The 113,004-nt window shown below is 70.8% G+C and carries 102 protein-coding genes and 4 pseudogenes (1 of these 106 only partly in view); 59 read left to right on the top strand and 47 right to left on the bottom strand.

Features of this window, described 5'->3' with window-relative positions:
* The 4 genes from IEY79_RS29685 to IEY79_RS29670 form a co-directional block, all read right to left on the bottom strand.
* Positions 1–279 carry the 5' end (the start) of a histidine phosphatase family protein gene (locus tag IEY79_RS29685; protein ID WP_189110741.1) on the bottom strand. The gene continues 351 nt to the left of window position 1, outside the view, so only the first 279 of its 630 coding nucleotides appear in the window; the start codon lies at positions 277–279; its stop codon lies off the left edge, out of view.
* An 87-nt stretch (positions 280–366) separates the two neighbouring features.
* On the bottom strand, positions 367–1,206 hold the full coding sequence (locus IEY79_RS29680) for an alpha/beta fold hydrolase (protein ID WP_189110712.1): 840 nt from the start codon (positions 1,204–1,206) through the stop codon (positions 367–369).
* Between the two features lie 68 nt (positions 1,207–1,274).
* The gene (gene manD / locus IEY79_RS29675) at positions 1,275–2,513 is read right to left on the bottom strand and encodes a D-mannonate dehydratase ManD (RefSeq protein WP_189110711.1); all 1,239 of its coding nucleotides are present in this window, start codon (positions 2,511–2,513) and stop codon (positions 1,275–1,277) included.
* A gap of 203 nt (positions 2,514–2,716) precedes the next feature.
* Positions 2,717–3,745, bottom strand: a complete 1,029-nt coding sequence (locus tag IEY79_RS29670; RefSeq protein ID WP_189110710.1) for a LacI family DNA-binding transcriptional regulator — start codon at positions 3,743–3,745, stop codon at positions 2,717–2,719.
* A 273-nt stretch (positions 3,746–4,018) separates the two neighbouring features.
* On the opposite strand from IEY79_RS29670, the gene IEY79_RS29665 reads away from it, so the two are divergent.
* From IEY79_RS29665 to tpg, 6 genes are all read left to right on the top strand, one after another.
* Positions 4,019–5,383: an extracellular solute-binding protein gene (locus IEY79_RS29665; protein WP_189110709.1), complete on the top strand. Its 1,365-nt coding sequence runs from the start codon at positions 4,019–4,021 to the stop codon at positions 5,381–5,383.
* 120 nt (positions 5,384–5,503) lie between these two features.
* Complete coding sequence (locus IEY79_RS29660; RefSeq protein ID WP_189110708.1) at positions 5,504–6,577, top strand: carbohydrate ABC transporter permease; 1,074 nt, start codon at positions 5,504–5,506, stop codon at positions 6,575–6,577.
* Positions 6,578–6,596: 19 nt separating this feature from the next.
* Complete coding sequence (locus IEY79_RS29655; protein ID WP_189110707.1) at positions 6,597–7,526, top strand: carbohydrate ABC transporter permease; 930 nt, start codon at positions 6,597–6,599, stop codon at positions 7,524–7,526.
* Positions 7,527–7,701: 175 nt separating this feature from the next.
* Positions 7,702–9,147 carry a GH1 family beta-glucosidase gene (locus IEY79_RS29650; protein WP_229701227.1) on the top strand — a complete coding sequence of 482 codons (1,446 nt, stop codon included), beginning with the start codon at positions 7,702–7,704 and terminating at the stop codon, positions 9,145–9,147.
* Between the two features lie 109 nt (positions 9,148–9,256).
* A complete protein-coding gene (gene tap, locus IEY79_RS29645) occupies positions 9,257–11,404 on the top strand; it encodes a telomere-associated protein Tap (protein WP_189110706.1) in 2,148 nt (715 codons plus the stop codon).
* Positions 11,405–11,407: 3 nt separating this feature from the next.
* Positions 11,408–11,965, top strand: coding sequence for a telomere-protecting terminal protein Tpg (gene tpg / locus IEY79_RS29640; protein ID WP_189110705.1), 558 nt, complete (start codon positions 11,408–11,410; stop codon positions 11,963–11,965).
* 28 nt (positions 11,966–11,993) lie between these two features.
* On the opposite strand, the gene IEY79_RS29635 is transcribed toward tpg, so the two are convergent.
* Entirely contained in the window at positions 11,994–13,322 is a 1,329-nt protein-coding gene (locus IEY79_RS29635) for an MFS transporter (RefSeq protein ID WP_189110704.1), read from the bottom strand.
* Positions 13,319–13,807, bottom strand: coding sequence for a MarR family winged helix-turn-helix transcriptional regulator (locus IEY79_RS29630; RefSeq protein ID WP_229701226.1), 489 nt, complete (start codon positions 13,805–13,807; stop codon positions 13,319–13,321). Before IEY79_RS29630 ends, IEY79_RS29635 begins: the two co-directional genes overlap by 4 nt.
* A 188-nt stretch (positions 13,808–13,995) precedes the next feature.
* Here IEY79_RS29630 and IEY79_RS29625 point away from each other — a divergent pair, with 188 nt between their 5' ends.
* The gene (locus tag IEY79_RS29625; RefSeq protein WP_189110703.1) at positions 13,996–14,667 is read left to right on the top strand and encodes an HAD-IA family hydrolase; all 672 of its coding nucleotides are present in this window, start codon (positions 13,996–13,998) and stop codon (positions 14,665–14,667) included.
* Between the two features lie 37 nt (positions 14,668–14,704).
* Here IEY79_RS29625 and IEY79_RS29620 read toward each other — a convergent pair whose 3' ends face one another.
* Entirely contained in the window at positions 14,705–16,375 is a 1,671-nt protein-coding gene (locus tag IEY79_RS29620; protein WP_189110702.1) for a bifunctional NAD(P)/FAD-dependent oxidoreductase/class I SAM-dependent methyltransferase, read from the bottom strand.
* An 83-nt stretch (positions 16,376–16,458) separates the two neighbouring features.
* On the opposite strand from IEY79_RS29620, the gene IEY79_RS29615 reads away from it, so the two are divergent.
* Positions 16,459–17,049 carry a helix-turn-helix domain-containing protein gene (locus tag IEY79_RS29615; RefSeq protein WP_189110701.1) on the top strand — a complete coding sequence of 197 codons (591 nt, stop codon included), beginning with the start codon at positions 16,459–16,461 and terminating at the stop codon, positions 17,047–17,049.
* Here IEY79_RS29615 and IEY79_RS29610 read toward each other — a convergent pair.
* Complete coding sequence (locus IEY79_RS29610; RefSeq protein WP_189110700.1) at positions 16,988–17,806, bottom strand: SGNH/GDSL hydrolase family protein; 819 nt, start codon at positions 17,804–17,806, stop codon at positions 16,988–16,990. The two genes, IEY79_RS29615 and IEY79_RS29610, sit on opposite strands and share 62 nt — an antisense overlap.
* Positions 17,807–17,874: 68 nt before the next feature.
* On the opposite strand from IEY79_RS29610, the gene IEY79_RS29605 reads away from it, so the two are divergent.
* On the top strand, positions 17,875–18,444 hold the full coding sequence (locus tag IEY79_RS29605; RefSeq protein ID WP_189110699.1) for a PadR family transcriptional regulator: 570 nt from the start codon (positions 17,875–17,877) through the stop codon (positions 18,442–18,444).
* Positions 18,445–18,475: 31 nt separating this feature from the next.
* Here the strand turns inward: IEY79_RS29605 and IEY79_RS29600 are convergent, their stop codons facing one another.
* The gene (locus tag IEY79_RS29600) at positions 18,476–19,132 is read right to left on the bottom strand and encodes a TetR family transcriptional regulator C-terminal domain-containing protein (protein WP_373292646.1); all 657 of its coding nucleotides are present in this window, start codon (positions 19,130–19,132) and stop codon (positions 18,476–18,478) included.
* Positions 19,133–19,325: 193 nt separating this feature from the next.
* Here IEY79_RS29600 and IEY79_RS29595 point away from each other — a divergent pair, with 193 nt between their 5' ends.
* A complete protein-coding gene (locus tag IEY79_RS29595; protein WP_189110698.1) occupies positions 19,326–21,227 on the top strand; it encodes an RICIN domain-containing protein in 1,902 nt (633 codons plus the stop codon).
* 63 nt (positions 21,228–21,290) lie between these two features.
* Here IEY79_RS29595 and IEY79_RS29590 read toward each other — a convergent pair whose 3' ends face one another.
* The 3 genes and pseudogenes from IEY79_RS29590 to pdxR form a co-directional block, all read right to left on the bottom strand.
* On the bottom strand, positions 21,291–21,587 hold the full coding sequence (locus IEY79_RS29590) for a hypothetical protein (protein WP_189110697.1): 297 nt from the start codon (positions 21,585–21,587) through the stop codon (positions 21,291–21,293).
* Positions 21,584–21,775 (bottom strand): toxin-antitoxin system HicB family antitoxin, encoded by a 192-nt coding sequence (locus tag IEY79_RS29585; RefSeq protein ID WP_229701224.1) that lies wholly within the window; start codon positions 21,773–21,775, stop codon positions 21,584–21,586. Before IEY79_RS29585 ends, IEY79_RS29590 begins: the two co-directional genes overlap by 4 nt.
* Positions 21,776–21,865: 90 nt before the next feature.
* Positions 21,866–23,198: pseudogene (gene pdxR / locus IEY79_RS29580) on the bottom strand (MocR-like pyridoxine biosynthesis transcription factor PdxR).
* A gap of 444 nt (positions 23,199–23,642) precedes the next feature.
* Here pdxR and IEY79_RS29575 point away from each other — a divergent pair.
* Both IEY79_RS29575 and IEY79_RS29570 read left to right on the top strand, forming a co-directional pair.
* Positions 23,643–24,659 carry an alpha/beta fold hydrolase gene (locus tag IEY79_RS29575; RefSeq protein WP_189110696.1) on the top strand — a complete coding sequence of 339 codons (1,017 nt, stop codon included), beginning with the start codon at positions 23,643–23,645 and terminating at the stop codon, positions 24,657–24,659.
* 284 nt (positions 24,660–24,943) lie between these two features.
* Complete coding sequence (locus tag IEY79_RS29570; RefSeq protein ID WP_373292645.1) at positions 24,944–25,954, top strand: iron-containing redox enzyme family protein; 1,011 nt, start codon at positions 24,944–24,946, stop codon at positions 25,952–25,954.
* Between the two features lie 68 nt (positions 25,955–26,022).
* Here the strand turns inward: IEY79_RS29570 and IEY79_RS29565 are convergent, their stop codons facing one another.
* The 8 genes from IEY79_RS29565 to IEY79_RS29530 all read right to left on the bottom strand — a co-directional run bounded on the left by IEY79_RS29565 (position 26,023) and on the right by IEY79_RS29530 (position 35,643).
* The gene (locus tag IEY79_RS29565; protein WP_189110695.1) at positions 26,023–26,295 is read right to left on the bottom strand and encodes a DUF6296 family protein; all 273 of its coding nucleotides are present in this window, start codon (positions 26,293–26,295) and stop codon (positions 26,023–26,025) included.
* Between the two features lie 121 nt (positions 26,296–26,416).
* Positions 26,417–27,202 carry an SAM-dependent methyltransferase gene (locus IEY79_RS29560; protein ID WP_189110694.1) on the bottom strand — a complete coding sequence of 262 codons (786 nt, stop codon included), beginning with the start codon at positions 27,200–27,202 and terminating at the stop codon, positions 26,417–26,419.
* A 28-nt stretch (positions 27,203–27,230) separates the two neighbouring features.
* Complete coding sequence (locus IEY79_RS29555) at positions 27,231–28,097, bottom strand: Sco1979 family transcriptional regulator (protein WP_189110693.1); 867 nt, start codon at positions 28,095–28,097, stop codon at positions 27,231–27,233.
* 366 nt (positions 28,098–28,463) lie between these two features.
* Positions 28,464–30,086, bottom strand: a complete 1,623-nt coding sequence (locus tag IEY79_RS29550) for an alkaline phosphatase D family protein (protein ID WP_189110692.1) — start codon at positions 30,084–30,086, stop codon at positions 28,464–28,466.
* A gap of 55 nt (positions 30,087–30,141) precedes the next feature.
* A complete protein-coding gene (locus tag IEY79_RS29545; RefSeq protein WP_189110736.1) occupies positions 30,142–32,418 on the bottom strand; it encodes a beta-xylosidase/alpha-l-arabinosidase in 2,277 nt (758 codons plus the stop codon).
* 137 nt (positions 32,419–32,555) lie between these two features.
* Positions 32,556–33,374, bottom strand: a complete 819-nt coding sequence (locus IEY79_RS29540; protein WP_189110691.1) for a carbohydrate ABC transporter permease — start codon at positions 33,372–33,374, stop codon at positions 32,556–32,558.
* Complete coding sequence (locus tag IEY79_RS29535) at positions 33,374–34,327, bottom strand: carbohydrate ABC transporter permease (protein WP_189110690.1); 954 nt, start codon at positions 34,325–34,327, stop codon at positions 33,374–33,376. Before IEY79_RS29535 ends, IEY79_RS29540 begins: the two co-directional genes overlap by 1 nt.
* Positions 34,328–34,341: 14 nt before the next feature.
* Complete coding sequence (locus tag IEY79_RS29530) at positions 34,342–35,643, bottom strand: ABC transporter substrate-binding protein (protein WP_189110689.1); 1,302 nt, start codon at positions 35,641–35,643, stop codon at positions 34,342–34,344.
* Between the two features lie 142 nt (positions 35,644–35,785).
* On the opposite strand from IEY79_RS29530, the gene IEY79_RS29525 reads away from it, so the two are divergent.
* Together IEY79_RS29525 and IEY79_RS29520 are read left to right on the top strand one after the other, a co-directional pair.
* Entirely contained in the window at positions 35,786–36,859 is a 1,074-nt protein-coding gene (locus IEY79_RS29525; RefSeq protein WP_189110688.1) for a LacI family DNA-binding transcriptional regulator, read from the top strand.
* A 72-nt stretch (positions 36,860–36,931) separates the two neighbouring features.
* A complete protein-coding gene (locus IEY79_RS29520; protein ID WP_189110687.1) occupies positions 36,932–38,293 on the top strand; it encodes an NAD(P)/FAD-dependent oxidoreductase in 1,362 nt (453 codons plus the stop codon).
* Between the two features lie 73 nt (positions 38,294–38,366).
* Here the strand turns inward: IEY79_RS29520 and IEY79_RS29515 are convergent, their stop codons facing one another.
* Together IEY79_RS29515 and IEY79_RS29510 are read right to left on the bottom strand one after the other, a co-directional pair.
* On the bottom strand, positions 38,367–41,597 hold the full coding sequence (locus IEY79_RS29515; protein ID WP_189110686.1) for an alpha-L-rhamnosidase: 3,231 nt from the start codon (positions 41,595–41,597) through the stop codon (positions 38,367–38,369).
* A 198-nt stretch (positions 41,598–41,795) separates the two neighbouring features.
* A complete protein-coding gene (locus tag IEY79_RS29510; RefSeq protein WP_189110685.1) occupies positions 41,796–42,755 on the bottom strand; it encodes a TIGR03557 family F420-dependent LLM class oxidoreductase in 960 nt (319 codons plus the stop codon).
* 267 nt (positions 42,756–43,022) lie between these two features.
* On the opposite strand from IEY79_RS29510, the gene IEY79_RS29505 reads away from it, so the two are divergent.
* From IEY79_RS29505 to IEY79_RS29495, 3 genes are read left to right on the top strand one after another with little or no spacing between them, the layout of a single operon-like run.
* A complete protein-coding gene (locus IEY79_RS29505) occupies positions 43,023–44,324 on the top strand; it encodes a PP2C family protein-serine/threonine phosphatase (RefSeq protein ID WP_189110684.1) in 1,302 nt (433 codons plus the stop codon).
* Entirely contained in the window at positions 44,324–46,093 is a 1,770-nt protein-coding gene (locus tag IEY79_RS29500) for a sensor histidine kinase (protein WP_229701223.1), read from the top strand. The genes IEY79_RS29505 and IEY79_RS29500 overlap by 1 nt, the downstream gene beginning before the upstream one ends.
* A complete protein-coding gene (locus IEY79_RS29495) occupies positions 46,090–46,539 on the top strand; it encodes a response regulator (protein ID WP_189110683.1) in 450 nt (149 codons plus the stop codon). Before IEY79_RS29500 ends, IEY79_RS29495 begins: the two co-directional genes overlap by 4 nt.
* A gap of 126 nt (positions 46,540–46,665) precedes the next feature.
* On the opposite strand, the gene IEY79_RS29490 is transcribed toward IEY79_RS29495, so the two are convergent.
* Positions 46,666–47,184, bottom strand: coding sequence for a MarR family winged helix-turn-helix transcriptional regulator (locus tag IEY79_RS29490; protein ID WP_373292644.1), 519 nt, complete (start codon positions 47,182–47,184; stop codon positions 46,666–46,668).
* Between the two features lie 116 nt (positions 47,185–47,300).
* Here IEY79_RS29490 and IEY79_RS29485 point away from each other — a divergent pair, with 116 nt between their 5' ends.
* On the top strand, positions 47,301–48,536 hold the full coding sequence (locus tag IEY79_RS29485) for a PP2C family protein-serine/threonine phosphatase (protein ID WP_229701222.1): 1,236 nt from the start codon (positions 47,301–47,303) through the stop codon (positions 48,534–48,536).
* A 65-nt stretch (positions 48,537–48,601) separates the two neighbouring features.
* Here the strand turns inward: IEY79_RS29485 and IEY79_RS29480 are convergent, their stop codons facing one another.
* The gene (locus tag IEY79_RS29480) at positions 48,602–49,495 is read right to left on the bottom strand and encodes a SigB/SigF/SigG family RNA polymerase sigma factor (RefSeq protein ID WP_189110682.1); all 894 of its coding nucleotides are present in this window, start codon (positions 49,493–49,495) and stop codon (positions 48,602–48,604) included.
* 180 nt (positions 49,496–49,675) lie between these two features.
* On the opposite strand from IEY79_RS29480, the gene IEY79_RS29475 reads away from it, so the two are divergent.
* From IEY79_RS29475 to IEY79_RS29425, 11 genes are all read left to right on the top strand, one after another.
* Positions 49,676–50,830, top strand: a complete 1,155-nt coding sequence (locus IEY79_RS29475; protein ID WP_189110681.1) for a DUF475 domain-containing protein — start codon at positions 49,676–49,678, stop codon at positions 50,828–50,830.
* 82 nt (positions 50,831–50,912) lie between these two features.
* On the top strand, positions 50,913–52,448 hold the full coding sequence (locus tag IEY79_RS29470) for an SDR family oxidoreductase (RefSeq protein WP_189110680.1): 1,536 nt from the start codon (positions 50,913–50,915) through the stop codon (positions 52,446–52,448).
* Positions 52,449–52,539: 91 nt separating this feature from the next.
* Positions 52,540–53,367: a nucleotidyltransferase domain-containing protein gene (locus tag IEY79_RS29465; protein ID WP_229701221.1), complete on the top strand. Its 828-nt coding sequence runs from the start codon at positions 52,540–52,542 to the stop codon at positions 53,365–53,367.
* A 216-nt stretch (positions 53,368–53,583) separates the two neighbouring features.
* A complete protein-coding gene (locus IEY79_RS29460; RefSeq protein ID WP_229701220.1) occupies positions 53,584–54,795 on the top strand; it encodes an ROK family transcriptional regulator in 1,212 nt (403 codons plus the stop codon).
* 319 nt (positions 54,796–55,114) lie between these two features.
* Positions 55,115–55,612 carry a flavin reductase family protein gene (locus tag IEY79_RS29455; protein ID WP_373292648.1) on the top strand — a complete coding sequence of 166 codons (498 nt, stop codon included), beginning with the start codon at positions 55,115–55,117 and terminating at the stop codon, positions 55,610–55,612.
* Between the two features lie 90 nt (positions 55,613–55,702).
* Positions 55,703–57,061, top strand: a complete 1,359-nt coding sequence (locus IEY79_RS29450; protein ID WP_189110678.1) for an LLM class flavin-dependent oxidoreductase — start codon at positions 55,703–55,705, stop codon at positions 57,059–57,061.
* A 76-nt stretch (positions 57,062–57,137) separates the two neighbouring features.
* A complete protein-coding gene (locus tag IEY79_RS29445) occupies positions 57,138–57,596 on the top strand; it encodes an RrF2 family transcriptional regulator (protein ID WP_189110677.1) in 459 nt (152 codons plus the stop codon).
* A 142-nt stretch (positions 57,597–57,738) separates the two neighbouring features.
* On the top strand, positions 57,739–59,067 hold the full coding sequence (locus IEY79_RS29440; protein ID WP_229701218.1) for an acyl-CoA dehydrogenase family protein: 1,329 nt from the start codon (positions 57,739–57,741) through the stop codon (positions 59,065–59,067).
* 223 nt (positions 59,068–59,290) lie between these two features.
* Positions 59,291–60,235 (top strand): esterase/lipase family protein, encoded by a 945-nt coding sequence (locus tag IEY79_RS29435; RefSeq protein ID WP_229701217.1) that lies wholly within the window; start codon positions 59,291–59,293, stop codon positions 60,233–60,235.
* A 103-nt stretch (positions 60,236–60,338) separates the two neighbouring features.
* Positions 60,339–60,980: an alpha-ketoglutarate-dependent dioxygenase AlkB gene (locus IEY79_RS29430; protein WP_189110674.1), complete on the top strand. Its 642-nt coding sequence runs from the start codon at positions 60,339–60,341 to the stop codon at positions 60,978–60,980.
* A 156-nt stretch (positions 60,981–61,136) separates the two neighbouring features.
* Positions 61,137–61,889, top strand: coding sequence for a carbonic anhydrase (locus IEY79_RS29425; RefSeq protein ID WP_189110673.1), 753 nt, complete (start codon positions 61,137–61,139; stop codon positions 61,887–61,889).
* Positions 61,890–62,016: 127 nt separating this feature from the next.
* Here the strand turns inward: IEY79_RS29425 and IEY79_RS29420 are convergent, their stop codons facing one another.
* Positions 62,017–62,781 (bottom strand): YqjF family protein, encoded by a 765-nt coding sequence (locus IEY79_RS29420; RefSeq protein ID WP_189110672.1) that lies wholly within the window; start codon positions 62,779–62,781, stop codon positions 62,017–62,019.
* A 59-nt stretch (positions 62,782–62,840) separates the two neighbouring features.
* A complete protein-coding gene (locus IEY79_RS29415) occupies positions 62,841–63,155 on the bottom strand; it encodes a YkvA family protein (RefSeq protein ID WP_189110671.1) in 315 nt (104 codons plus the stop codon).
* Between the two features lie 378 nt (positions 63,156–63,533).
* Here IEY79_RS29415 and IEY79_RS29410 point away from each other — a divergent pair, with 378 nt between their 5' ends.
* The 3 genes from IEY79_RS29410 to IEY79_RS29400 all read left to right on the top strand — a co-directional run bounded on the left by IEY79_RS29410 (position 63,534) and on the right by IEY79_RS29400 (position 65,964).
* Positions 63,534–64,322 (top strand): polysaccharide deacetylase family protein, encoded by a 789-nt coding sequence (locus IEY79_RS29410; RefSeq protein WP_229701216.1) that lies wholly within the window; start codon positions 63,534–63,536, stop codon positions 64,320–64,322.
* A gap of 73 nt (positions 64,323–64,395) precedes the next feature.
* Positions 64,396–64,863 (top strand): DNA-binding protein, encoded by a 468-nt coding sequence (locus IEY79_RS29405; protein ID WP_189110669.1) that lies wholly within the window; start codon positions 64,396–64,398, stop codon positions 64,861–64,863.
* A gap of 87 nt (positions 64,864–64,950) precedes the next feature.
* Positions 64,951–65,964: a D-cysteine desulfhydrase family protein gene (locus IEY79_RS29400; RefSeq protein WP_229701215.1), complete on the top strand. Its 1,014-nt coding sequence runs from the start codon at positions 64,951–64,953 to the stop codon at positions 65,962–65,964.
* Positions 65,965–65,992: 28 nt separating this feature from the next.
* Here the strand turns inward: IEY79_RS29400 and nhaA are convergent, their stop codons facing one another.
* Positions 65,993–67,888, bottom strand: a complete 1,896-nt coding sequence (gene nhaA, locus IEY79_RS29395) for a Na+/H+ antiporter NhaA (RefSeq protein ID WP_189110668.1) — start codon at positions 67,886–67,888, stop codon at positions 65,993–65,995.
* Positions 67,889–68,022: 134 nt separating this feature from the next.
* A complete protein-coding gene (locus IEY79_RS29390) occupies positions 68,023–68,754 on the bottom strand; it encodes a 2OG-Fe(II) oxygenase (RefSeq protein ID WP_189110667.1) in 732 nt (243 codons plus the stop codon).
* Positions 68,755–69,094: 340 nt separating this feature from the next.
* Here IEY79_RS29390 and IEY79_RS37580 point away from each other — a divergent pair.
* A pseudogene (locus IEY79_RS37580) lies at positions 69,095–69,397 on the top strand (NADPH-dependent FMN reductase); the annotation flags it as partial.
* 106 nt (positions 69,398–69,503) lie between these two features.
* The gene (locus tag IEY79_RS37575; protein ID WP_229701214.1) at positions 69,504–69,650 is read left to right on the top strand and encodes a hypothetical protein; all 147 of its coding nucleotides are present in this window, start codon (positions 69,504–69,506) and stop codon (positions 69,648–69,650) included.
* A gap of 113 nt (positions 69,651–69,763) precedes the next feature.
* On the opposite strand, the gene thrS is transcribed toward IEY79_RS37575, so the two are convergent.
* Positions 69,764–71,002, bottom strand: a complete 1,239-nt coding sequence (gene thrS, locus IEY79_RS29380; protein ID WP_189110666.1) for a threonine--tRNA ligase — start codon at positions 71,000–71,002, stop codon at positions 69,764–69,766.
* A gap of 344 nt (positions 71,003–71,346) precedes the next feature.
* On the opposite strand from thrS, the gene IEY79_RS29375 reads away from it, so the two are divergent.
* Complete coding sequence (locus IEY79_RS29375; RefSeq protein WP_189110665.1) at positions 71,347–74,646, top strand: LamG-like jellyroll fold domain-containing protein; 3,300 nt, start codon at positions 71,347–71,349, stop codon at positions 74,644–74,646.
* A gap of 93 nt (positions 74,647–74,739) precedes the next feature.
* On the opposite strand, the gene IEY79_RS29370 is transcribed toward IEY79_RS29375, so the two are convergent.
* Entirely contained in the window at positions 74,740–75,870 is a 1,131-nt protein-coding gene (locus IEY79_RS29370; protein ID WP_189110664.1) for a lectin, read from the bottom strand.
* Positions 75,871–76,026: 156 nt separating this feature from the next.
* Positions 76,027–77,169, bottom strand: a complete 1,143-nt coding sequence (locus IEY79_RS29365) for an MGDG synthase family glycosyltransferase (RefSeq protein WP_189110663.1) — start codon at positions 77,167–77,169, stop codon at positions 76,027–76,029.
* Between the two features lie 248 nt (positions 77,170–77,417).
* Here IEY79_RS29365 and IEY79_RS29360 point away from each other — a divergent pair, with 248 nt between their 5' ends.
* A complete protein-coding gene (locus IEY79_RS29360; RefSeq protein ID WP_189110662.1) occupies positions 77,418–78,233 on the top strand; it encodes an SDR family NAD(P)-dependent oxidoreductase in 816 nt (271 codons plus the stop codon).
* Between the two features lie 155 nt (positions 78,234–78,388).
* Positions 78,389–79,165, top strand: coding sequence for a polysaccharide deacetylase family protein (locus IEY79_RS29355; protein WP_189110661.1), 777 nt, complete (start codon positions 78,389–78,391; stop codon positions 79,163–79,165).
* A gap of 100 nt (positions 79,166–79,265) precedes the next feature.
* On the opposite strand, the gene IEY79_RS29350 is transcribed toward IEY79_RS29355, so the two are convergent.
* Complete coding sequence (locus tag IEY79_RS29350) at positions 79,266–79,859, bottom strand: GNAT family N-acetyltransferase (RefSeq protein ID WP_189110660.1); 594 nt, start codon at positions 79,857–79,859, stop codon at positions 79,266–79,268.
* 177 nt (positions 79,860–80,036) lie between these two features.
* On the opposite strand from IEY79_RS29350, the gene IEY79_RS29345 reads away from it, so the two are divergent.
* From IEY79_RS29345 to IEY79_RS29335, 3 genes and pseudogenes are all read left to right on the top strand, one after another.
* Positions 80,037–80,294 carry a type B 50S ribosomal protein L31 gene (locus IEY79_RS29345; protein ID WP_189110659.1) on the top strand — a complete coding sequence of 86 codons (258 nt, stop codon included), beginning with the start codon at positions 80,037–80,039 and terminating at the stop codon, positions 80,292–80,294.
* A 170-nt stretch (positions 80,295–80,464) separates the two neighbouring features.
* The gene (locus IEY79_RS29340) at positions 80,465–80,836 is read left to right on the top strand and encodes a VOC family protein (protein WP_189110658.1); all 372 of its coding nucleotides are present in this window, start codon (positions 80,465–80,467) and stop codon (positions 80,834–80,836) included.
* 83 nt (positions 80,837–80,919) lie between these two features.
* Positions 80,920–81,416 (top strand): annotated as a pseudogene (locus tag IEY79_RS29335) (P-loop nucleotide/nucleoside kinase family protein).
* Positions 81,417–81,435: 19 nt separating this feature from the next.
* Here the strand turns inward: IEY79_RS29335 and IEY79_RS29330 are convergent.
* The gene (locus IEY79_RS29330) at positions 81,436–82,158 is read right to left on the bottom strand and encodes an alpha/beta hydrolase (RefSeq protein WP_189110657.1); all 723 of its coding nucleotides are present in this window, start codon (positions 82,156–82,158) and stop codon (positions 81,436–81,438) included.
* 296 nt (positions 82,159–82,454) lie between these two features.
* On the opposite strand from IEY79_RS29330, the gene IEY79_RS29325 reads away from it, so the two are divergent.
* The gene (locus IEY79_RS29325; RefSeq protein ID WP_189110656.1) at positions 82,455–83,234 is read left to right on the top strand and encodes an SDR family NAD(P)-dependent oxidoreductase; all 780 of its coding nucleotides are present in this window, start codon (positions 82,455–82,457) and stop codon (positions 83,232–83,234) included.
* Positions 83,235–83,293: 59 nt separating this feature from the next.
* Here IEY79_RS29325 and IEY79_RS29320 read toward each other — a convergent pair whose 3' ends face one another.
* Positions 83,294–84,232 carry a DMT family transporter gene (locus tag IEY79_RS29320; RefSeq protein ID WP_189110655.1) on the bottom strand — a complete coding sequence of 313 codons (939 nt, stop codon included), beginning with the start codon at positions 84,230–84,232 and terminating at the stop codon, positions 83,294–83,296.
* A 40-nt stretch (positions 84,233–84,272) separates the two neighbouring features.
* On the opposite strand from IEY79_RS29320, the gene IEY79_RS29315 reads away from it, so the two are divergent.
* The 3 genes from IEY79_RS29315 (at position 84,273) to IEY79_RS29305 (ending at position 86,996) form a co-directional block, all read left to right on the top strand.
* Positions 84,273–84,806 carry a MarR family winged helix-turn-helix transcriptional regulator gene (locus tag IEY79_RS29315; RefSeq protein WP_189110654.1) on the top strand — a complete coding sequence of 178 codons (534 nt, stop codon included), beginning with the start codon at positions 84,273–84,275 and terminating at the stop codon, positions 84,804–84,806.
* A gap of 103 nt (positions 84,807–84,909) precedes the next feature.
* The gene (locus IEY79_RS29310; protein WP_189110653.1) at positions 84,910–85,590 is read left to right on the top strand and encodes a helix-turn-helix domain-containing protein; all 681 of its coding nucleotides are present in this window, start codon (positions 84,910–84,912) and stop codon (positions 85,588–85,590) included.
* Positions 85,591–85,685: 95 nt separating this feature from the next.
* On the top strand, positions 85,686–86,996 hold the full coding sequence (locus tag IEY79_RS29305) for an MFS transporter (RefSeq protein ID WP_189110729.1): 1,311 nt from the start codon (positions 85,686–85,688) through the stop codon (positions 86,994–86,996).
* A gap of 344 nt (positions 86,997–87,340) precedes the next feature.
* On the opposite strand, the gene IEY79_RS29300 is transcribed toward IEY79_RS29305, so the two are convergent.
* Positions 87,341–88,084: an SDR family oxidoreductase gene (locus tag IEY79_RS29300; RefSeq protein WP_189110652.1), complete on the bottom strand. Its 744-nt coding sequence runs from the start codon at positions 88,082–88,084 to the stop codon at positions 87,341–87,343.
* Between the two features lie 102 nt (positions 88,085–88,186).
* On the opposite strand from IEY79_RS29300, the gene IEY79_RS29295 reads away from it, so the two are divergent.
* Together IEY79_RS29295 and IEY79_RS29290 are read left to right on the top strand one after the other, a co-directional pair.
* Positions 88,187–88,660: an RrF2 family transcriptional regulator gene (locus IEY79_RS29295; RefSeq protein WP_189110651.1), complete on the top strand. Its 474-nt coding sequence runs from the start codon at positions 88,187–88,189 to the stop codon at positions 88,658–88,660.
* 87 nt (positions 88,661–88,747) lie between these two features.
* Positions 88,748–90,040: an FUSC family protein gene (locus IEY79_RS29290; RefSeq protein ID WP_189110650.1), complete on the top strand. Its 1,293-nt coding sequence runs from the start codon at positions 88,748–88,750 to the stop codon at positions 90,038–90,040.
* Between the two features lie 538 nt (positions 90,041–90,578).
* Here the strand turns inward: IEY79_RS29290 and IEY79_RS29285 are convergent.
* Positions 90,579–90,965, bottom strand: a complete 387-nt coding sequence (locus IEY79_RS29285) for a MerR family transcriptional regulator (protein ID WP_189110649.1) — start codon at positions 90,963–90,965, stop codon at positions 90,579–90,581.
* A gap of 81 nt (positions 90,966–91,046) precedes the next feature.
* Between IEY79_RS29285 and IEY79_RS29280 the strand changes: the two genes are divergently transcribed.
* The gene (locus tag IEY79_RS29280; protein WP_189110648.1) at positions 91,047–92,144 is read left to right on the top strand and encodes an alkene reductase; all 1,098 of its coding nucleotides are present in this window, start codon (positions 91,047–91,049) and stop codon (positions 92,142–92,144) included.
* 98 nt (positions 92,145–92,242) lie between these two features.
* Here IEY79_RS29280 and IEY79_RS29275 read toward each other — a convergent pair whose 3' ends face one another.
* Positions 92,243–93,502 (bottom strand): lactonase family protein, encoded by a 1,260-nt coding sequence (locus tag IEY79_RS29275; RefSeq protein ID WP_189110647.1) that lies wholly within the window; start codon positions 93,500–93,502, stop codon positions 92,243–92,245.
* Positions 93,503–93,603: 101 nt separating this feature from the next.
* Positions 93,604–94,467: a hypothetical protein gene (locus tag IEY79_RS29270; protein ID WP_189110728.1), complete on the bottom strand. Its 864-nt coding sequence runs from the start codon at positions 94,465–94,467 to the stop codon at positions 93,604–93,606.
* A 473-nt stretch (positions 94,468–94,940) separates the two neighbouring features.
* Here IEY79_RS29270 and IEY79_RS29265 point away from each other — a divergent pair, with 473 nt between their 5' ends.
* Both IEY79_RS29265 and IEY79_RS29260 read left to right on the top strand, forming a co-directional pair.
* Positions 94,941–96,038 (top strand): peptidoglycan recognition protein family protein, encoded by a 1,098-nt coding sequence (locus IEY79_RS29265; RefSeq protein WP_189110646.1) that lies wholly within the window; start codon positions 94,941–94,943, stop codon positions 96,036–96,038.
* A gap of 227 nt (positions 96,039–96,265) precedes the next feature.
* The gene (locus IEY79_RS29260; protein ID WP_189110645.1) at positions 96,266–97,318 is read left to right on the top strand and encodes an aldo/keto reductase; all 1,053 of its coding nucleotides are present in this window, start codon (positions 96,266–96,268) and stop codon (positions 97,316–97,318) included.
* Positions 97,319–97,376: 58 nt separating this feature from the next.
* Here the strand turns inward: IEY79_RS29260 and IEY79_RS29255 are convergent.
* Positions 97,377–97,746, bottom strand: a pseudogene (locus IEY79_RS29255) (GNAT family N-acetyltransferase).
* 127 nt (positions 97,747–97,873) lie between these two features.
* Between IEY79_RS29255 and IEY79_RS29250 the strand changes: the two are divergent.
* Positions 97,874–98,239 carry a nuclear transport factor 2 family protein gene (locus IEY79_RS29250; protein WP_189110644.1) on the top strand — a complete coding sequence of 122 codons (366 nt, stop codon included), beginning with the start codon at positions 97,874–97,876 and terminating at the stop codon, positions 98,237–98,239.
* Between the two features lie 86 nt (positions 98,240–98,325).
* On the opposite strand, the gene IEY79_RS29245 is transcribed toward IEY79_RS29250, so the two are convergent.
* On the bottom strand, positions 98,326–98,892 hold the full coding sequence (locus tag IEY79_RS29245) for an NADPH-dependent FMN reductase (RefSeq protein WP_189110643.1): 567 nt from the start codon (positions 98,890–98,892) through the stop codon (positions 98,326–98,328).
* Between the two features lie 85 nt (positions 98,893–98,977).
* Between IEY79_RS29245 and IEY79_RS29240 the strand changes: the two genes are divergently transcribed.
* Complete coding sequence (locus tag IEY79_RS29240) at positions 98,978–99,490, top strand: MarR family winged helix-turn-helix transcriptional regulator (RefSeq protein ID WP_189110642.1); 513 nt, start codon at positions 98,978–98,980, stop codon at positions 99,488–99,490.
* 40 nt (positions 99,491–99,530) lie between these two features.
* Here the strand turns inward: IEY79_RS29240 and IEY79_RS29235 are convergent, their stop codons facing one another.
* The 3 genes from IEY79_RS29235 to IEY79_RS29225 are packed head-to-tail and all read right to left on the bottom strand — an operon-like array spanning position 99,531 to position 102,177.
* On the bottom strand, positions 99,531–100,283 hold the full coding sequence (locus tag IEY79_RS29235) for a PIG-L deacetylase family protein (RefSeq protein WP_189110641.1): 753 nt from the start codon (positions 100,281–100,283) through the stop codon (positions 99,531–99,533).
* Positions 100,280–101,011, bottom strand: coding sequence for a DUF1796 family putative cysteine peptidase (locus tag IEY79_RS29230; RefSeq protein WP_189110640.1), 732 nt, complete (start codon positions 101,009–101,011; stop codon positions 100,280–100,282). The genes IEY79_RS29235 and IEY79_RS29230 overlap by 4 nt, the downstream gene beginning before the upstream one ends.
* 8 nt (positions 101,012–101,019) lie before the next feature.
* Positions 101,020–102,177, bottom strand: a complete 1,158-nt coding sequence (locus IEY79_RS29225) for a class I SAM-dependent methyltransferase (RefSeq protein ID WP_189110639.1) — start codon at positions 102,175–102,177, stop codon at positions 101,020–101,022.
* Between the two features lie 356 nt (positions 102,178–102,533).
* Here IEY79_RS29225 and IEY79_RS29220 point away from each other — a divergent pair, with 356 nt between their 5' ends.
* The 4 genes from IEY79_RS29220 (at position 102,534) to IEY79_RS29205 (ending at position 106,012) form a co-directional block, all read left to right on the top strand.
* A complete protein-coding gene (locus IEY79_RS29220; protein WP_189110638.1) occupies positions 102,534–103,388 on the top strand; it encodes an aldo/keto reductase in 855 nt (284 codons plus the stop codon).
* Positions 103,389–103,452: 64 nt separating this feature from the next.
* On the top strand, positions 103,453–103,692 hold the full coding sequence (locus tag IEY79_RS29215) for a DUF2630 family protein (protein ID WP_189110637.1): 240 nt from the start codon (positions 103,453–103,455) through the stop codon (positions 103,690–103,692).
* 110 nt (positions 103,693–103,802) lie between these two features.
* Positions 103,803–104,681: an amidohydrolase family protein gene (locus tag IEY79_RS29210; protein WP_189110636.1), complete on the top strand. Its 879-nt coding sequence runs from the start codon at positions 103,803–103,805 to the stop codon at positions 104,679–104,681.
* Positions 104,682–104,806: 125 nt separating this feature from the next.
* Positions 104,807–106,012, top strand: coding sequence for a cysteine desulfurase-like protein (locus IEY79_RS29205; protein ID WP_189110727.1), 1,206 nt, complete (start codon positions 104,807–104,809; stop codon positions 106,010–106,012).
* On the opposite strand, the gene IEY79_RS29200 is transcribed toward IEY79_RS29205, so the two are convergent.
* Positions 106,001–106,654 (bottom strand): CGNR zinc finger domain-containing protein, encoded by a 654-nt coding sequence (locus tag IEY79_RS29200; RefSeq protein WP_229701212.1) that lies wholly within the window; start codon positions 106,652–106,654, stop codon positions 106,001–106,003. The genes IEY79_RS29205 and IEY79_RS29200 overlap by 12 nt on opposite strands.
* On the opposite strand from IEY79_RS29200, the gene IEY79_RS29195 reads away from it, so the two are divergent.
* Positions 106,653–107,348 carry a haloacid dehalogenase type II gene (locus IEY79_RS29195; protein WP_189110635.1) on the top strand — a complete coding sequence of 232 codons (696 nt, stop codon included), beginning with the start codon at positions 106,653–106,655 and terminating at the stop codon, positions 107,346–107,348. The genes IEY79_RS29200 and IEY79_RS29195 overlap by 2 nt on opposite strands.
* A 5-nt stretch (positions 107,349–107,353) precedes the next feature.
* On the opposite strand, the gene IEY79_RS29190 is transcribed toward IEY79_RS29195, so the two are convergent.
* Positions 107,354–107,965, bottom strand: coding sequence for a hypothetical protein (locus IEY79_RS29190; RefSeq protein ID WP_189110634.1), 612 nt, complete (start codon positions 107,963–107,965; stop codon positions 107,354–107,356).
* Positions 107,966–108,156: 191 nt separating this feature from the next.
* Between IEY79_RS29190 and IEY79_RS29185 the strand changes: the two genes are divergently transcribed.
* Complete coding sequence (locus IEY79_RS29185; RefSeq protein ID WP_189110633.1) at positions 108,157–109,299, top strand: AI-2E family transporter; 1,143 nt, start codon at positions 108,157–108,159, stop codon at positions 109,297–109,299.
* 13 nt (positions 109,300–109,312) lie between these two features.
* Here the strand turns inward: IEY79_RS29185 and IEY79_RS29180 are convergent, their stop codons facing one another.
* Complete coding sequence (locus IEY79_RS29180; protein WP_189110632.1) at positions 109,313–110,089, bottom strand: MerR family transcriptional regulator; 777 nt, start codon at positions 110,087–110,089, stop codon at positions 109,313–109,315.
* A gap of 272 nt (positions 110,090–110,361) precedes the next feature.
* Here IEY79_RS29180 and IEY79_RS29175 point away from each other — a divergent pair, with 272 nt between their 5' ends.
* Positions 110,362–111,474, top strand: a complete 1,113-nt coding sequence (locus tag IEY79_RS29175) for a serine hydrolase domain-containing protein (protein ID WP_189110631.1) — start codon at positions 110,362–110,364, stop codon at positions 111,472–111,474.
* A 99-nt stretch (positions 111,475–111,573) separates the two neighbouring features.
* On the opposite strand, the gene IEY79_RS29170 is transcribed toward IEY79_RS29175, so the two are convergent.
* Positions 111,574–112,179 (bottom strand): DUF998 domain-containing protein, encoded by a 606-nt coding sequence (locus IEY79_RS29170; RefSeq protein WP_189110630.1) that lies wholly within the window; start codon positions 112,177–112,179, stop codon positions 111,574–111,576.
* 155 nt (positions 112,180–112,334) lie between these two features.
* Between IEY79_RS29170 and IEY79_RS29165 the strand changes: the two genes are divergently transcribed.
* Positions 112,335–112,895 carry a DinB family protein gene (locus IEY79_RS29165; protein WP_189110629.1) on the top strand — a complete coding sequence of 187 codons (561 nt, stop codon included), beginning with the start codon at positions 112,335–112,337 and terminating at the stop codon, positions 112,893–112,895.
* Positions 112,896–113,004 lie beyond the last annotated feature (109 nt).

Below are 113,004 nucleotides of genomic sequence, written 5' to 3'. Positions count from 1 at the left end.
CGGTAGCTCCCGCTCGTCGGGCACGTACGGGATGTAGTCGCCGGCCGCGTCCGAGGGCGACAACTCGCACTGCGGCTGGGCCAGTTGGTCGCGGACCAGCCGGGCCGTCCGTTCCGCCCGCGGCAGCGGACCGTGATGGATCGCCGAGAGCGGGCTGTCCCGCAGCCGCTCGCCGAGCAGGACGGCCTGGCGCCGCCCGTTCTCCGTCAGGTCGCTCTCGTCGGCCGATGCCTCACCGTGCCGTACCAGGTAGAGGTAGCGCGTGGCCCTGGCCGGCATGGGTGTGGGCGTGACTCCGGCGTCGTTCGTGATCTTGTGCATGCCCGGACGGACGCGCGGCCCTCCCCACCCGGTTCCGGTCCGCCCTCAGGCCAGGAACGCCGACGTCGCCGCCATGAACCGCCCGGGGTCGTCGCGCCACGGGAAGTGCCCCGCGCCCGGCTGGACGACGAGTTCGGCGTTCGGGAACAGCCCCGCGAACTCGGCCGCCACGACCGGCGGGGCTCCCGGATCGACCTCGCCCGCGAGCAGCAGCACCGGCCGCTCGAACCGGCCGAGCGCCTCGCGCGTGGACTCCGGGTCGAAAGCGCCCTCTCCGGCGAAGACACCCGCGGCCTCGTCGTTGCGCTGCGCCTTCCCGGCGCTCTCGTAGGTCTGGGCCTCTTCGTCCCAACGGCCGTACGAGAAAGGGGTGATGGCCTGCCAGGTGTCGGCGGTCGCACGGCCCTCGGTGATCGCCTCCAGCGCCGCGTACGCCTCGGGGAACCACGGCTCGTCGTGGCGGGGCCGTACCGTCTCGCGCCGCACTTCGCCCGGGATCGGGATACCGACCGCCCGGACACTCGGTGTGATGAGCGCGAGCCTGCCGACGCGTTCCGGGTGGCGGGCCACGTACAGCGCCGCCAGATTCACGCCACTGGAGTGACCCAGCAGGTCCATCCGGTCGAGGCCGAGATGCTCGCGCAGGGCCTCCACGTCGTCCACGAGCCGGTCGCACCGGTACGACGCGGAGTCCGCGGGAACGGCCGACCCGCCCGCGCCACGAGGATCCGGCATGATCAGCTGCCGGTGCGCCGAGAGCCCGCCCAGCTCACCGAGGTAGTCGGAGGACTGAATCGGCCCGCCGGGCAGGCAGACCAGGGGAGGGCCCTCGCCGAACACGTGGTAGGCGAGCTGTGTGGTGTCAGGTGCGGAGTAGGTAGGCATCGCGGAGACCCTGTCAGCGGCGCGGACCAGCGGCAACCGGGTTTCCGCGGCCGGTCAGCTCCGCGCGCTCACCAGTCGTGCACCGTGCCGTCGAGCAGCCGGTTCACCGGCAGATACGCGGGGGAGTACGGGAAGCGGGCGGCCGCCTCCAGATCCAGCTCGACGCCGAGACCCGGCGCCTCCGAAGGATTCAGCAGTCCGTCGTCGAAGATGTACGAGGGGCGGAAGACCTCCAGTGTGTCGGCCGAGTGCCGGGTGTACTCCTGGATACCGAAGTTGTGGATCGCCACGTCGAGATGGATCGCCGCCGCCATACCCACCGGCGAGATGTCGGCCGGACCGTGGATCCCGGACTTGGCACCGTGGACCGCCGCCAGATCGAGGAGTTTGCGCATCGCCGTGATGCCTCCGGCGTGGGTGACCGCCGAACGTACGTAATCGATCAGCCGTTCACCGAGCAGCGTCGTGTAGTCGTTGACGTGATTGAAGACCTCGCCGACGGCCAGCGGGGTCGTGGTGTGCTGCCGTACGAGCCGCAGCGCCGCCTGGTCCTCCGCCGGTGTGCAGTCCTCCAGCCAGAACAGGCCGTAGGGTTCGAGGGACTTGCCGAGCCGCGCGGCCTCGATCGGGGTCATGCGGTGGTGGCCGTCGTGGAGCAGGGGAAGCCCGGGGCCGAACTCGTGGCGCACGGCCTCGAAGACCGTCGGTATGTGCCGGAGATAGGCGGCCGTGTCCCACACCTCCTCGAACGGCAGCGGGTGGTCGCCCGCCGCCCCGTTCCCGCCGCCGCGGAGTCCGACGCCGGTCGCGGCGTCGCCGCCGTCCACCCCGTACACGGCGTCCAGGCCGGGCACGCCTGTCTGGATCCGGACCGCGCGGTAGCCCTCCGCCAGAACGGCGCGCACCGAGTCCAGCAGCTCGGGGACGTCGCGGCCCGCCGCGTGCCCGTAGGCCAGCGCCCCGCGCCGGCTGCGCCCGCCGAGCAGTTGGTAGAGCGGCATCCCCGCGGTCTTCGCCTTGATGTCCCACAGGGCCATGTCGACGGCGGCGACCGCGGCCATGGTGACGGGGCCGCGCCGCCAGTAGGCGCCCCGGTACAGGTACTGCCAGGTGTCCTCGATCGCGCCCGCGTCGCGGCCGAGCAGGAGAGGGGTGATGTGCTCACGCAGGTAGGCGTCGACGGCCAGCTCGCGGCCGTTGAGGGTGGCGTCGCCGAGCCCGACGACCCCCTCGGACGTGGTCACACGCAGGGTCACGAAGTTGCGGCCGGGGCTGGTGACGACGGTCTCCACGGACTGGATCTTCATGGGCGGAGCTCTCCTCGGACGACGGACGGGCGGCGGACACAGTAGGTTTCGGCTCGTGGAGGGTACGGAGGCCACGGAGGACACAGGGCGAGAACCTTCCATCTTTTACGGCTCCGAGTCCCGCCGGCCCCGGCCCACCGGGGCCCGGTCGTCGTGATCGCTCGGCCCCGGCGGCCGGCCACCGGGCTCGCCCCGCCGCCCCGTCACGCGGAGTCGCGCACGATCAGCGTCGTTGGCAGGACGAGCTGCTGGTGGGCCGTCGTGGGCTCCGCGATCTCCTCCAGGAGCAGCCTCGTCATCGAGCGGCCGATCGCCTCGATGGGCTGGCGCACGCTCGTCAGCGCCGGAGTCGTGTGCCGGGCGATGACCGAGTCGTCGAAACCGATCACCGCCACGTCGTCGGGCACCCGGCGTCCCCGCTCGCGCAGTTCGGTCAGCGCGCCCACGGCCATCACGTCCGACGCGGCGAAGACGGCGTCGATGCCGGGGACGCGGTCGAGCAGGTCGCGCATCGCCGTACGCCCGCCCTCCTCGGTGAAGTCCGAGACCGCGACCAGGCGTTCGTCCACGGGCATGCCCCGCTCCGCCAGGGCCTCGCGCCAGCCCCGGAGCCTGCTGTTGCCGACGTCCATGTCGAGCGGTCCGGTGATCGTCGCGATCGTGGCGCGCCCACCGTCGATCAGATGCCGTACGGCCGTCGCGGCGCCGCCGACGTTGTCGGAGTGGACATGGCTCAGGGACTCCTCGGGCGAGCGCCGGCCCGCGAGGACCGTCGGCATCCGCATCTCTTCGAGCAGGCCCGGCAGCGGGTCGTCGTCGTGGATCGACACCAGCAGGACGCCGTCCACCCGGCGGGCCGCCGCGAAGCGCGTCAGCCGGTCGAGTTCGCGCCGGTCGCGTACCAGGATGAGCAGCAACTGCATCTCGGTGTCGGCCAGTTCCGTACTCACGCCGCGGATCACGGCGGAGAAGTACGGCTCCGCGGCCAGCCGGCTCTCCGACTCGGGGATCACGAGCGCGACGCAGTCCGTCCGGCTGGTGACCAGGCTGCGCGCGGCCGGGTTGGGTATGTAGTTCAGCTGCGAGATGGCCGTCTCGACCGCGGCGCGGGCCTTCGCGCTGACGCCGGGCGAACCGTTGACGACGCGCGAAACGGTCCCGCGGCCCACCCCCGCCAGCTCGGCGACGGCTTCAAGAGTTGGCCGCTGACCTTGGTGTTTACGGCTGCTCATCGCTTCTCCTGACTTCTGCCCCCGAGGGCGGACCGGTTCCTGCCTGCCCAGGGCACTTGGCCCGTGACACACCGTTCCGCCCTGCTCGGTGCCGGACATCTCCGGGCAACGGAAATGTCTTCAACTCTTGACACGGTGCGACGTACTCCGCAGAGTCTTCCACAACCGACTGGGAGCGCTCCCACTCTGTCTTTCGCCGGACGACGGGCCCGCGTCCGGTGTGTTCACCGAGTCACTTTTCGGCGCGTCGAGCGCCCCGCAAGGAGGAAGCACATGGGCACCGCCCGTCATCGCTTCGGATCCGTTCTCTCCGCTCTCCCGACCCGTGTCCCGCCCCGTTCCCCGAACCGCTTCCCCTCGCTCGCCACCGTCGCGGCGGCCGGTCTCTCGCTCGTGCTCGTGGCCGGTTGCGGAGGCGGCGGCGACACGGGCGAGGCGAAGACGAAGGACGGCAAGACCGTCATCAGCGTGGGCCTCTTCGGTGTCATGGGGTTCAAGGAGGCCGGGCTCCTCGACCGGTACATGGAGGAGAATCCCGACATCCTCATCGAGGCCGACGTGGCCGGCGACGAGCAGACGTACTACACGGCGCTCCAGACGCACCTGGCCGCGGGCAGCGGCCTCAAGGACATCCAGGGCATAGAGATAGGCCGGGCCAAGGAACTGGTCGACACCCGGTCGGACAAGTTCGCCGACCTGTCGAAGACGCCCGGTCTCGACCACTACCTGCCGTGGAAGTCCAGCCAGGTCACCACCAAGGACGGCAAGCTGCTCGGACTCGGCACGGACATCGGTCCGATGGCGGTCTGCTACCGCAAGGACCTGTTCGAGCAGGCGGGCCTGCCGACCGAGCGCGCCGAGGTCGAGAAGCTGTGGGCGGGCGACTGGTCCAAGTACGTCGACGTCGGCAGGGACTTCAAGACGGGCACCAAGAACAAGAAGCTCGCCTTCATGGACAGTTCCAGCGGACTGTTCAACGCGATGATCTACGGCGACGAGCAGCAGTTCTACGACAAGAGCGGCAAGCTCATCTACAAGGACAACCCCGTGGTCAAGGACGCCTGGGCGCTGGCGGCGGACGCCGCCGAGTCCGGACTGACCGCCAAGCTCCGGCAGTTCCAGCCGGGCTGGGACCCGGGACTGGCCAACAGCACGTTCGCCACGACCGTCTGTCCCGCCTGGATGCTCGCCCACATCAGCGAGAAGGCGGGACCCGCGAACAAGGGCAAGTGGGACGTCGCCAAGGCGCCCAAGGGAGCCAACTGGGGCGGCGCGTTCCTCGGGGTGATGGAGAACAGCCCGGTGAAGAAGGAGGCCACCGACCTCATCGCCTGGCTGACCGCGCCTGAACAGCAGGCGTACATCTTCGAGAAGCTCGGCAACTTCCCCTCCTCGAAGACCGCGCTCGACATCCCGGCCGTGGCCAACGGCAAGTCCGAGTACTTCAGCGACGCGCCGATCGGCCAGATCTTCGGCGCAGCGGCGAAGGAGATCCCGGACGAGCAGGTCCTCGGACGCAAGGACGGCACGATCAAGGACGCGTTCTCGGCCGGCCTTCAGCTGATCGAGGCCCAGGGCAAGAGCCCCGACCAGGCGTGGAAGACGACCGACGAACGCATCGAGAAGGCCACCCGCTGACCGGCGGGGCAGTCCCGGCGGCCGGTGTCACCTGACCGGCCCGGCCGCCGGGACGCGCCCCCCTCGCGCATCCCCGCTCCACCGAACCGCCCCACACAGACATCGAGGAAGGACGCCCGCGTGGCCACCTCCACCCCGGCAGCCCGCACCGACGGGCAGCCGCCCCCGCCCCCGGACGGCTCCGCCGGGAAGGGCGGCGCCGGCCGCGACGGAGCCGCCGGCCAGTCGCGACGCAACATCCTGCACCGGCTGGACGTGCGCGCGGTGCCGTACGCCTTCATCGCCCCGTTCTTCCTGATCTTCGGGGCCTTCGGCCTCTACCCGCTGATCTACACCTTCTGGATCTCGCTGCACCGCGTCGAGCTGTCCACCATGGACATGATGGAGTGGCGAGGACTCGCCAACTTCACGGAGCTCATCGACGACGACCGGTTCTGGAACGCGCTGACCAACACCTTCACCATCGGCGTCATCTCCACCGTCCCGCAGCTCCTGATGGCGCTGGGTCTCGCGCATCTCCTCAACTACCGGCTCCGTGGCTCGACGTTCTTCCGGGTCGCGGTCCTCACCCCGTACGCCACCTCGATCGCCGCCGCCGCTCTCGTCTTCACCATGCTCTTCGAGCGCGACTTCGGCATGATCAACTGGGGTCTGAGCTTCTTCGGGATCGAGAACGTCGACTGGGAGAACCAGAAATGGCCCGCCCAGTTCGCCATCTCCGCCATCGTCATCTGGCGCTGGACCGGCTACAACGCGCTGCTCTATCTGGCCGCGATGCAGGCGATACCGAGGGATCTGTACGAGGCGGCGGCCATCGACGGCGCGTCCCGCTGGCAGCAGTTCCGCCAGGTCACCGTCCCCGGCATCAGCGCCACGATCGTCTTCACCATCGTGCTGTCCACGATCGGCGCGACCCAGCTCTTCGGCGAGCCGCTGATCTTCGGCCAGGGGCCGAACGGCATCAGCGGGGGAGCCGACAACCAGTACCAGACGCTCGGACTGCTCCTCTACGAAGAGGGCTGGAAGAACTACCAGATGGGCCGTGCCGCGACGATCGCCTGGGCGATGTTCCTGATCCTGGTCCTCGTCTTCGTCCTCCAGCGAGTCGTCACCGGATTCAAGGCGCGCCGACCGGCACGGGCTGCCGCGGCTCCGCAGAAGAAGGCCGAATCCACGCCGTCCGCCACGTCCTGACCAGGGAGCAGCAGCCGCAATGACCATCGACACCGCACCCGTCCTGGCGGACGCGCGCGAGCGGGCCCCGGAGTCCCCGCCGCCCTCCGGCCGCTTCCGGTTCCGCCGCGCGCTGCGCCCCGGCGCCGGCCGCACGCACCACGCCGGACCACTCGCCTACATCCTGCTCGGCATCGCCGCGCTCATCTCCCTCTTCCCGCTGTACTGGACGGTGGTCGCCGCATCCACCGACAACACCCGCGTCGCGCAGACCCCGCCTCCCTTCCTGCCGGGGCCGAACCTGCTCAAGAACCTCGGGATCGCCTGGCAGGACGCGGCGATGGGCAAGGCGATGCTGAACAGCCTGATCGTCGCGGGCGCCATCGCGCTGTCCACGGTCTTCTTCGCCACCCTGGCGGGCTTCGCCTTCGCCAAGCTGCGCTTCAGGGGGCGCAATCTCCTGCTGCTGCTGGTCATCGGGACCATGCTGGTGCCGCCGCAGCTCGGAGTCGTACCGCTGTTCATGATGATGGCCGAGCTGGGGTGGGGGCAGACGCTTCCGTCGGTCATCTTCCCGACGCTGGTCAGCGCGGTGGGGGTGTTCTTCATGCGGCAGTACCTCAAGGAGGCGCTGCCCGACGAACTCATCGAGGCGGGGCGCCTGGACGGCGCGCACTCGCTCCGTATCTTCTGGAGCATCGTGCTGCCGATCGCCCGGCCGCCCATGGCCGTCCTGTTCATGATCACGTTCGTGCACGCGTGGAACGACTTCTTCTGGCCGTTCATCGCACTCGACATGACCAACCCCACCGTTCCCGTCGCCCTCACCCAGCTCAGCGCGGGCTATGTGCGCGACCAGTCCGTGATCATGGCGGGGGCCCTGCTGGGCACCCTGCCGCTGCTGGCGATGTTCATCGTCTTCGGCCGCCAGATAGTCGGCGGGATCATGCAGGGAGCGGTCAAGGGCTGACCTCTGCCCGCCGCTTCCCGCGGTCCCGGCTCCCGGCTGTTCCCCCCCCCCAGGGCCCGAGCGCGCGTCTCGGGCCCCTGTCCCCTGCGCCCGCACACCTCCGCGCGACAACGCGCGGGCGCGAAGCCCAACTCCCTGCACACGGCACACAGTTCAACTCCTGAAAGGGACCCCCGTGGCCACATCCCCCTCCGTACGAGTCTTTCCGCCCGAGTTCCTCTGGGGCACCGCGACAGCCGCCTACCAGATCGAAGGCGCCGCACGGGAAGCCGGCCGCACCCCCTCCATCTGGGACGTCTACTCCCGTACCCCGGGCAAGGTCCGCAACGGCGACACCGGCGACATCGCCGCCGACCACTACAACCGCTGGCGCGAGGACACCGCCCTCATGGCCGACCTCGGCGTCGGCGCGTACCGCTTCTCCGTCTCCTGGCCGCGCGTACAGCCCACCGGCACCGGACCCGCGTCCCAAGAAGGGCTCGACTTCTACCGTCGTCTCACCGACGACCTGCTCGCCAAGGGCATCGAACCGGTCGTCACCCTCTACCACTGGGACCTTCCGCAGCATCTGGAGGACGCGGGCGGCTGGCCGGAGCGCCGTACGGCTGAGCTCTTCGCCGAGTACGCGGCCCTCGTCGCCGACGCGCTCGGCGACCGCGTCAAGACGTGGACCACGCTGAACGAGCCCTGGTGCAGCGCCTTCCTGGGTTACGGCTCCGGCGTCCACGCCCCCGGCCGCACGGACCCCGTCGACGCCCTGCGCGCCGCGCACCACCTCAACCTCGGCCACGGACTCGCGGTCCAGGTCCTGCGCGACCGGCTCCCGGAGGACGCCCGGCTCTCCGTGACGCTCAACCTCCACCATGTACGGCCCCTGACCGACAGCGCGGCCGACGTGGACGCGGCCCGCCGGATCGACGGACTCGCCAACCGCGTCTTCACCGGACCGATGCTCGACGGCGCGTACCCCGAGGACGTCCTGGCCGACACCGCGTCCCTCACCGACTGGTCCTTCGTCCAGGACGGCGACACCGCGCTCATCAACCGGCCGCTGGACTTCCTCGGCGTCAACTACTACTCGCCCACGCTCGTCTCCCACCACGAGGGACCGCCCGCCCACCGTTCGGACGGACACGGCGCGAGCGACCACAGCCCGTGGCCGGCCGCCGACAACGTCGCCTTCCACCAGACGCCCGGCCCCCGGACCGCCATGGGCTGGACGATCGACCCGGACGGCCTGTACGAACTGCTGATGCGGGTACGGCGGGACCACCCGGAACTGCCGGTGATGATCACCGAGAACGGCGCGGCGTTCGACGACTACGCCAACCCCGACGGCGAGGTCCACGACCCGGAGCGGATCGACTATCTGCGCGACCACCTCGCCGCGGTGCACAGCGCGATCGAGTCGGGAGCCGACGTCCGGGGCTACTTCCTGTGGTCGCTGCTCGACAACTACGAGTGGGGGTACGGCTACAGCAGGCGCTTCGGTACGGTGTACGTGGACTACGCGACCCAGCGGCGGATCCCCAAGACGAGCGCCCACTGGTACGCCAAACTCACCCGCAGCGGCAGTCTGTCCCCACTCACCCCGCCGGAGGCGATGAGCGACGGACGGTAGAACCTCCGTACGCGCGCTACGATCCGGTTCATGTACCGGATCGTCATCGCCCCACGGCACCGCACCACCTGCGTCGACCAGGGCTGACGCGCGAAGGAGCGAGTGCCGGATGCCCAGGAAGCCCGACCCCGTCGACGCCCTGCTCAAGGCGGGGCCGCGCCCTACACATCTGCCGGAACCGGCGGAACGGGCGAGGCTGCGCGGCGACTACGGCCTCACGCGGGCCGAGGTCGCCGCGGCCCTCGACGTGACCCGTACGACGGTAGCGGGGTGGGAGACGGGCCGCAGCGAACCGCAGGGCGCCACGCGCGCCGCGTACGCGAAGCTCCTGGAGGGCATCGCGGCGCAACTGGCGCCCGCGGAGCCGGCGAGGGGGACGGTCGAGGAGCCGGAGACGGAGCCGGCTGCCGCTTCGGCACCGGCTCCGGCGCCCGCCGAGCGGCGGTCGGGTCCCCCGAGGCCCGCACCGCGGAAGCGCGCGTCGCGCGAGGCCGCTGCCCCCGCCGCCCAACTCGACGCTCCCGACCCGCAGTTCGCCAACGGACCCCTCGCCGTGCTCGACGGCGACGGCAACGCCTACTGCGTCGGCGGCCTCGTCCTGGAATGCCCCGCCAAGGACATCCCCGCGCTCGTCGAATGGGCCCTCACCGACGCCCGGCTCGGCGCGCCCCGACTGCACCGCAACGGCAGGGACTCCGACCCGCTGATCGTTCTCACCGAGTCGGCCGCCCTGCGCCTCGGCCTGCCCTCCGTACTCGAAGACCGGCGCGGACTGCGGCTGCCCGACGACCACAAGGTCAACAAGCAGATCGCCAGAGCCAAGTGGACGCTGACGAAGCGGGGCTTCGGCCCGTGGGCCCGTGTCTACCGCCCGGCCCGCGAAGGACGCCGCCAGTGCGTGCAACTGGCCGTCCTCCCGTGGGACGCGCTCGACCCCCGCAGCTGGTCGGGCTCCGCGACCCTGCCGCCCGCCGAACTGGCCCACGTACTCGGCACGTACGCCGCGCGGGTCATCACCCCCTGCGGCTCCACCGCCGTCTCCGGACTTGAACTGATGACCGCCCTGCGCCCGCCCACCCGGCCGGTGAAGGACGCGGCGAGCGGCACCTGGGTGGCCGGCCCGGTGCCCGGCTCCCTCACCCGGGCCGTGGACCCCGCGCCGCCCGAGGCGCCGGACGAGCATCCCGTCGTCGCCGCGCTGTACGCGCGCGGCCACTCGCGCACTCCGGACGAGATCATCGAGGAGGAGGCCCACGACTGGATCCGCGATCCGCAGCTGCTCACCGACGCCGAGTGCGCCAGGAAGTACGCGGTCGGCATCGACGTGAACACCGCCTTCCTCGCCGCGGCGAACCGGCTGCCCGTCGGCCTCGGCGAGCCCGTCCACCTCGCCGCGCCCGACTTCGACAAGTCGCTGCCGGGCAGTTGGCTGATCGATCTGTCGGGCATCGAGATGGACCCCCGCCTGCCGTCACCGTTCACTCCGCGCGGCAGCCGCCCCACCGGACCGGCCTGGTACGCCACGCCGACGGTCGCGTACGCGCACGAACTGGTCACCACCTACGGCCTGCCCGTCACCCCGCGCCCCCTCGAAGCGTGGGTGCGCCCGGAGAACGGCCCGTATCTGGACCCCTGGTACAGGCGTCTCGCCGACGCCTACAAGACGACGATGGCCGAACTGGGCGTCACCGCCGACCTGGACGAGCACGCCTTCCTCGCCGCGATGGAGAACCACAAGGCGTCCGACCCCGCCCTGGCCGCAGTCCTCGCCGCGATCAAGTCGACGGTCAAGGGCGGTATCGGCAAACTCCGCGAGCGCCCGCAGGGCGCCGCGTACCGGCCCGGGGAGCGCTGGCCCGCTCTCGAACGGCCCACCTGGCGGCCCGACATCCGCGCCGCCGTCATCGCCGCCGCGCGCGTCAACACGCACCGCAAACTCCTCAGGACCGCTGTCGCCAGCCAGTCCGTACCGCTGCCCCCCGGCCGTCTGCACTTCGCCGACGACGCGCTCCTGCCGATCGCCCTGCTCTCGGACGGTGTCGTCTTCCTGTCCGACAGTCCCGGCCCGCTCGGCCTCCTGCCGCGCACCTCCGAAGGCCGGCCGGCTCCGGGCACGTTCCGGCTCGGCGTCAGCCCCGGCATGGTCAAGCACGAAGGCACCAAGCCGCTTCTCTGGGCGGCCCAGTTGCTGGACGAGGGCCTCAATCCGGCCCGGCACATCAAGGACGGCGTCGATGCCGTCGCCGAGGGGGAGTGAGCCGTGGGCATCGTCGGCGACAGCATCACCAAAGCCGCGGAGAACACCGCGACCCGCCCGATCCCGAAGTCCGCCGGCGCGCGGATGCGGTTCCTCTTGAAGAAGGAGAAGGGCTCGACCCGCGCGGTCGCACGCCGGCTCGGCTGCACCCAGCGCACGGTCGAGCGCTACGTCAGGGGAGACCTCAAGCGCCCACGGCCCGCGCTCGCCGCACGGCTGGCGGAAGAGGTACGGAAGGACTGGCAGCCCCGCGTCCGTAAGGAGGCGATGGCGAAAGCCGCCACACGCACGGGGATCGTCGTCGAGACCCGAGCCCGCTTCGGGTTCACGGCGGCGGCCGGATCCACCGACGACCCCCGGATGCGGCGCATCACCGAACTGCTGCCGCCCCAGGTCGCGGCCCGGCTCCTGGCCGCGCGGGAGACGGGGGCGAACGAGGGCGACCTGCGCGCCATCGTGGCCGAGGGGCTCCAGGAGCAGTACTTCAAGGACAACGGCCGCCGTGCGACCGGCCTCCAGGTCGAGTTCACGGACCTGGACTACATCGAGATGAGCCTCTGAGCCCTGGCCGGCGTTCACGTGTGATCCCTCAGGGCCGTCCTGACCCGGCCGCCTCAGGGCTTTCGGACGGTTCGGTGGCAGGTGTCGCCGATGCGGGAGGTGCTTCAAGTGGTTTCGGAGGCACGGGAGTTGGGGTGCGGTAGGCGCGCAGGGGCGCGTTGACCGCCGCCACGAAGGCGACCGCCGACGCGGCGGCCAGGCCCCCGGCCACCAGTGAGAAGGGGGCGGAGGTGGCCGACGCGACCAGACCGCCGCGGAAGTTGCCGAGTTCCGGACCCGCGACGCCGATGACGTGTTCCACGGAGGAGACCCGCCCCCGGTACGCGTCCGGCGTCTCCAACTGGACCAGGGTGCTGCGGGTGATCACCGACACGGTGTCGGCGGCCCCGGCCACGGCGAGGCAGGCGAGTGCCAGCCAGAGCGGCCCTGCGAGGCCGAACCCGGCCAGTGCCAGGCCCCAGACCCCGGCGGCGATCAGCTGGATCAGTCCGCCGCCGCGCCGCCGTGTCACTGTGCCGGAGAGCAGACCCGCCGTGATCCCGCCGACCGCGACGGCCGAGAGGAACAGGCCGAGTGTCCGCGGGTCGCCGTCGAAGCGGATCTCGTTGACCAGCGGGAAGAGCGAGACCGGCATGGCGAGCACGGTCGCGCACAGATCGGTGACCATCGACCCCCAGAGTGTCGGGCGGCGCAGCACGACGCGCCAGCCCCCACGTCGCGGCCGGCTCCTGCCACCCTTCGTACCGGCGCCCTCGGGGCGCATGGGTGGCAGCCGGATCACCGCCAGCGCCGAGATCGCGACGGCCACGGCCTGGGCGGCGTAGGCGGCGGGGAAGTCCCACCGGGCGATGATCAGCCCGGCCAGCGCGGGCCCCGCGAGCATCGCCGCCTGGAAGGAGATGTTGGTCAGCGCGAGCCCGGCCGCGACCTGGTCGGACGGCAGGAGCCGGACCGGGAGGGTACGGCGGGCGGGTGCCCCGAGCCCGGAACAGGCGGCTCCGACGGCGACCAGGGTGAGCAGGAGCAGGACGTTCCGGTTGTCCGTCAGCGCCTGTGCGCACAGCCCGCCCGCCGCCAGGAGTTGGCCTCCGGTGGTGGCCCGTACGACCGTACGGCGGTCCACGGCGTCGGCGAGCGTGCCGCCGAGCAGGCCGAACACCAGTGTCGCCAGACCGCTGACGAGCCCGATGGCGCCGGTGCCCACGGGGCTGCGGGTGAGGTCCCAGACCTGGGCCAGGACCGCCACCGTGGCTATCTGGCCGCCGAGTTGGGAGGCGGCGGTGCCGGTCCACAGATCCAGGAACGGCCCGCCGCCACGCAGGGGGCGGGTGTCGAGGAACTGGCCGCGCCCCTTCACCGCCGTGGCTCGACGAGGTGGTCGAGCACCCGCTGCCGCATGGACCGGCGCTCCAGCGCCCGCCGCAGCTCCTCCACGGCGTTGGTCAGCGCGTACGGGATCTCGGCGTCCAGCTCGGCGACCGTCGCATGGGTGGCCCGCCACTCGGCCTCCAGGAACGGTACGAGCGACCGGCCCCGTTCGGTCAGATCGATCCGCCGGGTACGGGCGTCGGGCCCCGGCTCGGAGGTCACCAGACCTTCCTTGCGCATGGCGGTGAGGGTCTGGCTGAGGGCGGAGTGCGAGCGGTCCAGGGATGCCGCGAGCTCGCGGATGGTGAGTGGCCCGGTGTGGGCGAGGCGGATGAGGGGATAGGCGAACCGGGGCCGTACGCCCTCGATGCCACGAGCGAGGTAGACCTGCTCGATCTCGGCGTCCATGGCGGCCAGCAGCTTGTGCAGCGGTTGCCAGGGATCGGGCACCGCGGTGGGGTCGGATGATGTCACAGCGCTAATATAACAGCACGGTGATAATTCGGCGGACCCGCCCGGTCGGGGGCCCGTCGTCCGCCCACCTCGCCCTGCTCCGGCGGGCGGACGACGACCTCCCCTCGTTCGCGCGCACGTGCGGGCGGTACGTTCGGCCAAGCGGGTCCTCATGGGCGAGGGGCCGAAGGGGAGGGTGGGGGCCGGGGATGGACGCGTATGAGTCCCGAGTGAACGGGCCGGGGGCCGGGGACCGGCCCCTCGACGCCGTGCTGTGCGACCTCGACGGTGTCATCCGCCATCACGACTTCTCCGAGGTGGCGCGTCTCGAACGGGCGGCTGGTGTGCCGGAGGGCACCACGGCGTCCGTCGGATTCGCCCCGGAGAACGATCTGCCGCTGCTGCTCGGGCGGATCACCCGAGAGGAGTGGGCCGGCTCGATCGTCCGTGGCCTCCTGCCGCGCGTGTCGCCGCCCGAGGCCGAGGCCCTGGCACTCGCGTTCACCGTGGCCGGCTATCGGACCGACGAGGAGGTCGTCGACCTGCTCAGGCGCGTTCGTGAGCAGTGCCCACTGGTGCTCGTGACGAACGCGACGTCCTGGCTGGACGAGGACCTGGCCCGCGTCGGGCTGACCGATCTCGCACACGCCGTGGTGAACAGCTCCCGCGTGGGCGTGGCCAAGCCGGACCGCCGTATCTACGAGATCGCCGTCGAGCGAGCCGGCGTGCCCCCGGACCGCTGCCTCTTCGTGGACGACAGGCAGGAGAACGTGGACGCCGCCGTCGCGTTCGGCATGACCGGGGTGCTCCACCGCACCGCCGCCGACCTGCGGAAGGCACTGGCCGGGCTGGACGGGCCGAACGGCCCGCCCCGATCCTGACCCCGCCGCCCCGGACCCTGACCCCGCCCGGCGCGTGTCACACCGCGCGGCGGCGGACCTTCAAGGCGTTGTCCGTACGCGTACCCGGCTGCCCGTCCGGACGGGTCTGGATCCGCTCGTGCTCCTCGCTGAGCAGCACCTCCCAGTCCTCGTCGGCGAGTTCGAGGGATGCGAGGACCTCGTCCGGCGTCGGGAGGTGTACGTCGATGTCCGGGTCGGGCTCCCAGGACGGCAGTCCGGCATGTCCGACGATCAGGAGGACCCCGCCCGGCGCGACGGCCGAAGCCGCGGCCCGCAGGATCTTCTCGCGCGGCATGTCGTCCGGTGAGTGCAGGAACTGCGCCGAGACCAGGTCGTACGTCCCGGTGGGGAAGGACGTCCCGAAGTCGTGCCGCTGCCAGTCGATGCGCCCGGCGACGCCCGCGTCCGCCGCCTCCGCGTGCCGCCGCGCCTTGGCGAGGGCGACCCCGGAGATGTCACAGGCGGTCACCCGCCACCCCCGGCCCGCCAGCCAGATCGCGTCGGCCCCCTCGCCGCAGCCCAGATCCAGGGCCCGGCCGGGCGTCAGATCGGCGGCCTCCCGGACCAGGACCGTGTTCGGGTTCCCGCTCCAGACGCGTGCGCTCTCTGCGTAGCGCGAGTCCCAGAACTCCTCACTCGTACCGCCGTCGGTGCCGTTGTCAGGGGAGGTCCGACCGTGGTCCATCGATGCGTCTCCTTCGCCCGCCCGCTCCCGCACGCCCTGTCTCGCCTCCACCGCGCGCCGCGTCTCCTCGGCGATCAGGTGCGCGTTGATCGCGGCCGCCGCGCGCACCCCCGCCGCCGCCGAGCCGATCACGTTCTCCGTCGGATCGGCGACATTGCCCGCCGCCCACACGCCGGGCACGGATGTCGCGCCCGCCGGGTCGGTGGGGACGGCGCTGCCGACCACCTGACCGGCCATCTCCCGGTCGACCGCCACGGCCCCCAGGTCCGCGAGGACGCCCCCGCGCGCGGTGAGCAGCGGCGGAACCACCACCGCGCGGACCGGAACCACCCGGCCATCGGCCAGCGTGACCCCGCTGAGCCGGTCGTCCGTCACCTCCAGGGCGGTGACCTCCCCGTCCACCACGGCGATCCCACGCGCGGCGAGCTGCTCGTACTGCTCGTCGTCGAACTCGGGCGCGGTGTGCCGGAACAGCGTCACGTCATCGCTCCACTGCCGCCACATCTGTGCCTGGTGCACCGAGAGCGGCCCGGTCGCCAGGATGCCGATGGGCGCGTCGCGTACCTCCCACCCGTGGCAGTAAGGGCAGTGCAGCACATCACGCCCCCAGCGCTCGGCGACACCCGGCACGGCGGGCAGTTCGTCGGCAAGGCCCGTCGTCACCAGCAGCCTGCTCGCCGTCACCTCGGCGACGGCCGCGCCCTCTTCGAGTACGAGACGGAACCCGTCCGCCACCGAGCCCTTGACCGCCGTCACCCGGCCGCGCATGAACTCGCCGCCGTAGCCCGCGACTTCCTCGCGCCCCACGGCCAACAGCTCGGCCGGTGCGATGCCTTCACGCCCCAGATAACCGTGGACATGGGACGCCGGGGCGTTGCGCGGCTCGCCGGAGTCGATCACCAGCACCGAGCGGCGCGCCCGTGCGAGGGTGAGCCCCGCGCTCAGCCCTGCCGCTCCGCCACCGATCACCACGACTTCGAAATCTACTTTTTGTACCTTCATGTGAAGCACCTCCATCTGCCGGAGATGGTCCGTCCATGCTTCACCGTTTGACAAACTTCCTTGCCGAGGTGGCAAATGGAGCCATGGCTGACGACGACCTCTCGACGGTTCTGAAGGGTGTGGGACCACGTCTTCGGGCCCTGCGCCGCGATCGCGGTACGACACTCACCTCGCTGAGCGAGTCGACCGGGATCTCGGTCAGCACGCTGTCCCGGCTGGAGTCCGGCGGCCGTAAACCGACCCTCGAACTGCTCCTGCCGCTCGCCAAGGCGTACGGCGTGCAACTCGACGAGCTGGTGGACGCGCCCCCGACCGGCGACCCCCGTGTCCATCTGCGGTCCTTCTCGCGCTACGGCATGACCTTCGTGCCGCTCACCCGCCATCTCGGCGGGCTCCAGGCGTACAAGCAGATCATCCCGGCCGGCCGGCCGCACACCGGCGAACTGGAGCAGCGGACGCACGAGGGCTACGAATGGCTCTACATCCTGGCCGGCCGGCTCCGGCTGCGTCTGGGCGAGCACGATCTGGTGCTGGGCGTCGGGGAGGCCGCCGAGTTCGACACCCGCACCCCGCACGGCTGGGCGAGCGCGAGTCCGGAAGGGGTCGAGTTCCTCACGATCTTCGGTCGGCAGGGGGAGAAGATGCACGTACGCGCCCGGCCCGCCGGGAAGTGAACACCGCCCCGGCCAGGGGCGGTACCAGATGCCTGCCGACCCACAGGGTGTGCCGCGCGCCGGACGCGATCCGCTCGCGCAGCGGATCGGCCTCCGGGATCGCCGCCGCCGGTCCCGGCACCGCGCCGCCACGGGTGCGCAGGGCTTCACCGGCGAGGGCGGCCAGATAGCGGTGGCCCCGGCGGTTCGGGTGCAGCCGGTCCACGCAGACCATCCCGGTCCTCTCCACGCGGACCGCCGTGCGCGCGTCGACCATCCACGCCCCGTGGCGCCGCGACACCCGCTCGATCACCTCGTTCGCCTCGGCGGTCCGCCGCCGCAACTCCGCCCGCCTCGACCGCGGAAGGGGCAGTGACGCCGCGACGTCGTGCAGCGTCATCGTCAGAACACCGGCGGTCGCCGAGGCGCTGAGCGCGTCGAGGACATGCGCGTAGTCCTCCGCGAAGCGCGCGGCCTCGAAGCGGCCGGCGATGACGTCGTTCACGCCGATCACGCACGTGATGTACGCGGGCGCCAGCGCGACGGCCGGCTCCAGCTGGTGCCGGCGCAGTGCCGCGACCGTCGCGCCGCTGCGTGCCAGATTCGCGGCGAGCTCCAGGCCGGGCCCCGGCGCCTCGTCGGCGGCGTGGTTCGCGGGTTCCGCCGTCAGATAGTGGATCCAGCCCCTCAGCGCCCCACCCCGGTACGGGTCGCCGACGCCCTCGCTGACGCTGTCGCCGACCGCGACCAGACTCCTCGCCTGAGTACTCATATTCATGACTAATAAGGTAGATGATTAATCATGCTCCGAACAGCCTTGCCGGGAAGCCTGGATAGGGTGATGTCATGTCTCTGCGGCACGCCGTCCTGGCAGCCCTGATCCAGGGCGAGGCCAGTGGCTACGAACTCACCAAGCGTTTCGATGTCGGGGTGGCCAACTTCTGGCACTCCCGGCCCCAGCAGCTCTACGCGGAGCTCACGCGGCTGCACGGGGAGGGTCTCGTACGGGCCACCGAAGTGGTTCAGGAGTCGCGGCCGACCAAGCGGCTCTACGCGCTGACCGACGCGGGCACCCAGGCGCTGGTCGACTTCGCCGCCGGGCCGCTGCGGCCGACGAATCCGCGGGACGAGCTGACCGTGGCGGTGCAGTGCGCCGACGTGGTCGAACCGGAGGCGCTGCTCGCGCATCTGGGACGCCGCGCGGAGGAGGCCCGGCGGAAACTGGACGCGCTCCGCCGGACGGAGACCTCGATCCTCTCCGGCCGTGACGAGGGCGAGTTCGTACGCACCACGAGCCATCTCGGGCCGTACCTCACCTGCCGGCGCGGCATCCGGTACGAGGCCGAGACGGAGCAGTGGTGCGTGTGGGCGGCCGGTCTGATCCGGGCCAAGCGGCGCGCCGCGCAAGCGAGTTGACGCCCCGGTTCACGCCCCGTCGGACCGGGCGTCAGCTCTTCGCGGGCGCGATGGACGCCAGCAGCGACGACACCACGCGCTCCGTCGAGGCGGCCATGTCCACCGACTCCGGCGACAGCAGCCACTGCACCTGGAGTCCGTCCATCACCGCGATGATCGCGTTCGCCACGTTCTCGACGTCCAGGTCCTCGCGGGCCTCGCCCAGTTCGGCCGCCTCGCGCAGCGCGTCCACCACGAAGGCCCGCAGTCCGGTGTACCGGTCGCGGAAGTACTCCTGCGCGGGGTGGTTCTCGGTGACACTCTCCGCCGAGAGCACCGTGTAGAGCCGTACGATGCCCTCCCGCTCGGCGTTGCGGCGCGAGGTGTCGATCAGATGGCGCAGGAAGGCGAGACCGCGGGGGCGGTCGGGGCCGAGCTGCTCTATGTCGGTCTGGTCCCGCAGTTCGAGGACGCTCGTGAGCAGCAGCTCCTTGGACCGGAAGTAGTGCAGTACCCCCGCTTGCGTGAGGCCCGCGCGATCCGCGATCTCCGCCAGTGACGCGTTGTTGTAGCCGCGCGCGGCGAACGTCTCCATGGCGATACGCAGGATCTCCTCGCGCCGCTGCCGGGCCCCCGGGCTTCGGGGTGTCCGCGGCTGGGCAGGCCCGGCCGCCGCGCTGCCCCGTTCCCCCGCTCGTCTGTTGCTCACCGGGCGCAGTCTACGGCTCTCCGGATCACGCTCACGGCCGTGGCCGCCCGCGGGAAACAAGTTCGGCCCGACGACTTACTAAGTACTTAGTAAGCATGCTTTCATGTCGCCGATGCGCCACCCGGCCACGGCACGGGACGCCCCGGGCCGCAGGCGATTCGTTCGACACACGAACCGGCAGGAGCCCCCACGTATGCGAAGAACCCTGCACAGAAACGTCGTTCGCAGAGCCGTCGTCGCCCTCAGCGTGCTCACGCTGGGCGGAAGCCTCGGACTGACCGCGTCCGGTACGGCGCAGGCCGCCGACCCCACCGCCCAGGTGTGGATCACGACCGCCGACGGAAGCCGCAAGCTGGCCTCGGACGGCCAGGTCACCTTCAACTCCACGCCGCAGGCCATCGACATCAACGTCAATCAGGGCCAGCGCGAACAGCAGTTCACCGGTGCCGGCGCCTCCGTCACCGGTGCGGCCGGACATCTGATCAACCAGCTTCCGGCGACGCAGAAGAACGCCCTGATGAACTCGCTCTTCTCCGCCCAGGGCGACGGTATCGGCATCAACTATCTGCGCCAGCCGCTGGGTGCCACCGACTTCAACCAGGGCGCGGCCTACACCTACGAGGACAACCAGGGGGACTTCAACCTCGGCCGTGACCACGAGGCGATCATCCCCGTCCTCAAGCAGGCCGTCTCGATCAATCCCGGCATCCGCTTCATGGGCAGCCCCTGGTCACCGCCCGCCTGGATGAAGACCAACAACAGCCTCAACGGCGGCAGTCTGCGTACGGACCGCTATCAGAACTACGCCGACTACCTGGTCAAGGCGATCCAGGGATACCAGCAGCAGGGCCTGAAGCTCACCGACCTCACGGTCCAGAACGAGCCCGAGTTCGCGACGAGTTACCCCTCGATGAGCATGACCGCCTCCGAACAGGCGGCGTTCTTCAAGGTGCTCGACCGCACGCTCACGGCGGCGAACCTGCCGACCAACCTCCTGGCGTACGACCACAACTGGGACCACCCGAACTACCCGCTCCAGGTCTTCTCCGAGACCCCGGGCATGAACCGTGTGATCGGCGCGGCGTTCCACTGCTACGGCGGCCAGCCCACCAGCCAGTCGCAGATCAGGCAGGCCGGCAAGCGGGTCTTCTTTACCGAGTGCTCGGGGACCGACAGCGCCAACCCGGCCACCACCTTCGCCGACACACTGAAGTGGCACGCGGAGAATCTCGTCGTGGCCAACATGCGCAACGGCGGTGAGACCACGATCATGTGGAACCTCGCCCTCAACCAGAACGGCGGCCCCCACCAGGGCCACTGCACCACCCGCTGCAACGGCGTGGTCGAGATCAACGGCAACACGGTCACGCGCAACGCCGAGTACTACGTCCTCGGTCATCTGACCAAGTTCGTCAGGCCCGGCGCCACCCGCATCGGCTCCACCAGCCAGGGCGCGGGCGGCGTACAGAACGTCGTCTGGCAGAACCCGGACGGCGGCAAGGCGGCGTACGTCGTCAACGGCGCGGGCGCTGCCCGGACGTTCTCCATCACGGACGCGGGACGCTCGGCCACGTACACGCTGCCGGCGGGCGCCGTCGCCACCCTCGTGTGGACCGGCGCCGACACCGGCAACCCGGGTGACGGCTCCATCGACCCGGCGAAGTGGTACCAGTTGGTCAACACCGGCAGCAACGCCTGCCTCGACGCGACCGGTTGGGGCACGGCGGACGGTACCGGCCTCCAGCAGTGGTCGTGCTCGGCGCCGGCCGCGAACAACCAGACCTGGCAGTTCCGGCCCACCAGCAACGGCTATCACCAGGTGGTCAACCGGCACGCGGGCAAGGTGTGGGACATCGACGGGGGCGTGGGCGCCACCGCGGACGGGGCCCGCGCGCATCTGTGGAGCTACACCGGCGGCACCAACCAGCAGTGGCAGCCGCAGCGGATCGGGACCACCGACCGCTACCGGTTCGCCGCGAGACACAGCAACAAGTGCCTGACCGTCAGCGGCGGAACGGCGAACGGGGCCACGCTCACGCAGCAGCCCTGCACGGAGGCGGCGAACCAGACCTTCCGGCTGGCGCCGCAGGCATAACACGCGAACGACCTGAGCCGGTGAGCCCTGGTGGGGGCTCACCGGCTCTCGGCCTGTGCGGTCTCAGAGGTCGAGCACCGCGCGCAGAGCCTGGCTGATGCGCTCCATCACCGCCGTGTCGACCGGACCGAGCAGCTTCGCGCCGTCGAAGCGCGTGACCCGCAACTGCTGGAGGTTGACCGCCACGGCGGTGGACGGCAGCGGGTCGTCGATCACCACGGACATCGCGGTGTCGGGGTAGCGCCCGGCGTCGTGCAGGACGACCGTGAGCACCGCTCCGTACGCTCCCTCCAGCCCGTCCAGGGAGACGATCAGGACATTGCGCCCGTCGCCGAGCGTCCAGATCTCACCACGTTTCACAGGGCGTCGCCCTCGCCGCCCAGGTCCTCGCCCAGTCCGAGCGAGGCGAGCCTGCGGGCGGAGTCGAGCACGGCCTGCCGCTGGGCGGCGCGCACGATGTAGGCGTTGAGGGACAGACCGGCCGCTGCCGCCCCCGCCTTGATCGATGCGTTGATCTCGTCCGGAATACGGAGCGTCATGGCGGTCATGCGACCGACCATAGCAACCGGACAGTGGTTGCGCCATGTGGTGTCACTTCCGGGACCGGCCGAAGGCCCTCCCGACGCCGGGACCGGGTCTTACGGAGCCGGCGGCAGCGCCGTGCACAGGGCCTGGAGCGCGCCGTTGAACGCGTGATCGGGCGGGGCGCCGAAGCCGATCACCAGACCTTCGCGGGGCGGCATCGTGCTGTCCGGGTGCCGGAAGGCGCCCAGCCCTTCCAGCGCGAGGCCCAGCCGCCCCGCCGCGCGCACCGTGTCCTGCTCCGTGCCCGGCGGGAGGTCGAGCACCGCGTGCAGCCCGGCGGCGATACCGCCGACCCCGATATGCGGTGCCTGTTCGGCGAGCACCGTGACCAGCCGGTCGCGCCGCCGCCGGTAGGTGCGCCGCATGAGACGTACATGTCTGTCGTACGCGCCGCAGCTGATGAAGTCGGCGAGGGCGAGCTGGTCGTTGACACCCGTCCACAGCTCGCGGGAGCCCTTGACGGCGAGGACGTCGTCCACGAGGGCGTCGGGCAGGACCAGCCAGCCCAGCCGCAGCGCGGGGGAGAGGCTCTTGCTCGTGGAGCCCAGATGGATCACCCGGTCGGGGTCGAGCCCCTGCACGGCGCCGACCGGCTCCCGGTCGTAGCGGAACTCGCCGTCGTAGTCGTCCTCCAGCACCAGCGACCCGGTGGCGCGCGCCCAGCCGACGGCCGCAGTCCGCCGCTCCGCGCCCAGCGGACCCCCGGTCGGGAACTGGTGGGCGGGCGTGAGCAGTACGGCGCCCGCGTCGACGCCGTCCAGTTCGGCGGTCCGCGCGCCGTCCGCGTCCACGGTCAGCGGCACGGTGCGCAGCCCGGCGCCGCTGAGCAGCGAACGGTGGAAGGCGAGCCCGTACGACTCGACCGCGACCGTCCCGTCGAGCACCTCTCCGAGGATGCGCAGGGCATGGGCGAAGCCGGCGCAGATGACGATCCGGTGGGGCGCGGTCCGTACGCCACGGGCGCGGGCGAGATATTCGGTGAGCGCGGCGCGCAGTTCGATCCGGCCCCGGGGGTCGCCCACCCCGAAAGCGTCGTGGGGCGCGTTGTTCAGCGCGCGGCGTGCCGAGGTCAGCCACGCGGCGCGGGGGAACGCCGAGGCGTCCGGCGACGTCGGCATGAAGTCGTACGCCGCCCGCCGCGCCGGCGGCGCGGAGCGCCGGACACGGTCCTTCGCGACGGGCAGCGGCGCGGCGCGCGGCGCGCGGCGCGACGCGGGTGCCCGAGCCCTGGCGTGCGGTGAGCCAGCCCTCGGCGACGAGTTCGGCGTACGCCTCGCCAACGGTGTTACGGGCCATGCCCAGGTCCACGGCGAGCGAGCGGTACGGAGGCAGCCGGGTGCCCGGGGCCAGCCGGCCGGACCGGACGGCGTCGCGCAGGGCGGACATCAACTGCTCACGGCGCGATCCCCGCCCGCTCAGCTCCAGATGGAGATCGGTCCCCGCGGGCTCACGCTCAGGCTCAGGTCGGGGCTCAGCCTCAGGCTCGACCTGAGCTTGAGGTTCGGCCTCAAGGTCAGGCTCAGGCCCACCGGCGGGGGACCGGGCCGCGCTCGCGTGATTGACCCGTCGATCCAGCATGGAAACGCACCTTACACAAGGTCTATCCGGCTCCCGGCCTCGCGATCATGACACCGATTCATACAGCCCGGCGCAGGAACTTCGCCACCGTCGCCCCACGGATCTTCAAGGCAGTCCTGGCCCTCGACGCCGCATTCCGTCCGGGCCTCGCCCCGGCGCTGACCGAGCTGTTTTGCCGGTCCGGCAAGTTCTCTTGGCGCGGCGGTGGTCGCCGAATGATGGTGGTGGAAACGATCACTCCGAGGAGGAGTCATGCCGGACCCCGTCACGCCGCCCGCGGCAGCCACCACACCCACCCCGCCCGGCGCCGAACACCGTCTGGTGGACGTCCCCGGCGGCCGTATCCATCTGGTGGAACAGGGCACCGGCCCGCTCGTGCTGATGGTCCACGGCTTCCCCGAGTCCTGGTACTCCTGGCGCCACCAGCTCCCCGCGATCGCCGCCGCGGGATATCGCGCGGTGGCCATCGACGTACGCGGCTACGGACGCTCGTCGAAGCCGTCCGCCGTCGAGGACTACCGGATGCTCTCCCTTGTCGCCGACAACGTCGGGGTCGTACACGCCCTCGGGGAGGAGACGGCCACGATCGTCGGCCACGACTGGGGGTCGAACATCGCCGCCGACTCCGCCCTGCTGCGCCCCGACGTCTTCACCGCCGCCGCCCTGCTGAGCGTGCCGTTTGCGCCCCGTGGCGGGCCCCGCCCGACGGAGGTGTTCGCGGGGATCGGCGGCGACGAGGAGTTCTACGTCAGCTACTTCCAGGCGCCCGGCCGAGCGGAGGCGGAGATGGAGCCCGACATCCGGGGCTGGCTGGCCGGGTTCTACGCCGGGATCTCGGGCGACACCATGTCGCCGGAGGGTGAGGGGAGCCTCTACTTCGTACCGCCCGGCGGCAGACTCCGCGACCGGTTCCCCACCGGACCGCGGCCCGCGTGGCTCTCGGAGGCCGACCTCGACCACTACGCCGGCGAATTCGAGCGGACCGGACCGACCGGAGCGCTCAACCGCTACCGCAACATCGACCGGGACTGGGCCAACCTGGCCGCCTGGCACGGCGCGCCCCTCACCGGGCCCTCCCTCTTCATCGGCGGCGAGCGCGATGCCTCGCTCGCGTGGATGTCGGACGCGGTCAAGGCCTACCCCACCACCCTTCCCGGCCTGGTCTCGTCGCACATCCTCGACGGCTGCGGGCACTGGGTGCAGCAGGAGCGGCCCGACGAGGTCAACCGTCTCCTGACCGGGTGGCTGGACGCGCTGCCGGCGCGCTGACCCCGGCGGCGGGCGGCGGCAGCCCCGGGTGGTCCGGGCCGGGCGGGTCAGGCTCACCCGAACAGCCGCACGCCCCTACCGCGCCGGGACCGCCGGGCGCGGGGAGGCCGGCGCACCGGGACGGGCGGCGTCGACGGCCGGGCGCGAGGCGTGGCCGGGCGTTACCCACGGTCCGGGAGTAATCACCCGAGGGTCGTCCACGAAAGGGGACAGACAGGGCAAAGGGGTGAGAATGATCGAACCGAGCACGCTGATCAGTTCGATCAGGTCAAGGAGTGAAGTCAGTGGAGAACGCCGACGTCCGGCCCACCGGGCCGGCTCTGCCGACGGGCCGTGGTGACCTCAGTTACGGAGTCGTACGTGCCCTGCGTGGCCGTCCCGGATCCGGGACCCCCCTGCCGCCGAGGGGAACGGCCGCCGACGCCGCCCCGTACGGCGAGGACCTGCATCTCGCGCTCTACCTCTGCTACGAACTGCACTACCGCGGATTCTGCGGCGTCGACCCCGCCTGGGAGTGGGATCCGGCGCTGCTCGCGCTCCGCGCCGATCTCGAACGCCGCTTCCTCGACGCGCTGCGTACGGACACCAAACGCCGCACCGACGTCAACGAGGCCCTCGCCGATCTCCTGGTCGAACCACCGGACGGCGCGAGCGCGTCCCGCTACCTCAGGGACGAGGGGGAGCTGTGGCATCTGCGCGAGTACGCCGCCCAGCGCTCGGTCTATCACCTGAAGGAGGCCGACCCGCACGCGTGGGTGATTCCCCGGCTCCGGGGCCGGGCCAAGGCCGCGATGGCCGCGATCGAGTTCGAGGAATTCGGCGGGGGCCGGGCGGACCGAATACACGCGCGGCTCTTCGCCGGGCTGATGACGGACCTCGGTCTGGACACGAGATACGGGCGGTACGTGGACGTGGCGACGGGGGAGATGCTGGCGAGTGTCAACCTGATGTCGATGTTCGGTCTGCACCGCTCGCTCCGCGGCGCGTTGGTGGGGCACTTTGCCGCGGTCGAGGTGGCCTCGTCGCCCGCGTCGCGCCGGCTGGCCGAGGCGATGCGCCGCGTGGGGGCGGGAGAGGCCGCCGCGCACTTCTACGACGAGCATGTGGCGGACGACGAGGCGCATGAACAGCTCGTCCGCCGCGAAGTCGTCGGCGGGCTCCTGGAGGAGGAGCCCTGGCTGGAGACGGATGTGGCCTTCGGCGCCGACGCCACGGGCGTGCTCGACGCCCGCCTCGCGGAGAAACTCGTCTCCGCCTGGCGCGACGGCCTCTCCGCCCTGCGTACGCCCCGGTGAACAGCTCCGCGAAAGCCCCTGGCCTCGTCCCCTCACGGATCACCGAGGGGACGGGGCCGGGGGTTCGTTCACGACCCGAGCGACCGTGCCTTCACCGGAGTGCTGAGCGCCTGCTGGCCTCCGCTGGCAAGCATCCGAACCTCGCCCCGGTCGCTGATCTCCGCGCGCACGATGCCCGTCTCGTCCTCGTAGACGGGAAATCCGCCCGCCCCTGACCTGGCGGTACGCCTGACCGTCACCACGTCCCGCTCCTTGTGGTCCGGCCCTGGGGCCGTGAGGTCGCTCGGGTCGGTGGGGGCGGTCTCGTCGAACACCAGCTCATAGCGTTCCGGGTAAGCCATGGAGGGCCTCCTCCCGCGATAGGCACCACCACCCATCGTCACCCAGTCGGCCGATCCTCGCCTCCGGCGTGGCCGGGACAACGGGAACGCGCTGCCCGGCCGCCGGAGGCGCGGCAGGAGCTCAGGGGAGGCGGGCGACCCCCGCGTAGAGGGCGTTCTCCTCGCGCTCCGGAGCCGCGGTGTCCCGGTACCACTCGGGACCGGTGACGAGCCCGGGTTCGACGAGGTCGAGACCGTCGAAGAACCGCGCCACCTCTTCCCGGGTGCGGAACCGCAGCTCGATACCGCCCTTGCCGTAGGCCCCGGTGATCCGGGCCTCCAGCTCCTTGTGGAAGTCGAAGGTGCCGTGCGAGAGCACGAGGTGGCTGCCGGGCGCGAGCGCGTCGAGGACGGTACGGGTGATCTCGTACGGGCTGTCGCTGTCCGGGATGAAGTGCATCAGCGCGACGAGCGAGAGGGCCACGGGCCGGTCGAGGTCGAGCTGCCCGCGCGCGTGGCGGAGGATCGCCTCGGGCTCGCGCACGTCCGCCTGGATGTAGTCGGTCCCGCCCACCGCCGTGCTGAACAGCAGCGCCTCGGCGTGCCGGAGCACGATGGGGTCGTTGTCCGTGTAGACGACCCGCGCCGCCGGATTGACCGCCTGGACGATCTGGTGGAGGTTGGGCGAGGTCGGGATGCCGGTGCCTATGTCGAGGAACTGGTCGACACCCTGGCAGGCCAGCCACGCGGACGCGCGGTGCATGAAGGCGCGGTTCTGTCTGGCGCTGCGCTTCCCCAGCTCGGGCAGCTTCTCCCCGACGGCCCGGTCGACGGGGTAGTTGTCCTTGCCGCCCAGGAGCCAGTCGTACACCCTCGCCGGGTGCGGCCTGCCCGTGTCGACCTGGAGTCTGGGCTTGCCTCGGCTCATGGGGTGCTCCGTCGCGTCGGGCCGTGGGTCACAGTGCGGCGCGGAATTCGGAGAGCAGCTGCCGCGTACGGGTCGCGGACTCAGCGTGGGCCACCATCCGGTCCATGGCCTCCATGTGCTCGGAGACCTCACCGTCCTCGTCGAGATAGAGCGCGCCGGTCAGATACTCGATGTAGACCATGTCGCGCACCTCGGGGACACCGAACCGGAACAGCACGAAGGGGCTGTACGTGCCCGGGTGATGGCCCGCGCTGAACTCGGCGATCTGCAGCGTCACGTTCGGCAGCTCGGTCGCTTCGAGCAGCCGGTCGATCTGGGCGCGCATCACGTCCGCCGATCCGACGTACCGGCGCAGCACCGTCTCGTCCAGTACGGCCCAGAAGACGGGCGCGTCGGCGCGGGTGAGAAGCGCCTGGCGCTCCAGCCGGAGCGCGACCTGCCGTTCGACCCGGGAGGGGTCGGAGAGCTGCTGCCCCAGGGCGCCGGTGGTGAGGATGTGACGCGCGTACTCCTCGGTCTGGAGCAGCCCCGGCACGAAGTGCGGCTCGTAGCAGCGCATGGTCTTCGCGGCCTCTTCGAGGCTGACGTAACCGCTGAACCAGTCGGGGAGCACATCGTGGAACCGCTGCCACCAGCCGGGCTTGTTCGCCTCGTCCGCCAGCCGGAGGAAGACGTCTATCTCTTCGTCCGGGACGTTGTACGCCGGCAACAGGATCTGCAGATAGGGGACTTTGAGCCCGACCTCCGCCATCTCCATCCGGCGGACGGTGGCCGCGGTCACCCGCAGCAGCTGGCCGGACTGTTCACGGCTGAGCCCCGCCTTCTCCCGCAGGGCCAACAGCTGTCTGCTCAGCACGATCTGACCGATCGTCGGAGCCGACCGTGGCTCGCTCATCGCACACCCCCGAGCACTGCCGCAGTCATGACCGACAGTCTGCCACAGCAACTGGCGCCTGTGGCAGGTCTGTTGATCTTTCGCGGTCTCCCGGCGGCCGCGGTGGCCACCGTGCTCCGTCGTCTCAAGGTTCTCAGCTCGATCCGGGATCTTGGCCGGGTGGGCGGCCGGGGTGGGGCTCGCAGACGCGCGCGTCCGTCCGTGCGTGATGCCCTGGCCGGCGAGGTGGTGCGGGCATGCCGACAGCATGTCGCTCCGCCGTCCCCGCGACCAGAGGGCGGGGCTCCGCTCGGGGCCCTCTCCCGGGCCGGGCGGAAAACCCGCCGGACGGTCTCACCCCGCCATGACGCCCGCGGAGCCGCCCGGTTACGCGGGCGTCAAGCCCGGATTGCCCGCCTCCGTGACGAACGACGCCGCCCTGGTGAGCGCGGAGCCGGGCTTCGTCACGGAGGTCAGCGTGTTGAACGTGACCGTCGCCCGGTCCCGCGTGAGCGTGAACGTGGTGTAGCCCCGGCGCCCGTTGTAGTACTTCAGGTGCGGGTTGGCGGAGGTGAGGTTCGACCAGTTGGACGGCTTCTCCGCGCCGTCCCTGTCGCTGCTGACCGATGTCGTGGCGATCTCCGTCCCCACGACGCGGGACCTCGGGTCGTCGAAGTCCTCCTTGAGGTCGAAGCCGTAGCCGACGTGCACATCGCCGGTCAGCACCATCAGATTGTTGAGACCGGCCGCCTGGGCACCGTCCAGCAGGCGTTGGCGGGAGGCGGTGTACCCGTCCCACGCGTCCATCGACAGCCTGAAGTCGGACCCCGGCACATCGCGGCGCTGGGCGAAGGTCACCTGCTGGGCGAGGAGGTTCCAGGTCGCGTTCGAGTTCTTCCAGCCGTCGAGCAGCCAGCGTTCCTGTGTCTCGCCGGTCATGGTGCGCCGGGGATCCTTCGACTCCGGGCCGGGAACCTGCCAGTTGGCGCCCTGCACCTGGTTGGAGCGGTACTGGCGGGTGTCGAGGATGTCGAACTGGGCGAGCTGTCCGAAGTGCAGCCGGCGGTAGAGCCGCATGTCCGGTCCCTCCGGCCGCTGCGGGGCGCGCAGCGGCTGGTTCTCCCAGTAGGCGCGGTAGGCGGCGGCCCTGCGCAGCAGGAACTCCTCCGGCGGGACATCGTTCTCGGGCGTCTGGTCCGCGTAGTTGTTCTCCGTCTCGTGGTCGTCCCACGTGACGACGAACGGGTGCGCGGCATGCGCGGCCATCAGGTCCGGGTCGGACTTGTAGAGGCCGTAGCGCAGCCGGTAGTCCTCCAGGGTCACCGTCTCGGAGTTGTAGTGCGCGGGGAGCGTGCGGTCGGTGTACTTCCGCTCGCCGCCCGCCGCCGTCACCGCGTACTCGTACAGATAGTCGCCGAGGTGCACGACCACATCGAGGTCCTCCGCGGCGAGATGCCCGTACGCGGTGAAATAGCCGTGGTAGTAGGCCTGGCAGGACAGTGTCGCCAGCCTGAGCCGGCTGGTCGGGGTTCCGGCGGCGGGGGCGGTGCGCGTGCGGCCGACCGGGCTGATCCATGTGCCGGCCCGGAAGCGGTAGTGGTAGAAGCGGCCGGGAGAGAGCCCCGGTACCTCGACGCGCACGCTGTGGTCCAACTCGGGATGGGCCGTCGCCGTACCGCTCGCGACGATCAGCGCGAAGCGCTCGTCGTACGCGACCTCCCACTCCACCTCGACGCGCTCGGCCGGCAGGCCGCTGTCCGCCGTGTACGGCTCGGGCGCCAGCCGGGTCCAGAGCAGGGCCGTGTCGGGACGCGGATCGCCCGAGGCGACACCCAGCGTGAAGGGATCCTTCGTGATCTCCCGGGGATTGAGCCGGCGGGCGGCGGCCGCGCCGGCGGCCGGCATGTTCGCAGCGAAGGCGAGCACGGCCGCGGCGCCGGCGCGGGTGACGAACTGACGGCGGTTGATACGGCGGGCGGCGGCGCGGAATTCGGGCAGATGATTTCCCATGGTGACGAGTCATATGCCCTGTTATGCACTGGTGCTGACGCCGCATCAGGGTGATCTATTCCTCCTCCCGGCGTAGTCGCGCGTGCAACTCGCGGGTGTGGTCCACCTCGCGTACGGCCCCGGTCAGCGTGACGCGGGCGGTGAGCCGGGTGTCCGCGCTGGAGGCGCCGAGCCGCAGCTCCAGCTCGCCCGGCTCCACGATCCGGCGCCCGTCCCGTCCGGTGAAGGAGGCCAGGTCGGCGGGGACGGAGGCGCTGATCCTCGCCGCCTCGCCCGGTTCCAGAGGCACCCGCAGATAGCCCACGAGCCGCTGGACCGGCTGCACCACCGAAGCGACCGGGTCGTGCAGATACAGCTGCACCACCTCCGTGCCCGGCCGCCCGCCGGTGTTGCGCACGGTGAAGGACAGCCGCAGTTCGCCGTCGGTCGGGGCCGTGCTGTCGGCCGTCAGCGTGGACCAGACGAAGGAGGTGTACGTCAGCCCGTGCCCGAACGCGAACGCGGGCGTCGGATCGACATTCGACGAGTCGCCGTCCCGTGTCAGCCGCGCGCCCAGATAGGTGGCCGGCTGCCCGCCCGGCCGCCGCGGCACGCTCACCGGCAGCCGGCCCGACGGCTCGACCCGGCCGCTCAGCACCCCCGCGATCGCCCGCGCTCCCTCCTGTCCGGGGAAGAACGTCTGCACGATCGCGGCCGAGGCGCTCACGGCTACGTCGCCCAGCGCGTACGGCCGGCCCGCGAGCAGCGTGACCACCACCGGCGTACCGGTGTCCAGCAGTGTGTCGAGCAACTGCTGCTGTACGCCGGGCAGGGCCAGCGACTCCGCGTCGCAGCCCTCGCCGCTCGTACCCCGGCCGAAGAGCCCCGCCCGGTCGCCGAGAGCCGCGACGATCAGGTCCGCCCCGCGCACCGCCCGCAGCGCGGCGGCGAATCCGTCGGTGACCGCCGAGTCGACGGCACAGCCGGCCGCGGTGACGATCTCGCAGCCGGGGAACTCCGACATCAACGCCTGGAGCAGCGTGGGCAGTTGTATCCCCGCCGGGGTGCCGGGATGCTGGGACCCGACGTGGACGGGGAAGGAGTAGCAGCCGAGGACGGCGGTGGGGGTGTCGGCCTGGGGGCCGACGACCGCGATCCGGGCGGGCCGGTCCATCGGCAGGACCCCGTCGTTCCGCAGCAGGATCACCGAACGCTCCGCGAGGCGGCGGGAGATGTCCCGGTGCTCGGCGGTGTCCAGGCTCACGGTGTCACGCAGCAGGTCGGACGGCGCGTCGAGATCGGCGTCCGCCAGGGCGGGCGGCAGCGGGCTCCAGTCCGGGTCCAGCAGGCCGAGCTGCGCCTTCTGCGTCAGCACCCGGCGCAGTGCCCGGTCGACCACCTTCGTCGTCAACCGCCCTTCGGCGACGGCCTCCCGCAGGGGCTGCCCGAAGGTCTTCACGGTCGGCAGTTCGATGTCGACCCCGGCGGTCAGCGCCGCGGCCGCCGCCTCCCCCCAGTCGGAGGCCACCCCGTGCAGGGACTTGAGGAACGCGATGCCGAAGTAGTCCGCCACGACCGTGCCCTCGAAACCCCAGGTGTCCCGGAGCAGTCCGGTCAGCAACTGCTCGTCGGCGGCGGAGGGAACGCCGTCGGTGTCGGTGTACGCGTGCATCACCGACCGTGCGCCGCTCTCCCTGAGCGCCATCTCGAAGGGCGGGAGCATGACGTCGGCGCGTTCCCTGGTCCCCATGCTCACCGGGGCCAGATTGCGGCCGGCGCGGGAGGCCGAATAGCCCACGAGATGTTTCAGGGTGGCCACCAGACCGGTGGACTCCAGCCCCCGCACGTACGCGGTGGCGATGGTCCCGACGAGATACGGGTCCTCGCCGATGGTCTCCTCGACCCGGCCCCAGCGGGCGTCGCGCACCACGTCCAGCACGGGGGCAAGACCCTGGTGGACACCGACCGACCGCATGTCGTTCCCGATCGCCGCGGCCATGGTCCTGACCAGGTCGGGATCGAAGGCCGCGCCCCAGGAGAGCGGGACCGGATAGGTGGTGGCGCCCCAGGCGGCGAAGCCGGCCAGACACTCGTCGTGGGCCATCGCCGGGATGCCGAACCGGTTGCCCGCGACGATCCGTTCCTGACTGCGCATCAGGGACAGCGCGCCCAGGGCGGGATCGACGGGGACGGTGCCGAACGGCCTGGTCAGCTGGCCGAGTCCGTACGGGACCAGCTCGTCCAGGGTGGGCGGCTCGTCCATGTCGTGCTGGTGCGGGGCGACTTCGGCGCCGTCGGTGGAAGCGCCCGCCCACAGGCCGTACAGCTGGGCCAGCTTCTCCTCCAGGGTCATGGCGGCTATCAGCTCCTCGACGCGGGCGGCACGGGCCGCCGTCCGGGAACGGTCGTCGCGGAGTCCGCCGGGGCCGCCGTCCGCGTGAGCGGTGCCGGTGTGCGTGCCCGAGGGGGCGTCGGTGGTCACGTTGTCGGTCACTTTCCTCCGACGCCCATCAGCCCCTGGACCAGGGCCCGCCGGGCGAACAGGTAGACGAGCAGGACGGGCACGGTGGACAGCACCACGGCGGCCAGCAGCCCCGGGATCTCGACGCCGTGCTGGGTCTGGAAGTTGTACAGACCGAGGGTGATCACCTTGGACTCCTCGGACTGGGTCAGCACGAGCGGGAAGAGGAACCCGTTCCACGCCTGGAGCGCGGCGAACACCACGACGGTGGACAGCCCGCTCTTCGACAGCGGCACGACGAGCTGGAAGAACACCCGCCGCGTGTCGGCGCCGTCGATGGCCATCGCCTCGAAGAGGTCGTTCGTGATGTCGCGCATGGTGCCGGTCAGGATGAGCACGCAGACCGGCATGCAGAACGCTGCCGTCGGCAGGATGACGCCGATGAGGTTGTCGTAGAGACCCGCCTCGCTGATGACGTAGAACATCGGCACGATCACCGCCTGCGCGGGGATCGCCAGCCCCAGCAGGAAGAGCCGGAAGACTCCCGACGTGGTGCGGCCCCGGTTGCGGACGATCGTGAACGCCAGGGGCGGGACGAGGAGGACCACGATCGCGACCACACTGGCCGTCACGATCAGGGTGTTGACGAAGTACCGGCCGAAGCCGTTCGAGAAGCTGTCGACATAGTTGTCGAGCGTGAAGTGGTCGGGGAAGCCCAGCGGGCCGCCCGCGTTGTAGTCCGGGCGCGACTGCACCCCGGCGCCGAGCATGACGTACAGCGGCAGGCCGACGACGAACAGCCAGAGCGTGACACCCACGCCCGCCAGGTAGTTGGGGCGGCGCCTCATCACATGCCTTCCTTGGTGCCGGCCATCCGGTCGTAGCCGGAGACCCGCACCACGACCAGCGAGACGGCCGTGGCCACCAGGACGAGCAGCAGCGCGATGGCCGCGCCCGCGCCGAACTCGAAGCCCTTGAATGCCTTCTGGTACATGTAGTAGGCGCTGATGGTGGTGTCGGTGCCCGGTCCGCCCTGGGTGAGGATCAGCACCGTGTCGAAGGTGGTGAGACCCCCGACGACCATCAGGATCACCGACGTGATGATGGAGTTGCGCAGCTGCGGCAGGGTGATGTGGAAGAACTGGCGCACCCGCCCGGCGCCGTCGATCTCCGCCGCCTGGTAGAGGACCGCCGGGATGGCGCGCGTCGCGCCCTGGTAGATCAGCGCGTGCAGCGGGGTGAACTGCCAGGCGCTCACCAGGACCAGTACGGAGATGGCTCCCGTACGGCTGCCGAGGAGGTTGCCGTCCCCGAAGAGCCAGGCCGCCTGCGAGGGGACCCCGAAGTTCGGGTCGAGCAGCGCCCGCCACAGCACCGAGACCGCGGTCGCGGACAGCAGCAGCGGGACGAAGAAGACCGCCGACAGCACGGCCCGGTTGCGCTGCGGGCCCGCGGCCCAGACCCCGAGCAGGATGCTCAGCGGGGTCTGGACCACCACCCCCAGCACGGTGAGCAGCACGCTCAGCCACAGACTCTTGATCATCACCGGGTCGTGGAACAGCGTGACCCAGTTGTCGAAACCGGCGAACTCCGGTGAGCCCAGACCCGACCAGGTGGTGAAGGACAGGACGGCCACCAGTACCAGCGGCACGACGGCGAACAGCGCGAAGAACACGACGGCGGGCAGCGCCCAGCCGATACCGGGCCGGCCGGTCCGGCGGCGGGCCGCGGGACCGGCCGGCCCCGAGGTCCGGGCGGGCCGGTGCCCGTCCTTCGCTACGGGAGCGGTCAGAGAAACCATGAAGGACGTCCCTCTCAGGCGGTCGTGAGGGCTTGCATGGCCTTGATGAAGCCGTCCGCGTCGAGCTGCCCGTTGAAGAACTGCTGGACCGCCACATAGATGGGCGTCATGTTCTTCGGGGGGTACGCCTGGTCCCACGACAGCTGGAACGCCGGCGCCTTGTCCACCAGGTCGTACTGGTACTTCAGGTACTCCGGGTTGTCGGCGGCGTCCAGGAACTTCGCGGTGTTGGTGGTGGTCGGCAGATTGCCGATCGCCAGCTGCGACTCGACGAACTCGTCCGAGTACATGAGCTGCAGGAACTCGGCTATCGCGTCGGCGTGTTCGGTCGACTTGCGGACCGAGTAGAAGTTGTTGGTGTTGCCGACCAGGTTGGCCGCGTCGCCCTTGCCGCCCTCGACGCTCGGGAAGGCACCGTAACCGAGATCGTTCTTGGCGAAGTCGGGGTCCGCGTCCTGCTGGGTGGAGTACGCCCACGAACCCATCAGCTCGAAGGCCGCCTTGCCGCTCGAAAGCAGGGCGGGGGAGCCGCCGTCGGTGAATTTGACCGAGTCGTAGTTGGTCCCGAAGGCGCCCGCGTCGATGAGCTCCTTCAGCATGTCCAGCGCCTTCCTGCTGTCGGCGCTCTCCCAGACCTCCTTGTCGCCGGCCAGGGCGCTCTTGAACAGCTCGGGGCCCGCGACGCGGTCGTACAGATACTCGAACCACATCATCGTGGTCCACCTGTCGCCGCCGCCGAGAGCGATGGGCGTGACGCCCTCGGCCTTCAGGGTCTTCACGGCGGCCAGCAGGTCGTCCCAGGTGCGGGGCGGCTCGACGCCGGCGTCGGCGAGCACCTTCTTGTTGTGGAAGAGCAGCACCGGCTGGGTGCCGCGCATCGGCACGCCGTACGTCTTGCCGTCGACCTGCGCGGTTTCGAAGACCGACGGGAGGAAGTTCGACTTCAGCCCCGGCTCGTTCTTGATCATGTCGTCGAGCGGCAGCAGCAGATCCGCCTCGACGAAGGGCGAGATGCTCCCGCCGCCCCAGTTGAAGAACACGTCGGGCGCCTGCGGGGTGTTGATGACCGTCTGGAGCTTCTGCTGGTAGTCGGCCCCGGGGACGGTGTCCAGGACGGCCTTGACCTCGGAGGTCTTGTTGAAGGTGGCGACGATCCGCTCCTCCACCCGGTTCGTGGCATCGCCGTAGACCAGTACGTGGAACTCGTCCGAATCGCCGGAGGATGAGCCGCCGCTGCCGCAGGCAGCCAGGCCCAGACTCAGAACCAGTGCCGCGCCGCCTGCGACGGCTCGACGGAACCGTGCGCGTGTCTTCATCGGTCGACCTCTCGAAAGTATCGGTAATTTGCCCGAAAGTCTCTGTTGGGGTGCGACCGTAAGGTGCCCTCAAGTGCCGGTCAACATCGATGTCATCACTCGGCGAAACCGTTACACAACGCCGTGCCTTATCCTTCAGTCCATGCGAGACGACAGGAGTACGGGGCGAGTCACCCTCGCTCAGGTGGCCACCCAGGCGGGTGTTTCCCTTTCGACAGTTTCGAAGGTGCTCAACGGGCGCCCCGATGTCTCGGCTCCGACGCGCGTCAAGGTCGAGGAGCTGCTGGAGGCGCACGGCTACCGGCGCTCCTCGGCGTCCCTCCCCGAGGCGCCGCTCATCGAGATCGTCTTCCACGAGCTGGACAGCGCCTGGTCGATGGAGCTCATCCGGGGCATGCAGAACGTCGCCAAGAGCGCCGGGGTCAGCGTCGTACTCACCGAGACCGGGACCCGGCACTCCCCGGGAGCCGAGTGGGTGGAAGGGGTCCTGCGCCGCCGCCCGCTCGGTGTGGTGCTGGTCTTCTCCACCCTCCCCGACGAGCTCAAGAAGAAGCTGTGGTCACGCGCCATCCCGTTCGTGATCATCGACCCGGCCGGCGATCCGGAACCCGACGTCCCCTCCGTGGGATCGGCCAACTGGGCCGGCGGACTTGCCGCCACCCGCCATCTGCTCGACCTCGGGCACCGGGACATCGCGGTCGTCACCGGCCCCGAGGACATGCTCTGCTCCCTCGCCCGCCTGGACGGCTTCCGCTCGGCGATGGCGATGGCCGGTGTGGAGGTCGACCACCGCCTCGTACGATTCGGCGACTTCCATGTCCAGGCCGGCTACGACCACGCGATGGAACTGCTCCGGCTCCGCGAACCGCCGACCGCCATCTTCGCCGGGAGCGACCTCCAGGCGCTCGGCGTACTGGAGGCGGCGCGGGTGCTCGGCGTCCAGGTGCCGGAGGATCTCTCCGTGGTCGGGTACGACGACATCCCGCTCGCCCAGTGGTCGAGCCCCGCGCTCACCACCGTGCACCAGCCACTGGTGGAGATGGCCGAGGAGGCCGCCCAGATGCTCCTGCGGCTGCGGAAGGCGTACCAGAGCGGCGGCCCCCGGCCCGACGGCCGCCCGGACGCCCGTCCCGACCAGGCCGATACCCGGATCGAGTTCGGCACGCGTCTGGTCGTCAGGAACAGCACGGCGGTGGTGAAGTCCGCGACGGAGTGAATCCCCCGTGAGAGAAACCGGACCCGGGGAAGGTGAAAGGCGACCCAGCAGGACCGGGAAGGGATGGACACCGTGGCACGACCGAGGATTCTCGTAGTGGGAGCAGGCTTCGCCGGGGTGGCGTGCGTACGCCGCCTGGAGCGGAAACTGGTGCCGGGAGAAGCGGAGATCTGCCTGGTCACGCCGTTCTCGTACCAGCTCTATCTGCCGTTGCTGCCTCAGGTGGCCTCGGGAGTCCTGACTCCGCAGTCGGTCGCGGTCTCCTTGCGCCGCAGCAAGAAGCACCGCACCCGGATCGTCCCCGGCGGGGCCATCGGAGTGGACCCGAAGGCGAAGATCTGCGTCGTCCGGAAGATCACCGGCGAGATCGTCGACCTGCCCTACGACTACATCGTGCTGGCCCCCGGCAGCATCACCCGCACATTCGACATCCCCGGGCTCCTCGACAACGCGCGCGGCATGAAGACGCTCGCCGAGGCCGCCTACATCCGTGACCACGTCATCGCGCAACTCGACCTCGCGGATGCCAGCGCGGACGAGAGGGAGCGTGAGTCGCGGCTCCGGTTCGTCGTGGTCGGCGGCGGCTACGCGGGTACGGAGACGGCCGCCTCGCTCCAACGTCTCACCGACCACGCGCTGCGGCGCTATCCGCGGCTGGACCCGAAGCAGATCAAGTGGCACCTGATCGACATCGCCCCGAAACTCATGCCCGAACTCGGCGACAGGCTCGGAAGGACCGCTCTGGGCATCCTCCGCAAGCGGGGGATCGAGGTGTCGCTCGGGGTGTCGGTCGCCAAGGCCGGGCCCGAGGAGGTGACCTTCACCGACGGCCGGGTGCTGCCCTGCCGCACGCTCATCTGGACGGCGGGCGTTGCCGCCAGCCCGCTGGTCAGCACGTTCGACGCCGACAAGGTGCGCGGCCGGCTCGTGGTCTCGCCCGAGCTGCGGGTCACGGCGCTCGACGGCGTCTTCGCCCTCGGCGACGCCGCGGCCGCCCCGGACCTGACGAAGGGCGGCGACGCGATCTGCCCGCCCACCGCCCAGCACGCGCTGAGGCAGGGCCGAACGGCGGCGGACAATGTCATCGCCGCGGTGCGCCGTCAGCCGCTGCGGCGGTACGAGCACAAGGACCTGGGGCTCGTCGTGGATCTCGGCGGCAGGGACGCCGTCTCCAAGCCGATGGGTGTCGAACTGCGCGGGATGCCGGCCCAGGCCGTCGCCCGCGGCTACCACTGGTCGGCGCTGCAGACCAACGTCGCCAAGGCGCGCGTGCTGACCAACTGGGTGCTCAACGCGGTCGCCGGGGACGACTTCGTACGGACCGGGTTCCAGGCACAGAAGCCGGCGACCCTGCACGACTTCGAGTACACGGACGCCTATCTGACACCGGACCAGGTACGTGAGCACGCGCGGACACTGATCGCGCGCGGCTGACGGGAAGCGGGCGGAGCCGGCCGGGTACGGGAAGCCTCCCGTACCCGGCCGGCTCACCGAGGACCGCGCGGGATCAGGCGGTGAACCGGTGGTGGCCCGACGCCACCGCGTACACCGCGCACCCGTCCTCCATCCGCAGGAACCTCGCACCCTTCTGCCTGACGTCGCCCGCCCTCCGCGCCGGCACCCACACCTCCGCCGTGGTGTTGGGCGGCACCGAGCACTCCAGCTCGAAGCCGCCGCGCCCGGACTCCCAGCGGGTGGTGATCGGTCCGTACACCGACGCGTAACGGCCCCCGGCGCGCCTCACCTCACCACCGGGGCGCGGCCTGATCACGATCTCCTTGAACCCGGGCCGGCCCGGCGCGATGCCCGCGACGTTCGCGTACATCCACTCGCCGACCGACCCGTACGCGTAGTGGTTGAAGGAGTTCATCCCGGCGTCCTGGAAACTGCCGTCCGGCCTGATCGAGTCCCAGCGCTCCCACATCGTGGTCGCGCCGTTCTCGATCTGGTATCCCCAGCCGGGGAAGGTGCGCCGGTGCAGCAGCCGGTAGGCGACATCGGTGTGGCCGGTGGCGGTGAGCACCGGCAGCAGCCGGGGCGTACCGAGGAAGCCGGTCGACAGATGCCAGTCCTTCGCCTTGATCAGCGCGACCAGCCGGTCCGCGGCGGGCTTCCGGGCCGGCTCCGGCAGCAGATCCATGGACAGGGCGAGCACATAGGCCGTCTGCGTGTCGCCCTTCACCCTGCCGTCCACCGTCACGTACGCCGCCCGGAACGCGTCGCGGACCTGGCCGAACAGGGTGTCGTACGGTGCCGGGTCCTTGCCCAGCACCCGGGCGACGCGCGCGGTGAGATCCGCGACGTGCGCGAAGTAGGCCGTGCCGATGACGTCCTTCGGCGTCTCGTCCTCGATGTTGAGCCAGTCGCCGAAACCGTCCGCGGGACGCAGCAGGCCGTCACTGTGCGCGCGCAGATAGTCCAGCCACTTGACCAGCGAGTCCCACGACAGTTCGAGAATCCGCTCGTCGCCGTAGGCCTGGTACAGCGCCCAGGGGACCGTGACACCGGCGTCGCCCCAACCGGCCGAGCCGTCCCCGACGTTGCCGATGTCCGGGGCGACATGGGTGAACGAGCCCGCGTCGGTCTGCGCGTCCCGCAGGTCCTGGAGCCACTTGGTGAGGAATCGCGCGGACTCCATGACGTACGTGGCGGTGGGGGCGAAGACATTGATGTCACCGGTCCAGCCGAGCCGTTCGTCCCGGGCCGGTGTGTCGGTGGGAATGGAGAGGAAGTTGCCGCGCTGGCCCCAAGTGATGTTGCTGTGCAGCTGGTTGAGCATGGGGACGTCGGACTCGAACTCGAAGGTGAACGGCGCGGAGGTGTGCATGACCCGGCCGGTGACCGCGCTCGCGCGCGGGGTGCCCGGGAAACCGGTGACCTCGACGTAGCGGAAACCGTGGAAGGTGAAGCGCGGTTCGAACGTCTCCTCGCCCCCGCCCCTGAGGGTGTAGGTGTCCGTGGCGCGCGCCGAACGGAGGTTGGCGGTGTAGACCGAGCCGTCCGGGTTCAGCACCTCGGCGTGCCGCAGCTTCACGGTCGTGCCCGCCTCGCCCGACACCCGGAGCCGTACCGAACCCACCATGTTCTGGCCGAGGTCGAAGACGAAGACCCCCGGAGCGACGCGGGTGACCGTCTTGGCGGGCAGCTCCTTCATGATGCGCACCGGGGCGTCCAGCTCCGCGACGATCTCCGTCTCCACACCGTCGACCGGCTCGGCCGCGAGCCAGCCCGCGTCGTCGAAGCCGGGTGACGTCCAGCCCCTGGTCTCCAGCCGGGCGTCGTACTCCTCGCCCGCCTGCATGTCGGACGACACGATGGGCCCGGCGGCGGCGCGCCAGCCGTCCCCCGACACGACCCGCTCACTCGTCCCGTCCTTGTACGTGACCTCCAACTGGGCCAGCAGCGCGGGCCGGTCGCCGTAGTGGTGCGGTCCGAACATGCCGAGGTTGCCGCCGTACCAGCCGAGCGCGAGATGCGCGCCGAGCGCGTTGGCGCCCCGCCGGACCAGCGCGGTGACGTCGTACGTCTGGTACTGCACCCGCCGGCGGTAGTCGGTCCACCCGGGGGCGAACTGGTCCTTGCCGACCCGCTGTCCGTTGAGGTGCGCCTCGTAGTGGCCGAGGGCCGTGGTGTGGAGACGGGCGCTCGCGACCGGCTTGTCGGCCAGCCGGAAGGCGTGCCGCAGCTGGGTCGCGGGGAAGAGCGCGGGCGCCACCGCGCCCCACGGCCCGGAGCCCCACGCGGGGCCCTCCTTGGCGGCGGGCCACGCGCTGTCGTCGTAACCGGTCTGCCGCCACGCGCCGTCGGCGCCGGACGGCTCCCGGTCCGTCGTCCGCCACGCGTCGTCCGTGGGGACGGCGGTGGCGCCGTCGGCCGAGGTGAGTTCCAGTACGGCGATGAAACCGGCGGGACTCGCTGTGGCGTTGACCGCCGAGGCCGCCACGACGTTGGCCCCCGGGCGCAGTTGGGCCGTGACGTCGACGACGGCGGGACGGCGCCAGTTCTCGGCGGGCCCGTCGGGTTCGGTCCGGCTCACCTCGGTGCCGTTCACGTACACGGTGTACGCGTCGTCGGCGCCCACCACGAGCCGGGCACCGGTGACACCGGCCGGGACGTCGACGGCACGGCGGAACCACCGTGTCCCGGCGGGCAGGTTGTCGGTCGGTTCGCCCTCGGGGAACCAGATCCAGGAAGCGCCCCGCAGGCTCGGGGCCGCCGTCAGCGAGGCCGGTGCGGAGATCCATCGCGCGGACCAGGCCGCCGTGCTCATCAGCCCGGTCTCCCACCAGGCGCTCTCGCTCCAGCCGGAGACCTCACCGGCGGTGTCCCAGACCCGGACCGACCAGTGATACCGCGTCAGGGGCCCCAGCTCGGGCCCCGCGTACGGCACCAGCACCGACCGGTCCGACACGACCTTGCCGCTGTCCCACACGTCGGGCTCGGCCAGCCTGTCGGGACGGGTGGCGACCCGGATCTGGTACGCGCTCTGTGCCTGGCCGGACGCGTCGGACAGCAGGGGCCAGCTCAGCCTGGGCTCCGGGGAGTCGAGGCCAAGCGGATTGCGTACGTACTCGACGGTCGGTGAGCCGACCCGGAGCGCTCCGGCCCGGCCCGGACCGGCGGCGGCGCCTGCCGGGGTCCCCTCGGCGGCCTGTGCCGACGGCGTGGCGGCCGTCGCGAGGGTGGTGCCCAGTGCGGCTGCGGTCGTGGTGGTGAGCATGCGGCGTCTACTGATCACGTCAACCCCAGAACAATTCGACAGTGAATCGATTCACTGTCGGAAAGTAGGGGCGGCCCTCCGGTCAGTCAAGGAGTCTCGCGCGTATTGCCCCGCCGGACAGAGGAATTGGGCAGCGTCGCTGAACCCTTTCAGTAGCCACTTCCCCCGGTGCAGCCCGCACTGGTCACGGCTGGGAGGTAGGGCGAGACGGGTTGTTCACAGCCGCCGCAGCGGCCCGTCGAGTTCGCGCGTGTAGAAGTCGAGGAAGCCGTCCGGGTCGGGCCCCGCGTTCATCAGGACCAGATGGTCGAAGCCCGCGTCGGCATAGCTCCGCGCGGCGTCGACGAACCGCGCCGGATCGGGCCCGCAGGCGAACTTCCTGAGGATGTCCTCCTCACGGACCGTGGCCGTCGCCGCCTCGAAGTTGACCGGGTTGGGCAGCTCGCTCATCACCTTCCAGCCGGTCACCGACCAGCGCGTCGTCTCCAGCACGGCCCGCGCCGCGGTGTGCTCGTCGGCCGCCCACGCCACGGACACCTCGGCGTAGCGGGGCCCGGCGCCGCCCGCGTCGCGATAGTGCCGGACGATCTCCGGCTTCGCCTCGGTGGCGAACAGGGCGTCCCCGAGCTCGGCGGCGATCCGGGCCGACGAGGGCCCGCTCGCGGCCACGGCGATCGGCGGAGGACGGTCGGGCAGGTCGAAGATCCGCGCGTCGTCGACACGCAGATGTCTGCCCTCGTAGGAGCGGTAGCCGCCGCTCCACAGCAGCCGGATGATGTCCAGCGCCTCCCGGAGCAGCTCGTGGCGGGTGCGGACGTCCTGGGGGAAGCCGGGGCCGACGACATGCTCGTTGAGGCGTTCGCCGGATCCGACGCCGAGGACGAAGCGGCCCTCGCAGAGCAGCGCGAGCGTCGCCGCCGCCTGGGCGATGATCGCCGGGTGGTAGCGGACGGTCGGACAGGTCACGCCGGTCGCCAGCCCGATGCTCTCGGTTCTGGCGGCGATCGAGCCCAGCACCGTCCAGGTGAAGGGCGAATGCCCTTGGTTGTCGAGCCACGGATGGAAGTGGTCGCTGATCTCGACGAAGTCGAAGCCGGCACGCTCGGCCAGTACCGCCTGCCGGACCAGCTCGGCGGGACCGAACGCCTCGGTGGCGAGTTTGTAACCGATCCGCATGTGTGGCCCTTGTCTCTGTCAGGATCTCTTCCGGGTACTCCGGGGCAGCCGCGCCGTGTGTGCCCGCACACAGGTACCCGGTGTCCCCGGGCGTCTAACGGGCCGCCCTAGGGCCGTCCTCCGGCCGTCGGACAGCACGGCCCGACGGGCACCCGGGGGTGATCCGAGAAAATGTTGTCATGGGGTAACTGATCGCTTTAGTCTCAACCCGGACGCACCCGGAGGTCCACGGGCTGCGGCGCCAGTGGCGAGAGGAGAACAACTGCCATGGGCACCCGCCCGACCACGGCTGTGAAATCAACCTCGGGCAGACCCGGCACCCCCTCGTCCCCCGGTACCCGGGGCCAGCTCCCCGCGAGCCGGGACACGACGCGGGGGGACGACGCGGCACAGGCCCTGTGGAACGGCCGCCCCCCCACGGTGCTGTTGATCGAGGACGATCCCGGCGACGCGCTCCTCGTCGAGGAGCTCGTCGCGGACAGCGAGGTCCCGCTGCGGCTGAGCCTCGCCAGGACGCTGGCAGAGGCGATCACCGCCCTGGAGGCGGAGATGCCGCAGTGCATCCTGCTCGACCTCCATCTCCCGGACGCCCAGGGACTTGAGGCCCTGGAACGGGTCCTCGTCCACGCCGACGGTTCCGCCGTGGTCGTACTGACCGGGCTGGCCGAGGAGCGGTCCGGTCTCGCCGCCGTGGCGGCGGGAGCGCAGGACTACCTGATCAAGGGGCGGGTGGAGCCGGATCTGTTCGTCCGCGCGATCCGCTACGCGATACAGCGCAAGCACACGGAACAGGCGGCGTCCGCCCTCCAGACGAGCCGGCTCCGCGCCCAGGAGAACGCCCGCCTCGAGCGAGGCCTGCTGCCCACCCCGCTGCTGCTCGACACGACCGTGGCGGTGTGCGCCCGTTACCAGCCCGGCCGCTCCCAGGCCCTGCTCGGCGGCGACTTCTACGATGTCGTCCAGACGCCCGACGGCATGACCCACGCGGTCGTCGGCGACGTCTCCGGGCACGGCCCCGACGAGGCGGCGCTCGGCGTGTGCCTGCGCGTCGCCTGGCGCTCCTTCGTCCTGGCGGGCGCTCGCGGCCAGCAACTCCTCGCCCTGCTCGAACAGATCCTTGTCGCCGAGAGGTCCGGTCCCGAGATCTTCGCGACGCTCACCTGTCTGACCCGCTCCCCGGCCGACGACCACATGAACCTGCAGCGCGCCGGCCACCCCGGAGTGGTGATCCGCTCGCCGGAGAGCGGCATACGTCTGGAGGAGGTGCCGGGCGGTCCCGTACTCGGTCTGCTGCCCGGTCTGGCGGCCTGGCCCGTGACCCCCGTCCCCGTCCACCGGCACGGCGCGGTGATGATGTTCACCGACGGGCTCATCGAGGGACGGATCGGCACCGGTTTCGAACGGCTGGGAGAGCACGGGCTCCTGGAGATCGCCCGGCGCCACGCGCACGAACCCGCCGACGCGTTCGTCGACACGATCATCCACAGCGCGCAGAGCCTCGCGGCGAGCGGCGGTGGTCTGGCCGACGACGTCGCCGTGCTTCACCTCGAATGGAACGGTGCCACCTGATGTCCGAGACAACGCGCCCTCACGTCGGGACGCCGCGCCCCTCCGCCGACCCGCCCCCCTCGGCCGACTCACCTCCCTCCGCCGACCTGCCTCCCTCGGCCGACCCGCCGCCCGGCGGTGTACCGCCGGACGACACGGCCCCGGGGCCCCGGCCCGCACCGCCCCCGCCGCCGTTCGGCCACCGGGTGCGAACCCTCCGGCGGCTGACCGTGCAGGGCTGGTTCCTGATGGCCGTCGGGGCGCTCTGCGTCATGACGCTGGTCGCCGGGGGAGTGGCCGCGGCGGTACTCGCGCGCACCACCGACACCGGCAACCATCTGATCGACGAGGTGGCCCCGGCCCGTACCCAGGCGTTCCGGCTCCAGGCCGCTCTGCTCGATCAGGAGACGGGCGTACGCGGGTATCTCCTGACCAGGGACGAGGACCTGCTGGAGCCCTACCGGCGCGGCCTCGTCGCCGAGACCGCCGCGCGGCAGCGGCTGGTCGAGCTGGTCGACGGCCTCGACGAGCCGGCCGCCGACCTGCGCGCGGTCGACCGGGCGGCACGCGAGTGGCGCATTCAGTTCGCCGACCCGGCACTCGCCGGTACGGGCGACCAGGTCGCCTCGGTGACCGAGGCGAAGCAGGCCTTCGACCGGGTGCGCGCGGCGCTCGACGCCCAGCAGACGCAGCTCGGTGACGAACAACGGCAGGCGCGGGCCGACTTCACCGACGCCCGCTCCGACCGCGACCGGGCCCTGATCGCCGCCCTGGTGGCGTTCCTGCTGACCGGGGTGGCGATCAGCGTCCTGGTGCACTTCACGGTCGTACGGCCCCTGAACACGGTGCGCACCGCGTCCCGGCGGGTCGCCGACGGGGACTTCGACCACGAGATCCCCGCGCACGGGCCGGCCGATCTGCGGACGGTGGCCCAGGCCGTGGAGGACATGCGGCTGCGGGTGGTCAGCGAACTCGCCACCTCCCGGAGCAACGAGGTCGAGCTCGCGCGCCAGGCCGCCGACCTGGACGCGGGAGCGGTGGAGCTGCGGCGCTCCAACGCGGAGCTGGAACAGTTCGCGTACGTCGCCTCGCACGACCTCCAGGAGCCCCTGCGCAAGGTCGCCTCCTTCTGCCAGCTCCTGGACAAGCGGTACGGCGACCAGCTCGACGAGCGCGCCACGCAGTACATCGGCTTCGCCGTCGACGGCGCCAAGCGCATGCAGGTCCTCATCAACGACCTGCTCACCTTCTCCCGCGTCGGCCGCGTCCAGGACGCGCAGGAACAGGTCTCCCTGGACGCCGCCCTGGACCGCGCCGTACGGAACCTCTCGGTGACGATCGAGGAGACCGGCGCCGTGGTCGACCGCCCGGCGGAGCTGCCCGAGGTCGTGGGCGACCCGACGCTGCTCACCATGGTCTGGCAGAACCTCGTGGGCAACGCGGTCAAGTTCCGCCACCCCGACCGGGACCCGCGCATCACCATCGCGGTCGATCGTGAGGAGGGGGCCGACTCCTGGACGTTCACCGTCACCGACAACGGGATCGGCATCCCCGAAGAGTTCGCCGAGAAGGTCTTCATCATCTTCCAGCGGCTGCATGCCAGGGACGCGTACGCGGGCACCGGCATCGGTCTGTCCCTGTGCAAGAAGGTCGTCGAGCACAGCGGCGGTCACATCTGGATCGACACGGAACACACCGGCGGCACCCGTATCGCCTTCACCCTCCCCGCCGAGCAGCGGCGCCCCGTCGACGTCGAGCCGGCCCCCACCACCGAAGGAAGCACCGTATGAGCACTTCGCCCCAGCCGCAGCCCGTCGAAGTACTGCTGGTCGAGGACGACGCGGGTGACGAACTCATGACCCGGGAGGCCTTCGAGGACAACAAGATCGGCAACACGCTGCATGTCGTACGGGACGGTCTGGAGGCCCTGGACTTCCTGTACCAGCGCGGGGACCACACCGAGGCGCCGCGCCCCGACCTCATCCTGCTCGATCTGAACCTGCCCAAGTACGACGGCAGGCAGGTGCTGGAGAAGATCAAGTCCGACTCCGACCTCAGCCATATCCCCGTGGTCGTCCTCACCACGTCGGCGGCCGAGGAGGACATCCTGCGCAGCTACAAACTCCACGCCAACGCCTATGTCACCAAACCCGTCGATCTGGACCAGTTCATCAAGGCCATCCAGCAGATCGACGACTTCTTCGTGACCGTGGTCAAGCTGCCGCGCCTGTTCTGAGACGAGCCGTCCGCGCTGTTAAACTGCACCACAGAGATTGTTTCCATATGGCAACAGTCTCGGCGGGACCGCACTCCGAACCCCGCACCGTCCACCACTCGCATGCGGAAATGGGGCGCGATGACGTCAGGCGCTGTCCGCCGCCATGCCCTGGTCGTCGTCCGTGGGACGCGCCTGCGCGGCGGCGTCGAGCCGCGCGGAGGCCGCCGCGTGGAAAGCGGTCAGTCCCTCCGTGAGCGCGGCCACGGCCGAGGGGTCCATGCCGTCCAGTACGGCGCTGAGCTCCCGGGCCCGGATCGCCCGGTGCTCTTCCAGCACCTTGCGTCCGCGCGGGCTCAACCGCAGCTCCACCTCACGGCGGCTGGTCGAGCTGGTGCGCCGCTCCACCAGGCCCAGGGCCTCCATCCGGTCGCACAGCCGGCTGACCGACGGAGGGCGCGAGCCGAGCGCGCGGCCCAGCGACCGCAGGTTCGTCCCGTCGTACTTCTCCAGCACGAGCAGGGCCCTGAGCTGCGAGGGCGACACCGTTCCCGACGGGGCCGCCTCCTGGCCGCGCCCCCACAACACCTCAAGCAGCTCCGAGGCGGCACGAGCGGCCTCGGACATGTTCTCGCGCGGACGCGGCTGACCGGTGAGGGGGGACATCCGTCCACTGTGTCACCCGACGGCGGCCTCTGTCAGCTCTGCCCCACCCATCGGGCCGTCCACCTGGCCGCCCGCGAGTCCACCCCCGTCCCCCTATCAAGAATGTCTGAGAGACCGTGACGCAACGCGACGATGAACTCGGAAGATCGGTGCGGGCAGCCGCGCCGTACGCGCTCGTGGACAAGGTGCGTGACGCGCTCGCCGCCTCGCACGGTGCGACGCGGGTGCAGTTGTTCCTCGCCGACTACGGATTCACGGTCCTCACCCCGTACGACCCGCTGCCGGGCAAGGAACAGCCGCTCTCCCTCTACAACAGCCCCGAGGGGCGGGCCTTCGGCAGCCAGGAACCGCGCGAGCAGCAGGTCCGGCACGGGGACGCCGTCGACCACCATCTGCCCGTGACCGTCCGCGGCGAACGTACCGGCATCCTCTCCGTCCGGCTGCCCGGCGACCGGTCCACCCCGGAGGCGGTGGAGGAGCTGACACACGTCGCCGATCTGCTGGGGCACGAGATCAGGGTCGCCGAACGGGACACCGACGCCTACCAGCGGGCCCGCCGGGTCACCAGGCTCACTCTCGCGGCCGAGATGCAGTGGCAGTTGCTGCCGGGGCGCGCCTCCACTGCCGAGGAGTTCTCCATCGGCGCCCACCTGGAGCCGGCCTACGCCATCCACGGGGACAACTTCGACTGGGCCGCCGACCAGGAGCAGCTCACCATCGCCGTCACCAACGGCATGGGCGAAGGCATCCAGGCGTCCCTGCTCAGCAACCTCGCCGTCAACGCCCTGCGCAACGCGCGTCGCTCCGGCCTCGACATCGCGGGCCAGGCCGCCCTGGCCGACCAGGCGATCTACGAGCAGCACCGGGGCGCCTCACATGTGTCGACGCTCCTGATGCGTTTCGATCTGGCCACCGGACGGGTGGAGGTCGTGGACGCGGGCTCGCCGCAGCTGTGGCGCCAACGCGGCCGGACGGTCGAACGCATCCCCCTCGAAGCGCAGCTTCCGCTCGGCATGTTCGAGGAGTCCCACTACGAGGCCCAGGATTTCCACGTGCTGCCGGGCGACCGGCTGCTGATGGTGAGCGACGGTGTGTACGAGGCGCTCTCCCCGGACGGTGAGCTGTACGGGGAGAAGGCTCTGGCCCGCGCGATCCACTCCACGAGCCTGCTCCCGGCGGCGACGGTGCCGCGTGCCCTGCTGCGCGCGCTCGCCGAGTTCCGCAAGGCGGACACGCCGGACGACGCGCTCGCGCTCTGCCTCGACTGGTCCGGCAGACCGGACGCCGCACCGGCCGCGGAGCCACCGCTCCCGGCGCCGGACGCCGGACGGACGCCGACGCCCGAGAGCTGAAAAAAAGGGGGTGCGGGTGCCCGTCCGGGCACCCGCACCCCCTACTCCTCAGGGGCGGCCGTGGCTCACTCCTCGGTGAGCATGCCCGTACGCAAGGTCCGGAGGATGCCGGAGAGCAGCCGGGACACATGCATCTGCGACACCCCGAGCTCGGCCCCGATCTCGGTCTGCGTCATCTCACGACCGAAACGCATCTCGACGATCTCGCGCTGGCGTTCGTCGAGGCTCTCCAGCAGCGGGGCCAGCGACTGGAAGTCCTCGACCAGTTCCATGGCCGGATCGCACTCGCCGAGGGTGTCCGCGAAGGTCCGCCCGCCGCTGCCGCCCGGCCCGTCGTCGCCGTCACCCGGCAGATCGAGTGAACCGGCGGTGTAGCCGTTGGCGGCGACACGCCCGTCGATGATCTCAGCCTCGGTCAGTCCCAGATGTCCGGCCAGCTCCGCCACCGTCGGCGCACGGCCGAATTTGTCGGTCAGCAGGTCCTGGGCCTTGGTCAGGTCCGTACGCAACTCCTGGAGCCTGCGCGGCACATGCACGGCCCACGTGGTGTCCCGGAAGAACCGCTTGATCTCCCCGTGGATGTACGGCACGGCGAAGGAGCTGAACTCCACCTCGCGGGACAGGTCGAACCTGTCGATCGCCTTGATCAGACCGATCGTGCCGACCTGGAGCACGTCCTCCATGTCGCCGCTGCCGAGATTCCGGAAACGCCGCGCGGCGAATCTGACCAGGGACTGGTTCATCTCGATCAGGGTGTTTCTGGCGTACTGGTACTCCGGTGTGCCTTCTTCGAGGACCTGGAGACGGTCGAAGAAGAGCTTCGAAAGCTTCCGCGCGTCCCGTGGGGAGACCTTCCCGGTGTCCTCGATCCAGGGGAGGCCGTCACAGGGCGAGTCCGTAGTGGTGGTGGCCACTCCGGTGCCCGTGAGGGCCGGAGCGGCGGGGGAGTGCGTACTCATTGTCACGTCATCGCCTTCGCTGGTGTGGACGCTCTGCTGTGATGCCACCGGCTGAGAGCCCGTCCGCCCCCTACCGTGGCCTAATAGTTGCCGCCTGGCAAGTATTGCCGCGAAGTGGCGCTTCTAACGCGATGCCTGGCTGAAGATCGCCTAGCATGTTCGCGGAAGGCATGGTGAGTCGTGGTACTGAAAACTTTCGGCTGGGCGTTCGGCTTCACCGCTCTCGGTCTCGTGGCGGCGGTGTTCTACGACGGATGGGCCGCACTCGGAGTCGTGGCGATCCTGACCGTGCTCGAAGTCTCGCTCTCCTTCGACAACGCGGTCATCAACGCCGGGATCCTCAAGAGGATGAGTGCCTTCTGGCAGAAGATCTTCCTCACGATCGGCGTCCTCATCGCCGTGTTCGGCATGAGGCTCGTGTTTCCCGTCTTCATCGTCGCGATCACGGCCAAGCTCAGCCCCGCCAAGGCGGTGCAGTTGGCGGTCGACGACAAGGACCAGTACCAGCAACTGGTCACCGACGCCCACCCGTCGATCGCCGCCTTCGGCGGTATGTTCCTGCTGATGATCTTCCTCGCCTTCATCTTCGAGGAACGCGAAATCAAGTGGCTCGGCTGGATCGAACGCCCGCTCGCCAAGCTCGGACAGTTCGAGATGCTCTCCGTCTGTCTCGCGCTGATCGTGCTGCTGATCGCGTCCATGACGGTCGCCACCAACGCCCACCAGCACGGTGGTGAGCACGCCGACAAGGCGCAGACGGTCCTCACCGCGGGACTCGCCGGCCTCATCACGTATCTGCTCGTCGGCGGGCTCTCCAGCTTCTTCGAGAACAGACTCGCCAAAGAGGCGGACGCCCAGGCCGACGCCCAGGTGATCCCACAGCGCGAGCCGGAGGGGGAGAAGACACCCGGCCGGAGCGGCAACGGCGGTCCCTCGATCGTCGCCGTCACCGGCAAGGCCGCCTTCTTCATGTTCCTCTACCTCGAAGTCATCGACGCCTCCTTCTCCTTCGACGGCGTGATCGGCGCGTTCGCCATCACCAACGACATCGTGCTGATGGCCATCGGCCTCGGCATCGGCGCGTTGTACGTCAGGTCGCTCACCGTCTACCTCGTCCGCCAGGGCACGCTCGACGACTACGTGTATCTGGAGCACGGCGCGCACTACGCGATCGGCGCGCTCGCCGTCATCCTGATCATCACCATCCAGTTCCAGATCAGTGAGATCATCACCGGCCTCATCGGCGTCGTCCTCATCGGCTGGTCCTTCTGGTCGTCGGTCCGGCGCAACAGGCGGATCGCGGCAGGGAACGCGCGCCCGTCGGACATGGTCTGAGACGCACCCGACGGCCGGTCAGGCGAAAGTCCACATAACGGGAGAAGGTGGATGGAAACGCACTCGGCCGACGGAGGGCTCCATGACCAACCCCGACGGGGCGACCGCCCGGGACGCGGCGCCCGCCCTCCACTGCCTGGTGACCGGCGCCACCGGCTACATCGGCGGCCGCCTCGTGCCGGAGCTGCTGGACGCCGGGCACCGGGTGCGCTGTCTCGCCCGTACGCCCGAGAAACTGCGCGACCACGTGTGGGCGGGCCGGGCCGAGGTCGTACGGGGCGACGTCACCGACGCCGGTTCGGTGGGCGATGCCATGCGGGGCATCGACGTCGCGTACTACCTGGTGCACTCGCTCGGTACCGGTTCCGGCTTCGAGCGGACCGACCGCGAGGCCGCCCGTATCTTCGCCGAACAGGCCCACGCGGCGGGCGTCGGGCGCATCGTCTATCTGGGTGGACTGGCCCCGGTCGGCGTACCGGAGCGGAACCTCTCGCCCCATCTGCGCTCCCGTACCGAGGTCGGGCACATCCTGCTCGACGCGCGCGTCCCCACCACCGTGCTCCGTGCCGCGGTCATCATCGGCTCGGGCTCGGCGTCCTTCGAGATGCTGCGGTATCTCACCGAACGCCTCCCGGTGATGGTCACACCGAGCTGGGTACGGAGCCGGATCCAGCCCATCGCCGTACGCGACGTCCTGCGCTACCTCGTGGGCAGCGCGCGGATGCCCGCCGACGTCAGCCGCGCCTTCGACATCGGCGGCCCCGACGTCCTCACCTATCTGGACATGATGCACACCTACGCCGCGGTCGCCGGACTCCGGCGCCGGCTGATCGTGCCCGTTCCGGTCCTCACCCCGACGCTCTCCAGCCACTGGGTCGGCCTGGTCACCCCCGTACCGGCCTCGATCGCCCGGCCGCTCGCCGAGTCCCTGCGTCACGAAGTCGTCTGCGACGAGCACGACATCGCGCGGTACGTCCCCGACGCACCCGGGCAGCCCCTCGGCTTCAAGGAGGCGCTGACCCTGGCGCTCCGAAGGATCCAGGACGCCCAGGTGACCACCCGCTGGTCCTCCGCCTCCGTCCCCGGCGCGCCGAGCGACCCACTGCCGACGGACCCCGACTGGGCGGGCGGCAGCCTCTACACCGACCACCGCGAACTGACCGTGGACGTCGGCCCCGAGGCGCTGTGGCGGGTCGTCGAGGGAATCGGCGGTGACAACGGCTGGTACTCCTTCCCTCTGGCCTGGGCCGTACGGGGATGGCTGGACCGGCTCGTCGGCGGCGTCGGACTGCGCCGGGGACGCCGGGACGCGGGACGCCTGCGGGTCGGCGACTCGCTGGACTTCTGGCGCGTCGAGGAGATCGAACGGGGCCGGCTGCTGAGGCTCCGCGCGGAGATGCGGCTGCCGGGACTCGCCTGGCTGGAGATGCGCGTCGAACGCGACGAGCCGGGCCGTACGCGCTACCGGCAGCGCGCCGTGTTCCATCCGCGCGGGCTGCTCGGCCACGCGTACTGGTGGAGCGTCGCGCCGTTCCACGCGGCCGTCTTCGGCGGGATGGCACGCAACATCGCGAAGGCGGCGACCAAGGACACTCGAGCCCCCGTCCCCGGCGTGTAGCCCGACCGGCGACCGGCGACCGGCGACAGGGGACAGGGGACACCGGAGAATTCGGTCGCGGACGCCCGCGGGAATCCGCACACTGTCCTGCGTGGATCGCACGGTGGAGATCGCCAATCGGCTGGCCGGAGTGAGCGGCGTCGTCGGGGTGTGCCTGGGAGGCAGCCGCGCGACGGGAACGCACAGTCCCGATTCCGACTTCGACCTGGGCCTGTACTACAGGGGGCCCCTGGACACCGCCGCCCTGCGGCTGCTCGCCGCCGAGCTGACCGGTGAGCCGGTGGAGGTGACCGAGCCGGGCGGCTGGGGACCTTGGGTGGACGGCGGTGCCTGGCTCACCGTCGACGGCCACCGCGTCGACTGGATCTACCGCGACCTGGACCGGGTGCGCCGCGTCTGGGAGCAGTGCCGGGACGGCAGGTTCGAGATCGGTACCCAGACCGGTCATCCCCTGGGTGTGTACTCGCACGCCTACGTGGGCGAGCTGTCCGTCGGGCGTGTTCTGGCCGACCCGAGCGGCGAGCTCGGGACCTTGCGGCGGGAGACTCGCCACTATCCGGAGCCACTGCGCCGAGCGCTCATCGACAACGCGCGCTGGGAGGCGCCGTTCATCCTGACCGGCGCCCGCAAGGGAGCGGCACGCGGGGACGCCTTCTATGTCGCGGGCTGTCTCTTCCGCGCGGTCGGAGTCCTCGTACACGCCCTGCACGCCCATGACAGAAGCTGGGTGCTCAACGAGAAGGGAGCGGTACGGGCCGCGGGACAACTCGCCGTCGCCCCCGCCGGCTTCGCCGAACGGGCGCAGGCCCTCTTCGCCGCGCCGGGCTCGACACCGGACACACTCGCCGCCGCGCTGGACGACGCGGAGCGGCTGGCCGCCGAGGTCGTGGACGCGGTCCACGATACGACCGGTGATTGACCCGGTTCGGCCGCTGCGGTTACGTTGCCGGACATGCAGCGATCCGCACACCTGACGACGAGAGGTCACATCGATCTCAAGCGTGTGTGCTCCGCGGCGTGTCACCAGGGCTGACGACACAGCGCCCAAGCGGTCCGGCCGGCCCCGACGCGATGCGTCCCGAGGCCGCCGCCGCTGCCATCGAGCATCTGGAAGACACCCGTGAGAGAAACGCCGGTGCCCGCCCGTCGCCCACCCACTCCCGTACGCCGCGCGGACATCCCGCCGGCCACCGCACCACCCCGCCGCGCCCCGGGCACGAAGACCGTGCTGAACGCCGTCCTCGACCACGGCCCGGTCGCCCGCAGCACCGTCGCACGCCTCACCGGGCTGTCACCGGCGTCGGTCACCGGACACACCGCCCAACTGCTGGCTCGGGGACTGATCCGGGAGAGCCCGGAGACCACCGGACCGCGCGGGCTCGGCCGGCCGCATGTTCCCGTGGACATCGACACAGGCCGTTACCTCGTGGCGGGCGCGCACATCGCCGTCACCAACTCCACGCTGTCCCTGATGGATCTGCGCGGCCGGATCGTCGCCGAGGACCGGCAGCCGCACCGGGACGTCCGGCCGCGCCCGCGACAGGTGCTGGACTCGCTCGCCGGGCGGCTGCCCCGGCTCATGTCCTCGTATGCCGACGGCCGTTCGGTGCTGGCCCTCGGTGTGGCCACCGGCCACCGGGTGGATCCAGGGGCCGGGGTGATCGTGCGGCATCCACAACTCGGCTGGCGGAACGTGGCCGTACGGGACCACCTCGCCGCCGCGACCGGGCTGCCGGTCCATGTGGACAGCCACGCGCGGGCGTTGGCCCGAGCGGAGCAGCTGTTCGGAGAGGCGTCGACGCGCGGGAGCGCGGTGCTGCTGTTCGTCGGCGCGGTGGTGGACGCGGCGTTCGCGACCGCCGGAGAGGTGCACCTCGGGCCCCGGCACGGTGCGGGAAGCATCGCGCATCTGCCGGTCGGTGGTGACGGCAGCCTTGAATCGGAGGTCTCCGAGGGGGCGATGGTGCGGCTCGCCGCCGAACGCGGTGACGCCGTGTCCTCGTTCTCCGCTCTGCTGGACCGAGCGCTGGCGGGGGAGGCGCGGGCGATCGAGCTCTTCCGTCGCAGGGCCAGGCTTGTCGGCCGGGCGGCGGCGCTGCTGCTGGACATGTTCGACCCCGAGGTACTGGTCGTGGTCGAGCCCGGCACGGGGCTGCTCCCGTACTGCCTGGCCGATCTGCGGACGGAGGTGGCGGAACGCTCCCTCGTCTGCGACGACCCCGAACAGGCCGTCGTGGCAAGCAGTTTCACCGGCAGCGTGCTGTCCACGGCGGGCGCGGCCGTGGCGCTGGGAGCCCTGTACGCGGACCCGCTCGGCCCCTGGCCCGCGCTGACGGCCGTGTCATGACCGCGGGCCGAGCCGAGTTAATTCAAAGAGTTGCATTGTTGACCCGGCCCGAAGGCGCGACCGACAATGAATTCATGACCATTCGGCAGCGGATTCCGCGGTACGTGCCCTGCCTCTGTTGTCGCGCCTGAATTCCCTCCGCGGCTGAATTCTCCTCGCGCCACGGTCCACCCCTCGGTTCACCGGTGACGGCGTCCGGCCCGCTCGACGTGCCCCGGGCCGCCTGCTCGCACGCGTACGCACGCACATTCCCCGCACGGCCGGCGCCCGCCCATTTCCGCTGATTCCACCTCTCTTCCTGGGGGAGACGTTGACTCTCATAGTGTCGTCGCCGCAACTCACCGCGGGCATCGCCCCGGAGCGCTTCAAGAAGGCTTTCCGCCGATATCCGGCGGGCGTCGTGGTCATCACCGCCGACGCGGGTCACGGCCCGGTCGGATTCACCGCCACCTCGCTCACGTCCCTGTCCCTCGCCCCACCGCTCGTGTCGTTCGGTATCGCCCTCTCGGGGTCGTCGTGGCCGACGATCGAGCGCGCGTCGTCGGCCGTCGTCAACTTCATCGGCGCCGAACAGGAGCCGCTGGCACGGACGTTCGCGACCAGCGGCGCCGACAGGTTCGCCGCGCCGACCGCCTGGCACCGTCTGCCGGAGGGGGATCCCGTACTCGACGACGTGGCCGGCTGGCTGCGGCTGAGCATCCAGCAGATCGTTCCCGCGGGTGACCACCGGATCGTCGTGGGCCGGGTCGAGGACGCCGAGCACGACGAGAACCGGCGCCCGCTGCTCTTCCACGACGGCCGCTATCTCGCGCTCTGAGCCGTACCGGCAGCCGCAGCCGCGCAGCCGCGGGCCCCGCAGCCGTAACCCCCTAGCCGTCGCCCCCCCGCCCCAGGGAGAAGAAGCCCCATGTCACGCGACCCCGACCGCAAGCCCCTGCACCTCAACGCCTTCCTGATGACGGCCGGCCATCACGAGGCCGCCTGGCGCCTCCCGCAGAGCCCCACCGACGGCACGGACGTCGAGCACTACAAGAATCTGGCCCGTATCGCCGAGCGGGGCAGACTCGACTCCCTCTTCCTCGCCGACGGCCCCGTCCTGCACGGCGACCCCGGCCGCCGGCCCTCCAGCATCCTGGAACCCACCGTGCTGCTGACCGCCCTCGCCGGTGTCACCAGCAGGATCGGTCTCATCGCCACCGCGTCCACCAGCTACAACGAGCCGTACAACCTGGCCCGCAGGTTCGCCTCCGTCGACCATGTCTCGGGCGGGCGCGCCGGCTGGAACATCGTCACCACGGCAGGCGCCGACGCCGCCCGCAACTTCGGTCTGGACGACACCCCGGCGCACCACGAGCGCTATCTGCGCGCGGCCGAATTCCTCGAAGTGGCAACGAAGTTGTGGGACAGCTGGGCAGACGACGCGGTGGTGGCCGACAAGGAGCGCGGCGTCCACGCGCTCGCCGAACGCGTCCGCCGGATCGAGCACCGCGGACCCCACTTCCGGGTCGACGGGCCGCTCAACGTGCGGCGCTCCCCGCAGGGTTATCCCCTCCTCGTCCAGGCCGGATCCAGCGAGGACGGCAAGGACTTCGCGGCGCGCTACGCGGAGGCGGTGTTCACCGCCCAGCAGACCCTGGAGGAGGGCGTCGCCTTCTACAAGGACGTCAAGCAGCGCACGGTGGCCTTCGGGCGTGACCCGGACGGCATCAAGATCCTGCCGGGGATCGTGCCGGTGATCGGCGACACGGAGGCCGACGCACTGGAACTGGACGCGGAGCTGGACCGGCACATCGTCCCCGAGTACGCCCGCCGGCAGCTGGCCCGCCTCCTCGGCGTCCCCGAGGAGCGGCTGGTGCTCGACAAGGAGCTGCCCGACGACATCCCCACCGAGGACGAGATCGAGGGAGCCAAGAGCCGTTTCACCCTGATCGTGGAGCTCGGCAGACGAGAGCGCCTGACGGTACGTCAGCTCATCGGCAGGCTCGGCGGGGGCCGCGGACACCGCACCTTCGCGGGCACCGCCGAGCAGGTGGCCGACACCATCGAGCACTGGTACGACAGTGGCGCGGCGGACGGCTTCAACATCATGCCCGCGCTGCTCCCGTCCGGCCTTGCGGCCTTCGTCGACCAGGTCGTGCCGATCCTCCAGGAGCGTGGCCTCTTCCGTACGGAGTACACCGGCACCACGCTGCGCGAGCACTACGGACTGCCGCGCCCGGCCAACCGGCTGTTCGACTCGGTGGGGAGTCCCGCCGGTACCGGCTGACGGGCGGCCCGTCCGGCGACGGAGGAGGGCAGGCGGGGACGGGAGCGGGACGGAGCCCGTGCGCGATACTGCGCGCATGCGCATTTCAGCCAGAGCGGACTATGCGGTACGTGCCGCGCTGGAGCTCGTGTCGTCCGGCGACGAGGCTCCGCTGAAGGCGGAGGCGATCGCCGCCGCCCAGGACATCCCGCACAAGTTCCTCGAAGGGATCCTCAACGACATGCGCCGGGGCGGGCTGGTGATGAGCCGGCGGGGCGGCAACGGTGGGTACCGGCTGGCCAGGGCCGCGGACTCCATCACCATCGCCGATGTCATCCGCGCGGTGGACGGACCTCTCGTCTCGGTGCGCGGGGTCCGTCCGCCCGAGCTCTCGTACACCGGCCCCGCCGAGTCCCTGCTGCCGCTGTGGATCGCGCTCAGGGCGAATGTCCGCCAGATCCTGGAACTGGTGACCCTGGCTGACGTGGCCTCCGCCGGGCTGCCGGAGGGCGTGTCCGCGCTCGCGGCGGACCCGGAGGCCTGGACCAACCCGTGACCCGCGCGCCGGTCCCCGTTCGGTTTCGCTGACCGGAACACGAGTCCACCATATGAACGCGCACTTGGGAGAGCGATGACTCCGTGCCAGTATTCCTACTAATCCAGTGGGAAAACTAGGGATGTTGGAGGTGGCCGGCACCGTGCCGACGAAACCCGTGGTCCGAACCGCCGCCCTGGACAAGCCCGCCGTACCCGACGACGCCATGTGGCCGCGCGTCACACGGGAGGTGGCCGACGACCTCGCCGCCGACGCGATCGCCCGCGACCGGGCGGGCAAGCCGCCGTACGACGAGGTGGCACGGCTGCGCGAAGCCGGTCTGCCCGCGCTCCTGACGCCACCCGCCCTTCTCGGCCGGGGCCTCACGGATCCCGGCGCCTCGCTGGATCCGGACGGACACGGTGGCCGTGGCGGTCACGGCGGCGCCGACTGGCGCACCGCCACTGCCGTGATCCGGGAGATCGCGGCGGCCGACGGCTCCATCGGCGAGCTCATCGCGCGGCACTACGTGCTCTCGTGGAGCAGCCGCTTCTTCGGCGCGCACGGGGAAGACCTGGCCGCCGGACACGAGCCGCCCGCCCTCGCCCACGGCCGGCTCCTCGGCGGCGCCACCGACATCCCGGATCCGGAGGCCGGCCCCGGCCTCACCCTCTCGCCGACCGCGTCGGGCCATCTGCTCAACGGAAGCAGGACCTTCGCCGCCGGTGTCACCGTCGCCGACCGGCTCGTCGTCGGCGCGACGTCCACGCACACGGGCGAACTGCTGATCGCGCTCGTGAACCCGGCCCACCCCGGCGTACTCGCGGGCACCGACAACGACCGCCTCGGCCAGCGGCTCACGGGCGCGGGGAGCGTCGACTTCGACAACGTGCCCGTGGGCGCGGGCGACATCCTCGGCGCGACGCCACGCGACGAACACGCGGTCTCCGCGTACACCGCGCTCGCGCCCCTCGCCCTGCGGCTCGTCCTCAGCCATGTCGCCCTGGGCATCGCGGAGGGCGCTCTCGCCGAGGCCCGCGACGTCAGCCGGGCGGCCCGTCCCGCGCCGCGCTCCGCGGCCCCGGACGCCGCCACGTACGCGGTACGCCCCAGTGGCGACCCGTATCTCCTGCTCGCCTACGGGGAGTTGGCGACCGCCGCCCACACCGCCGCGGCCGTCGTGGAACGCGCGACGGACGCCCTGGAGCAAGGGCTGCGCACCGGGCGGGACATCGGCATGGACGAGCGCGCCGAGATCGCCGTCCTGGTAGCCGCCGCCGAGGCCGTCACCGGCAGGTCCGCCGTCGACATCACCACGCGCATCCTCGAACTCACCGAGGCGGCCACGTCCTTCGACGGTGGCCCGGCGCTCGACAGATTCTGGCGCAACGCCCGCGCGCTGACCGCGCAGAGCTCACCCGCCCACCGGCTCCGCGACATCGGTGACCACTACCTCAACGGGACGCACCCGCCCTTCACCGCCCGCTCCTGAGAGCTCCGGCTCCCGACCGGCCCAGGCGGGGCGGGGCCGCGCGCACCCGTACCCGCCGGCGCGCGCTCCGCGCCCACCGATGGGGCAATCCCGCTCCGGGGAATCCGCATGGGATCGGATGGCGGGCGTCATCGAAAGACGCCCTCCTCCGCCCCGTGTCCCTGAGCCCCCGCGGCCGGGACCAGCCACGGGGCCGAGCGGGGCCTCACGCACGGGAGCCCCGTTGAAGCTCGGACACGTCGCCGCCGCGCTGGCCGGATCCGCACTGATCGCTGTCGCGGCCGCGGCGCCTTCGTCCTCGTCCCCCTCCGTTCCCTCCGGCTCCGCCCGCACCTCGGCGGTCGCCCCCAACACCGGCCTGGCGAAGTTCTCGGCGGCGTTCGCCCAGTCGCAGACGGCCCCCGAGAGGTCGCCGTCCGGCGCCAACCACTGGACCTGCCGGCCGAGCGCCGCGCACCCGCTCCCCGTCGTGCTGATCCACGGCACCTGGGCGAACGCCTACGCGAACTGGTCGGGACTCTCGCCCGTACTGAAGAAGGCCGGCTACTGCGTCTACGCCCTCAACTACGGCGCGCCCGACGGCGACGTGTTCAAGGGCAGGGGCCACATCCCCGAGTCCGCCAAGGAGGTGGCCGCCTTCGTCGACAGGGTTCTGGACGCCACCGGCGCGGAGAAGGCCGACCTGGTCGGACACTCCCAGGGCGGCGGGCTGCTGCCGCGCTGGTACCTCACGTTCGACGGGGGCGCCGCGAAGACGCATCGGCTGGTGGGCATCGCGCCCAGCAACCACGGGACGACGGCCTCCGGCATGGCGACCCTCGCCAAGTCGCTGCGGGTGCTGGACACCACGGCGCAGATGGCCGGACAGTCGGCGAAGGACCAGACGATCGGCTCGGACGTCAACGCGCGGCTGGACGCCGGTGGCGACACCGTGCCCGGCGTGCGGTACACGACCGTCGTCACGCGCACCGACGAAGTGGTCACCCCCTACCGCCAGCAGTACCTCGAAGCCGGTCCCGACGCCCCGGTGGAGAACCTCGATCTCCAGGACGCGTGCCCGGTCGACATGAGCGCGCATCTGGGCATCGCCTACAGCGACGTGATGTACCGGATGGTGCTCAACGCCCTCGACCCCGTGAACGCCCGCCCGGCGAGTTGCTTCGGCTGAGCGCGGTCACCGGCCGGCGGCGGCCGGAAGGGCGGGGCCCGGGACAGGGCACCGGGACGCTCTAATCGCTCGTACGTTCGACTGTGTGGTTATGCTGGAGCGCATGGCAGCACACGCACAGGGTTCGCTCTTCGACCAGACCGACGAGATCCGGCTCGGTCCGCTCAGGGACGTCCGGCGGACCGTGCTGGGCGACGGCGCGTGGATCGACCTGCTTCCCGGCTGGCTCACCGGGGCCGACGCCCTGCACGAGGAGCTGGCCTCCGGCGTGCCCTGGCGCGCCGAGCGTCGGCAGATGTACGAGCGGGTGGTGGCGGTGCCGCGGCTGCTCGCCTTCTACGGAGAGCGGGACGGCGGGCGGGAGGAGCTGCCGCACCCCGTTCTGGCGGAGGCGCGCGACGCGCTGAGCGCGTACTACGCCGACGAGCTGGGCGAGCCCTTCGTGAGTGCCGGCCTCTGTTATTACCGGGACGGCCACGACGGGGTCGCCTGGCACGGCGACCGCACCGGCCGGGGCTCCCACGAGGACACCATGGTCGCGATCCTCTCCGTCGGCGCCCCACGCGATCTGGTGCTGCGGCCCCGGCAGCGCCACGGCTCCGTCGTACGCAAGCCGCTCGGGCACGGCGACCTCATCGTGATGGGCGGCTCCTGCCAGCGCACCTGGGAGCACGCGATCCCCAAGACGACGCGGGCGGTGGGCGCGCGCATCAGCATCCAGTTCCGGCCGCGCGGCGTGAGTTGAGCGCACCTGTGCCGACGGTCTCTTCGGCGACTGAACGTCGCGAAGGAATCGGCCGTGGTCACGCTCGGATCATGGATAGCCAAGGGATGTTCAAGGGCCCATCAAGAGTTGGCATCCATGAAAGTCCTTTAATATTAGGGACGTTAGCGTCCGTACGTGAAAATCACCCCACATGCTCAGACGCCGGTGACGACCAGCCGCCGCGCTCTGCTCCGTGCCTCCGTTGCCACCGCGGCGGTCTCGACCGCCGCCGGAAGCGCACTCATCTCCGGTGCCGGTTCGGCGGGCGCCGCCACCCGGACGCCCATCTCGCGCACCAGGAGGCCCGCCACCCCCGCCGCCGCGCTGGCCGAACTCTCGGCCGGCAACCGCCGGTGGCGCACCTTCAAGCAGCAGCACCCGAACGAGTCGAGGGCCGTGCGGCAGGAACTGGTCTCCGGCCAGGCCCCCTTCGCGCTGATACTCGGCTGCATCGACTCCCGGGTACCGCCGGAGCTGGTCTTCGACCAGGGGCTCGGCGACCTCATGACCGTCCGCTCGGCCGGTGAGGTCCTGGACGAGGCCGTGCTCGGCAGCGTCGCCTACGGCGTCCTGGAACTCGGTATCCCGCTCGTCCTCGTCCTCGGGCACCAGTCGTGCGGCGCCGTCGCCGCCGCCGTGCACGCGGAGGAGACCGGGGAGTCCCTGCCCGCTCACATCCAGTACATAGCCGACCAGATCAAGCCCGCGATCGACCACTCGCAGGAGGGTGATGCACGGGTGGACGCCACGGTCAGCGCCCAGGTCGAACTGGTCCGTTCGCGTCTGGCGGGCGAGGCCGATCTCGCGGCCAAGGTGGCCGCGGGCGAGCTGGAGATCGTCGGCGCGCGCTACGAACTCAACACCCAGCTGGTCCACCGAATCAGCTGACCGGACCGGGGCCCGGCAAGGGCCTCCGCACGGTGAACGACGGATCGCGGACGAGGCCTCCTCGTCCGCGATCCGTCGCGTTCAGGGATCTGGGAACGGGTGTGTGTCGCCGCCCGACCCGGTTTCGTCAGGGAGTCGGGATGCCGCCCGGACGCGCGGGCCGTCCGAAACTCACCGGGACGCCCGGCGAGTAGAGCACGCTGACCGGGTCCCCGGCCGGCGCGGGCAGCCCCGCCGCCGTCACCAGATCCTCGGTGCACTCCACGAGATCCGCGTGGTGCAGCGCCCAGCGCGGGTGCGCGTTCGGCAGATACATCTGCTGGCCGAAGAACGTGCTGTGCATGCCCCAGCGCGCGGTCAGGAAGTGTTCGAGCTCACTCGGCTCCTCCAGGCGCCCACCGACCCGCAGTTCGATCCGGCTGCTCGCGCCCCGGGGGCCGGGCCAGCGCCGTCTGCTCGTGTACGTGAAGGTGTCGCCGGTCCGTTCGACGCTCATGCGCGACCAGAGATACGGCAGGCGGAACGCGGCCCGCGCGACCGCGACGGGGATCAGCCGCGACGCGTCGAGCGACCGGAAGACGACGCCCCGGCGCCCGTGCGTGTCCACCGAGTAGAGGCGGACGTTCGTCTCGGGGAAGGTCCCCAGATACGGAATGCCGGGTAGCCGGAACCAGCCCACCCGGTGCATCCGGAACGAGACGAGCCCGATGTAGGTCCTGCCGTGCAGGGTGTCGGGGACAGTGCCCGTCGGCAGGAGCGGCGCCACGTCCGCCGGGTCGGCGGCCCAGTGCAGGAAGGCGAGATCGAGCCAGGACTGCGTGAGCAGCAGACCGGTCGGCGTGCCGGGCGGATCCGCCGAGATCGGTCCGGGGACCGACGGGGTGAACGCCATGCTTCCAGGATCGCAGAGCCGACCGATCCGCGGGCGCACCGGCCGGTACGCCCGCGGACTCACGCGTCGGCGCGCTGCCGCGCCGACCGTCGGGGTCCGCCCACCGCCTTGGCCGATGCCGCGTGCAGGGACCTCAGGGCGAGCAGCAGGACGCCGATGTCGTCGAGATAGACGGGGTCGGGCAGCAGATCTACCGGGCTCACCACATAGATGAGGGCACCCCAGTAGGCGGCGCGGTTGCTCAGCGGCAGCCCGGCCTCGCGCAGCAGCGCGCGGGTCCGCAACACCTTGACGAACAGCACGATCGTTACGACGAGCATCGCGACGCAGGCGACGGCGGCGACCGCCAGGACGAGCGTGAGGTTGACGTCCATCGTTTCCGTGGCCTCCTCGGACGAGGGCCGGGGACCTGTCCGTCGGGCAGTTCCTCGCCTGTCCCGGACCGTGTTCCCGTAACTGGGCACTCCCACGTGCGAATTGAGGGGATTCACCGTATTGATGTGCGCCGAGGGGCAGCTTCCGGACCACTATAAACCCAGCGTATACATCGTGTGTATAGTGATCGGCATGTCATGGGACCCGCCCTGGCCAGGCGTGTTCCGTGCTGCCCGGATCCGTGCGGCCGATTCCGCGCCCACTCGCGGTGACGGAAACCGGATGCGAGTACGCGCCCGCTGAGGGCCCCTCCCGGAGTGCCGCGAGAACACAGAGAGAGCTCCGTCATGCCCAGAAGTGCCATACCTGGCTCCGCCATGCCCGAAATCGGCCCGTTCGCACCCGTGCGGCGCGGAGTCGGACGCACATCCCTCGCCGCGCTCGCCGTCGTCGCGGCGCTCGTCCTGACCCTCACCGGCTGCGGCACGCAGACCGTCTCGCCCGCCTCGGTCAGAGGGGATTCGGGAGGGAACGGCAAGGGGCGGTACGGCTCCGTCGACTGCGCCGAGGCCAAGTGCGTCGCCCTCACCTTCGACGCCGGCCCCGGCGAGGACACGCCACACCTGCTCGACATACTCAAGAAGGAGAAGGTGCCCGCCACCTTCTTCCTGCTGGGCAAGAACCATGTGCTGGCCCATCCCGACACCGTGCGACGCATCGCCGCCGAGGGGCACGAGGTCGCCAACCACACCTGGAGCCACCGCGTACTCACCGATCTCGACCGGGCCGCGATACGCGCCGAACTCGGCCGCACCCAGGACGCCATCGAGAAGATCACCGGCCACAGGCCCACGCTGATGCGCCCGCCCCAGGGGCGTACCAACGGCGACGTCACGGACGTCTCCCGCGAACTCGGGCTCTCCCAAGTCCTCTGGAGCGCCACGGCCAAGGACTACTCCACGACCGACTCCGCCCTCATCGAGCGCCGCATCGTCGACGACGCGTCCGCCGACGGGATCATCCTGCTCCATGACATCTACGACGGGACGGTCCCGGCCGTGCCCGGGATCATCAAGCGGTTGAAGAAGCGCGGCTTCACGTTCGTGACCGTGCCGCAGCTCTTCGCTCCGGCGGTCCCGAAGCCGGGCGAGGTCTACCGCCCCTGAGCCACACCGCGTTGAACGGAGTGTTCAAAACGGATAGTTGACATCATGATGTGTGTCCGCGCATGCTTGCCGTATGGCACCGACTCCTGACCAGCATGTCTCCGACCCCTTCACCCCACCGCACCCGGACCAGGCCCGTGCGCACCGTGTGCACGCGTCCCTGTTCCGTATCGCCGAGCGGCACGCGGCCACCGACGCACAGCGCCGCAGGCAGGCGCATCCGTCCGTCATCGCGCCCCACGAAGCCGTCAGGCTCGTGTCGTTCCTGCTCAGCGGGGCGGCGAAGCGCGAAGCGGATGAGCCCGAGGTGGACCACGCCGACATCACCGCCGCTCTGAGCCTGGTACCGCGCGCGCGTGGGGACATGGACGAGCTGGAAGCGGGACTTCTCCGGATGGCGCGAGGCCGGGGGATGACCTGGCAGGAGGTCGCCTTCGGCCTCGGTCTCGGCACCCCGCAGGCCGCCCGCCAGCGCTACGAACGGCTGGTCGGGCGTACGGCCGCCGACCAGGCGACGGAGGACGCCTCCGGCGAGGAGTAGGCCGATCGGCCGCGCCGGAGGTCCGACGCCGCGCGGGGCGGGACCCCGCGTCCGGCGAGTCGCGGAGCGGGCAGGCAGAGTAGAGCCATGGTGACCAAGTCCATGGGCGACGGGCAGCAGCCCCGCGCCACGCTCGGCAGTTATCCGACCCCGCTCGAACCGATGCCACGACTGGCCCGCGCGATCGGCCTCGGCGCCGACGACCTGTGGGTCAAACGCGACGACCTCATCGGTCTCGGCGGCGGTGGCAACAAGGTACGCAAACTGGAATGGACCTGCGGGACGGCGCTCGCCGACGGCGCCACCGTCCTGGTGACGACCGGCGCGCCGCAGAGCAACCACGCGCGCCTCACGGCGGCGGCGGGCGCCCGGCTGGGGATCGACGTCGTCCTCGTACTGTCCGGCGGCCCGGAATCGTCCGAGGGGGGCAATCTCACCCTCGACGGTCTGTTCGGCGCGCGGGTGGTGTGGGCCGGTGAGGGAGGCAAGGAGGAACTCGCCTCCACCGCCCGGCATGTGGTCGGCACACTGCGGGACCGCGGCGCCGTCCCCGCACTGATTCCCTTCGGCGGCTCCAGCGTGCTCGGCGCCCGCGGGTATGTCGAGGCCGGGCAGGAACTCCTCACCCAGACACCCGACTTGGCGTGTGTCGTCGTCGCGCTCGGCTCCGGGGGCACCATGGCCGGACTGGTCGAGGCGCTCGGGCCCGAGCGGGTCCTGGGCGTCCACTGCGGAGCCCTCGACGATCCGGCCCGCGTCGTGTCGGACCTGGCCTTCGGTCTCTCCGGCACGCATTGTCCGCCGGAGTCCCTGCGTATCCGTCACGACCAGGTAGGAGACGGCTATCCCGTGCTGACCGAGGCGTCCATGACCGCCCTCACCCTGGCCGCCCGTACCGAGGGCATGGTCCTCGATCCCATCTACACCGGCCGCGCGATGGCCGGTCTGACGGCCGCGGTCGCGTCCGGAGAGATCACCCCGGGCCGGCGCACGGTTTTCCTGCACTCGGGGGGACTGCCCGGCCTCTTCGGCCACCGGGAGGCCCTTGCCCGGGCCGCGGAGGAACTGGCCGTCGACGGCGACCCGTTGAGAGCCAGCTGAGCGATCCGGGGGAGACGGTTGCCGGGCGTCAGGAGTCCGGGTCGGCGATCGCCGCCTGCTGCCGGGCGGTACGCACCGCCGCCGAGAGGTGGCCGATGTCGTACGCCCCGTGGTGGCGGCGCCCGTTGATGAAGAACGTCGGCGTCCCCGACACCCCGCTCAGGTCGGCGGAGTCCACGTCGTCCTCGATGCGCCCCATGCCCCTGTGGTGCCGCAGATGCCGTTCGAAGCGCTCCGTGTCGAGACCGAGGTCGTCCGCGAGGCGGACCGCCTCCGCGAACCGGAGCGTGCCCTCGCGCGCCAGCAGGAGATCGTGCATCTCCCAGAACGCGCCCTGGTCGTGGGCGGCCTCCGACGCCTCCGCGCCGAGCATCGCGCCGGGGTGTACGTCGGTCAGCGGCATGTGCCGCCACACGTAGCGGACATCCCCGAAGTCGGACAGCAGCTCCCTGATGATCGGCTCGGCCCTCCCGCAGTACGGGCAGTCGAAGTCGCCGTACTCCACGACCGTGACCGGCGCATCCAACGGGCCGCGGATCTTGTCGAGTTCGGGATCGACGGGGACCGCGAGGTCGATGATCGACTCGGCGGTGCCGAGCAGGGCGCGGGTACGGCGTTCCTTCGGCAGCAGCCCGATCACGGCGCTGACGGCCCAGGTCAGCACGAACGAGATGAGCAGTGCGGTGAGCGTGCCGATCTTCGCGTTCTCCAGCTGTTCGCCGTCGAAGGCGAGAGTGGCGATCAGCAGCGACACCGTGAACCCGGCGCCCGCGATCGTCCCGCCGGCGGCGACCGCACCCCACCCGACGGGCGGGCGCAGCCGGCCGTGGGTGAAGTGCTGGGTCAGCCATGCCGCGCTGAGGACCGCGATCGGTTTGCCCGCGACGAAGGCGCACACGATGCCCAGCGTGACGGGGGAGGTGAAGGCCCGCGACAGTTCGTCGCCGCTGATCTGGATCCCGGCGTTGGCCAGCGCGAACACCGGCACGATCGCATAGCTGGACCACGGGTGGAACATCCGCAACAGCCGGTCGTTGGGCGAGATCGCCGTCGCGAGACCGATCCGTGCGGAGCGTTCGAGCTCCGGTGTCGGCTGTTCCCTGAACCGGCGGAAGAGACCGGAGGCACGTTCGAGATCGCCTCGGGCGGCGGGATACGCGAAGGTGAGCAGCCCCATCACCAGCCCGATGACGACGGGGTCGATGCCGGACTCCCACAGCGCGACCCACGCGGCCGCTCCCAGCACCGCGTACCAGCCGCCCGGGCGCACGCCTTCGTGCCGCAGCAGCACGATCACGCCGAGGATGCCGAGGGCCACGAGAAGGGCGATGGGCGCGACGCTCTTGCTGTATCCGAAGGTGATGACCGCGAGCGCCACGAAGTCGTCGACGACGGTCACAGCCAGGATGAATGTACGCAGCCCCGTGGGCAGGCGCTTGCCGAGCAGTGCCAGCATGCCCAGGGCGAAGGCGGTGTCCGTGGACATCGCGGCGCCCCAGCCGTGGGTTTCGCCGTCCCCGGCGTTGATGAGCAGATAGATCGCGACGGGCACGACCATGCCGCTGACCCCGACGAAAACGGGGAGCGCGATACGCCGTGCGTCGCGCAACTCTCCCAGATCCCGCTCGCGCCGCGCCTCAAGACCGACGACGAAGAAGAACACGGCCATCAGGCCGCTGTTGACCCAGTCGCGCACTTCGAGGGAGAGACTTCGCGATCCGAACGACAGCCCCACATGCGTCCGCCAGAAACGGTCGTACGAGGAGAGGTCGGCGTTCGCCCACGCGAGCGCGGCCAGCACGGCGGCCAGCAGTACGGCGGCGCTGCCCGTCTCGGTGCGCAGGAAGTCCCGCCACGGTGTGGGCCTGGGGCCGTCGCACTGCGTCTGCCCGCTGAATCCGTCGTCCGGTGAGGAATCCGTCATTTCTGGATTCTCTCCTCGCGGGCCGGTCGGGACCGGCAACGGGCAGTGTGTCGCCCACGGCTCTTGCGGCTCCCGCCCGCGCATCGGCCGCAGAGCCCGCCTGTGGCGCCCCGTCCGCCGCGCGGTCGGGTGGATCAGGCGGCGTCGTGGAAGACGAGTCCGAGGCTGTGCCGACGGCCTGAGCGCACCGTGCTCACGCCGTGCCGCATGGGCGCGTTCGACCAGCCCCGCGCGGAGCGTACGGGCCGGTCGCGCGTGGTGAACACCAGCCCGTGGCCCTGCGGCACCGTGGCCGACGAGCCCCGCGACTGGGCGCGCGGACGCTGCTCGGTCATGATGAACTCACCCCCGGTGAAGTCCGTTCCCGGCACGTCCAGCCCGACGACGACCTGGAGCGGGAAGACCATGTCGCCGAAGACGTCGCGGTGCAGGGCGTTCCAGTCGCCGGGCCCGTAACGGAGCAGGATCTGGGCCGACTTGCCCTGCCCCGCCTCGTGACACACCGTCAGCCACTCGTCCAGCGCGCCGGGCCAGGGTGCGGGGTGGCCCAGCTTCCCGGCCCAGTCGCGCGCGACCGGCAGCAGACGGGGATAGAGCGCGGTACGCAACTCCCTTACCAGGTCGGGGAGGTCGTGGGTGAAGTAGCGGTACTGCCCGGACCCGAATCGGTGGCGGGCCATGTCGACGGTCGTACGGAACCGCTCGCCGTCGTCGTACAGCGCGGAGATCGCGCGGCACTCGGCGGGGGAGAGGAGCGGCTGTCCGGTGAGCGCGTTGCCGTACGCGTCGAGATCACCGGCGATCGCGTCCCAGTCCTGCGCGGCGACACGATCGTCCGTCCGGCCTGCCCGTCCGATGGTCTTCATCGTCTCTCCGCCTCTCCGGTCACTCTCGTTCCACTGCCGAGAGTGCCGCCCGGAGACCGCCCCTGCTGGCGGGATTCGGACATCACGCTGAGGGAGCCGGCTGTACGCCCGTCACCGCCGGCGATCAGCGCGAACAAACCATGCGATTCCAGCCGCCGTCGGCCACGCTCTTTGCCCCCCCCGCGATGGGCTTCTCCGGGGTCGCCCGCCGCGTGGCCGGGACCCGGCGAGGCGTCCGCTCCGCGGAACGCGGGGGCGGTAGAGCAGTTCCTGCGGCTCGGGCGGGCGGTCGTCCGAGCGCCGCCCTCGCCTTTCGCCACCGCCGAGAAGGAGCACAGTCATGACTGCCAGGGACTTCAAGATCGCCGTCTTCGTCGGCAGCACCCGCCCCGGCCGCAAGAGCAAGGCAGTCGCCGACTGGGTCCTCAAGAAGGCGGCCGAGCGCGTGGCGACCTATGAACTGGTCGATCTGGTCGACCTACCCGCTGCCGCACCTCGACGAGGCGGTCCCAGGCAGTACGACGGCGCGCACACGAGGAGGTGGGCGGAGAAGATCGCCTCCTACGACGGCTTTGTGTTCGTCACCCCCGAGTACAACTACTCCACCTCCGGCGTCCTGAAGAACGCCATCGACTACCTGTACGCCGAGTGGAACAACAAAGCCGCCGCCTTCGTCGCTTACGGCTCGCTCGGCGGCGCGCGCGATCGAGCACCTGCGCGGCGTCAGCGCCGAACTGCAGATCGCCGACGTGCGACAGCAACTGTCCTTCTCGCTGTTCACCGACTTCGAGAACTTCTCCGCATTCAAGCCCGCGCCCCGGCACGGGGCCTCCGCCACCACGCTGTTCGACCAGCTCGAAGCCTGGTCCGGCGCGCTGAAGCCGCTCCGCGCCTGAACTGCCGGGACCGAGATCTCCGCGCCGCCCGCCCCCGTGGGCCGGGCCGACCCGCCACCGTCGCGATCGGCGGAGGCGGGTTCGGGCCGCGAGCGGTCACGGGCACAGAGTGGTCAGTCCCGGACCCTGTCCTCGTCGTCGTCCCAGAGGTCGGTGCGGAACGCGCCTACCAGAGCGCCGACACGGTCCAGCAGCTCCGCGGCCGGCAGGGAGTCCACGCGCCGGCCGTCCCGCAGCCGCAGCGCCACCGAATCCCCGGAGGCCTCCCGCGCCCCGATCACCGCCTGGTACGGCACCAGCCTGGCCGCCCTGACGCGTGCGCCCAGGGTGCCGTGCTCGGGCCCCGACACCTCCGCCCGCAGCCCCCGCTCCGCACAACGGTCCACGAGCTCGGCGGCCCGCGGGAGCTCGGTGTCGGAGATCGGCAGCACCACGACCTGGGTCGGCGCGAGCCAGCCGGGAAAGGCCCCGCCGTGCTGCTCCACGAGGTGTGCGACGGCCCGCTCCACGCTGCCGACGACACTGCGGTGGATCATCACCGGCCGGTGCCTGTCACCGTCCGCGCCGATGTAATACAGATCGAACCGCTCCGGCTGGTGGAAGTCGACCTGGACGGTCGACAGGGTCGACTCGCGCCCGGCCTCGTCGGCGATCTGGACGTCGATCTTCGGGCCGTAGAACGCGGCCTCGCCCTCCACCGCCTCGTACGGGACACCCGAGCTGTCCAGGACCTCGGTCAGCAGCGCCGCTGACCGCTCCCACATGGCCGGATCGGCGACGTACTTCCCGCCGGGGCCCGGCAGCGAGAGCCGGAACCGCGCGGGCCGGATGCCCAGCGCCTCGTACGCCCGCCGGATCAGCTCCAGCGCCGCCCGAGCCTCGTCGGCCACCTGGTCCAGGGTGCAGAAGATGTGCGCGTCGTTGAGCTGGATCGACCGTACGCGGGTGAGACCGCCCAGTACCCCGGACAGCTCGGAGCGGTACATGCCGCCCAACTCGGCCATCCGGAGCGGCAGTTCGCGGTAGCTGTGGGCGCGGGAACGGTAGATCAGCGCATGGTGCGGACAGAGACTCGGCCGCAGGACGAACTCCTCACCGCCCAGATCCATCGGCGGGAACATGTCGTCCTGGTAGTGCGACCAGTGCCCGGAGATCTCGTACAACTCCCGTTTGCCCAGCACCGGCGAGTACACATGGCGGTAGCCCGCACGCCGCTCCACGCCGCGGATGTACTCCTCCAGGGCGTGCCGTACGGTCGCGCCGTCGGGCAGCCAGTACGGCAGCCCCGCGCCCATGAGCGGGTCGGTGTCGAACAGGCCCAATTGGCGGCCGAGTCTGCGGTGGTCGTGCATCGTGGTCTCCTCGCTCGGGGCGGAGCGGGTGACCGCGTGGCGAAGCCCCGGGGCACTCGCCCCGGGGCTTCGAACTGGTCAGCAGTCAGCGCGCCGGGACACTCTCCGGCGTCGTCGTCATGGCGGCACGCTTCATGGGACCGACGGTAGAGCCGAGACCCCGCCCACGGCAACATCATTTCTCCACCACGCGCCACCCGCGTACCGCGAACACCTTCTGTCGTAACTCTGGACACCCGCCGAGCGCGCGTGCTGTCATTCCGCTGCGGACTCTTTCCAACGTTGTAATCCCCCGGGACGAAAACCCTTCCGCCCCCGTCCGCGCGAGGACATCGAGGACTTCCATGAGACGAAAGCCCGCCACCCGCTCACGCCCACCTCTCCGCTCCCGCCCCCTGCTGCGCTCGCTCCTGCTCGCCGTCGCCCTCCTCCTGCCGACGAGCGGCCTCGCGCCGGCCGCGACAGCCGCCTCCGAAGGCACCGTGACCCCGCTCACCTCGTCCGCGGGCGCGCCGGGGGACGAGGTGCACGGCCTCAAGGGCGAGTACTTCAGCATGTCCGCGCCCGGCGCGCGCGACTTCGCCGACCTCGGGGGAGTGGCCCTCGACCCGCAGATCGAATTCCCGGGCCTGGCCACGACGTTCGAGTCCCTGACCGGCCGTACGGAGCACACCACCGCCCGCTGGACCGGTCGTATCGAGGCGCCCGCGAGCGGCGACTACACCTTCTACGCGATCGGCGACAACGGCTTCCGGGTGTGGATCGGCGACAGGGCGGTGATCGACCACTGGGAGCCGGACTGGGACAAGGAGCAGACCAGCGAACCGGTGACCCTCACCGCCGGTGAGCCGCAGGAGATCCGCGTCGAGATGTTCCAGGACACCGGCGGCGCGAACATGTTCCTGCGCTGGTCGGGCGCCGGGACCGAGAAGCAGATCGTCCCCGAGTCCGCGTTCACCCCGCCCGCCGACTTCGAGGTCTACCCCATCTCGCCGACGGTCGGAAAGGACGGCCGCCGGCTCCGCGCGACCTTCGAGTCCGAGGTCGGCGGCACGATCGCCGCGGTCAAGGACCATCTGAGGATCGAGGTCGACACGACCCCGATGCCGGTCTCCTCCGTCGCCCGCACACCCGGCGACCCCCACGCCCTGGACATCACGCTGAAGGCGCCCGTCCAGAAGGACCAGCGGGTCAGCTTCCGTTACGACGGTCGGGGCGGCCTCCAGGTCGGCGGCGAGACCGTGCCGGAGATCATGCGCACGGCGGCCAATGACTCCACACACCGGCTCACCACCGAGTGGGGCGACAGGCTCGACCCGGACAACCCGCTGCCCGAGTACCCCCGTCCGCAGCAGGTGCGCGACAACTGGGAGAGCCTCAACGGGCCTTGGCAGTTCGCCGGCGCGGAGAAGGACGAACCGCCCGTCTTCGGCAAGGACCTGGACGAGAGGATCATCGTGCCGTTCCCGGTCGAGTCGCAGCTCTCCGGTCTCGAACGCCACGAGGACCACATGTTCTACCGCAAGCTCGTGGACGTCCCGAAGAGCTGGAAGGTCGGCGGCGGCAAGCGGCTGAAGCTCAACTTCGACGCCGTCGACTACGCGACCCGTGTCTGGGTCAACGGCACGAAGGTCACCGAACACACCGGCGGTTACACGGCGTTCAGCGCCGACATCACCGACGCGCTCAGGAACGGCGGCAACGGCCCGCAGGAGATCGTCGTCGCCGTCACCGACACCAACGGCCCCAACCAGCCGATGGGCAAGCAGTCGACCGACCCCGGCGGCATCGTCTACACCCAGTCGTCGGGCATCTGGCAGACGGTCTGGATGGAGCCGGTCGCGACGGCGGCCGTCGACGAACTCGTCACCACGCCCGACATCGACTCGCGCAGCCTGGCCGTCACCGTCAACTCCGCCAAGGCATCACCCGACGCCAAGGTCAGGGCGGTCGCCCGCGACGCCAGGGGCAGGATCGTCTCCACGGTCAGCGGCCGGCCCGGCACCGAACTGCGCCTGCCCATCAAGAACCAGCGGCTCTGGACCCCGGACGACCCGTACCTCTACGACCTCGACGTCACCCTCACCGACGGCCGTTCCACCGACAGCGTCGACAGCTACTTCGGCATGCGGTCCGTCGGTGTCGAGGAGGTCGGCGGCTACCAGAAGCTCGTGCTCAACGGGAAGCCGATCTTCTCCCTCGCCATGCTGGACCAGGGATTCTGGCCCGACGGTCTCTACACCCAGCCCAGCGACGCGGCGCTCGCCTTCGACCTCGAAGCCCAGAAGAAGCTGGGCTTCAACGCCGTACGCAAGCACATCAAGGTCGAGTCGGCCCGCTTCTACCACCACGCCGACAAGCTCGGCCTGCTCGTCTGGCAGGACTTCGTCTCCAGCGACATCACCAACGAGGCGGGCCGGAAGACCTTCGTCGACGAGGGCAGGCAGATGATGAGGCAGCTGCACAACTCGCCCTCCGTCATCGGCTGGATCGTCTTCAACGAGGGCTGGGGCGAGTGGAACCGGGAGGAGACCGGCCGGATCGCCGAATCGGTGAAGCAGACCGACCCCTCCCGGATCGTCAACGCGCACAGCGGCGTCAACTGCTGTTCCTCCAAGGGGGACTCGGGCAAGGGCGAGATCATCGACCACCACGACTACCTCAACAACGACGCCCCGTTCCCCGACCATCGCGCCGCGATGGACGGCGAGCACGGCGGCTTCACGCTCCGCACCCCGGGGCACATGTGGCCCGGCCCGCCCGCCGCGATCTACAGCGGGGTGGCGGACAAGGACGCGCTCACCACGAAGTACGTCGAGAACACCACCGAGTTCTATCTCGAAGCGGCCAACGCGGAACTGTCCGGCTCCGTCTACACCCAGGTCAGCGACCTGGAGAACGAGCTCAACGGCTTCTACACCTACGACCGCCGGCAGATCAAGGTCGACCCCGCGCGCGTGCGGGCCGTCAACCTGAAGGTCATCAAGGCCGGAGCCGAGGCCGGCGAGCGGGACGAGCTGAGCGGCGGCGGGCACTGGCCGCTGGACGAGGGGAAGGGCACCACGTCCCGGGACCTGGGCCCGAACGGGAAGCCGCTGAGCCTCGTCGGCGGCCCGGCCTGGACACCCGGCGTCAGCGGCTCGGCTCTGGCCTTCGACGGAGAGGGCCAGTACGCGCAGACCGAAGGACCGGTCGTCGACACCACGAGGAGCTACTCGGTGTCGGCCTGGGTCACTCTCGACGCCCTCCCCGGCAATTACGCGACGGCGGTCAGCCAGGACGGCCGGCGTACGGAGAATCCGTTCTATCTCCAGTACGGCCAGGGCGCGTTCGCCTTCAGCACCCCCGGCGGCAATCGCGCCCGTCTGGTGACCGAGCCGGAGACCGGCCGCTGGTACCACCTCGTCGGGGTCCGTGACTCGGCCTCCGACGACATCAGGCTGTACGTCGACGGCGTACCGGTCGCGACCGCCGCGGCGGGTCCGGTCGACGTGAGCACCGGACCGCTGTCGGTCGGCCGCGCCAAGTACGACGGCGCCAAGGGCGACTTCTGGAACGGATCGATCGACCAGGTGCGCGTTTACGACAGGGCTCTGACGGACGGTCAGGTCAAGGAGCTGCACCAGGGGCAACTGCCGCGCTGACGCGGACGGAAGGCCGTACGGCCCCCGCCGAGCAGGTCGGCTCGACGGGGACCGTACGCGTGTGTGCGGAACTGGTCAGGGCGGCGGCGCGGATCAGCAGTACAGGTTGCCGCCCGGCGAGACACCCAGGATCTGGGTGAAGCGCTGGTAGTTGTTGATCCGGCTCTGGACCGTGGCGGGGTTGCGGCCGTCGCACTCCAGCGAGCCGTTGATGGAACGGATCGTCTGGCCGAACCCGGCCTGGTTGACCATCGCGTTGTGCGGGGTCATCGTGCCGGGACCGTTCTGGGTGTTCCAGTACCAGAGGCCGGTCTTCCAGGCGACGGCCGAGTCGTTCTGCACACGCCACGGGTCGGCGAGCAGGTTGATGCCCAGCGCGTCACCGGCCGCCTTGTAGTTGAAGTTCCAGCTGAGCTGGATCGGACCGCGGCCGTAGTACGCGGCCTGGCCGGCCGGGCAGCCGTAGGACTGGTTGCGGTCGCAGTAGTTCGGGTAGTTGGCCGTGTTCTGCTCCACGACATGCACGAGACCGCCGGTCTCGTGGCTGACGTTGGCGAGGAACGCCGCGGCCTCCTGCTTCCTGACCGTGTCGCTGCCCGTCTTGGCGAAGCCGGGGTAGGCGCTCAGCGCGGCGGTCAGACCGCTGTAGCTGTAGAAGCCGTTGCGGCCCGGGAACATCTGGTTGAACTGCGACTCACTGACGACGAATCCACCCGGCGACGGGTTGCCTCCACCGCCGCTGGGCGCGTTCCACTTCTGGTTCGACTGGCCCGTACAGGTCCAGATCTGGAGCCGGGTGCCGTTCGCCGTGCTGCGGTTCTGGATGTCCAGGCACTTGTTCGCCTGGGGGTTGACGATGTCGTTCGCGCCGGAGACGGTCCAGCGCTGGTTCGCGGCGCCGGTGCAGTCCCACAGATGGACGAGGGCTCCGTCGGCGGTGCTGTTGTTGGAGACGTCCAGGCACTTGCCGAGGGCGCGCAGCGTGCCGTCACCCGGGTTCGACCAGCGCTGGGCGTTGCTGCCGTTGCAGTCGTAGATCTGTACGGGGGTGCCGTTGGCGTTGCTCGCCCCTGCGACGTCGACGCATTTGCCGCCCAGACCGGTGATCTGACCGTCGGCGGCCTGGGCTGCCGGGGCGGTGAAGAGAGTGGCGATGAGGGCCGCGACTGCGAGGAGGATCGCGGACCGCAGGAGGGAGAGGCCTCTGCCGGATTTGCTCAACATCTCTGAATGTTTTCCCTTCGCGCCAACGGCGCACAGAGCCCTGCCGACGACGCGACAGGGCCAAGGAGGAGATGTGCGGGAGGTGTGTCGATTGGATTGAATGGGAAGGTCTAGACCTTGTCAAGTGCATGGCCAAACCAGCCGGTTGACGCCACGTCACACCTCGTGAGCCCGTGGTCCCGGCCCTGCCCCTGCCAGGTCTTCCAGGTGCGGCAGCGCGTCGGCGGCGAACAGACGTCGAGCCTCGGCGGCTCGCCATTCGCGCACGGGACCTGGCACCGTCGCCTCGTCCAGGGCCCGGACCAACGACCGCGGACCGGTCGCGTGGGCCGTGAGACCCTCCTCTGCCATCCGTCGCACGCCGTCCTTGCCGTGCCCGGGAATGGGCCGGTACCCGATCACCGGAACGCCAGCGGCCAGTGCCTCCAGAGCCGTCTGTCCGGCGGCGTTGTCGACGAGCGCGCGGGACGCGGCCAGCAGGCCGGGCATGTCCGTCACCCAGCCGAGGGCGACGACACCGGGCGTCCGGGACGCCCGTGAGCGAAGCCGCCTGTTGCTGCCGCAGAGGACGACCGGCAGAAAACCCGCGCCGGCGATGACCCGTGCCGTCTCCAGCACATGGTTTCCGGCCCCCCAGGCACCGGTCGAGATCAGCACGGGTCCCCGCTCCGTACCCCCGAGGACGCCCGCCCAGCCCTCAGCCTCCGCCGGTGCGTGGAAGCGCCGAGCCACGAGGGGGCCCGAGACGGCGGCGGAGCGGCCCACCGCGCGCCGTACTTCACCGGCGATACCGGACGTGAGGCACAGATTGAGGTCGTTGCCCGGATGCAGCCACTGCCGGTGCACCGCGAAGTCCGTGATCACCACGGCACCGGGTACGGTCAGGCTTCCCCGGGCCCGAAGCCTCCCGGTGAGCTGGGCGGCGAGATGAAACACGGGAACGATCACATGCGGCCGCCACCGCTCGACCAGTTGGAGAAACCGTCTCTCTGCCAGGGCGGCCAGCGGTCCGTTACCGGGCCGTGGTCCCTTGCCCGGCCGCAGGAACACCGCGTACACACCCGCGTACACGGCGGGCACATGGCAGACGGCCACCCGGTAGAACTCCCGCACCCCGCGGCCGACGCCGGGAGGAAGCAGTTCGAGGACGTCCACCTGGGCAGCGGTGTGCCCGGCGCCTTCGAGTCTTCTCATCAGCTCCGCCGCCACCGCGGCGTGGCCCGACCCCATGCCGGCGCTCACGATCAGGAAACGCCTGCCCGTGGATGTCTTTCCGTCGTTCCCGGACGAGGGATCCATGTCGGCTCCGCATCGAGTTCGCCGTTGCTCATCCCGATGTACCGGGCTCCGCGCGATCTCAAACGGAACACTCCCACCGGCCGGGACCGGCGGAATCCCTTGGTGTGAACGTTGCCCACGAAGGGTTGTGCGGGCCCCCCGGACGGGTCATGTCTCGATGAGTCCACTCCACGGGCCAGGCGTCTTCCGTCCTGGTCGGCCGTCGCATCCCGGCGGCGGCCGCTCACAGCGTCGATACAGGGGCAGCCATGGAACCCGGCCCTTCCGGCCCCGATCAGGCCGGCACCGCCCGCGACCCGTCGGACCCCGGACAGCCGTCCCCCCGTACCGCTCTGGTCACCGGGGCCTCGTCCGGCATCGGGGCGGCGGTGGCCAAGCGGATCGCCGCCGAGCGTGCCTGGCGGGTCGTGGTCAGCGGCCGGGACCAGCGGCGCCTGGCCGAGATCGCCGACCAGACCTCGGCCGTTCCCGTGCGGGCAGACCTCGCCACGTCCGCCGGGGTCGAGCGCCTGGTGACCAGGACGCTCGACGCCGTCGGGCACATCGATCTGCTCGTGGCCGCCGCCGGGGTCGGATGGGCCGGCCCCCTCCCGGAGATGCCTGCGGCCGCCGTCGACGAGGTACTCACGGTGAACCTGACAGCCGTGGCACATCTTGTCCGGCTCGTCCTGCCGGGCATGCTCGCCGCGGGGCGCGGGCAGATCGTGCTGGTGGGTTCCACGGCGGGTACCTACGGCGTGCGCCGGGAAGTCGTCTATTCAGCCGCGAAGGCCGGCGTGGAAGCCCTCGCCGAATCACTTCGCTACGAACTGAGTGACACCGGCGTCCGCGTCCTGCATGTCGTCCCCGCCGCAGTGGACACCCCCTTCTTCGAACGGCGCGGGACCCCCTACACCAGGGGCGTACCCCGGCCGCTTCCGCCGGAACGGGTCGCCGAAGCGCTCTGGGACGCCCTCACGCACGGGCGGCAAGAAGTCTTCGCACCACGCTGGCTGGGCCTGCCCCGGCGCCTGCGGGGCATGGCACCCGGTCTCTTCCGGCGCCTCGCCTCCCGTTTCGGCTGACACCACCGCGCTCGCGGGTCGCCGTCCACCGCGGCGACCGGGATACTTACGGAGAGGAAGCCGCCTGCCGGGCCTGCGGCCGTGGTCAGCACCCTGACTGTCGGAGGACGAGGCGAATGGACGCTCATTCCGGGACCGCGCGGCCCCGTCGTGTGATGCCGCGAGTCCGTTGCCCCGGACCGGTCGTCCCGGGCCGCCGTCTGCTGACGACCGCTCCGGCGCTGGCCCTCGCCGCCCACATGGCCCCGGCGGGCACCTGGCTCGCGGGACCGCGCAGAGCGTTCTTCCCCGGCCTCGCGGGCGTCGGCCGCGCCGACCATGTGGCACTCACCTTCGATGACGGCCCGGATCCGCGATCCACCCCGCGCTTCCTCGACCTGCTCGACGAACTCCACACCCACGCGACCTTTTTCGTGATCGGCACCGCTCTCCTGCGCCATCCTCGGCTCGGCCGCGAGATCACACGCCGGGGTCACGAGGTCGCGGTGCACGGGTGGACGCACAACCGCCCCTGGCTGCCCACCCCGGGCCAGGACACTCGTGAACTCGCCCGCGCCGCCCAGGTGGTGCGCTCCGTCTGCGGAGCACCACCGCTCTGGTACAGGCCGCCGTACGGAATCCTGACCGGCGGCCGGTTGCTCGCGGCCCGGCGTACGGGGCTGCGTCCGGTTCTCTGGACAGCGTGGGGAAAGGACTGGACCGCCGAGGCGACCGCCGAGTCGGTGCTGGCGAACGTACGACGCGATCTGCGCGGCGGTGGCACCGTACTTCTCCACGACTCCGACCGGACGTCGGCGCCCGACTGCTGGCGGTCGTCGCTGGAGGCACTGCCCGACCTTGTCGACGGCTGCCGGTCGAAGGGTCTGAACGTGGGCCCACTGGTGGAACACCGGGGCTTCGCGGCTGAGCCGGGCGAAACGCTGTCCGAGTAACCCGGCACTGGGCAGGAGGTGTTCGCCTCGGTTGGCGTCGCCCTCATGCCCTGACGGCGACGCCCGCACGCCCCGCCCAGGAAGATCCGCCGGACGCCCTCTAGCGCATGACCGCCGTGGGACCGCTCGCGTCGAGGTCGCCTTTGCGCAGACGGTAGACCTGCAATGACAGGTTGTAGTACTTCTCCGTCTCGCCGACCCACTCCATTCCCACCCGTCGGGCCGTCGCCGCGCCGCGCCTGTTCCGGGGCCGTACCACCGCGAACAGCTCCTCGACACCGGCCTCCGACTCGAAAGCCTGATGTGCCACCGCGTGCCCGGCCTCGGCGGCCAGGCCCAGACCCCACAGATCCGGTGCCAACTGCCAGCCGATCTCCAGGTCGCTGCCGAACGGAGGGAGCGGCAGCAGGGCCACACCTCCGATCAGCTCGCCGGTCTCGCGCAGCGAGATGGCCCACCGGCCCTGGGGAGGTTCGAGGGTGGACGACTCGGTCATCCATCGTGCGATGAGGCGCTCCATGGCCGCCAGGTCGGACACCGGCTCCAGGGCCGGGGCCAGCCATCGGGACACCTTGTCAACGCCGTAGACGGGCAGCGCCGCCTCGGCGTCGCCCGGCGCCCAAGGTCGAAGGGTCAGCCGGGGAGTGGTGATCCGGGAGCCTTCCACAGTGACCCGATGTATTCGGTCAGCCATATAACGAGAATATCACCGGACGACCTGGTCAGCCGGGGGTGGTGCGGTCCAACTACCTCTTCTTCCGCCATGGGTGGCCCACCGGAATTCAATGGAATACCCGGCCCCCGTGCGCCGTTCTACTGGGTACCTGGGGGAGAAGAGGCCTCAGGTGGTCGGCGAATAGGAGGAACGCATATGAAGTCTCGTATACACCCCGTGTCCCGTCCGGTGGTATTCCGGGACCGTGCCGCCGACTACGCGTTTCTGACGCGGTCGACCGCCGACTCCGACAAGACCATCGAGTGGGACGACGGGAAGAGGTACCCCGTCATCGACGTCGAGACATCATCGGCGAGCCATCCCTTCTACACGGGCAACTCGCAGGTTCTTGACACCGCGGGCCGTGTGGAGCGATTCGAGCGCCGTTACGGCGACGCGTCGAAGCGCGGATGAGCGGCGCCGGGAAGCGTCGGCGCGAAAACGGAGACCTTGAACCCCGGTAGCGGGATCGGAAGATCAAGCCGCCGGGGTTCTCTCTGCCGTCGTATTCACGCGTGCGGTTCCATCTCGCCGTCGGCCGAATTGGATTGATCGCGGTCGGCGGACTCTGACACCATCGCCGGATGATCACTATCGGGACCATCGTGATGGGCGCGGCCGATGTCCGCCGGGCCGCGGACTTCTGGACGAGGGCCCTGGACTACGTTCCGCGCGACGGCCTGGTGGAGGACGACTGGGTCGTCCTCGTCCCCGCGCACGGCCCCGGGCCGGGGCTGTCCCTCGGGCTCAGCGTGACGCCGGTGCGGGAACACCCCCGCGTCCACCTCGATCTCTACGCGCGCGACGCCGCCGAGCAGGCCGCGGAAGTGGAGCGCCTGCTCTCGCTGGGCGCCGAACGCGTCGACTGGGACAGCTATCCCGACGACGCCGACTTCGTCGTCCTCGCCGACACCGAGGGCAACCGCTTCTGCGTCATCGACACCGACCACGGCTGAGCGGCGGAGCCGCCCCCGTCCCCGACCAGGAGCAAACGTTGAGTACCGAACCGCGTTCCGCCGTCGTCCTGATCACCGGCGTGATGGGTCCGGGAAATCCACCGTCGCCGGCCTCCTCGCCGAACGGCTGCCGCGCGCCGCGCACATCCGGGGCGACACCTTCCGCCGCATGATCGTCTCCGGCCGTGAGTAGGTGCTGCCCGGGGCGACCGCGGAGGCCACAGCCCAACTCGACCTGCGCCAGCGGATCTCGGCGATGGTGGCCGACGAGTACGCGAGTGACGGATGGACGGCGATCGTCCAGGACATCGTCATCGGCCCGGACCTGAGCCGGTTCGTCGCCAGGGTCCGTACGCGTCCGCTGTACGTCGTCGTGCTCGCGCCCTGTGCCGACGCCGTACGGAGCAGGGAGGACGCGCGTCCGAAGACCGGTTACGGCGCCTGGACGGTGGAGGCGCTCGACCACGGACCGCGCGCGGAGACCGAGCGCATTGGCCTCTGGCTCGACACCAGCGAGCAGACACCGCAGGAGACGGTCTCGGCGATCCTCGCCGGCCTCCCCGCCGCGCTCGTCACCTGACGCCCGGTGCGGCGGTCGCCTACCGCCGGTCGCCCCAGTCGCCCGACACCGGGTCCCGCCCCTCATCGAAGGCGCGCCGCACGGGATCCGGCAGCGGAGCGAGCCCGAGGAGACCCGAGACCAGTCGGGTGGTGAGGGCGTGCCATTCGCCGGCCCGCCGCAGCATCGCGTGGTCCCCGCCGGACATCAGCACCGCGCACGCGTGCGCGCCCACCGCACGTGCGCGGCGCGCGACATCGCGGCTGCCCCGGGGGTCGGTCGTACGGTCCCGGTCGCCGTGTACGAGGACGACCTGCCGGTCCGCCAGTTGGGCCACCGGCTCGCCGATGGGGCACCACGGGGCGAGCCCCACCACGCCGCGCACCAGACCGTGCCCGGCCACGGCGAGCGCGGCGCGCCCGCCCATCGAATGACCGACCAGTACCACCCGGGTCGAACCGGCGAACGACTCCAGCTCGTCGAGCGCCCGGCGCGCGTCCACCGCCGCGTCGGCACGCGCGCCGTTCCACCCCCGGTGCCGATACCTGATCCGGCCCACGAGGACGTCGTGCCCCTCGGTGACGCGCAGCACCGCCCGGGTGAACGGGCGCATTCGCGCGGCGATCAGATCCAGGCGGGGCGGCGGCTCCATCCCCTCCGCGCGCCCGCCGTGCAGCAGGAGCACGGCGCCGGCCGGCCGCCGGACCGGGCGGTCGAGGACGAGCGCGGGCGGGAGCGGGACGCGGGAATCGCTGTCGGGCACGTGGTGCCTGGCCTCTCTGCCGTCTTCCGTGGTGGGCGGTGGTGGGTGGAGCGGGTGGATCACACCCACCACCGAAGTATTCGGCGCGGAGGCCGCCGAGGACAGCCCGGACGCCCGTCGGCGTCAGGAGCGGCGCGCCGTTCCCTCCGATCCCGCCGCCGTCCGCTCGGTGGTCCGCGGCTGCGGGATCGCCTTGTCGGCGGCCTCCGCCGCGGTGCGGGAAGCCGAAGGCCACCGCCAGCTCCGGCACGCCCCCCACCAGGGCCGGAGCCCGGCGCGGCGTCTAATCTGCGGGGATGGAATCGCAGGCGTACCTCTCCGAACTCTTCTCCCTCGAAGGCCGGGTGGCCCTCGTCACCGGTGGAAGTTCCGGCATAGGCAAGGGCATCGCCGAGGCCCTTGCCCGCGCCGGGGCGAGCGTCGTCGTCGTGGCGCGCCGGGAGGCCGAACTGGCCGCCACCGTCGTCGAGTTGACGGAACAGGGCTGCCGGGCGGCATGGGTGGCCGGCGACCTCGGTACGCGCGAGGGTGTGCGTGCGGCGGCCGACGAGGCGGCGGAGGTCTTCGGTGAACCCGACGTACTCGTCAACTCCGCGGGGATCAATCTGCGGCCTCCGATGGGGAAGACCGGCGACGACGTGTGGGACGCGACGATGGCGGTGAATCTGGAGGCGCCGTATCTGCTGGGCCAGCGGTTCGGGCCCGGCATGGCCGAGCGCGGTTTCGGACGGATCATCCATGTCACGTCCCAGCAGGCGCACCGGGCCTTCGTCCAGAGCGGTGTCTACGGCGTCTCCAAGGGCGCCTTGGAATCGCTGACCCGTTCCCAGGCCGAGGCGTGGTCGCCGCACGGGGTGACCTGCAACGCCCTCGTGCCGGGCTTCGTGCTGACGCCGCTCAACGAGCGGCTGTCGTCCGACCCCGAGCGGGTGGCCGCGCTCGCCGCGCGCACCATGATCGGGCGCAACGGGGTCGCGGAGGACTTCGCGGGCGCGGCCGTGTTCCTGGCGAGCCGGGCTTCCTCGTACGTCACCGGGCAGTCGGTCTTCGTGGACGGCGGATTCCACGTGCACTGAAGGGCGGCGGGTCCGTCTCCGGCTGTCGAGGGGGCGCCCAGTCCCGACCGAGCCCGGAATCAGGCCTGTTGGCGCGGGCGTTCGGGTTCGGGTGACTCGGCGACGCCGGCCCGTGCCGCCGACCGGCGGGCGCGCCGGGCACGCACGGCGCGTGTCACGCCCGGCTGGCCCAGCACGATGCCGAGGAACACCAGCACCAGCCCGACGCCCTGGCGCGCGGTGAGGGTGTCACCGGCGACGAGCGTGCCGAGCAGAACACCCGTGACCGGGTTGAGGAGCCCGATGAGCCCCACCGTCCCCGCGCTCAGATGCCGCAGACCGTTGAACCACGCGGTGAAGGCGAGTGCCGTCGCCACGGCGGAGAGATAGACGAAGCCGAGCGCCGCGCCGCCGTCCAGGACCGGTGGGGCTCCTTCGACGGCGACCGCGACGGGCACGAGCACGGCCCCTCCGGCGATGAGCTGCCAGGAGGTCAGCGCGAGCACGTCGACGTCCGGGCACCACTTCTTGGTGAGTATGAAGCCGACCGACGACATCGTCATGGCCGCGACGGAGGCGAGTACGCCGAGCGGATCGATCCCGGTCGCGTTCGTGAGGAGCATGACGCAGACGCCCGCGATCCCGACGCCAGCGCCGACGACCGGCAGTATGTGCGGACGTTCCGCCAGCAGTGGCCAGGCCAGCAGCATCATCACCACCGGAGCGGTCGCCATCACCGTCGAGGCGATGCTGGTCGGCAGGAGTTGCGCGGCCATGTAGACGAGGGCGAAGAACGCGCCCATGTTCAGGGTGCCGAGCACCAGCGCCTTCCACCACAGCGCGCCGTGCGGCCGGCGCCGGCTGATCGCCAGCAGCAGGATTCCGGCGGGCAGGGCCCGGAACACCGCCCCGTACAGGGGGTGGTCAGCCGGCAGATAGCGCTGTGTGACGAAGTACGTCGTGCCCCACGCGATGGGCGCGAGGGCGGTGACGAGTGACCAGCGGGCGGTGGATTCCATGGCGACGATAATATCTTCCCAGGAAGGTATTGTTCTCTGCATGGCCGAATCCCTTGACCTCCTCGACCGCGTCGACGGTGTCGACCGTGTCGCCCGTATCCAGCAGGAATGGGCCCGCGAACGTCCCGAAGTCGACGTACGCCCCCAGGGCGTGATCGGACGGCTGCACCGCCTCGGCGCCTATCTCACCGAGGAGTTGTGCGTCGTGTACCGGAAGTACGGGCTGGGGGAGGGTGACTTCGACGTCCTCGCGGCCCTGCGGCGAGCGGGCGCGCCGTACGAACGCGCCCCTGGTGAACTGGCCGAGCACACCATGGTCACCACGGGCGCGATGACGAAACGCGTCGACAGGCTCGAACACGCAGGGCTGGTCTCCCGGCGGGTGAGCGAGAGCGACGGGCGCGGCAGGGTCGTCGCACTGACCCCGGCGGGCCGTGCGCTCATCGACCGCGCCTTCTCGGAACACATGGCCAACGAGCGACGGCTGCTCGACGCGCTGACCGAGGACGAGGCCGATCAGCTCGAATCCCTGCTGACCAAGTGGCTGGCCGTGACGGAAGGCCGGCGCGACTGACCAAGGGCCCCATCGAGAGGACTTCTCCGCAAGGATCCCTTCGCAAAGATTTCTTCGCGAACAACTCTTCGCAAAGAGTTGTTCGCGGTCTAGAGTGCTCGGCATGACGGAATCGAACGACGCCCCGCGCGGTCCGAAGCACGAGTCGAACACGGTCGTCCTGGACGCAAAGGGTCTGCGCGCCCTGGCGCATCCGGTACGAGTCCAACTGGTCGGCCTGCTGCGGAAGTTCGGCCCCTCGACGGCCACTCGGCTGGCCGAGCGGCTGGGGGTCAACTCCGGCACGGCCAGCTACCATCTGCGCCAGCTCGGCGACGCCGGGTTCGTCGAGGAGGACACCGGGCGGGGCAACGCGCGGGAACGCTGGTGGCGCGCCGTCCACCAGTCGACAAGGTTCCGCGAGACCGACCTCGCGGAACGGGAGCCCGAGGCGACCCTGGCGTATCTCCAGTCCGTCGCCGCCGCGTACACCCTGCGCACCCAACGCGCGCTCAGCGAGCTCCAGACGATGCCCGACGGGTGGCGCGGCACCTTCGACATGAGCGACTGGTCGCTGCGGCTGACCCCCGACGAGACGGTGAATCTGCGGGAGGAACTGTCCGCACTCCTCGCCCGCTACCGGCCGGACACTCCGGAGACGGCGGACGAGGCACCCGAGGGTGCCCGGCGCGTCTCCCTCATCTCCCAGATCCTGCCTGAGCTGGACGCCCCCGACGCCGACGGCCCGGACGGCACCGGCGACGGCGATCCGGCTCCTGAAGGGCGGCGGGGGGAGACGCGGTGAGGAAGCCCGGGGGACGTACGGCGGGGGAGAAGGGAACCGGCAGCGCTTCGGAGCGGCGGCGTACGCTGCTGCCGCTCGTCGGCGTACTCACCGCTATGGCCGTGTCGTTGACCGGTACGCGGGTCTCGGCCATCGCACTGCCCTGGTTCGTCCTCGTCAGCACCGGCAGCGCCACTCAGACCGGTGTGGTGGCCTTCTGCGAGATGGCGCCGTACGTGGTGGTGAAGGCGTTCACCGGCCCGCTGGTGGACCGGGCCGGACCCCGGACCATCTCCTGGACCACCGACCTGGTGAGCTCCGCCGCCGCCTTCGCCGTACCCGTTCTGCACGCCGCGGATCTGCTCTCGTTTCCCCTGCTGCTCGTGCTCGTCGCGCTGATCGGCGCGGCGCGGGGGCCCGGCGATCTCGCCAAGGACGTCATGGTCCCGGAGGCGGCGGACCACGGCCGCGTACCCCTGGAGCGGGCCACCGGCTTCGCCGGGGTGACCGAACGGCTCGCCGCGACCCTCGGCCCGGCGGCGGGCGGCGCGCTGATCGCCCTCCTCGGTCCGCTGACCGGGCTGACCGTCAACGCGGCCTGTTTCGCGCTCGGTTCGGTGATCATCGGGCTGGTGCTGCCACGCGGCATGGGCCTCCCGGTCCCCCATCCTCCCTCGCCGCGGGACGCCGCGGACACCCCCGCGGAGCCGGGCTACTGGCGGCGGTTCGGCCAGGGCTTCACCTTTCTGCGAAGCGAGCCGCTGCTCCTGACGATCGTCGTGATGGTCATGATCACCAACTTCCTCGACGCGGCGTTCAGCGCCGTGCTCCTCCCCGTCTGGGCCAAGGAGTCGGGCAACGGACCGAGCGCCATCGGTCTCTGCGCGGGCGCGGGCGGACTCGCCGCGATCGGCGGCAGCCTGATAGCGGCGGGCGTCGCGCACCGGATGCGGCGTCGTCTGGTGTTCTTCGCCGGATTCCTGCTCGCGGGCGCACCACGCTGGCTGATCCTCGCCTCGCCCGCACCGCTGTGGACCGTGGTGGTCGTGTTCGCGATAGGTGGCTTCGGCGCAGGTTTCCTCAACCCCATTCTGGCGGCGGTCAGTTATGAACGCGTACCCCGCCGTCTGCTGGGCCGGGTCAAGGCGCTCAGTGGCGCGCTCTCTTGGTCCGGGATGCCGCTCGGCGGACTGATCGGCGGCGCCGCCGTGGCATCCATCGGACTGGCGCCCGTGCTGTTGGTGGGAGGGGCCGCGTACTTCCTCACGACGAATCTCACCGGACTGCGGCCGGAATGGCGGGAGATGGACCGACTGCGCGGCAAGGGCCGGGCGGCCGACGACCCTGCCCTACCCACGCCGCGTCGGACGCCGGACTCCGCCAAGGAGCCGGAACCCGGCGCCGGGCTGACGCGCAACGTCAGGTGATACGCCCGACGCCTCGCTCGGCCGGGAGAGCCACCGCTCCTCCCGCTGGGGCGTGTTTCGGAAGTCCTGCGATCGCACGCGCCGACGAGTCGTCAGCCGCTTCGCGGCGGGTGTGAGCACCGTCCTTGGGGCGGACAAGGCCACTTCTGAATCCGTCCTAGGTTGTGTCTTCGAAGTAGCGCTGTCCGCCCGCGGGGCGGGGCCCGCGGCGGCTGGTGCGGTCGCCTCGCGAGGCGGAGGATCGTCCTCGTACCGGGCGTACTCCGATGCCTTCGAGAAAGCCGCCAACGCGGCGAGGTGCCGTGCCAGGCGTCGCGGGCCAGGCGGGACTTCGAAGACGCGACTTAGCGCTGTCCCGCCAGCCACTCGTCGAAGGTGGTCGGCGCGATACGGGCGTTCTCGCCCGCCAGCATGACGTTGCCCGCCATCTCCGTGCCGAAGATGGCCGACCACGTCGGCACGAGCCTCACCGTGTGTCCGCGTGCGTCGTTGGTGCGCCGCGCCATGTCCACCATGTCCTGCGGCTCCGGCCCGACGACATCGACATACCGTCCCCTCGGCTCGCCCGCCGCGATCTCGGCGAGGACGTCCGCCACGTCCGCGGGCGCGATGGGCTGCATGAGCAGCGGCGCGACCATGGCGACACCGTCCCGCTCGGTCCAACTCGCCACCATCGCGGCGAAGTCGTGGAACTGCGCGGCCGGGACGATCGTCCACGGCACCGGCCCAGCCGTCACCAGGCGCTCCTGCTCCCGCTTGCCCGCGTAGTGCGCGGTGCCCTCGACGCGGTCGACACCCACGATGGAGAGCAGCACATGGTGGCGGACGCCGGCCCGCGCCTCGGCGGCGAGCAGATTGCCCGTGGCGGTGCCGAAGAACGCGATCGTCCCGGCCCGGTCGGCCGGCGGGCTGTTCGTGACGTCCACGACGGCCTCGACGCCGGTCAGCGCGTCGTCGAGCCCTTCACCCGTCGACAGGTCCACGCCCAGCGAGCGGCTGATCCGTACGACGTCGTGACCGCCGCGTTCGAGCGCGGCCACTGTGAGGGTCCCGATGTTCCCGGTCGCTCCGGCCACTGCGATCCGCATGGTGCTCTCTCTTCTCTCGAAACTCTTCTCCTGTATCCCGCTCGGACAGTAGCAGAATCATGGATGAAAAAGGTCCACAATATCTGCGATATGATCGGTGTCGTGAAGCTGCCTGTGAGCACCGAATGGGTTCTGCACTGCGCCTCGTCGTTGGCGCAGCTCGCCCCGGGGACCGGTGCGTCGACGGCGCGGCTCGCCGAGTACTACGACCTCCCGGCCCCCTATCTCGCCAAGCAGCTGAAGACGCTCGTCAGGGCCGGCCTGCTGACCGCGACCACCGGGCCACGCGGCGGCTTCCGGCTCGCTCGGCCCGCCGCCGAGATCACCCTGCTCCAGCTGGTCGAGGCCGTCGACGGCACGTCACCGCCGTACGAGTGCCGCGAGATCCGCAGGCAGGGACGCGGCGCGCTGCCGGCGGAGGAGTGCCGTCGCACCTGTGTCCTCGCCGAGAAGATGGCGGACGCGTACGAGGCGTGGCGCGACAGCCTCGCCGGGGTCACCCTGGCGGACATCCTGGCCACGCTGCCCCCGTCCGCACCCTCCCGTACCCGGCTGGGTCTGACCGGCACGCCGTAGCGCCGTAGCGGTGGGCACTCGCCCGTCGGCGCCGTGTGCCGCGTGTCGTACGGAATCCGCGCGCCGACTGTGTGCAGGGTGCTGCTCATGAGACTGCGGGCCGCGGACAGCGACGACAAGGGTGGCTCCAGGCGTGGGGCGTTGACCGTTGTGTGGGATCTGCGGAAGGACGCGACCGTCACCCAGACACTTCGCTCGACGGTGGCCTCGACCCTCGCCTACCTCGTCGCCCTCTGGCTGAGCAGTGAACCCGCGCCGCTCACAGCGCCGCTCACCGCGCTGCTCGTGGTCCAGGTGACTCTCTACTCGACGCTCACCACCAGCGTGCGACGCGTGAACGCCGTCGTCGCCGGCGTGCTGATCGCCATCGGATTCAGTGCCCTTGTCGGGCTGTCCTGGTGGAGCCTGGCGCTGATCATCCTGGCGTCACTCCTCGCCGGCCGGGTCGTCCGCGCGGACGAGTTCGTGCCCGAGGTCGCGATCAGCGCCATGCTCGTCCTCGGTGTCACCCACGCGGCGGCGGCGAACACCGCCTGGGACCGTGTCCTGGAGACGCTGATCGGCGCGGTGGTGGGCCTGCTGTTCAACGTGTTCGCGCCTCCGGTCTGGATCGGCGCCGCCGGGGAGTCCATCGAGGGGCTCGCCCGGCGGATGCGCCGGCTGATGCGCGACGTGGGCGAGGAGCTGACCAGCCCCACCCCGGTCGAACGCGCCGCGGCCCGGCTGCACGAGGCGCGCCGCCTCGACCAGGGCATCTCCGAGGTGGACGCGGCGCTGCGCCAGGCGGAGGACAGCCTGCGGCTCAATCCGCGCGTCAAGGAGGGGCTGCTGCACCGGGTGGTGCTCCGCACCGGCCTCGACACGCTGGAGATCTGCGCCGTGGTGCTGCGCGTCATCACGCGCACGATCACGGACCTCGCCAAGGAGCGCCAGGAGGAGGACCTCTTCACGCCGGAGGAGGGAGCCGGCCTGGAAGAACTGCTGTCACACATCGCCGACGCGCTCGTCAGTTTCGCCGTGCTGGTCACGACGCAGACGAGCGAGGCCGCCGAGGCGGCGGAGGACCGCCTCGCCGGCGATCTGAGCGCAGCCTCGGGGACACGCGAGAGGGTGGCGAATCTGCTGCTGGAAGGCGTGCAGCGGCACCCACGGCAGTGGCAGCTGCACGGCGCGCTGCTGTCCGAGATCGACAGGCTGCTCGACGAACTCGACACCGACCACCGGTCCCAGCGCCTGCTGGAGGAGCTGGACAAGTCCACCCGGGAACAGCGCGAGAAGCACCCTCAGCTCACGGCGTTCGCCGCATGGCTGCGCGGGGTGAGACGGCCCACGGTGAAACGGCCGTCACTCGGGCGCCGCCGCGGGCGGGACAAGTCCTAGGTCGTGTCTTCAAGTCCCGCCCGGCCCGCGACGCCCGGCACCTCGCCGCGTCGGCAGCTTTCTCGTAGGCATCCGAGTACGCCCAGTACGAGGACGATCCTCCGCCTTGCGATGCACCGCACCAGCCGCCGCGGGCCCCGCCTTGCGGGCGGACAGCGCTACTTCGAAGACACGACCTAGAGGGTGTCCTGCCGATCTTGCCGGGGTCGCGGCGGCCGGCACGCGCGCTTGCCGCGTTGTCGGGTCGCCCGAGTACGCCCGGGCCATCCACAACGCCGATCCTGCGCCTCGCGCTCGCAGGCACCGACGAGTCATCAGCGCCTCGCGGCGGGCGTGAGCCCCGCCCTGCGGGCGGACGTAGTGCCTTCCGAAACACGCGCTGGGTCGCGTCTTCAAAGTCCCGCCCGGCCCGCGACGCCCGGCACCGCACCTCGCCGCGTTGTCGGAGACGTGCGAGTACGTCCGGAACGAGCATGATCCTCGCGCCTTGCGATGCACCCGACCAGTCGCCGGGGACCCCGCCCCGCGGGCGGAGGCGCTACTTTGAGGACACGCGTGGCGAGCCGGCGGTGCCGGACGCGGCCACGATGACGTCGTCCAGCACCTCCCGCGTACGGACGAGTTCGGCGATCCGCGCGTCGATCCTGGCCCGCTGCCGCGTCAGGTCGGCGACGAGCCACGGCGTCGCCGCCTCCGACGGGCCCCCGTCCTCGTCCCGCATGCACGGCAGCAGCTCAGCGATCTTCCCGCTGCACAGCCCGGCCGCGAAAAGTTCCTGGATACGGATCACCCGGTCGACCGCCCGCTCGGAATACGTGCGATGGCCCGAGGGCGTACGCGCGGAGACGAGCAGTCCCTGCTCCTCGTAGTAGCGCAGCGAGCGTTCGCTGACGGCCGTGCGTCTCGCCAGTTCGCCGATCTTCACGCTTCCTCCCGGGTCCGCACCGTCGCCGCGACGGTGGCAGGGATTGAACCTGACACCAGTGTGAGGTCTTACCGTCCCGCCATGACGAAAACGACGCTTCTCGCCCCGTATTCCCTCGGCCCCCTCGACCTCCCCAACCGCATGGTGATGGCCCCCATGACCCGCTACCGCGCGGCCGTGGACGGCACGCCCCTGCCGGTCGTCGCCGACCACTACGCCCAGCGTGCGGGCGCCGGACTCATCGTCACCGAAGGCATCTGGCCCAGCAGCCGGGGCCAGAGCGGCTGGCGGCTCCCCGGCCTGGAGACGGCGGCGCACATCGAGGGCTGGCGGGCCGTGACGGAGGCGGTGCACGCCGCAGGGGGCCGGATCATGGCCCAGCTGATGCACGGCGGCAGGCACGGTCACCCGCTGTCCCGGATCGACGGGGACATACCGAGCGGCCCGTCCTCCGTGCGCGTCCCGGGCCCCGTCCACGTACGGGACGGCCGTAAGGTCGATCCCCTCCCGCCGCGCGAGATGACGCACGACGACATCCGGCAGGCCGTCGAGGACCACGCGCAGGCGGCCCGGAACGCGATGGCCGCCGGCTTCGACGGGGTCGAACTGCACGGCGCCAACAGCTACTTGATCCACCAGTTCCTCGCGGACAACACCAATCTGCGTACCGACGGCTACGGCGGCACGACCGAGGGCCGGATCCGTTTCCCCGTCGAACTGGTCACCGCGGTCGCCGACGCGATCGGAGCCGGGCGGACGGGGCTGCGGCTCTCCCCGGGAAATCCCCAGTTCGGCATGGCCGAGGCCGACCCCGCCCCCGTGTACCGCGCGCTTCTCGACGCGGTCGACGGCCTCGGGCTGCTCTACCTCCACCTCACCGACAACGACACCTACCCGGCGCTCGCCGATCTGCGCCCCCGCTGGCACGGCCCGCTCGTCGCCAACATCGGCGAGAACCACGACCCGACCACCCGGGAAGGCGGCGAGGCGGTACTCGCCGAAGGGCTCGCCGACCTCGTCTCGTACGGCAGGTCCTTCATCGCCAACCCGGACCTTCCCGAGCGCTTCTCCGTCGGCGCGCCCCTGAACACCATCGACGAGCGGCACCTCTACACGCACGGTGCGGAGGGCTACACCGACTATCCCGCGCTGTCGCGGGAACTCTGCTCCGCGCGCTGACGCGGCACGACGGGCGGGACGGCGGCACGGCCTTCGTACGGATACCGCGAGGCCGGACCGACCGACCGACCGGCAGGCCGGCCTCGCGGACCCGTACCTCAGAGCGGAAGCACGCAGACGGCGACCGGAGACCTGAACGGGTCGCCCGCGGCAGCGAGTTGGCCGCTCTCCTGGTCGACATGGAAGACGGAGACGGCGTTCGACCGCTGATTGGCGGCGAAGAGCAGCGTCCCGTCGGGGGAGAGGGCGAGCTGCCTCGGGTAGTCACCGCCGACGGGCACCGTGTCCAACAGCCGCAGGCCGGCGCCGTTCTCCTCCACCGCGAAGCGGGAGAGGCTGTTGTGGCCACGGTTCGCGAGGAACACGAACGCGCCGTTGGCGGTGATCACCGGCTGGGACGGGAAGCTGCTTCCCGCGCCGCCGGCGCCGGTGGGCAGCGGTTCGCCGGGGGTGAGGGTCCCGCTGTCCTTGTCGTAGCCGCAGACGGCGATCGTGTTGTTCAACTCGTTTGCCAGATAGGCGAATTGGCTGGACGGGTGGAAGACGAGATGCCGCGGCCCGGCGCCCGCGGGCAGCGTGGCGTACGCGACCTGGGAGAGCGTGCCGGCCGTCTCGTCGAGGCGGTAGGTGTAGACGCTGTCGGTGCCGAGGTCGACGGCGAGCACATGGCCGCCGTCCGGGGCGGTGACGATCTGGTGCGCGTGCGGGCCGTTCTGTCCCGGCCCCGGAGCCGGTTCGGAGTGGGTGACCAGATCGGTGCGCTCGCCCAGGGCGCCCGACGCCTCGATGGGATGGACGGCGACGCTGCCGGAGCCGTAGTTCGCGCTGAGGAGCCAGCGCCCACCGGGGTGGACGGACAGATGGCAGGGCGATGAACCGCCCGTGCTTCGGGTGCCGAGGACCGTATGGCTGCCGTCCTCGCCGAGCGCGATGGCGGTGACGCCGCCGTCCTGGCGCTCGTTGACCGCGTACAGGGTGGTGCCGTCGGGGTGTACGGCGAGGTACGAGGGGTCGCCGACGCCCTGGAGGGTGCCGGTGGCGGTGATCTGCCCGGTAACCGTGTCGTACGAGGCGAGCCCGATGCCCGGACCGCCGCTGGAGGTGTACGTGCCGATGAACAGCGGCCCCGTGGCGAGGGATCGCCGGGGGCGGGTCGCCGTAGCCGTGGCGGGCCGGGCGGCCGTCCGGCCCGGGGGCTGGTTCGCGGTCGCCGTGGCGGCGGGCACCGAGACCGTCGCCACGGCCGCCGCCAATATGCTGACGATCCTGCGGCGGCTCGGCCCGTCGGCCGGCTTCGCGGCCGGGTCGGACTCTCCGGTCGCTGTCGCTGTCTCTGTTCCTGTGCGGTCGCTTCTCATGCCGGGCACCTCGTGTGACTCGTGGGGGGAGTGCTTGCCGGTGTTGTGGCAGACACCCTTCCGCCATCCCGCCCCCGTCGGCAAGAGCCCCTTCGGCGGCGTCAGTCGCGGAGTGCCACGGCGTCGCCCATCACGATCACCGGCCGCTTCGCGGGGTCCAGTTCGCGCAGGAGGTCGACCATCCGCGTCCTCGACAGCGAGACGCAGGCCTGGGTGGGCCCTTCGTGGTCGACATGGATCCAGACGCCGCCGCCCTTGGCGAGCCCGAGGGGGCGGGTCTGGTCCAGCGGAGTGGTGCCCGACGTGCGGTTGTAGTCGATGGCGACGACGTAGTCGAAGGAGCCTTCCAGCGGCTCACCCAGGAACCCGGTGCCGGGGGCCTCGAAGTCCTCGCTCTCGTCGTACGGGAGTCTGGCCCCCGGGTCGGGCAGCCGGCCTCCGGCGTCGCCGAGGGTGAAGACGCCGATCGGCGAACGCAGGTCGTCGGCCTGGTGGTTGTGGGTCCAACCGCGCAGCGCGTTGTGCGCGGGCCAGCGGTTGGTGACGGGCTCCCAGCCCGTGTCCGCGTTCCGCTCGTACAGCACGACACCGGACTTCGGCGAGTTCCTGCCCTCGCCGGTGACCACGAGCGCCTGACGGCTGGCGACGGGGATGCGGGAGCGGGTGAGCGGACCGAGACCTGGGATCTCACGGACCCAGGACGCCTCCACCGGTTTCCCGGACAGTCCCCGGGCCGCCTCGTTCGCCGCGCCCCGGGGTTGCCCCGGGGCGCCCTCCTGCCGGAAACCCTCGGCCGACTTGCTCTCCGTGACCGGGCTCCTCTTGGTGGCCCGGCTCTCCGCCCGCTGTTCGGCGCCTGGTGCGGGCTCCGCCTCGGCGCATCCGGCGAGGACGAGGCAGGTACACAGTGAGGTGAGGGCCAGGGTGCCTCTCGCGAGAGGGAGAGCGCGGGGGAGAAGGAGCATGGCGAGCCTTTCGTGGGTGCAGGCGGACGGTCCGTCCTCGTCCGCCGCGTCTCTCTGCGCCATGAAACGCGATCATCGTCTGATCCGACCGCCTCGAGATGCGCGATCAGACACGGACCCGGAGATTTCCCCCGTACTGCCTAACAAGCCCTCGGAGGACGTCGGCTCGAACGCGTCCGGGGGCCTTCCGGCTCTCGGAGGCTTCCGTCATTGGTGCGAGCAAAGGCGACCGGGGGCGATTGGTCACCCCGCGGGCGATTCGCGAACACGCGTGGTTTCGGCAGACCGAAAGCCCGGCAAATTGGTTGCCCGACAGGGTTGTCGGGGACATGACGGGGTTGCTTGTCTTGACGCGTCGCGGATCGTCGACGCGCGTCAACTCCGCCCCACCGGACCGGCGTACGTCTGTCGTGCGACACACCTGTTGTCGTTGAACCCGGGAGATTTTCCCCCCACTTCCCAAGGAGATCGACATGGTTGCCACATCAGGACCCGGCCGTCGAACGGTGCTGAGGGGCGGTCTGACCGCCACCGCGGTCGGCGCACTCGGACTCGCCGCGAACGGACCGGCCCACGCCGCCCCGGTGCGCGCGGACAGCCCTCCGGCATCCGGTTCGCCGCTCGCCGCCCCCGAGCCGCGGATCTACACCACCGCCGAATGGGGCGCGAGGCCCCCGAACCAGCAGATCGTCGTACTCGACCGGGTGCCGACGTACATCGTCGTGCACCACACCGCGGAGCCCGGCAACAGCGAGGACTACTCGCTGGAGCACGCGATGGCCATCTGCCGGTCGATCCAGAACTTCCATATGGACGGCCAGGGTTGGGGCGACTCCGGCCAGCAGTTCACCAACTCGCGCGGCGGCTACATCCTCGAAGGCCGGCACCAGAGCCTCGATGTCGTACGCGGCGGCACCCAGCATGTGCAGGGCGCGAACGTCGGCGGCCGGAACAGCGAGGTCATCGGCATCGAGAACGAAGGCCTCTACACGCAGGTCGACGTACCGGCCGCGCTCTGGGGCTCCCTCGTCCAGCTCGTCGCGTGGATAGCCACCCAGTACGGGCGGCCGGTCACGGACATCATGGGCCACCGAGACTTCAACTCGACCGAATGCCCCGGCGACGTGCTCTACGGCAGACTCCAGGAGCTGCGCGACGCGGTCGCCGGCGCCCTTGGCGTCGCACCGGCCGGCCGGCCCTCCGTCTGGCCGCTGCTGCGCCCGGGATCCGCCGGTCCCCAGGTCCGTGCGGCGCAGTACCTCCTGCGTGGTCGCGGCTTCTCGGACGTACCGGTGGACGGCGTCTTCGGCGCGGCCACCAAGCGCGCGGTCGCGAAGCTGGCCGATGTGCACAACGTCGAGAAGCACACCTGCGCGGCCATGGTCCGGGGCGGCACGGACGAGACCGGTTACCTCGGGTCCGACATCTGGCCGTTGATCACCCCTGAGGTCAGGGCGGGCGAGAACGCCGACGTCGCGAGGGCGGTGACCACCCTGCACCGCGCGGGCGCGGACAAGGCGCACTCGGACGGTGTGCTCACGGCGGCCGACTGGAAGCTGCTGCTGGCCTGACACCGGCGGTCCGCACCGCCCCGCACGCCCGCGATGTCCTTCGGCGGCAGGAGTGACATCCTGCCGCCGAAGATTCTTCCCGCTCCGGTAGGTGACGGTGCGTCATATGTCTATCGTGTTGCCAACCCGGACAAACTCGCTGACGTCCGACGGACCGGGGAAGACTGAGCGAGCTGATCCACTTCTCGGATCCGCTTCACTGATCGACTTCTGCCAGGGAGCGCACGATGACGGAGTACCGGAACCTCGGCCGTACGGGTGTGAAGGTCAGCCCTCTCTGCCTCGGCACGATGATGTTCGGGGCCCGCGGCAACACCGACCACGACGACAGTGTCCGGATCATCCACCGGGCGCTCGACTCGGGTATCAACTTCGTGGACACCGCCGACGTCTACTCGGCCGGCGAGTCGGAGACCATTGTCGGCAAGGCGCTGGCCGGCGGTCGCCGGGACAATGTCGTCCTGGCGACGAAGTTCCACGGCGCCCGCGGTGACGGACCCAACGAGCGCGGCAACTCCCGGCGCTGGATCATCCGGGAGGTCGAGAACAGCCTGCGCAGGCTGAACACCGACTGGATCGACCTCTACCAGGTGCACCGGCCCGAGCCGGACACCGACTTCGACGAGACGCTCGGCGCGCTCAGCGATCTCGTCCACCAGGGCAAGATCCGCCTTATCGGTACGTCCACGTTCGAGCCGTCGGCGATCGTCGAGGGGCAGTGGATCGCGGAGCGGCGCGGCCGGGAGCGGGTGGTGGCCGAGCAGCCCCCGTACTCGTTGCTCGCGCGCGGTATCGAGCGCGAGGTGCTGCCCGTGGCGCGACGGTACGGACTCGGGGTGCTGTCCTGGGGCCCGCTGGCGGGCGGCTGGCTGTCGGGCCGCTTCCGCAAGGGTGTCGCGCAGCCCGCCTCCAGCCGGTCCGCCCAGCAGACGGAGCGCTTCGACATCAACGCCCAGGAGAACGCGGCCAAGCTGGACGCGGCCGAGAGCCTGGCCCTGCTGGCTGAGGAGGCGGGGCTGACGCTGGTGGAGCTGGCGGTCGCGTTCGTCATCGAACACCCGGCGGTCACCTCGGCGATCATCGGGCCCCGGACGTACGAGCAGTTGGAGAGCCAGCTGGGAGCGGACAAGGTGAGTCTCAGCCGCGACGTGCTGGACCGGATCGACGAGATCGTGCCGCCGGGCACCAATCTGTCGGGACGGGATGCCGGATACGTGCCTCCGTCGATCGCCGACCCGTCCCAGCGCCGCAGGTCCGCGGCCCCGGCCCAGTCCTACTGACCGGCCTCGCCGCCGGCCGGTCCGGGCACACCGCGCAAGGCCGAGCGCCGGCGGCGGTTCAGAGCGCGATCAGACCCGCCCGGGTCGGCCGGAAGCCGCAGGCGCCGGTGTAGAAGGCGTGCAGGTGCTCCTCGTAGTCGACGTGCAGCCACTCGCACCCGGCGGCGCGGGCCCCTTCCGTCGCCCGGACGACCAGCGCCGTACCGACACCGCGCCCCCGGCAGTGCCGGGCGACGACCGTGTCCAGGAGAAAGGCGTGTGCTCCGCCGTCCCAGGCGACGTTGACGAAACCGACGAGGCGGCCGGCCTCCGACGCGCAGACCCACCCGGTCGGAGGTGGGCGCGGGCGGACCGCCGAAGCCCTCGGCGTGCAGCGCGTCGAGGGCGGCGCCGTCCACGTCGCCCCGCCACTCGTACGTGACCGTCATCACTCGATCGTAGAACCGCTCGTCCGACGATGATCACTCTGCCGTGGTCGGCGTCATTACCTCGCGGGTAATCGACGGTCCCGCGACCCCGCGGAAGAGTGGAGATCAGACGACGAAAGGAACTCACGTGTCCACTCCGAACGACGCTGTCGCACGCTACTTCACCGCCTGGAACGCCGCCGACGAGGACCTGGAGAAGGCGGTGTCCGCCGCCTTCACCGAGGACGGCACCTACACCGACCCACTGGCGGAGGTCGCCGGGCACGCCGGAATCACGGCGGCGATCCGGGGCGCCCACGAGCAGTTCCCGGGCTTCGACTTCAAGCTGACGGGCACTCCCGACGCCCACCACAATCTGATCCGCTTCACCTGGGACCTGGTTTCCCGGGAAGACGGTTCGGCGCCCGCGGCGGGCTTCGACGTGATCACTCTGGCCGAGGACGGCCGGATCGGCTCGGTGAGCGGGTTCCTCGACCGGCTGCCGGGTGCCTGACGAGCCTCCGACGAGCGCCGCGGCAGCGACGAGTCCGGCAGACCATGGGGGTGGTCTGCCGGACTCGGTCCCGGGAGGCGTCGTCGTCAGGCGCCGGTACGGACCGTCTGGAGGGCCTTGGACCAGCTGACGAGCTGGTCCAGCGTGGTGTCCAGGGCCGCCGTCTGGTGGTCGCCGGGCTTGAAGGAGGAGAAGTTCTCGAAGTCCGTGAAGAGCGAGAGCGCGACCTGCGCCCGCACGGTGGCCACCTGGAGCTCGGACATGATCAGACGCAGGTGCTCGACGGCACGCGTACCGCCGACGCTGCCGTAGCTGACGAAGCCGGCGGCCTTGTTGTTCCACTCGCCGTAGAGGAAGTCGATGGCGTTCTTCAGGGCGCCGGAGGTCGAGTGGTTGTACTCGGGAGTAACGAAGAGGTAGCCGTCGAAGGAGGCGATCTTCTCGGCCCACGCCAGGGTGTGGGCGTTCGCGTACTGGCCCATGGACGGCGGGATCGCCTCGTCCAGGTGCGGCAGCTTGAAGTCCGCGATGTCGACGAGCTCGAACTCCGCGTCGCCCCGCTTGGCGGCGATCTCCTGGGCCCACTTTGCGACGGCCTCGCCGTTACGACCCGGGCGGGTGCTGCCCAGGATGACCGCGATCTTCAACGTCATGGGTTGCTCCTGACTTGAGATGTCAACTGACTGTGCCCATCCTGCTCACGCTTGAAGTCTCAAGTCAAGCGGCTACGATGGTCCCATGACTGATGAGATCTCCCCGGCAGATGACACGCCGTGGCTCTCCGCGGCCGAGCTGGAGTCGTGGGTGCCGTTCAGCGGGATGCTCCTCGGTCTGGTCAGCGCGCTGGACGCGCAGCTCCAGAGCGACGCCAAGATCAGCTTCTTCGGCTATCTCGTCCTGGCGGGCCTCTCCGAGGCGCCCGGGCGCACCCTGCCCATGAGTGACCTCGCGGTCCTGGCCCACGGCTCCCTGTCACGTCTGTCCCACGCGGTGTCCACGCTGGAGAAGCGCGGCTGGGTCCGCCGCAGCCCCTCGCCGGAGAACGGCCGCGTCACGGTCGCGACCCTCACCGACGCCGGGTACGCCAAGGTCGTCGCCACCGCGCCCGGGCATGTGGAGGCCGTCCGCCGGCTCGTCCTCGATCCGATCGACGCGGACCAGCTGCGTACGCTCGGCAAGATCTCCGCCGTCCTCCGCGACTCGATGGGCTCGCCCTGCGAGTGGCCGTCCCGCCCCGGCACCGCGGGCTGACCGGACGGACGGCCCACTCGCCGCCTCCCTTGCCGGCCTGTCAGCCGTTCCCGATGTCACCGGCCCGGGGCTCGGCCGCCCAGACACGCTCGGCATGCAGCGGCCCGTTGCGCGCCAGCAGCATGCCGTGGTCGGCGGCCAGCGGCGCGAGTTGGGAGCCGTAACAGAGCACCGCCTCACGCTTCAGGGCCCATTGCTCGTCCGTCAGTGTGAGGTCGTGCTCCACGCGCAGTGTGTGACGGCTCGTCATGTCCTGGTAGGCGAGTCCGTACAGGTGGCTGCGGCCCAGCGCGGGGTCGGCGCCGGCGGATCCCCATTCGTCCAGATGGCCGGTGTAGGGGAGGTCGGCGTACATGAGCGGCACCGCGCGGCCGAGCTTCCCGGCCACCGTCAGCGCACGGTCACGGACCTTCTCATGATCCGGCTGATTGGTGCCGATGGGTACCAACAGCACTGCTTCCGGGGGCAGTTCGGCAAGACAGCTGTCGATCCCGGTGAGCTCCGTCCCGTCCCCGTAGGGGCCGTCGGGATGGTCCAGGACGACGCTCTCGACCCCGAGGAGTTCGCAGGCCCGGACGTCCTCCACCCGGCGGGCACGGTATGCCTCCCGCGCGGTGGAGAAACCGCAGACGCTGTCCCACCAGGAGACGGGGTGGTGGGACGCGGGCTCGCCGCCGTACACCGTAACGACCGTGACCGGGCCGGGGAGTTGGGGGATCAGACCGGCGAGTGAGAGCGCGGCGTCGTCGAAGTGCGGGGAGAGGATCACGGTGGGGGGTGGTGGGGGAGTCATGCGGGGTGTCTCCTCGGTTGTGGGGTGGGCCAAAGAGGATCGGGTGACATCTGTACGGCGCTGAACACCTCGTCCCACTGGGCGTCGTCGCCCTCCCAGCGGGCCGGGGCGGCCGCCACCGTCCCCCAGGCGATTCCCGGCGGGAGGTCACCGGCGTCGGCGGGCGGCGTACGGCGCAGCCACAGCAGCGAGAAGCTCTGTCCCGGGTGCGCCGTCGCGATCACGTGACGCAGCCGGCGCAGGTCCCGCGCGGCGCACTCGTCGAAAGCGTCGTGGTGGACGTAGAGCACATGGGCCGGAGACTCGGCGAGCGCCCGCCAGCGTTCCGCGAGGGCGGCGAACTTGGCTCTGACACCGTCGAGTTGGGCGTCGATGTCGTCCTGGGTGAGGGGGCGTCCGGGGTCGGCAGGCCGGAAGTCGTGGAAGAAGCGGATGTCCGAGCCGCGGTCCAGCGCGCAGAGGCCGTCGCTGAACGGCTCGACCATCCCCGGCCGCAGGACATGGGCGAAGTCGCCGGTGATGGTCTCGACCACCGACTCCAGGTCGAGGTCGAGCCAGTCGAAGAAGTGGGCGGAGTCGTTCCCGGTGATCCGGCGCAGCTGGTAGGTCGATTCGCAGTGGTAGCCGAGCCCCACGCACACGTCGTACGCGGCGGCTTCGGCCGGCGCGGCCGGGCCCTTTGCGCCGCGCACCGCGCGGGCCGGCCCGGCCGGACTCGTCTGTGTCATGACGGCGTTCAGCCGGCGGTGCGCCGCAGCAGAAGGCCGTCGCTGCCGCGTTTGATGAGATAGGCGCGGCCCGCGCAGACGGTTTCGACGCGCGGTGGTACGAGGCGGACGCTCTCCACCTCCTGCCAGGTCGCCGACGCCGAGAGCCAGGGCCGTACGCGGGCGTCCATCGCGTCCGGTTCGAGGGCGACGAAGACGTGATCGGTGGGCAGCCGGTCGAGCAGCGCGAGCTCCTGGCCGTAGTAGAGCATCTCGATGAGCAGGTGGGCCCCGGCGCGCGGGTGGCCCTCGCCGGTGAGATCCGCGAGATCGTCGGCGGAGACCCGCACACTCCCGGTGCCCCTCACGGCCTCCGTGAGACGCGTCCTGAACAGCGGGTTGGGCTCCGTGGCATGTACGGCGCCGCCGGCCGCGACCAGACGGTGCGTCAGGGCCCCCTCGCACGCGCCCACTTCGACCAGTGAGTCGCCGGTCTCGGCGCGATGGCCCAGCACCCAGGCCGCCGTGGCGTCCAGCCGGTCCTTCTCGTACGCGGAACTGCCGAACTCCCAGGGATCCGGGATGGACGCGGCCTCGTCGTCCAGGCTCGCCAGCAGCGCGAAGAGCCGCTCGCGCTCGTCGGCGTCGGCGTGGAAGAAACGCTCGGTGGCGGGGATGCGGGGCGTCTGGACGACGTACTCCGCCGACTCCGCCGTGAGCAGGTGCTCGCATTCCCGGTTCACGAAGCCGAGCTTGGTGGCGATCAGTTCACGGTCCAGCGAACGGTCGAAGTCGCTCACCACCTGGAGGAACGGCGAGTAGCCGACGGCGTGCCGCACATCGTGGTCCGCACAGCCGATCGCCGTGTCGCGGCCGACCCTGCCCCGGCTGCGCCGGTTGTCGGCCGGTGAGTGGGTCCAGACGACCGCCTGGTCGCCGCCGACCGCAAGTACGGCCTCGCGTACGAGCTCCGCCAGGGAGGCGGGACCGGGCGACCCGGCTCCGTCGTCGGCCGGACGCACGTGACGCGCGATGTCGGCGAGCCGCTCGGCGCGGCTCCGCCCGGCAGGGAAGGCGAGAGTCCGGCCGTGATCGGCGAGGACGAGGGCGGCCTCTCCGTCGGCGAGAACGGACAGGAAGTCGAGTACGGCGTCTTCGGCGCGGAGTACAACAACGATGTCGATCACAGGATCGGTCCTCTGTACGGAACGGACGTGCCGCAAGGGGCACACGCTAGGTCTAGACCACTGCGTGGTGCAAGGGACGGCCTTCTCGAAGGATGTGTCTCGGCCTTCCGGGTCTCCGGCCTCGTCCCGACCGGACTTGACACCCCACCCGACGGATCCACGGGTGCCGGTCGCGGCAGGCCGCGGTTGACAGGCGGCGCCCTGGTGAGAGCCTTGAAGGGGTACGGGACGACGAACGGCCCGCGTGGCTGAAATGCGACCGTCCTGCCCGCCCGGGTGAGGTAGGACGGAAGACGGGGGCAGTAGGCGGGGACCGGGTCGGCTCGACCGAGCTCGACCGAGAGGAGGGGCCCGCGATGGGACCGACACCGGACGTCCGCACCGTCCGGCTCCCCTCGGGAGAAGACATTCCCGTGCTGGGACAGGGGACGTGGGGCTGGGCGCAGGACCCGTCGCGCCGCGCCGACGAGAAGGAGTCCCTGCTGCTGGGACTCGATCTGGGTTTGACGGTGGTCGACACCGCCGAGATGTACGGCCAGGGCGCCGCGGAGGAACTGCTGGGTGAGACCCTCACGGGCCGCCGCCGCGACGACGCCTTCCTGGTGACCAAGGTGCTGCCGTACAACGCCGGCCGGATGGACGCCGTCAACGCGTGCGAGCGCAGTCTGAAGCGCCTGCGGACCGACCGCGTCGACCTCTATCTGCTGCACTGGCGCGGCTCCGTACCGCTGGAGGAGACGATCGCCGCCTTCGAGGAACTGCGGCGCGCGGGCAAGATCCGCCACTGGGGAGTCAGCAACTTCGACCCGGCGGACCTGCGGGATCTCGCGGAGGTGACGGGCGGCGACGCGATGGCGACCAACCAGGTCCTCTACAACCTGACCCGGCGCGGAATCGAGTACGACCTGCTGCCGGGATGCCAGGGGAGGGGCGTCCCGGTCATGGCCTACTCACCGGTCGAGCAGGGGCGGCTGCTGTCCGCCCCGATCCTCGAAACCGTGGCCCGTGGCCACCGGGCGACGCCGGCACAGGTCGCCCTGGCCTGGGTCCTCCGCCGGAGCGACGTGATCGCGATCCCCCGGGCGGGCCGGCCGGAGCACGTACGCGAGAACCACGCCGCGCTCGCACTCGACCTGACCGACGACGACCTGACCGTCCTCGACGGGGCTTTCCCGCCCGCCCGGGGCCCGGTGCCGCTGGAGATGCTGTGAGCGGCGGCGGACATCGACGGAGGTCCGGACACCCACCGAGGCTCGGACACCCACGGAGGTAGTGATGGCCGACGACATTCTGCAGACGATCGACATGCTGGTCGCGGAGGAACGCCGACTCCGTGACCAGGCCCCCGGCAAGGGCCTCGCCACGGAGGAACGCGCACGGCTCCGGGTGCTTGAGGAGCGGCTGGACCAGTGCTGGGACCTGCTGCGGCGGCGGAGGGCCGGGGCGGACGCCGGCGAGGACCCGCGACGGGTCGAACCCCGCCCGGTCGCCGAGGTCGAGTCCTACGAGCAATGAGCGCACCCGGGGGGACGGGGGCGGCGGCCACGGGCCGGGGGAGAGCGGCCGGGGAACCGCCGACCGTCCGCCGGGCGCGGACAACGACGTAAAGGAAAGGGCGGCCCGTCATGGCAGCCAGCACCCAGGACCGGCCGGCCGTCAGCCCCCGGCTCGACACGCACCAGTACTTCTGGAACCTCGACCAGATCTCCCGTGGCCACTTCCCATGGATGCCGCCGAGAGGCGTGCTGCGCGAGGACCACTCTCCCGAGCGTCTGGAACCGCACGTCAGGGCCACCGACGTGGGCGGCACGGTGGCTGTCCAGGCGGCGGCGAATCTCGAAGAGACCCTGGCCCTTCTCGACATCGCGCGATCCACCCCGTTCGTCCTCGGCGTGACGGGGTGGGCGGATCTCGCGCGTCCGGACGCCGCGGACACGCTCGAAGGCCTCGCCGCCGACGAGAACCTCCTCGCCGTCCGGCCGATGATCCATGACATGGACGACCCGAGGTGGGTGGCCCGGCCGGAGGTCCGTACCAGCCTCGGCACGCTGAGCAACCTCGGCCGCCGCTTCGAGGCACTCACCCGCCCCAAACACCTCCCGGCCCTCGTCGAAGCGATCGACGCCGTACCGGAACTGCCCGTCGTGATCGACCACCTCTCCAAGCCCCACTACCGGTGGGACGAGGACGAATCATGGCGTACGTGGATGGCCCGCTGCGCCGAACGCCCCGCCACGTACTGCAAGGTCTCCGGCATGCTCACCGAGGTCGGCCCCGTGTGGCACGCCGACGACTTCCAGCCGTACGTCGATTTCCTCTTCAACACGTTCGGTACGGACCACGTGATGTTCGGAAGCGACTGGCCGGTCTCACGCCAGCGCCTCGAATACCCGGACGTCGTGGACCTCACGGACCACCTCGTGTCCGGCCTGTCGCCCACGGAGGCGGAGGCTTTCTGGCGGGGCAACGCGGAGAGCTTCTACGGAGTCGCCCTGAAGCCGTAGCGGGAGGCGCGCGGCCGTTTCGACGGCGGAGGGTCCCCTGTCGGAGGCGTCTGCGATGATCGGCCCGGAGCGCGAGCCCGGAAGAGCCGGGGTGGGTGCCAGGACCGGGAGCGGTGAGGGATTTCGTGACGTACGACGTCGAGGCGGTACGCGCCCGCTTTCCCGGCCTGCGAGCCGGAGTCGCACACTTCGACGGCCCCGGCGGTACGCAGATGCCCACGCCGGTCATCGAGGCCATCACCGAGGCGCTGAGCAATCCGCTGTCGGTCCGGGGCTCGGTGGCACCGGGCGAGATCAACGCCGAGACGATCGTCCGCGAGTTCCGGCGGGCGATGGCCGACCTCCTCGGCGCGCGGGAAGCGGGGATCGTCGTCGGACGCAGCGCGACCCAGCTCACGTACGACTTCTCCCGTGTGCTGGCGCGGAGTTGGGCGCCCGGTGACGAGGTGGTGGTGAGCCGGCTCGACCACGACTCCAACATCCGCCCCTGGGTGCAGGCCGCCGAGCGGGCCGGTGCCGTGGTGCGCTGGGCGGACTTCGATCCTGCCACGGGCGAACTGCCCGTGGCGTCCGTCGCCGCCCTGCTGACCGACCGCACACGGCTGGTCGCGGTGACCGCCGCCTCGAACCTGATCGGGACGCGGCCGGACGTGGCGGCCATGGCCGAGCCGGTCCACCGGGCGGGTGCGCTGCTGTACGTCGACGGTGTGCACTTCGCCGCGCACGCCTTCGTGGATGTCGAGGCGCTCGGCGCGGACCTCTTCGTCTGCTCGCCCTACAAGTTCTTCGGCCCCCACCACGGCGTACTCGCCGCTTCCACGCGGCTGCTGGAGACTCTGCGACCGGACAAACTGGCGCCGTCGACCGACGCGGTACCGGAGCGTTTCGAGCTCGGCACCCTCCCGTACGAGGCCCTCGCGGGCACCCGCGCCGCGGTGGACTTCATCGCGGACCTCGCCCCCGGCACCGCCGGAGACCGGCGCGAGCGTCTCCGGTCCGCCTTCGCGTCGATCGAGGGCCACGAGGCGGCGCTGAGCCGGGACATGGAGGAGGCGCTGTCCCAACTCGACGGCGTGACGCGGCACTCCCGCGCGGCGCTGCGAACCCCCACGACGCTGCTCACCTTCGAGGACCGCACCGCGTCCGACGCCTACCACTTCCTCGCACGCTCCCAAGTACACGCCCCCGCGGGCTCGTTCTACGCCCTGGAGGCGTCCCGCCATCTCGGCCTGGGAGACACGGGCGGCCTGCGCGTGGGCCTGTCCCCGTACAACAACGCGGACGACGTCGAACGGCTCATGGCGGGCCTGAAGGCGTTCCTACGCTCCTGAGCCATGCGCTGCCCGGCCCGCTGACGAAGCGCGTCTGCGGGCTCGGTAGGCCGCCGCCTTCACGCGGTTGCCGCACTCGTCCATCCCGCACCAGGTGCGCCGGGCGCCGCGCGAGCGGTCGAGATAGATACGGGTGCAGACGGCGCGGCCGCACTCCTTCAAGCGGGCGTCGGGGTCCGCGAGCAGCACGACAGCGCTTCTGGCGATGTGGGAGAGGACCGCGGCGAGATCCCCCGACATACGCAGCCCCGCGTCGCTGAGCCTGACAGAGGGCGCCGGTCCGGCCGCCATGTCGTTGACGATCTTGAGGCTGCCCGGACCGAAGGGCCGGCCGAGCACACGGTCGAGAGCGAGTCGGTAGGCCGCCTCGCGCAGTGACAGCGCGGACTCGAAGGTCGCGGGATCGGCGGTCACGCGGGCGGGGAGGCCGTCACATCCGGCGACCCATCGCTCAAGGTCCGATGGCGTGGCCAGGCCGTCGAGGGGCATGTCCCGGCGTGACACCACGGTGCCCGCCAGATCGAGGGCCGGGTCGCCGCTCACGTACGCGAAATCCACGTCACCATCTTGACCGGTGACGAGACCGGTGACAAGGTCGTCACCTGCTGAACCGGTGACGCCGGCCATGAATGGAGACCGCATGACCGAGATCCGCGACATCGAGGCCGTCGTCTTCGACGTCCTCGGCACACTCGTCGACGAACCAGGCGGGCTTCGGGCGGCAATCCGCGAGGCACTGCCGGAGGCAGACGACGTGGCCGTCGACGGACTGCTCACTCTGTGGCAACGGCATGTCGAGACCGAACAGCGGCGCATCGCGCAGGGGCAGCGCCCGTACGCCAACAGCGAGACCATCGACGCGGAGGCCGCTCAACGGGTGGCCGACCACGCCGGACTCGTGGACCCCACCGCCGTCGCGAGGCTGGCCACGGGAGGTCAGCGCCTGCCTCCTTGGGACGACTCGGCCGCCGGCCTCGAACGACTCGCGCGGCGCTTCCCGGTGCTCGGCCTCTCCAACGCCGGCCGCACCGCTCTCCTACGCATGAGCGCACACGCCGGCCTGCGCTGGCACCAGGCCCTCTCCGGCGAAGCGGCCCTGGCCTACAAACCGGCCCGCGAGGTCTACCAACTCGCCATCAGCACCGCCGGATGCCCGCCCGAGCGCGTCCTCATGGTGGCGGCCCACGCCTGGGACCTCCGCGGCGCGCAGGCGAGCGGCATGCGGACGGCGTACGTCCACCGCCCGGTGGGGGATCCCCCGACGAGCGCGGACGCCTTCGACGGGCGGTTCACCGGACTGGACGACCTGGCCACCGCGCTGACGGCGAGAGCGTAGAAACCTCATCCTCCATACAGCAGGACGGGATCGGCCCACCCGCCTAGCCGGCGGCAGACCCCGAAGCGTTTCAGGAGCCACCAGCGTCGTCGGGCCGTTCCCTCGGCGACCGCCGACCACTGGGGTCCGGACAGATCCTCCACCCCCCACCAGGTCTTCACCGCCTTGCGGCCGCCCAGCTTGAGCAGCGGCCAGCGCGGCAGATGCAGACCGACGAAGAACATCGACACGTCGTCACCGCACTTGGTCGTGTAGAAGTACCTCTGCGGGTCCGTATAGCTGGCGCCCAGACCACAGTTCAGGCCCATCGTTCCGCCGAGCCATGTCAGTGCGAGCTTGCCACCGACAGGGATGGACGGGATCAGCACGGGGTTGAACCACCGCTCACCGCTCATGTCACGGGTGAGGCCCGTCCGTTCGGTCTGGGCCACCACGATGTTGGTCGCGGGGCCGGTTCCTACGTTGACCAGCGACCAGGTCGGCTCCCCGCCGCCCTGCCCGCTCTCCCACATGAACTGCAGTACGGGCATGTGTGCCCGACGGCTGGACGCGTACGCGAGGATCAATGATCCGAGTGACACGAGCGCCGCCAGGACCGAGATCAAGAGAGCCGACACGGTGTTCCCCCCGCTGAGACGTGTCTCCAGATCTATCAGTCTCCCTTCGGACACACACCCTTCCCAACTGGGCGGTCCTGTCAGGCGTTTCGGCCGTCCGGATGTCCCGCCCGAAGGCGGGGACGCCGCGAACGGCGTGCGGGGCGACGGCGGTCGCGAGGGGTGGTGGGGGTGCCCATAAGGTGATCCCCATGTCTGCCACGTTGAGTTCTGCGAAGTCCCGTGCCGCGCTGCGCACGTCGGCCCGTATCTCCGTCGAGTTGCTGGTGGTCCTCGTCGTGGCCGCGGCGGCTCTCTGGGTTCTGGGGCGGATGTGGTCGGTCGTCTGGCCGCTCATCGTCGGGCTGCTCCTGACCACGCTGACCTGGCCCGTGGCCCGCTTTCTGCGTCGGCACCGTTGGCACCCCGCCCTGGCCGCCTCAGTCGTGATGGTGCTGTTCTTCCTGGTCGCCGCCGGCGTCGTGGCGCTGATCGCCGTGCCGGTGGCGTCCCAGTCCGGCGAGTTGACCAGCGGGGTGAGCGACGGCATCGAGAAGGTGCGCGACTGGGCCTCGGGGCCGCCGTTGAACATCGGTGAGGACGAGATCACCGGCGCCCTCGACAGCGCCGCCGCCCGTGTCCAGGGCAGCGTCGGCACCGTGGTCAACGGAGTCGTCACGGGTGTGAGCACGCTGGTCAACGGCATCGTCACCGCCGTCCTGGCGCTCTTCCTGATGTTCTTCTTCCTCAAGGACGGACCGAGGTTCCTGCCGTGGCTGACCCGTCAGCTCCCGGGCCGGCTCGCCACCGACATCCCGGTGGTGCTCTCCCGCAGTTGGGAGACCCTCGGCGCGTTCGTGCGTTCCCAGGCGTTCGTCGGTCTGCTCGACGCTGTCTTCATCGGCCTCGGCCTGTGGATCGTGGGCGTACCACTCGTACTCCCGCTGTCGGTACTGACGTTCATCTCCGCGTTCGTACCCGTCGTGGGCGCCCTGTTCGCCGGACTGGTGGCGGTGCTCATCGCGTTGGTGTCGAACGGCCCGACGGACGCGCTGATCGTGCTGGCGATCATCATCGTGGTGCAGCAGCTCGAAGGCAACGTGTTCCAGCCCATGATCCAGAGCCGCGGGCTCGGCCTCCACGCGGCGGTGGTCCTGCTGGCGGTGACGCTCGGGGCCAGCCTGGCGGGCATCGTGGGCAGCCTGCTCGCCGTACCGGCCGTCGCGTTGATTGGGGTGGTCTGGACGTACGTACGCGAACAGCTCACCGACGACGCACCGCAGGACCCGACAACCGGCCTCCCCGCTCCGACCATCCCACCGCCCACCACCGGTGACGGTGTCCCGACGCCTTAGCCGGACCAGGCCGTCAACGACGTGGGAAGTCGATGCCGGCCGCGCGCAGCTCCGCCTCGATCAGCGTGTTCAGCCGGGCGATGGACGGCGCCCGCTCCTCCCGGTGGTGGTTGACCACTCCGTACCGGGAGGCGGCGTCGGACCGGTTCTGAAACGACGTCGGCATCGCCAGCAGCGCGCGGTCGGCCAGCAGCTTCCCGGCCGTCGCGGTCGCCAGTTCCTCGATCCGCGGGTCGTCCGGGTCCCAGGACATCGCCTCCCACCCGCGCTTGGTCAGCTCGACGAATTCGGGATCGCCGGTCCAGTGTTCGAGCATGGTCAGGAAGTTGTCCAGGACCTCCGGAACGAGCGCCCGGGTCAGCACCAGAGCCTCCCGTTGCGTGGCCACGTAGTCGGGAGTGAAGCCGAGACCGGCCAGCCGGTCCAGGATCGCGCAGGCCCGGTCGGGCAGCAGGGCCCGGTCGCCCTCGGCGAGCCGGTGCAACGTGTCGCGGCGCGCGGCCAGCTCCTCGATCCGTTCCGTGAGCCGGCGGCCGACGTCGTCCAGAGCGGCGGCGAACCGCTCGGGTTCGGCGTCGACCAGGTCACCGATCCCGGCCAGCGGCACACCCGCCCCGGCCAGGGTCCGGACCTGGACCAGCCGCAGCAGATCGGTCGACCGGTAACGCCGGTAGCCGGAACCGTCGCGTCCCGGTTCCTCGACCAGACCGAGCCGGTGGTAGTGCCGCACCGTCTTGATCGTGACGCCGACGAACGCGGCCGCCTGACCGATCGTGAGCCCGTCCGCCATCGGCTCAGCGCACCCCCGGTTCGTGGGCGGTCTTCGCGCTCACCTTGAGATATGGATTGCCGGCAATCACAGGGGCGAGGGTAGCGCGCATCTCTTCCACCTCATGACCCGTGCCCGGTCCACGCCCGACGCGGGCGGGAAGGGGGTTGAGCTTGACCTTGGGTCAGGGTGCACGCTCATCGCGAGACCGCCTCGAACGGGCGGGTCGTCACCAGTGGGCCCGCGCTTTCGAGCCGCCTCGAACCCTGAATACCGTGAGACAAGGAATGACCATGAGCGAGACCCTCCCCACCACACGAACCACCGCTGTCGGGCCGGATCGCCCGGAGCTGCGGCAGGCCATCCAGGAGATCGTCGATTCCGGTTTCGCCGGGATGCAGCTGCGCGTGCACGACGAGCGGGGCCACTGGGCCGGCAGCGCGGGGGTACGCAAGCTGGGTGAGGCGGCGAAGCCACCGACCGACGGGCACTTCCGGATCGGCAGCATCACCAAGACCTTCACCGCGACCCTGGTGCTGCGCCTGGTCGCCGAGGGCAGGATCGGGCTGGACACCCCGGCGGACGCGTACCTGCCCGAGTTCCGGCTGGACCGGCGGATCACCGTGCGGATGCTGCTCCAGCACACCAGCGGGTTGTTCAGCTTCACCGGCGAGATCTACGAGGACGGGACGATCGTGGCCGGCGGAGTCGCCGGGGTGGGCAAGGAGTGGATGGACAATCAGTTCCGCACCTACCGGCCCGAAGAGCTGGTACGGATGGCGTTGTCCAAGCCCGCGCGGTTCGAGCCCGGGACGGACTGGAGCTACTCCAACACCAACTACGTGCTGGTCAGGCTGCTGATCGAGAAGGCCACCGACCGCTCGTACGCCGAGGAGATGCGGCGGCTGGTCCTGGGGCCGCTCGGGCTGACCGGCACCGTGGTGCCGGGCGCCTCGCCGGAGATCCCCGAGCCGCACGCCCACGGCTACTACGGGTACGAGGACGCCGGCCGGTGGAAGGTGGCGGACACCACCCGCTTCAACCCCTCCTGGATCTCCGCCGCCGGAGACATGATCTCGACCAGCCAGGATCTCCACACATTCTTCTCCGCCCTGATGAGCGGCAAGCTCCTGCCGGCCCCGCTCCTGGCCGAGATGCGCACACCGCACCCCAAGATGGGCTACGGCCTCGGGGTGTTCGTGGAGGAGACGGTCGGCGGCGGCACCATTTTCCAGCACAACGGCGGCTTCTGGGGCTGGGCGGCGCTGATGTACAGCACCCCCGACGGCAGCAAGACCCTGACCGGCTCGCTGACCTCCGGGGAAGCGGAGCTCGACTGGCCGGCCCTGGCGGGGGCGTTCGAGAAGGTCAAGCAGCGGCTCGTCAAGGAGGTGTTCGGCGACTAGGTTCTGTCCGGCGGACCGAGCGGGCTCAGCAGACGGGCTGACGCCGCCGGAAAGCCCCTCCGACCGGCTGATCGCGCGGCTGTCGTCATCCGCCGGTCGTCAGGGTCCCGCGGGTACGGGCCTGTCGCGCCAGACCCGGCAGGAGACGGCCACCACCAGCGGCCACACGGCCTGAACGAAGGTCACCACCCGCTCCGCGACGCCCGGCGCCTGCCCGTTCTGCAACTCCACCGCGAACCACGCGGCGCCCGCGCACATCAGTACGCTCGCGACGACCGACACCTTGAAGTTCAAGCCCCACGGCACGTTCTTCCCACCGCGCCTCGCGGCCAAGGCAGGCCAGATCGCCAGCAGAACGAAGCCGGTACCCGCCACCAGCCCGTGTTTCAGTGCCCCACCACTCACGGGCGCGGGCACCAGTGTCAGAGCCATGGCGGCCAGCCCGCCGCCGGCCAGGGCGAGCCGCCCGAGGAACGCCGCCTCCCGCAGACCGTGTGCGGTCGTGATGTACGACAGCCCCAGCACGATCAGTACGCCGGTCATCAGCCAGTAGCCGCGGGCACCGTAGGACGCCAGAATGCTGAGTGTGTCATCCGTGGGGTCGTAGGAAGGTCCTTGCAGATGCTGTGCAATCGTCGAACCACCGACCAGAAGCACAGGGGCACCCGCCGCGGACAGCAGGACCCACCAGGGGGCACGTCGCATCGCCCCACCGTAAACATCACTCGCCGTGTGCGGTCGATGACACACACTCGGCGGGCAACTCGTCCCTATCCTGGAGGAAACACCACCATCACAGCTGTTGGGCCGCACCATAAAACGCTCGCGGGTCCGGGCCGTCACAGACCAACATGGAACGCATGACTGACCAACCCGCACGATGGACCCAGGCGACCGTCTACCCCGACATGTGGGCCGATCCGGACGACGACCCCCGCAACACCGAAGGAGTCAGTCCGGACGGCGAGCTCGCGACGCTGCAGGACTTCCTGACGGACTATCGCACGACGCTGCGGATGAAGTGCGAGGGCCTGGACGCGGAGCAGTTGGCCCGTCGCTCGGTTCCGCCGTCGACGATGTCGCTGCTCGGTCTGCTCCGCCATCTCGCCGAGGTGGAGCGGGACTGGCGCAACTGGATCACCGACGGGGATCCGCTGCCGAAGATCTACGGCGACGGCGGCGGGGACTTCCATGGAGCCGTGGCTGAGGAGGCCGAGGTCGAAGCCGCGTACTCCGCTCTGGCGAAGGAACAGGCCGCGACCGACGCCAAGCTCGCCGAGCACCCGGATCTGGGTGAACGTCTGGGGAAGGACGGCATCGCGGTCCGGGAGCTGATGGTGCACAGGATCGACGAGTACGCCCGCCACTGCGGGCACGCCGATCTGCTGCGCGAGTGCGTCGACGGAAGAGTGGGCCAGTAGGGGGCCGGGCCGATATCCGGGTGACCTGAGGCGAGGCACTCCCTAGGGCCTGTCCGCAAAGTCATGGGAGCCAGAGTTGTAGGCAGGCGAGGGTGACCATGGCTTGGTA

It is taken from the genome of Streptomyces camponoticapitis (assembly GCF_014646115.1).
In the GTDB taxonomy this organism is placed as follows: domain Bacteria; phylum Actinomycetota; class Actinomycetes; order Streptomycetales; family Streptomycetaceae; genus Streptomyces; species Streptomyces camponoticapitis.
This window is presented reverse-complemented; position numbering and strand designations above follow the sequence as displayed.

Excerpts from the sequence above, each read along its gene's own strand:
- IEY79_RS29550 (WP_189110692.1), bottom strand. The coding sequence starts at position 30,086 with ATGGGAAATCATCTGCCCGAATTCCGCGCCGCCGCCCGCCGTATCAAC.
- IEY79_RS29215 (WP_189110637.1), top strand. The coding sequence starts at position 103,453 with ATGGCCGACGACATTCTGCAGACGATCGACATGCTGGTCGCGGAGGAA.
- IEY79_RS29320 (WP_189110655.1), bottom strand. The coding sequence starts at position 84,232 with ATGGAATCCACCGCCCGCTGGTCACTCGTCACCGCCCTCGCGCCCATC.
- IEY79_RS29610 (WP_189110700.1), bottom strand. The coding sequence starts at position 17,806 with ATGAATATGAGTACTCAGGCGAGGAGTCTGGTCGCGGTCGGCGACAGC.
- IEY79_RS29500 (WP_229701223.1), top strand. The coding sequence starts at position 44,324 with ATGTCCGAGACAACGCGCCCTCACGTCGGGACGCCGCGCCCCTCCGCC.
- IEY79_RS29530 (WP_189110689.1), bottom strand. The coding sequence starts at position 35,643 with ATGAAGACACGCGCACGGTTCCGTCGAGCCGTCGCAGGCGGCGCGGCA.
- IEY79_RS29430 (WP_189110674.1), top strand. The coding sequence starts at position 60,339 with ATGGCAGCACACGCACAGGGTTCGCTCTTCGACCAGACCGACGAGATC.
- IEY79_RS29355 (WP_189110661.1), top strand. The coding sequence starts at position 78,389 with ATGCCGCGAGTCCGTTGCCCCGGACCGGTCGTCCCGGGCCGCCGTCTG.
- IEY79_RS29670 (WP_189110710.1), bottom strand. The coding sequence starts at position 3,745 with ATGAGCAGCCGTAAACACCAAGGTCAGCGGCCAACTCTTGAAGCCGTC.
- IEY79_RS29420 (WP_189110672.1), bottom strand. The coding sequence starts at position 62,781 with ATGGCGTTCACCCCGTCGGTCCCCGGACCGATCTCGGCGGATCCGCCC.
- IEY79_RS29510 (WP_189110685.1), bottom strand. The coding sequence starts at position 42,755 with ATGCGGATCGGTTACAAACTCGCCACCGAGGCGTTCGGTCCCGCCGAG.
- IEY79_RS29470 (WP_189110680.1), top strand. The coding sequence starts at position 50,913 with ATGACCAACCCCGACGGGGCGACCGCCCGGGACGCGGCGCCCGCCCTC.
- IEY79_RS29340 (WP_189110658.1), top strand. The coding sequence starts at position 80,465 with ATGATCACTATCGGGACCATCGTGATGGGCGCGGCCGATGTCCGCCGG.
- IEY79_RS29325 (WP_189110656.1), top strand. The coding sequence starts at position 82,455 with ATGGAATCGCAGGCGTACCTCTCCGAACTCTTCTCCCTCGAAGGCCGG.
- IEY79_RS29300 (WP_189110652.1), bottom strand. The coding sequence starts at position 88,084 with ATGCGGATCGCAGTGGCCGGAGCGACCGGGAACATCGGGACCCTCACA.
- IEY79_RS29265 (WP_189110646.1), top strand. The coding sequence starts at position 94,941 with ATGGTTGCCACATCAGGACCCGGCCGTCGAACGGTGCTGAGGGGCGGT.
- IEY79_RS29655 (WP_189110707.1), top strand. The coding sequence starts at position 6,597 with ATGACCATCGACACCGCACCCGTCCTGGCGGACGCGCGCGAGCGGGCC.
- IEY79_RS29545 (WP_189110736.1), bottom strand. The coding sequence starts at position 32,418 with ATGACCCTGGAGGAGAAGCTGGCCCAGCTGTACGGCCTGTGGGCGGGC.
- IEY79_RS29315 (WP_189110654.1), top strand. The coding sequence starts at position 84,273 with ATGGCCGAATCCCTTGACCTCCTCGACCGCGTCGACGGTGTCGACCGT.
- IEY79_RS29200 (WP_229701212.1), bottom strand. The coding sequence starts at position 106,654 with ATGCGGTCTCCATTCATGGCCGGCGTCACCGGTTCAGCAGGTGACGAC.
- IEY79_RS29575 (WP_189110696.1), top strand. The coding sequence starts at position 23,643 with ATGCCGGACCCCGTCACGCCGCCCGCGGCAGCCACCACACCCACCCCG.
- IEY79_RS29625 (WP_189110703.1), top strand. The coding sequence starts at position 13,996 with ATGGACGCGTATGAGTCCCGAGTGAACGGGCCGGGGGCCGGGGACCGG.
- IEY79_RS29400 (WP_229701215.1), top strand. The coding sequence starts at position 64,951 with ATGGTGACCAAGTCCATGGGCGACGGGCAGCAGCCCCGCGCCACGCTC.
- IEY79_RS29415 (WP_189110671.1), bottom strand. The coding sequence starts at position 63,155 with ATGGACGTCAACCTCACGCTCGTCCTGGCGGTCGCCGCCGTCGCCTGC.
- IEY79_RS29375 (WP_189110665.1), top strand. The coding sequence starts at position 71,347 with ATGAGACGAAAGCCCGCCACCCGCTCACGCCCACCTCTCCGCTCCCGC.
- IEY79_RS29245 (WP_189110643.1), bottom strand. The coding sequence starts at position 98,892 with ATGACGTTGAAGATCGCGGTCATCCTGGGCAGCACCCGCCCGGGTCGT.
- IEY79_RS29560 (WP_189110694.1), bottom strand. The coding sequence starts at position 27,202 with ATGAGCCGAGGCAAGCCCAGACTCCAGGTCGACACGGGCAGGCCGCAC.
- thrS (WP_189110666.1), bottom strand. The coding sequence starts at position 71,002 with ATGCACGACCACCGCAGACTCGGCCGCCAATTGGGCCTGTTCGACACC.
- IEY79_RS29230 (WP_189110640.1), bottom strand. The coding sequence starts at position 101,011 with ATGACACAGACGAGTCCGGCCGGGCCGGCCCGCGCGGTGCGCGGCGCA.
- manD (WP_189110711.1), bottom strand. The coding sequence starts at position 2,513 with ATGAAGATCCAGTCCGTGGAGACCGTCGTCACCAGCCCCGGCCGCAAC.
- IEY79_RS29680 (WP_189110712.1), bottom strand. The coding sequence starts at position 1,206 with ATGCCTACCTACTCCGCACCTGACACCACACAGCTCGCCTACCACGTG.
- IEY79_RS29490 (WP_373292644.1), bottom strand. The coding sequence starts at position 47,184 with ATGTCCCCCCTCACCGGTCAGCCGCGTCCGCGCGAGAACATGTCCGAG.
- IEY79_RS29280 (WP_189110648.1), top strand. The coding sequence starts at position 91,047 with ATGACGAAAACGACGCTTCTCGCCCCGTATTCCCTCGGCCCCCTCGAC.
- IEY79_RS29410 (WP_229701216.1), top strand. The coding sequence starts at position 63,534 with ATGCCCGAAATCGGCCCGTTCGCACCCGTGCGGCGCGGAGTCGGACGC.
- IEY79_RS29305 (WP_189110729.1), top strand. The coding sequence starts at position 85,686 with ATGGCCGTGTCGTTGACCGGTACGCGGGTCTCGGCCATCGCACTGCCC.
- IEY79_RS29310 (WP_189110653.1), top strand. The coding sequence starts at position 84,910 with ATGACGGAATCGAACGACGCCCCGCGCGGTCCGAAGCACGAGTCGAAC.
- IEY79_RS29165 (WP_189110629.1), top strand. The coding sequence starts at position 112,335 with ATGACTGACCAACCCGCACGATGGACCCAGGCGACCGTCTACCCCGAC.
- IEY79_RS29585 (WP_229701224.1), bottom strand. The coding sequence starts at position 21,775 with ATGACCGCCATGACGCTCCGTATTCCGGACGAGATCAACGCATCGATC.
- IEY79_RS29270 (WP_189110728.1), bottom strand. The coding sequence starts at position 94,467 with ATGCTCCTTCTCCCCCGCGCTCTCCCTCTCGCGAGAGGCACCCTGGCC.
- IEY79_RS29390 (WP_189110667.1), bottom strand. The coding sequence starts at position 68,754 with ATGAAGACCATCGGACGGGCAGGCCGGACGGACGATCGTGTCGCCGCG.
- IEY79_RS29290 (WP_189110650.1), top strand. The coding sequence starts at position 88,748 with ATGAGACTGCGGGCCGCGGACAGCGACGACAAGGGTGGCTCCAGGCGT.
- IEY79_RS29505 (WP_189110684.1), top strand. The coding sequence starts at position 43,023 with ATGGGCACCCGCCCGACCACGGCTGTGAAATCAACCTCGGGCAGACCC.
- IEY79_RS29370 (WP_189110664.1), bottom strand. The coding sequence starts at position 75,870 with ATGTTGAGCAAATCCGGCAGAGGCCTCTCCCTCCTGCGGTCCGCGATC.
- IEY79_RS29220 (WP_189110638.1), top strand. The coding sequence starts at position 102,534 with ATGGGACCGACACCGGACGTCCGCACCGTCCGGCTCCCCTCGGGAGAA.
- nhaA (WP_189110668.1), bottom strand. The coding sequence starts at position 67,888 with ATGACGGATTCCTCACCGGACGACGGATTCAGCGGGCAGACGCAGTGC.
- IEY79_RS29175 (WP_189110631.1), top strand. The coding sequence starts at position 110,362 with ATGAGCGAGACCCTCCCCACCACACGAACCACCGCTGTCGGGCCGGAT.
- IEY79_RS29350 (WP_189110660.1), bottom strand. The coding sequence starts at position 79,859 with ATGGCTGACCGAATACATCGGGTCACTGTGGAAGGCTCCCGGATCACC.
- IEY79_RS29360 (WP_189110662.1), top strand. The coding sequence starts at position 77,418 with ATGGAACCCGGCCCTTCCGGCCCCGATCAGGCCGGCACCGCCCGCGAC.
- IEY79_RS29565 (WP_189110695.1), bottom strand. The coding sequence starts at position 26,295 with ATGGCTTACCCGGAACGCTATGAGCTGGTGTTCGACGAGACCGCCCCC.
- IEY79_RS29595 (WP_189110698.1), top strand. The coding sequence starts at position 19,326 with ATGCGAAGAACCCTGCACAGAAACGTCGTTCGCAGAGCCGTCGTCGCC.
- IEY79_RS29525 (WP_189110688.1), top strand. The coding sequence starts at position 35,786 with ATGCGAGACGACAGGAGTACGGGGCGAGTCACCCTCGCTCAGGTGGCC.
- IEY79_RS29405 (WP_189110669.1), top strand. The coding sequence starts at position 64,396 with ATGGCACCGACTCCTGACCAGCATGTCTCCGACCCCTTCACCCCACCG.
- IEY79_RS29620 (WP_189110702.1), bottom strand. The coding sequence starts at position 16,375 with ATGAAGGTACAAAAAGTAGATTTCGAAGTCGTGGTGATCGGTGGCGGA.
- IEY79_RS29240 (WP_189110642.1), top strand. The coding sequence starts at position 98,978 with ATGACTGATGAGATCTCCCCGGCAGATGACACGCCGTGGCTCTCCGCG.
- IEY79_RS29170 (WP_189110630.1), bottom strand. The coding sequence starts at position 112,179 with ATGCGACGTGCCCCCTGGTGGGTCCTGCTGTCCGCGGCGGGTGCCCCT.
- IEY79_RS29180 (WP_189110632.1), bottom strand. The coding sequence starts at position 110,089 with ATGGCGGACGGGCTCACGATCGGTCAGGCGGCCGCGTTCGTCGGCGTC.
- IEY79_RS29185 (WP_189110633.1), top strand. The coding sequence starts at position 108,157 with ATGTCTGCCACGTTGAGTTCTGCGAAGTCCCGTGCCGCGCTGCGCACG.
- IEY79_RS29665 (WP_189110709.1), top strand. The coding sequence starts at position 4,019 with ATGGGCACCGCCCGTCATCGCTTCGGATCCGTTCTCTCCGCTCTCCCG.
- tap (WP_189110706.1), top strand. The coding sequence starts at position 9,257 with ATGCCCAGGAAGCCCGACCCCGTCGACGCCCTGCTCAAGGCGGGGCCG.
- IEY79_RS29275 (WP_189110647.1), bottom strand. The coding sequence starts at position 93,502 with ATGAGAAGCGACCGCACAGGAACAGAGACAGCGACAGCGACCGGAGAG.
- IEY79_RS29210 (WP_189110636.1), top strand. The coding sequence starts at position 103,803 with ATGGCAGCCAGCACCCAGGACCGGCCGGCCGTCAGCCCCCGGCTCGAC.
- IEY79_RS29535 (WP_189110690.1), bottom strand. The coding sequence starts at position 34,327 with ATGGTTTCTCTGACCGCTCCCGTAGCGAAGGACGGGCACCGGCCCGCC.
- IEY79_RS29445 (WP_189110677.1), top strand. The coding sequence starts at position 57,138 with ATGCGCATTTCAGCCAGAGCGGACTATGCGGTACGTGCCGCGCTGGAG.
- IEY79_RS29555 (WP_189110693.1), bottom strand. The coding sequence starts at position 28,097 with ATGAGCGAGCCACGGTCGGCTCCGACGATCGGTCAGATCGTGCTGAGC.
- IEY79_RS29450 (WP_189110678.1), top strand. The coding sequence starts at position 55,703 with ATGTCACGCGACCCCGACCGCAAGCCCCTGCACCTCAACGCCTTCCTG.
- IEY79_RS29480 (WP_189110682.1), bottom strand. The coding sequence starts at position 49,495 with ATGAGTACGCACTCCCCCGCCGCTCCGGCCCTCACGGGCACCGGAGTG.
- IEY79_RS29195 (WP_189110635.1), top strand. The coding sequence starts at position 106,653 with ATGACCGAGATCCGCGACATCGAGGCCGTCGTCTTCGACGTCCTCGGC.
- IEY79_RS29540 (WP_189110691.1), bottom strand. The coding sequence starts at position 33,374 with ATGAGGCGCCGCCCCAACTACCTGGCGGGCGTGGGTGTCACGCTCTGG.
- IEY79_RS29605 (WP_189110699.1), top strand. The coding sequence starts at position 17,875 with ATGTCTCTGCGGCACGCCGTCCTGGCAGCCCTGATCCAGGGCGAGGCC.
- IEY79_RS29615 (WP_189110701.1), top strand. The coding sequence starts at position 16,459 with ATGGCTGACGACGACCTCTCGACGGTTCTGAAGGGTGTGGGACCACGT.
- IEY79_RS29345 (WP_189110659.1), top strand. The coding sequence starts at position 80,037 with ATGAAGTCTCGTATACACCCCGTGTCCCGTCCGGTGGTATTCCGGGAC.
- IEY79_RS29365 (WP_189110663.1), bottom strand. The coding sequence starts at position 77,169 with ATGGATCCCTCGTCCGGGAACGACGGAAAGACATCCACGGGCAGGCGT.
- IEY79_RS29260 (WP_189110645.1), top strand. The coding sequence starts at position 96,266 with ATGACGGAGTACCGGAACCTCGGCCGTACGGGTGTGAAGGTCAGCCCT.
- IEY79_RS29495 (WP_189110683.1), top strand. The coding sequence starts at position 46,090 with ATGAGCACTTCGCCCCAGCCGCAGCCCGTCGAAGTACTGCTGGTCGAG.
- IEY79_RS29235 (WP_189110641.1), bottom strand. The coding sequence starts at position 100,283 with ATGACTCCCCCACCACCCCCCACCGTGATCCTCTCCCCGCACTTCGAC.